We start from the raw sequence: 115343 nt of genomic DNA on the forward strand, positions 1-115343 counted from the left end.
TGCATGGACGGATGCCTCCCTTTCCAGGCTCATCCCCTCCTTCCGCCAACAACCCTGGGCCTCGGCCACGCTGGCAAAGCTGGAAGAAAAGCAGGCAGAAGCCGCCAGCAACAACATGACCGGACAAACCGCACCGGCGTTTTCCCTGCGCTCCATCAACGGCGACCTGGTGTCGTTGGAAAGCCTGCTGGCAACTAACCGATATGTGCTGCTCGACGTATGGGCATCGTGGTGTACACCCTGCCGCGCCGGCAACCGCAAACTGGCGCCGCATTACGATGCACTGAAGAAAAAAGGCATCGAAATCGTTTCTATTTCGGTGGATGAAAAAGACGAGCTCTGGCGGAAAGCCGTAGCGGCCGATAAAATCCCCTGGCCGCAGCTGGTAACGCCGGAAGGCATGAAAAGCCCTGTTGTGGCGGCATACAAGGTAAAATCGCTGCCCGCTACCTTCCTTATCGACAAGTCCGGAAAAATTATCCGGCAGCATGTGGAATTACCTGAACTCGAAAAAATAGACTGATGCGATACGCTGTATTGTTTGCTTTGATTTTTATATGCGGGACGGGCGCTTCGGCACAACAGCTCCTCCTGAAAAACGTAACCATCATTGACGGCGATGCCGCCGTGCAACCGAGACGCGCGTCCGTGCTCATCATCAACGGCGTTATCCGGGAAATCTACACCAAAGTTCCCCGGAAACTCCCCAACACCGAAACGATCGACTGCTCCGGCCGCTTCCTCGCACCCGGCCTCACAGACGCCCACGTTCACCTGGCCACGGTGGTAGACGAAGACCTTTCCAAAGCACGGCAAGAGACCGACAGCATCGTGGGCAATATGGCCCGCCACGGCATCACGACCGTCCGCGATATGGCCGGCGACGCGCGCTACCTCGCCGCCCTGAAGCGCGACGTGCGTTCCGGCAAAACCATTGGGCCCGATATCTACTACGCAGCACAGTTTGCCGGGCCGGGATATTTTGACCTGATCCGCCGGTCGGGAAGGGACGGCGATCTCGGTAACAGCGCCTGGTACAAGGCCGTCTTTCCCGGGGTAGACCTGGCAGCGGCCATGAAAGCGGCGCGCGATGCGGGCGTTACCGGCATCAAGATCTACGCCGACCTCAGCGCCCAGCAACTCCGCGACATCACTACCGCCGCCCACCAGGCCGGCTTACAGGCCTGGAGCCACGCCGCCGTGTTCCCCTGCAAACCGGAAGTGGACGTGGAAGCAGGCGTCAACAGTATGTCGCACGCCAATGACTTCGCATTCCAGCAACTGCCCGGCGATACGCTCGAGATCGGCAAGGCCTGGGGCGCACTGTACAAAAAGGATTTCCGGCTGGATACGGTTGTCATAGAAAAACTGGTGCAACGCATGGCCGCCAAATCCATCTTCCTCGACCCCACCGTTTTCCATGCCGAAAACAACAAGATGCACAGCGCCGCCGTCGTCACCCGGATCGCACATCGCAAAGGTGTAAAAATCGTTACCGGCACCGACTGGATCTATCCCACAACCGGCGAAGTACCGCTTCTCCAGGAAATGCTGCTGCTCCAGCAAAAATGCGGGATGAATGCGGCGGAAGTCATCCAGGCGGCAACGCTGAACAGCGCGAACGTCTGTGGCCAGTACGACCGTGGCCGGGTACGCCCCGGCATGCGCGCCGACCTGCTCCTCCTCGACGCCGATCCGCTGCAAGACATTCGCGTGCTGTTCCGGCCCGTTCAGGTGTTCCTGAAAGGCAAGCCCATCCTTCAATAGATAGTGGTCAAATAAGAAAAGCCCGCCGGGATGGCGGGCTTTTTCTATGCTACTATTCAAATATTTACTGCACCGGAATAAACAGCACTGCATCCGCGATCACAACCCCATCCGCACCGTCTGTCGTGATTTCCACATATCCTTTCCCTCCTTTGGTAAGCTTCACCGTGCCCAGGTCTACCCACTCGCCCGAAGTCTGTCCTTCCACCTTCACCGCATCCGCCGCAAAATCCAACGGTTTCACGGACTTTCCGTCGGTCGACATTTTGATGCTGGTATGCTTTGCCATGTCCGCCTGTTTGGGCACATAGGAATACACCTTGTACATGCCGCTGCGCACCACTTTCGGCGTGAAGCGCACCGTGCCGGCGGCGCCATTTTCCGACACATAGGCCGACGGGCCATACGCACCGCGGTTGATCTTCTTCCAATTGCCGGTTACGGTCACCTGCTGCTGATCGTCGTTATCCACGAGGATCTCCGCCGTGGCGTTGGTAGCCAGTGGCCGCGCGCGCAGGGTTTCCCGGAGCTTGGCCACGTCTACCTGCTGCACCGTCTGCTTCGCGTCGATAGCCATGGATGCGGCGGTGGCAGCCGATTGGCCCAGCACCATGAACACAGGCTCCATGCGGATGGAACCGTAAGCGATGTGGGAGGCCGACAGGCAAATGGTCACCAGCACGTTCCCGCAATCTTCCGCTTTCGGGATGATGGAACGGTACGAAATAGGATACGGCCCGAATCCACCGATCTGCACATCGCCTTCGTTTTTCACCATACCGTCTACGATAATGCGCTGGCAGTTGTGGGAATCCATGGTGTAGGCGGCCATGCCCACGCCATCGTCGACCGTATCGCGGCCTTCGCAATTGGCCTGCGTCATCACGTAAGCGCCCACCATGCGGCGCGCTTCGCGGACGTACATCTGCGGCGACCAGTTCCCGAATTCCACATATTCATCTTTCGGATACCCCCATTGCAACATTTCCTTGCGGAGATTTTCGGGCATGCGGGGATCGTGGCCGATGAAGTACAGCAGTCCTTTATTGTACAGCTCATGCTCTTTGGTGATTTTGGCGCGGGTGGCGTAATCAGCCTCGGGATAATTCCAGTTCATACCGATCATATCGGTGGAAAAGGAACCGTTGTTGTTGATGTCTGTCTTGTGGTTGGGCATGCGGTCGAATTTGAGGATGCCGTTGAGATTGCCCGGCTTGATGCGCTCTACCACGCGCAGCAGCAGTTCGTAGCGCGTGGAGTCATAACCTTCCGGCCGGGTGATGGGCACCCTGTTTTCGGGTTGGTTGGACAGGCAGATGCGGAAATTGTACGCCTGCACTTTTTTGTCGCCCGCGCCCTGAGCCGCCAGGGGCTCGGTGCTGATGCCCCAGAGCACGCCGCTGTTGGGATCGCCGGGGGTTTTGTAGGGATCGATACCTTCGGGGAACTGGTGCTTGTCGCGCAGTTGCACACCGTTGTAGGTTTCACCGTACTGCGCGTTGGCTTCGCGGCCCACCGTGAAGGAAATGCCCGCCAGCGCGAGGAGGTCGCCTTCGTAGGAGCAGTCGATATACATTTTCGCGCGAACGGTGGAGACTTTGGGCGTTCCTCCCACGGAGGATTCCAGTTGTATTTCCGTCACCTTCCCGCCTGATTTCGTCGCTTTGGTGATACGATGGTCGTACACGATATCGAGCGCCGCTTCCTGCACGTATTGCTTAAACACTTTTTCGGCGACGGACGGTTCGAAGATCCAGGTCTCGAACTTCCCGTAATGCTTCCCGATCCTGCGGTAATAATCGCGGGAAATACCGGAGATGGCGTATTTGTTACCGATGTCGGTATAGCCCAAACCGCCGGAAGTGAGGCCGCCCAAACGCTTGCCGGGCTCGATCACCACTACGGATTTATTCAATTTCTTGGCCGTGTATGCAGCGATCACGCCGGCGGAAGAGCCGCCGTACACACAAATGTCCACTTCCCTCACCTGCTGCGCCATTACGCTGCCGGGCAATGCCAGCAGGCAATACAGTACTGTCTTTCTGATTGTTTGCATTTTACTTCAATTGGATTAGTAACCGGGATTCTGATCCTTCACGGGATCTATGGCTTTGTTATAATTCGTTTCTATTACCGGGATCGGCCAGAGCAGATGCCTGTCGGCCATCGTCTTTCCTTTCCCGGCCAGGATGACCTGTTTGGCGATGCCGAGCCGCTTCAGATCGAGCCACCGCTTCGACTCCCCGCAATTTTCATACCCGCGCTCGCGCACCACCAGGTCGATGAACGCCTGTTTGCCGCTGTAGTCTGCCAGCTTGAAATCTATCGCAGGATCGGCCGTCAGGGGATTTTTTCCGTAAGCCCTGCGGCGCACCATATTCAGTTTCTCCATCGCGTCGGCATTGGGCGCACCCGCCTGCGCCACGCATTCCGCGTAAAACAACAGGATGTCGGCATAACGGTACATGGGATAATCGTTCCCCCCGGCCGAAACCGCCTGCTTGTCCTTGAACTTCTTCAGCAGGATGGTGGTAGACCCAAGACCGAACGTTTGCGGGTACCAGTTAAATGTATAGCGCAGATCGTTCTTATCCCAGCTTTTGATGAAAGGATTTTGCTCGGAATCGCTGTAAAAAGTATAATATCCTCCCGGCGGATAAAACCCGGAATTGGGGTAATGACAGTACATGGGATATGAAAACCCTTGTCCATTAGGCACCCGCGCATATTTCAGGTAAAAAATCTCTTCCGGCGAAGTGGAAATATCCGCCCCGAAAACTTTCTCGAAATCCTCCGCGACGTCCACTTTCACGAGACTGAATTTCCCGGAATTGATGATGTTGACCGCCATGTCGCGCGCTTTATCGTACTGGTGGAGGTTCATATACACATCCGTCAGCAGCGCCCTGGCCGACGATTTCGACGGCGCGCCGCTCAGCCGCGGGTTGTCCGGCAATTTCGGTTCTGCCCATTCCAGGTCTGCCAGGATGAATGCGTACACTTGCTCCTGCGAATTGCGCGCCAGCTCCCGGTCGTTCATGTTCTTTTCGTCGCGGATTGGCACGCCGCCCCAGTTGCGGACAAGGTAGAAATAGTTGAGCGCACGCAGGAATTTCGCTTCGGCCAGGTACACGTCTACCTGCGCCGGCGACAATTTCTTCCCCAGCGGCGCCCTTTCGATGACGATGTTCGCATTGCGGATGGATTCGTAAAACGCGGCCCACATATCGCCCACGCGGGTCACGTTGGTTTGGTCGAGCCCCGTGAAATCGTTCAGCGGCGCGTGGCTGCCGCGGCCATACATATATTCGGTATAAATCTCGTGCTGGCATTCGTACAGTGCGCCGAGCGTGCTGCCGCGGCGGATGGGCACGTAAATGGCGTTGAGGCCGGCTTCCACTTCGGCGGGCGTGTTATAGAACAGTTCCGCTGCGATGGACTGCGGCTTTTCCTCGAGCGCGTCGGAACAGCCCGCCATCACCAGCATCGTTAATATCAGTATTGCAATTTGTTTCATAATGGTGGATTGGAAGATGAAAAATGATCAGAACCCGCAGCGGATGCCTACCGTCACCGATTTGCTCATCGGATAAATGGAGTAGTCGATACCTTGCGAGATGGAGTTGGAGCCGCCATAGGCGTTCACTTCCGGATCGTACCAGGAATATTTCGTGAAGGTGATGAGGTTCTGGCCGCTCACATACACCTGTGCGGAACGGAACCATTTCGCCATATTGGAAACGGGCAGATTATACGCCAGCTGGATGTTGCGGAAACGCAGGTACGAACCGTCTTCCACGAACCTGGACGACATGTTCGCCGTCAGCGTCCGCGTGATGCGGGGATATTTGGCATTGGTGTTCTGCGGCGTCCAGTGGTTGTCGTACACCTCGCGGGGCAGGTTGAGGCCCATGCCGAGGTCCAGCGCGCCTACGCGGTTCAGGTTGAACAGGTCGTTGCCCTGCGAGCCCTGGATGAAAACCGTCAGCTCAAACCCTTTATAGGAAGTCACGGAATTGAGGCCGTAGATGAAATCCGGGTTGGGATCGCCGATGAAGGTTTTATCGGCCGCGTTGATCATCCCGTCTTTGTTGATGTCTTCGTATTTGAGGTTCCCCGTTTCCGTGTACCCGATTTCCTTATAGCCGTAAAACACGCCCAGGGGCTTGCCTTCGCGGAGAATATTGATGAAATCCTGTACGGAACCGGTGTAGAACGTTTCGCCGTTGATGTCCTGCCCGTTATACAGCTTCAGTACCTTGTTCCGGTTCAAGCCGAGGTTGGCGCTGAGGTTCCACGACACTTCGCGCGCCTGGAACAGGTTCGCTTCCACTCCGATCTCGAAACCCTTGTTCTCGATCTCGCCTACATTCTGCACGGTGGTGGCATAGCCCATCGAAACGGGCAGCTTCACGTTGTTGAGCAGGTCGCGGGTCTTTTTGTGATACACGTCGAAGGTGACGCGCAGGTTGTTTTTCAGGAATGCCGCATCAACGCCCATGTCTGCCTGGCGCGTCACTTCCCAGCGGAGATCCCCCGGGAGCGTGGCCCCTGGCGCAAATCCGATCCCCAGTTGATCGCCGAAAATGGTATTGAGCGACCCGAGCTGGCGCAGTGTGGAGTACGGCCCGATAGACGGGTTGCCCGACAATCCCCAGCTGGCCCGCACTTTCAGATCGGAGATAACTTTGGAGCGTTTCAGGAACGGTTCGTTGGAAGCCTTCCAGGCGATGGCGGCCGACGGGAAATTCTCCCACTGCTGCCCGTCGGAATAGCGGGAAGAACCATCTCTGCGGATGCTCGCCGTCAGCAGGTATTTATCCTGGAAGGAATAGTTCACGCGGCCGAGGTACGACAGCAGCGCCCATTTCGCGTAGCCGGAAGCAGGGATACCCGGCGTAAGGGCGCCCTGCAGGTTCCCCGTGTTCACCACATTGGAAAGGAACCCCGTCCCGGAACCGTTCATGCTCGTCGAAATCTTGTCCTGGTAAGTAAAACCCGCCATGGCCGTAATGGAATGATCGCCGAAGGTGTTGGTATATGTTGCCACGTTCTCGTTCAGCAGGCTCGTGTATTGCGATGTATACACCGCAGCATTGCCGACGTTGTTCGTCGTAGGCTCGATGTTCTGGAACTGGTCTGTCCGGTCGTTCAGATTGTCTATCCCGCCGGAAATGCGGATGGAAAGGCCTTTCATCGGTTTGATGGTCAGCGCCGCATTGGCCAGCACGCGATCGCCCTGGATTTTGTCTGTCCGTTCATTGATGAAAACGAGCGGATTGATAATTACGTTCGAGATAAAGGGATACGCCGTATTCAGGCGGCGGTAACTGCCGTCTGGCAGATAAGGCGAAAGCGAAGGCGGCGCCATGAGCATGCCCGAGATCAGGTCGCTCCCGCGGTTGCCGAGCCCGGAATTCTGGCGGGCGCTGTTGAGGCGTGTGAGTATCGTGTTGACAGACACGCTGAAAACCTTGCTGATATCGTGCTCGATGTTACCGCGGAGGTTATACCGTTTATAGTCGCTCGTTTTCACGATCCCGTCTTGCAGGAACGCGGAGCCAGACAGCGAGAAGCGGGTTTTATCCGTTCCGCCGTTGACCGTGGCGCTGAAATTGTAGATCGGCGCGGTGCGCAGCACGATGTCTTGCCAGTCGGTACCGGGATTTTTACTCAGGCTGTCGATATGCGCTGGTGTGAAATATTCCGCCACACCATCATTACGCGCCTGTTCGTTATACAGGAGCGCATATTCGCGGGCGTTCATGAGATCCATTTTTTTGGAAACGAACTGCCAGGTGTATCCCGCGTCGATGTCCACTTTCGTCCGTTCGCCTTTACGGCCGCCTTTGGTGGTGATCATCACCACGCCGTTGGCGCCGCGGGAACCATATATAGCGGTGGAGGATGCGTCTTTGAGGATTTCCATCGACTCGATATCCGCATTTTGCAGGAAAGTAGGATTGCCGTCGTACGGGAAACCATCGATTACATACAGCGGTTCGTTGCCACCGAGGATGGAGTTGGTGCCGCGGATGCGGACGGAAACCCCGCCGCCCGGGGAGCCACCGTTCTGGATCACGCGAACGCCTGCCGCACGGCCGTTGAGCGCCTGCATGATATTGGTGGACGGGAACGCGTTGATTTCTTTGGACTTCACCTGGCTGAGGGAACCGGTAAGGTCGCTCTTGCGGACGGTGCCGTAGCCCACTACCACGAACTCGTCTGCACTGGCGGCCTGCGCCGTGAGGGTGAATTGCATGGGCTGCTCGATCAGCGCGGTTTTCTCGGCGCTTTTAAACCCGATGTACGTGACTTCGATCACGGTGCCCCGCGCCACGCGCAGCTTGAAATAGCCTTCGGCGTCGGTTACCGTGCCCTGGGAACCACTGCCCTTCACGGCCACCGTGGCTCCGGGGAGCGGCGAGCCGTCGACGTCGAGCACGCGGCCGGTGATATTGAGCATCGTATCCTGTACGAACACTTTTACGGGAGACAAGGGCGAGAAAACGGTCCGCCGTTCCTTGATGACGATATTTTTCCCGATGATCGAATAGGAAAGCGGCTGGTCTTTGAGCACCAGTTCCACGGCTTCCTCCAGCGGAAGGTTGCTCGCCTTCACGTTGATGCGCGGTGCTTTGTCGATCAGCAGATGATCATAAAAAAATACATAGCCTGTTTGTTTTTCGATCGTCCGGAAGAGTTTTTCGAGAGAGGCGTTCTTTTCCGAAAGCGAGACCTGCTGCGCCAGGCTTTTTGCGCTCACCTGCAGGCACGCAGCGAATAGCAAAATTGCGGAAAACTTCATACACAACAGCGTTTTGTAAATCCATCGCCGCGTAAAATACCGCGTACAAATAGCACTAATTTGCATAATTTTGGTTTGTTAGGGTAATAAAAATCCCGCCTGGCTGAAAGGCCAGGAACGTGGAATGCCGTGGAAATCCATTTGTCATGGTTTGCCCTTACATCCTTGCCGGCCCCGACTGCCATCGGGTCCGGTTTTTTTATGGGCGAAACCGTTTACGGAGAGATTATGTCGGTTTTTTCTTCATAACGATTTTAACGGTGGAATGATGATTGATGATTATGGTATAACGATGATCTTTTTCCCTTCTATCCTGAACCGGATGCCACTGAGCTCCAGTATTTTCAATACATCCTTCACACTGCTGCTCCGCTCGATCTTACCGCCGAATTCCCGGTCGGGAACAGCGCCTTCATAGGAAATTTCCGCGTCGTACCACCGCCCCACCTGGCGCATGACGCCGGGCAGCGATTCGTGGTTGAAATGGAAATACCCGTTCTTCCAGGCCACCGCTTCCTCCACGTCTACCCCATCCTGGATGCTCATGTTCCCTGCGGGATGGGCGGTAACCTGCTGGCCGGGGCGCATGTCCAGCGAATGCCCGCCCTGGTTCACTTTCACGGCGCCTTCGAGCAGGGTGGTCCGCACGGTGGCTTCATCTTCATACGCCATCACGTTGAAATGCGTGCCCAACACCTGCACCGTCATGTCTTTCACCTGCACGCGGAACGGCTGCTGCACGTTCTTCGCGATCTCGAAATACGCCTCGCCGCGAAGCTCCACCACGCGCTCCTTTCCGTTGAAGGCCGTCGGGAACCGCAGCGACGATGCGGCATTCAGCCAAACGGACGAGCCATCGGGCAGGATGATGCGGAATTGTCCGCCGCGGGGCGTGGCCAGGGTGTTGTAGGTCACGTCTCCCTGCGCGCCGGCGCCCTGGTAGGCCAGTTGCCCGCTGTCCAGCTTGATGACCTGCACGTTGCCCTGGCTGGCGATGGCGCCATTGCCGGCCGTATCCAGCGTGATGGCCTGGCCGCCCGCGAGGTACAGCACGGCTTTGTTGCCGCCGGGGACCACCTGCAGCTGGGCTTCCCCGTCTGCCACGAGGGGTTTGGGCCCGGAAGTGCGCATCCAGAAAAACCCGACGGCCGCGATCGCCAGTACGGCCGCCGCAGCCCAAACGGGGCGCAGTTTCCGGACGATGGATCGCTGCGGAACGGGTTTGCCGGTACCGGAAAGGATGCGGTGGCGGATGGCGTCCATCCGCGCGGGGTCTGCCTGGCCGTGCGCAGACTTGTCGCGCAGCATGCCGCCCACAGCCTGCTCCCATTGCCGGCGCATGTCCGGATCGCCGAGCGAGTCCAGCAGCCGGGAAGCCTCTTCCTGGCTCAGTTCTTCGTTCAGGTAACGTTTGAGTAAGTTGGAAAATGTCTGTTTGTCCATAACGTGCGATCGGGTTGCCGGCAGGGCCGGGCCGTATGGTAAAGACGCACAGCTCCGCGAAAGGGAGGTGCCGGGAGCAAAAAAATTTCAGGAAAGGAAAATCAGCGCCCAAAGCGCGCCCATGGCTCCGGAGGGATGGTTGGAAAGGGTTTTGCGCAGCGTGGCGATGGCCTGCACGATATAACTTTTAATGGTGATCCGCGAAACGCCCATGGTGGTAGCGATCTCTTCGTGCCGCATCCCTTCGAACCGGCTGAGGGTGAACGCCCGCTGCTGTTGCGGCGGCAGTTGCCGGATGGCGGTCATCACACATTGTTCCAGTTCGCGGAATTCCGCCGCATGATCGGCCTGCTGCCCGCCGCCTTCGTGGAGGAACTGAAGCACATATCGCCGGTAAGCATCCCCCGAAGCGAGTTTGCGGAAACGGGTGTAGATGAGGTTACGGGCCGTGATGAAAAGATATCCTTCCAGCCGCGCCACTTCCGGCAGCTCTGCCCGTTTTTCCCATAAAATGGTGAACACGTCCTGCGCGATGTCTTCCGCCATGGAGGCCGATTTGGTGAGGGCCAGCGAGGTGGAGTAAACGGCATCCCAATACCGGTCGAACAGCGTGCGGAACGCGCCTTCGTCGCCACGGGCAAGCCCGCGCAGCATTTCGCTATCGCTATGTGGAATTTCGTGCATGACCGGAAAAAGAAATTGGCTGATAAACCGTCGAAATAAAATTAGTAAAAATTCCGAAGCCACAAATTATTAAAGCCCCGGCAAAAAACCGGGGCTATGTGCAATATGCGGGACCGTTCCCAAATTCGATCAGGAATAGCGGGAAGCGGCGTAAAAATGCTATCTGCGGTTGACGGTCACTTTCAAAAATGTGGCGGGGATCAGCGTGGTGCCGGCGGAGCCGCTTTCGTTCTTGTCGTTGAACAAGGTTTCCAGTTCCTGCTGCAGTTCGGCCGATTTCCCGTTTTTTTCCGCGGCTTCGTAGGCATTCATGGTGGGGCCGTAAAACTGGCGGAAGCGGTCGAGGAATTCGGCGGGCGAACAATCGATCCCGAAATGGAAGGTTTCCCTTTCGAAGGAAATATCGTCCTTAGACACGCCGGCGTTCACGAAACGCTGTGTCACATGATCTTCCACGCCCCAGAGCATCGGGCTCACGAAACCCTCGGGCGGCGGCGGTGTGTAGGCGGAACTGATCTTCAGTATCTGCGCCACGAGTGTCGGATCTCCCGGGATCCAGTTGCCCATCACGATGCGGCCGCCGGGCCGGGTCACGCGCACCAGCTCGCTGGCCACGTCTTGCGGCCTGGGTGCGAACATGGCGCCGAAAATGCTCACGGCCAGGTCGAACTGCTGATCGCCGATGCCCTCCAGGTTGGTGGCATCGCCTTCGCGGAACTCAATATTGGCGAGCTTCTCCGCCTCGGCACGCCGCTTTCCGGCCGCCACCAGGTTGCTGGCGATATCTACACCGAGCACATCCGCGCCCAGCTTCGCTTCGGGAATGGCCGTGGTACCGTCGCCACAGCCGAGGTCCAGCACTTTCATGCCCGGGGAAACACCCAGCCGGGATACAAGCGCCGCTCCGCTTTCGCGCATGCTCTCCGCAATTTTAGTGAAATCGCCTTTCTCCCATAACGCTTTGTTTGGATTCATTTTGATTGGATTTTAACATGAAAAAATTCGTGTCGCCACGATTGGGGTTTATTAAATGTGTATTATTTGGGGTGATGTTGACAAATGTGAAATTAACTACAAACAGGCGTCGGGACATGACTTCCGGGTCCAAAGATTTGACTTAAAAGCTCAGCTGCGGGGAATTCCGGAATTTCCCTAAATTTAAGGATAATTATGCTCAACTTCTTTGAACGCGTATTGCAGCATCCCCAATTTTACCGCCAGTTCACCTGCGGCCAATCGCTCATTACCGCCTTCAACTGCCCCATGGAAGCCCGGCTCATGCAATCCCGCTTCGCGGACTTATGGACGCAGTACAATTATCTGTTTTATGTAATCGACGGAGAGAAAACGTGGCACACCGCCAAGGGGGCGTATCATATCGGGAAAGACAGCTGCGTATTCGTCCGCAAAGGCGGGTTTATCCTCGAGCAGATCATGGACACCGGTTTTTGTGTGGTCCTGTTCTTCATCCCAGACGCGTTCATCTGCGAAACCCTCCAGGCCCGGTCCAAACCGCTGGCCGCGCACCAGCGCCACTATGAGCCGGTCATGCTTCTGGAATCCAGCGAAAAACTGAAAGGCTTCTTCCTGTCCATGTCTGCCTATTTCGCCGAAAAGCAGGATCCCGACCCTTCGCTCCTGGAACTCAAATTCCGCGAGCTGGTGCTCAACATCGCAGACAATCCCGTCAACCAGGAACTGCTTTCCTATTTCTGCTCCCTCATGCACGAACCGCGCGGCATTCAGCTGGAACGCGTCATGGAAGACAATTTCTGCTTCAACCTGAAACTGGATATTTACGCCGAACTGAGCAACCGTAGCCTCTCGGCGTTCAAAAGGGATTTCGAAAAAACCTTCGGCACCACGCCCGGCAAATGGCTGCTGGAAAAACGTTTGCAACATGCGCGCATCCTCCTGAACAACCGCGACAAATCCGTTTCCGACGCCGCTTTCGAAAGCGGGTTCGAAAGCCCTTCGCATTTCAGCCGCGCTTTCAAATCGCGCTTCGGCCAATCGCCCGCTACCTTGAAAGGGAATGCTTCGTAAACCCGTACCGGAAAACCATTTATCTGACAATATGCTTATGCGCAACCTGACTATTATTTTCCTGCTCATCATCAGCAGCACACTATCCGCCACCTCACAATCCATTCCGCCCGGCATGAACGGCGTGCCGGCCTGGTTCTCCGCGTGGGACTTCGTTTGCGGCCACAAATTCGGCTCATCTCCCGAAACGCCCGTCATCTTCCTGTACGACGATTCCTTGTATTATTCGACTGCCCCCGTAGCCGCTACGGACAAGCGTTTCCATTGCCCCGGCCCCGGCGGCAAAACGCTGGAATGGTATACCGGCGCGCATCATGGAACGTTGCGCATCCCCGATGGACAGCTGGTGCCGCTGGGGCTCATGTCTTTCGCCGCGGCAGATTCGGCCGGTCATCCGTTCTTCGTGATGGCCGTTCCCGGTTTCTGGGAAAAAGCCGGTGTGCAAAGTAAAGAGCTGGGGCTGGACAAGCTCGTCACGGCCGTGTTCCTCCACGAATTCGCGCATACCCGCCAGCAGCGGGGAATGGGCGCTACGGTAACCGCCATCGAACAGCAACATCCGTTCAAAGATCCGCCACTGTCAGACGATATCGTGCAGCATACGTTTTCCAAAGACAGCGTGTATACCGACGGCTGGCGAAAGGAAACCGACCTGTTTTACCAGGCCGCATTCCACACCGATAAACAGGCCAGGAAAAAACTGACCTGCGATGCGCTGCGGATGTTGCACGAGCGGCAGGCCCGTTATTTCACGGGCGACAAAAAGATTTTACGTGAGCTGGACGATATTTTCCTGACGATGGAAGGATTGGGGCAATTTTCGGGGCTATACTGGCTGCAACATCCGGCTGGCGGAGGTTTTACATACGACGTCGCCGTGGAAGGGATGCGGCGGAAGCGGAATCAATGGTCGCAGGAGGAAGGGCTCGCCATGTTCCTCGTCCTCGATCGGCTCGATGTTGAAAAATGGCCGCGGCAGGTGTTGGCCGACGAGCCGGAAACGATCGTGCAATTATTGCATTCGGCATGCGGATGCCCTTAGAAAACGAAAGCGGGAAGCCAGGCTTCCCGCTTTTTGTTTATGCGAATTTTTTAGTGTCGAGGTAGCGATGGCTTTGTTCGATGCTTTTGAAGATATCGCCCTTGCTTTCGTCCTGCTCTACGAACCATTCCTTCATGCCCGCTTTTTTGCGCGCGGCGAAAATGCGGTCGAAATCGATGGAACCGTTGCCTACTTCCGTAATGTCTTCCGAACCTTTTTCGAGGTCTTTCACGTGCCACAGCGGGAAGCGGCCAGGGTACCTTTCGAACCAGGACACGGGGTCCTGCTTCGCTTTTACCGCCCAGTAGAGGTCCATTTCCATGTTCATCATGGCCGGATCGGTGTTTTTGAGGAGGTATTCGTATAAGAGGGAGTCGTTATATTTTTCGAATTCGAAATCGTGGTTGTGATAGGCGAACTGGATGCCGGCGGATTTGGTTTTCTCACCGGATTTGTTCAGCAGATCGGGCAGTTTCGCGTAGAATTCGCCGGTCCTTTCTTCGGGGAAGAGGTAAGCGCAGGCCATATATTTTGCGCCGATGGCGTGCATATCCTCTACGGCTTTATCCCAGCCGTCGAGCAGCGTGCCTTTCATTTTCATAGCGTGGCCGGGCAGATGGTGCGAGCTCCGGACCTGCATGCCCGTTCCCGACAAAATGGATTTGAATTCCGACACGCTTTTTCCGAAGAAAGTGCCGTTGTAGCCGTAAATCTCCAGTTTGTTGTACCCGAGTTTGGCCAGGCGTTCCAGGGTGCCGGGGAGGTCTTTCGCTACCGCATCTCTCACCGTATACAGCTGGATGCCCAGTTTTTTGGAGGCCGATGGGCTGGCCCAGAGGGAGGAGGTCGACAGTCCGGCTGCGCCGATCGCCAGCGATTTGATAAAATTTCTTCTTTGCATGTAGAGTAGATATGATTTGGGTGATGATAGACGCCGGGCCCACTGTTCAGACCCGATCCACATGCAATGATAGAAAAAACCCCTTGTATTTGGCGAGGTAAATCCCTGCAGACCAGGATTAAATATTTTTTCAAGGGCATCCGGGCAGGAAAGCATCTTTTCAACACCTTTTGCGAAAAAACGAAATACAGCGCGCGCTTTCGCCGATTGACGGAATCCAGCGGAGGGAAAAACCCTCCCGTTTTCATGAATGATTCTCAATCAATTATTTAGGGCATTGGCCTGCCGCTTGCAAAATAACGGCAAACTTCAAAGTATGTCTATCATGAAACAAACCCTCGCCGCCGCGTTCCTTTCCGCGGCCGCATTTTTGGCCCCATCGCAAGACGCGCAGGCCCAGGCTGCCCCCAAAGGCGTAAAAAACATCGTGCTCGTACATGGCGCCTTCGCCGACGGTTCCAGCTGGGCTAAAGTGATCCCCGGGCTGCAGGCCGCCGGGATGAACGTGATCGCCGTGCAAAACCCGCTCACTTCCCTGGAAGACGACGTAGCCGCCACGAAAAGGGCCATCGCATTGATGGACGGGCCGGTACTCCTTGTAGGCCACTCCTACGGCGGCATGGTGATCACCGAAGCCGGCAACGACCCCAAAGTGGCCGGGCTCGTATATGTGTGCGCGCTCATTCCGAACGATGGACAATCCGCCACCGATGTAGGAGCTGCCTTCCCCACCGCACCCGGCAACGCCGAGATCAGGCCCGATGCGGAAGGGTTTCTCAGCCTCACCCGCAAAGGCATCCGCGAACATTTCGCGCAAGACCTTCCCATGCAGGAACGCGACGTGATCTTCGCCACACAAACGCCCTGGGCAACCAAAGCCACCGTCACCAAAATCTCCACCGCCGCCTGGAAATCCAAACCCTCCTGGGCTATCATCGGCACCGAAGACCATATGGTGACGCCTCCGCTGGCAAGGGCCGAAGCGAAAATGATCAAGGCCAAAACCACCGAACTGAAAGCAAGCCACATACCCATGGTGTCTTTGCCCAAAAAAGTAACCGACATTATCCTGGGCGCCGCCCGGGAACTGTAACCGGATTGCATCGTCCCCATAGCGTGTACATGGATAAACCCGGGCCGTCGTGCCCGGGTTTATCGTTTTTTGGGGGATAAACAACGAATTCCATCATACTGATTGTCAACAACTTCGCATTAACGCATAATTTTTCAGCCTGAATTTGTCCAATTATGAATTCCCGATTGTTTTTAGAACGAGACCCATGATTTAAAACATCAAAATCTGTCCATTAGCATGAAGACTTCAACTACCAACACCGCCGCTCCCGCCCGAAAAACCATGATGGTAGCCGGCTACACGAACGAACGCCCGCATTTCCCCGATTTGGGCAATATTACCGAAGCGCGCGAGAAACGCTTCCTCCTTGATTTTTGCAGCGAGATCGCGGCCGCCCGGTCGCGGGCCGATCTCTCCCGCGCTTTGCGCAACGGACTGAAAAGGATTCCGTCGGCCGGAGGGTTCGTCGTCCAGCAGGTCCAAAACGATCAGACAACCACCAATTTCATATATGACGAATCGCTCGAAACCGTCGACGCCGCGCTGGTCCGGGAACTGGCAACGGCGAAACTGCCCCTCCGCGACGGGTTGCAGGACCGTGTATTGCAGAGCGAAATCCCATTGTTGTTCAGCGTCAACACGGAAATCGCGCGGGGTAACGATGCGCCGTATCTGCGGATATGGAAGAAAGCGGGGATCAATATCGTGACGGGAACGGCGCTGCGGACGGGAGACCATCAGCACGGCATACTCTGGTTGGGCGTTGCGGACATCGATATCCCGCTGCTGCAGGGGATTAGTGCGCACGTTTCCATCGCCATGTCCAACATCATCGCCCACGAAGAGCTGGTGCGCCGGGAAAGGGAAGCCGCTTTCCTGCACGCGTTCAGCCGCGACATTGCCGCCATCCGCACCAAAGCCGATCTCCAATCCGCGATCTCCCATGTGTTACATAACGTCCTCAACATCCGGCTGGCCGTCATCCGGACCATCGACGAAGACGGCGCAACCCTGTCTCCTTACCTATTCGACGAAAGCATGGTGGGCGACCAGGTGGAATGGTTCCGTTCGCTGATAGCGCGGAAAATAGACATCCACCACCCGCTGTCCGCACTTGTGTTGCAAAACGACGGGCCGGTCGTATTTAACGTTTCGGAGGAAGCGGCCAAAGGAGATGAAGAGCCGATTGTCCGTTTCTGGGAGTCTTTGGGGATGGAGCAGGCGTTCGGCGTGCCCCTTCGCATGGGCGACACCAATATCGGCACGCTCTGGCTGTTGACCAACGATGTGAATATGCCCGTCCTCAACAGCATTTGCGCGCAGATTTCCATCGCCATTTCCAATATGCTGGCGAACGGGAAAATATTGGCTTACAAGCAGCAACTGGAGAACGGAAGCGATTACCTGCGCGAACAGATCAAAACGATCTACAATTTTTCCGGGATCGTAGGCAGCGGTGCGCAGATGCAAAAAGTCTACCGCCTCATCACACAGGTGGCGGCATCATCGTCGACCGTACTGTTGACCGGCGAAACGGGAACCGGCAAAGAGCTCATCGCCCGGGCGATCCACAACGCATCGCCCCGGAAAAACAGGCTCATGGTGAAAGTGAATTGTGCCGCGCTGCCGCCGCACCTCATCGAAAGTGAATTGTTCGGGCATGAAAAAGGTGCGTTCACGGGAGCGATAGACAGGCGCATCGGGAAGTTCGAACTGGCCGCCAACAGCACGCTCTTCCTCGACGAGATCGGGGAAATGCCGCTGGAATTGCAGGTAAAACTGCTCCGCGTGCTGCAGGAACGGGAACTGGAAAGAGTGGGCGGAAAGGCGACGATCAAGGTGGACGTGCGCATCATCGCCGCCACCAACCGTAACCTGGAAGCGGAAGTGCGGGCCGGAAGGTTCCGCGCCGATTTATTTTACCGCCTCAACGTATTCCCCATCCACCTGCCGCCGCTGCGGGAACGGGTGGAAGACATCGAGCCCCTGGCCAACGCGTTCATCACAAAATTCAGCAAGCACATTGGCAAAAGGATCAGCGGCATTTCCGCCAAAGTGTTGAAAGAACTCAAAAGCTACCATTGGCCCGGCAACGTCAGAGAACTGGAACACCAGGTCGAACGCGCCATTCTCCTCAGTGAAGATGCCACCATACGAGAAGTGCATCTGCCCGATCGCACGCGGCCGGAAAACGACGATGCGCTCCCGTCCGCAGCTTTTCCCCAAACACTGGAACAGATCGAAAAATCGTATATCATCGAAGTCCTGAAACGCTGCGGCGGCAAGATTTCCGGCGTGGGCGGCGCAGCGGAGGCCCTCGAGATCCCCGGCACCACGCTGCATTCCAAAATGAAAAAACTCGGCATCCTCAAAGCGGATTACTTCAATATTTAAAACCCGCACAAACGAAACACCGGCCGGAACTTTCGCAGTTCCGGCTTTTTCATGCGCAACATCCACTGCATTTCGTGAAACATCCCGCTTTCCGCTGAATAACGTCAATGAAAAACACTTCAAAACAATACATCAATTTAATTATCAACACTTTATACCAATGGCATCTCGATTGCCTGAAAGCATGCATCCCGGCATGGCACACGCAAAAACCGGTAGCGACACAAATACAAACATCAAAATATCAACATATGAAAATCGTAGTAATCGGCGGGACCGGACTAATCGGTTCCAAAACCGTGGAACGCCTGCGCAAGGAAGGCCACGAAGTGATCGCAGCATCGCCCGCATCGGGCGTGAACACCATCACCGGCGAAGGGCTTTCCGAATGCCTGAAAGGCGCAGACGTGGTGATCGACGTAGCGAATTCGCCTTCTTTCGATGACGGCCCCGTGATGGAATTTTTCCAGACCTCAGGCCGTAACCTGCTGACCGCCGAAGCGAAAGCGGGAGTGAAACATCATATCGCGTTGTCGGTAGTGGGAACCGAAAGACTGCAGGAAAGCGGCTATTTCCGCGCCAAAGCCGCGCAGGAAGACCTGATCAAAAAATCCGGCATTCCCTACTCCATCGTCCACTCCACCCAGTTCTTCGAATTCCTCGGCGGCATCGTAGCATCTGCGGCGAAGGGCGAGAACATCCATCTTTCCCCGGCTTCCATCCAGCCCATCGCGTCTGACGACGTAGCTGCGGCGATGGCAGACGTGGCCACCGGCGCGCCGATCAATGGAACCCTGGAAATCGCAGGCCCCGAAAAAGTAAGCCTTTCCTCGCTGGCCGCGCGTTACCTCCGCGAAGTCGACGATCCGCGTACGGTGGTTTCCGACGTGAACGCAAAATATTTCGGTGCCGTGCTGAACGACCAATCGCTCGTTCCCGGCCCCAACCCGCGCATCGGCCGTACCGACTTCGGTACCTGGTTCGCCACGCGCCCGGTGAAGAATTAGGGTGTAAAGGTTGTACCCGGTGCTGATTGTAACGAAGATGACGGGTGTCAGCTCGCTGTGGCTGTTGTAACTGGCATGCGCTTTCCACCCGTTCGCGCATGGAGCCCACCTAACGCCGGCGCGGCCCGTATCCGCGACATCCGGTCAACAACGCAGCGACACACCAGCACCCCGTACACCACTGCCCATCATCCATCCCAACATCATTCAGTCATTTATAAACATCAATAAACATGCAAGAGTTCCTCCTCGTGATCCACAGAGATCTGACCAGCGCCCATCCCAAACCCAGCCCCGACCAGATGAAAGAAGCCCTCAAACCTTACCAGGAATGGGTGGCGGGCATCGCCGCGCAAGACAGACTGGTAGCGCCTCCCAAACGTTGGGACGTAGACGGAAGGGTGATCCGGTTCGATAAACAGCAAGAACAGATTCAGACCGGCCCCTATGCGGAAGGCAAGGAATCCATCGGCGGACTTTTCCTCATCAAGGCGAAAGATTACGACGAAGCCGTTGCCCTCGCCAAAGGCTGCCCCATCATCCAGTACGGCGCCATCGTGGAAGTACGCATGGCCATCCCGCCGGTTGCTTAACCCGGCCGGCAAACCGAACGAGAAAAGCCTTTGCAAAACGCAAAGGCTTTTTCATTTCCATAAGCACCATTCAAATTAAGCTCCTGATATAAAACACGACCGGCATCGACGCGAAAGCGATGGGAATGATGACCGCAAACACCCAAACGCCGATCCACCTTATCATCGGAGTGTATTTTCCATGCGCGATCCCGGCAGACTGAAACGCGCTCTGGAAGCCATGATACAAATGATACGACACCGCCACCATCGCAAAAAGGTACAGCAGCACATACCATAGCAGGCTGAAACTTTCGGTCACGATCCCGTACAGGTCTTTCACCCGCACGATCTCCGTATCGCCTTCCGTCAGCACTGCATATTCGAAATGCGGCGAGGCGGGATAGTACGTGGTGGAAGTGATGCGCCCGTCTGTAAGGTTTTTCCGGTATTCGCGGTACGTCCCTTTCGTGAACATGTACCGGCCCCAGAAATTGCTCATGTGGATGACGAGGAACAGGAAAATGATGCTTCCCAGCAAGCCCATGTTCAGCGAAGCCCAGCTGGATTTTGCTTTCGAAGGAACGGCGTATTTCACCGGCCGCGCCCGCCGGTTCTTCAGGGTTTGCACGATCGCATACCACGCATGGATGAGGATGCAGGCATAAAGGACGTACGCGATGGCCGTCACAGGCGGGAAATGCGTCATGAAATGCGCGTAGATGTTGAAGGTGTAGCCCCCGTCTCCCGCAAACAGCGTAAGATTGCCGCCCAGGTGCACGATGAGGAAAAGGCAAAGGAACAGTCCTGTCATGGACATGATCAGCTTTCTCCCCAAAGACGAGCGGAACAGTAATTTAAAACTCATCATGGTAATTCTGGTTGTGGAACAGCCGCCTCAGCCCCGGTTTTCGCGGTTCCCCGGCCGGAAGATCAGGCGCAGGGCCTGGTCGCGGGTAGCGTAGGCAACGGCCCAGTTATACAGCGTTTTGATTTTGTTGTTGTAATTGACGAGCGACATGACGTGGATGAAAAGCCATCCCAGCAAACCGATCAGTCCACCCAGATGCAGCTTGTGCCGGAAAAGGTCTGCCACGGCGAATTGCCGCCCGATGATCGCCATATCTCCCCGGTCGAAATACCGGAAAGGCTGCATGGGCTTCCCTTTCGCCAGGCGCAACAGGTTCTTCGCCAGCGTTTTCCCCTGCTGGATGGCGGGTTGCGCCACCTGCGGGTGACCGTCGGGATACCGGTCGTCCGTAAACTGGATGCTGATATCGCCGATGGCGAAAATGTCGGTATATCCTTTCACTTTATTGAATGCATCGGTGATCATCCTTTTTCCCCTTCCGATACTTTCCGGGGCAATGCCGTTGAAGGAGTTGGCGACTACGCCCGCGGCCCAGATCAGGGTGCCGGCTTCGATGGCAGTACCGTCAGACAATTCCACGCTGCCGTTGCGGAAATCCTTTACCTGTGTGTTCAGCTTCACGTGCACGCCCAGTTTGTTCAGCGTCTTAAACGCCGCCACATGGGTTTTGGCGCTCATGGGCGCCAGCAGGTTCGGCGCGCCGTCTATCACATGGATGTTTACCGGTGCTTTGGCCAGGGTAGGATAATCGTTGCCGAGGATGTATTTCTTCGTTTCCGCGAGCATGCCGGCCACTTCCACGCCGGTGGGGCCGCCGCCGGCGATCACGACCGTCAGCATGCGCCGGCGCGCTTCAGGATCGGTTTCGAGCGAGGCTTTTTCGAGGTTTTTCAGCAGTTCGTTGCGCAGGAACAGCGCATCATCGATCCCCTTCAGCGAAAACGAATGCTGGCGGATGTTTTCGTTGCCGAAGAAATTCGTTTTCGATCCGGCGGCGAATACCAGGATGTCGTAAGTCAGTTCGGAACCATCGCCCAGATGAAGTCTTTTCCCGGCGGTGTCTACATCGTTTACCGTTGCCATCCGGAACGCGACGTTCTTTCGGCGGAACAGCCGGCGGAAAGGATAACTGATGCTCGAAGGCTCCAGGAAGCTGGTGGCCACCTGGTAGAGCAAGGGCGTAAAATAATTGTAGTTGTTCCTGTCTACGACCGTGATATCGTAAAACTTGTTCCTGTAGAGGCGTTTCACGAAATTCAGTCCGGCGAACCCGCCGCCGATGACGACTATATGCAATTTATCTTTCATGGTCTTATGTTTTTGCCGGAGCAAAGCATGGGCATCCCGGGCCATGGTGGCCGGTTGCGGTTTGTGCGAAAAACGTACATGGAAAGGGAGATCAGCGGCCCGGGAGCGCCTTCAGCTCCGCGATGTATTTTTCCATCGCGGCGATGCCCGCGGGCGTGTGCGCCAGTTGCAGCGCCGATCCATAATGCTGCAGCGCCTTTGCGTCGTTGATGCCGGTATACAGATTGCCGAGCAGCGCGTAATAAAAATGATTGTCTGTCAGCGCCAGTTTCTCTGCTTCCCGGATGGCTGCAGGTTTCCCTTTTACCTGCGCGATGGCGTACGTCCGGTTGAGCGCGGCCATGGGTGAGTATTGCAGGATAAGCAGCTGGTTATAGAGGTCGAGGATATTCTCCCATTTCTCCCGGTCGTCTGCCTTATGCGTATGCCACCAGGCGATGGCGGCTTCCAGGTGGTACGTACTGAGATTGGGGACGGTGGCGGCCTGGTAGAGATAATATTCTCCTTTTTCGATCAGTTCGCGGTTCCACAGGCTTTCATCCTGCTCCTGGTACAGCACCATTTCCCCGCGTTCGCTCACGCGCGCGTCGAACCGCGATGCGTGGAAGCACATGAGCGCCATGAGGGCGTTCACGGCCGGGAGGTCGGTCTGCGGCGATTCCAGCAACAGGTAGCAAAGCCGCATGGCTTCCACACAAAGGTCGCGGCGCAGCACCATATCGTGCGACGAAGAAAAATATCCTTCCGAAAACAGCAGGTAAATCGTTTTCAGCACCACATCTATCCGGTCGTTGATTTCTGAAACGGTGGGCTGGCGGATGGCGAGCCCGGCTTCTTTCAGTTTTTCCTTCCCTCTGCTCAGCCGTTTGTAAATAACGGCGGGTGTGGTGAGATAGGCGTCGGCGATCTCCTGCGCACCGAATCCGCAGAGCAGGCTCAATGCAAGCGCCACCTGCGATTCCGGCGGAATGGAAGGGTGGCAGACAGTGAACATCATGGCGAGCTGACTGTCTGACACGTTCCTTTCCGATAAATCGATCTCCAGCATTTCCCCTTCGGGCGTTCCGCGCTTGAGATCGGTGAGCAGCTGCCGCTGGAAGAAGTCGTTCCGTTTGAGCCAGTTCAGCGTTTTATGCTTCGCGACGGTGTACAGCCATCCGGCGGGGTTTTCGGGCACGCCTTTGGCGCTCCACGATTCGGTGGCCGCGAGAAAAGTTTCGCTCACGATGTCTTCCGCCTCGTCTACATGGCCTGCTCCAAAAAGGGAACACAGTACCGAGATCATCTTCCGGTATTCCGTTCTGAACAAATGCGGTATTAATTCCCTTTCTTCCATCCTCCGGACATTAACGCCTTTATTGGACCGCCATGCGGATTTCCACGGTGCCACCCAGCTCCAGGATGGGCGATCCTTCCGCGATCCTCACGGCAGCTTCGTAATTCTCCGCGCGGATGACGATGAACCCGCCGATCGATTCCTTGATCTCGGCAAACGGGCCATCGGTCACGCTTTTATCGTGTTTAACCACTTTGCCCGCGGGCTCCCAGGGCTGCAGGGGCCTGGCCAGCAGGTCGCGCGCCTTGAGATCGTCGAACCACGCCCGCCACCGGCCCAGGTGCGCTTGCAGCTGTTCCGGCGACGGTTGTGTTTCCTTTGTCTTGTAATCTCTTCTGAATACCAACAGGAATTCGTTCATAATGCAAATTTTAAGTTCGTTCCTTCGGAGCTCAACCGAACTGTCCGGGTTGGTAGGTACCTACTGCGGCTGGGTTCGGAAAAGCGATGTTGAAACGGTTCCAGGTGTTGATGGAAGATACCACCAGCGTGAGGTCGATCAACTCTTCGTCGGTGAAAAATACCTTCACGCGCTTGAATGTTTCGTCGGGCACGTTGCAGGCGGTCACCGCTTCGGCCCAGGCCAGTGCGGCCCTTTCACGATCGGAGAAGAACGGTGTTTCGCGCCAGGCGGCGAGTGCGTACAGACGCTGTTCCGTTTCGCCGTGGGCGCGGGCGTCTTTGGAATGCATATCCAGGCAAAAAGCACAACCGTTGATCTGCGATACCCGGAACTCAACCAGGTGCTGCAATTTAGCTTCGATCGGTGATTTCTTCAGATAAGCACCCATCCCGAAGAGCGTTTTGAGGGCGCCCTGCCCTTTTTCCATGAAATTAATCCTTTGTTCCATTTATATTCGTTTTACTATACTAATGACAATCGAATCCCCTCAAATTGGACATTTTTTCCAACTTTTTTTATCCAAATGATTATCAAATAATTATATCGTTCTGCGGCACAATTGGCGGCGGCAGTTCCTTTTCTCCCAGCATTTCCCGCAGGTCGATTTCGATGGCGCGGCAGATCTGGGAAATGGGCACGTCGTTGGAGTTCCCTTCGAAAGGGTTTTCCGTGCTTTCGCCGACCTGCACCAGCGAGGTATAAATCCAGGAGATCATGACGCTGAACGGGATCAGCAGCCAGACCATATGCCCGTGCAGAAGCCCCGGCGCGGCGCGGTTCAGGCTGTCGAATTCCCGGAGCAGGCCGAACGGCAGCAGCGCACAGAATATCCGCACGAATATATTATTGACGATGGAATACTGGCGGGGATAGGGCGTGTCTTTCAGCGATTCGCTCTGCGCCGTTTGCGCGAAAAACAGGTTGATCGTGCGTTGCAGCTCGATGAATTGCGCCAGCTGGACGGTGTTCTCCCCATAAGCGGCTTTCACCGCGGCGCTCTGCATGGCCAGCAACTGCGTGGTTTTGCTCCGCACGCCGGCGATCTGTTGCAACTCCTCCGGCGAAAGGTACTTCGCCAGTTCGGATTCCAGGCTGCTGGTGCGCTCGGGAATGGTATAATACTGCTGGTATTCTGCATTATGCTGCACGTCCGTAGATTCCCAGACGCGCTCGCCGCGCAACTGGTACCGCAAGGCCGTGAGCCAGGCGAAATGCCGGTACACGAGCGCCCGCGCAATGGACGAATCCCCGAAATAATCGCGGCACATAATGCCCCAGGTATTGCTCGTATTGCCGATGTTGGTCCAGATGTTCTGCGCGTCGCGCGTGCGGTTGTAGCTCTGTGAATTCTTGAAACCTACGATGAACGCCGTGGCCGTTCCAAAAAGCGACACCACCGTCCATGGAAGTACCAGCCACCGCAGCCCGAAGGTTTCGTACAGGATAACGGGAACGGCGCCAACCACGGTGAGGATGTACAGATCGCGGCGGGTCCAGTACAGGAAATCGGTGAGGCGGTATGATTTGCCGATGTGCATGCGTCAGGGTTCCTGGGGTTGAGGATTCTCTTCCGGGCTTTCATCTGTCCTGATCTGATCGTCGAGAAACTCGGAGCCTTGCCAGGTGTCGTGTTCGCGGACGGGCGCGGGGATCGATACGTCTGACGGATCGTCGGGGCGGATCCCCTTTCCGAATTGCGGATGTTGTGACATGTTGCAGCGTTTTTTGGTGATGAATGATGTCGGGGATGGAGAGGCAAGCCCTGTGCCACCAGTACAACTATTTCACAATCAAACACTTAATACAATATTCATCTTTCCCGGCTCACGATATTTCGCCAACCCGCAACGATTCCGCGATATTTAGCGAGGCTTTCCTACGATCCGCTCAAATCCTCGAACGGATATTTCCGCTCGCTCCAGAACGCGTCCAGCGCCAGGATCCTCGGCTTGAAAAACGAGATCAGCGCCGGCCAGTCCTCCTGCCGGAACACGCTCACACCGGGCAATTCCTTATAGATCCTGCTGATGGTTTTCCCATAATCATCGCGCGTGTGCAGCTCCCAGGTCCAGGTTTCGCCGAGATGGCTTTCGAGGGCGGATTTGAATTCCCGGAACTGCTCGAAGAAAAGTTCCTGTACGCCCGCGTCAGGGTGGGCGACCTCAATGGCGATGGCGGCGTTGCGGTGGCCTGCCTGCATCCGGAAATAGATATGTTTCACACCGGTTTTGTAATTGGTCCAGTTGACGCGGTTGCCTTCGGCAGACATGTGCGGGGCGATGTACTGGCCGAAAGCGGTCCAGAAAGCTTCTCTGATGCGGGAGGTTTCTTCTTTTGAATACAAATCCGGTAATATTTTGGCGGATGCAAGTTAGGATTTTGAGCGCTATCATTTAAAAACCCGGCCGATGACGTTCCCGATCTCCATGAAATCCCGGTGATTGCTGACCGACCGCTTCTCCACCAGTCCTTCATCGTCGGCAAAGGGGAAGATGAGCAGATAGGTACGGTCTTTGAGCCGCCCGTTCAGAAAATCGGGCAGCCGCCGCATTTCCCGGGTGTACGACGGCGAGCCCTGGCGCGCCATGAGCGCCACGAAAGCCTCGTCTTCCTTCACCCCCGACGCGATCCCTTCCGCCTCGCGCCAATGTTGCAGCTCACGGATTTCCGCTTCCAGGCTGGCTTTCGACAAGATGCGCTCCAATATTTTCCGGGTTTCGGCGCTCACGTAAAATACCATCTTCGCCCCCGAATTCCGGCCGATGTTCCAGACGCGCAGCAAAGCGTGAAAGAAACCCGGCTCCATTTCCGCGCGCGCCGGAATGAGCACGGCGTAGCGTTTGATGGTGGACACGGGCTGAGCGGCGTGATAGATCAGCACGTTCACATGGTCGTTATGCAGATAGCCGTTGTGCAGGTTATAGACGAACGAAGGCGAAAATCCCTTTTCGTCCTGCAGCACGAACACCACGTCCGTAATTTTCTGTTCCTTGATGACGTTGCCGATGCCAGATACCACATCCGCATCGTACCGCGTCAGGGGAACGAGCTCCACATCGGCCGCGGCAGCGGTTTCCACCGCTTCGTGCAGGATTTTTTCCGAGTTTTTGATGGCGGATTCGTTCTTATCGTCGTCGATGACGCTGATCGCGAAAAGCCTGTTGCCGGCCGATTTGCCGCGGACCAGCAATCCCAGGTTCACGAGTTTCTCGACCGTTTCGCCGTGGTTCACGGCCAGCAGGATGTGGTCTTGCTCCCGGCTGTTCCCCGACACCGTGTCTTCATTATCGGCTTCCGCGATGCGCCGTGCGCTCGACAGGGAAACGAACGACGAAATGGTGCAAGACACCAGGATCAGCAAAATACTGCCGTTAAGCACGTGCTCGTTCAGCAGGCGGACAGGCTCGCCGGTGGCTGTTTCCGACAGGATGATGTTGTACCCTACCATTACGGAAGCCAGTGTGGCCGCGGCGGAAGCGGTGCTCATGCCGAAGATGAGGATGCCTTCGTCGCGGGTGAGCCGCAGCGTTCTGCGGGTGGCCATGGCGGCGAGGTATTTTCCGCCGATAGACGCGATCATCATTACTGCCGCCACGCCCAACGTCTCCCATCCCCTGAAAAACACTTTAAAATCGATCAGCATGCCCACGCTGATGAGGAAAAAGGGAATGAAGATCGCATTCCCCACGAACTCCACGCGGTTCATGAGTGTAGAGGTGCGCGGAATGAGCTGGTTGAGCGCCAGCCCCGCGAAAAACGCGCCGATGATCGCTTCCACGCCCGCCACTTCGGCCAGCAGCGCGGCCAGGTAGATCATCACCAGTACAAAAATATATTGCGATATCTTGTCTTCCACCCGCTTGAAAAACCATCGCGCAATGATGGGAAAAACGAGCAGCACCACGAGCACGAAAGCGACCATGGAGATCGACAATTGCGCCCAGAACCCCGCGCCCACGTCACCCTGCGTCATGCCCACCACCACCGCTAACACGAGCAAAGACAGCACATCCGTGACCATCGTTCCGCCCAACGTGATGTTCACGGCAATGTTCTTCGTGATGCCCATTTTGCTGATGTAGGGATATACGATGAGGGTTTGCGAGGAAAAAAGACTGGAGAAAAGCACGGTGGTCAGCATGTTGAACCCGAGGATGTAATATCCCCCGATGATGCCCAGGCCGAAAGGAATGATGAACGTAAACGCGGAAAACAGGAGGCTTTTCCACTTGTTCTTCTTGAAATCGCCCATGTCGATTTCGAGGCCGGCGAGGAACATGATGTACAACAGCCCGGTGGTGCCCGTCACCACCACGCTGCTGTCGCGCGAGAGGAGATGGAAACCGTTGGGGCCCACGAGCGCCCCGGCGATGATGAGCCCCAGCAGGTGCGGCACTTTGATCTTGTTCAGCAACAGCGGCGCGCCGAGGATGATGATCAGCTCCAGCAGGAATTTCAGTAGTGGATCGTCGATTGGCAGCGTCAGGTGCCCGATACTCAGCAGGATCATACATTATTTATTTGAAGCCCGGACCAATTCTACGGTGAACCTCGCGGTACAGCCGTTCTCCATTTTCAGCAGCTGGCTGCCCTTGATGGTACCCGTTCCGCTGCGGCTCAGTTCCACATCCATTTCCACCCGCCGCTGCGCACTGGAATCCGACCGGAAATGCAGGCGCACGGCCGAACTGTCGAACGCACCGGCATACACGCGCACCAGGGCATTGCGGTCGAAAACTTTGGTGAAAAGGCCGGCGGAATCGGCCGAAAACTCCCAGGCGCCGGCGCGCTGATCGCCCACCACGTATTCGCTGCACGACGATTCCTTGCAGACGGTCTTGCTATTCCACCGCCCCAGCACATCTTCCGGCCATGCCTGTTCAGTGATGGCGCCCAGCGTGTCTTTCACGGCGAGTAAACTATCCCGCCAACGGAGGAGCGCGCGGTAATCGGCTTCCTTCAAGGCAAACTGTTTCTCCTTTTCCGCCAGCGCCGCTTCGCGCGATGCGAGCTGCCGTTCCCGTTCGGCATCCTTGCAGGCGGCCATGGCCATCAGGCAGAAAATCATGGTTACAAATTGCTTCATCGATAAAAATATTGGGGGGGATGAATGGGAATGGAATGCAATGCATGGCCAGTCACCGCTAAAATCCCTTAATTTCCTTTCCGATTCAATCAACAAAAAATATCCGAAATTGTTCCGGCGGATACGGCGGCGGCGATTCCCCGAACTATTCCGTACCTTCGCGCATTCCAGGTCAGGAAATGTAATATTCGGGATGGTCCAGCTTCTCCAACAATACCACGATAACCGCGACGCACAGGAAGCCATCAGGCTGATCGCCTATACCCGCCAGTCGGTTTTCCTAACCGGCAAGGCCGGAACGGGTAAGTCTACCCTGCTGCGCAACCTCATCGCCCACATCCCGAAAAAATACATCGTGCTCGCTTCCACCGGCGTGGCGGCGCTCAACGTCGGCGGCCAAACCATTCATTCCTTCTTTCTCGTAGAACCGCGCCCCTATTTGCCGCAAGACAAAGGCGCGGCCGATCTGAACGAAGAAAAAACGGAGCTCCTCAAGCAGGTAGACCTGATCATCATCGACGAAATTTCCATGGTGCGGTGCGACCTCATGCAGGCCATAGACCTCACTTTGCGCAAAAACCTCCGCTCCGCGCTGCCCTTCGGCGGCAAGCAGCTTCTCGTTATCGGCGACCTGCTGCAACTGCCGCCCGTGATCGACAATAAACGTGCCGGTGAAGTGGAGATCATTTCCGGGAACTATACCACCCCATATTTTTTCAGTGCGAAAGCTTTCGAAGAAGGTTTCCGGATGCAGATCATCGAACTGAAGCGCGTGTACCGCCAACCCGATCCCGCTTTCGTGCAGGTGCTCAACGCCGTGCGCGACAATACCGTGCAGCCATCCCACCTCGCCACGCTCAATACCCGGCACGATCCCGATTATGAGCCATCCGGCACGGAGCTGGAGCTGATCCTCTGCACCACCAACGCCATCGCCGACGCGGTGAACGAACAGCGGCTCAAGGCGCTGGAAGGTGAAATCAATTCCTACAAAGCTTTGCTGACGGGTGATTTCGAGCAGGAAGCACGCAGCGGCGGCAACCGGCTGCCCGCGGAATTGCAGCTGCAACTGAAAACGGGCGCGCAGGTCATGTTCATCAAGAACGATAAGGAAAGGCGCTGGGTGAACGGTACGCTTGGGAAAATCACCGCGCTCGAAGAAGAATATGTGGAAGTGCAGCTGGACGAGGGCGAAGTGGTACACCGTGTCGATAAATCGGAATGGGAACACATCGAATACAAATGGAACCGCCAGAAGGAAGAGATTGAAAAGATCGTGACGGGCACCTTCCGGCAGCTGCCGCTGAAACTCGCATGGGCCGTAACCATCCATAAAAGCCAGGGACAAACGTTCCAGAAAGTGATCATCGACCTGGGGAACGGCGCTTTCGCGACAGGGCAAACGTATGTGGCGCTCAGCCGCTGCACGAGCCTGGAAGGCATCCGGCTGAAAAAGAAAGTGACCCTGCGCGACGTCCGCTACGATCCCCGCATCGAATTTTACCTGCAACACATGATGGGTGGGAATATGGAAGCGGAAAAACAACGCGCCATCGCAGAAGGCATCCAGGCCCGCATTGCGGAGATCGGCGCGGGAAACCCCAAAAACGAAACCGAGCGCGCCGCCCTGGAAGCGGAACGCGCCCTGCTCGAAACTGCCTGATCCTTTACTGGTATACTTTCACCCAATCCACGATCATATTCACCGGAAGCGTTTCCGGCTTCACTTTTCCTACCCAGTTTCCGCCCAGCTGCTGATCGATGAGGATGTAGAACGCCTGGTCGAACGGCCACTGCGAAGCATCTACGCCCTGCACGCGCGGATAGGTGAACGTTTCCTTTCCGTTGAGGATGTACACGATTTTATCCGGATACCATTTCAGGCCGAACACGTTGAATTCATCCTTATTGAAAACCGCCGTGCCGCCGTGTTTGGGGTTATCCGCCTGTTTCAATTCGAGTGTGTACCAGGAATGTATCGTCTGGTAAATGATGGAGTCGTAGTTAAGGTGCTCCATGATATCTATTTCCCCGTTTTTCGGGTATTTGCCGTATTTGTCTTTTTCGGCGAGCATCCACATGGCGGGCCAGGCGCCCTGGGCGCTTTCGAGCTTTGCGCGGATCTCGATCTTGCCGTACTGGAACGCGAATTTCCCTTTCGTCCAGATACCGCCGGTGAGGAACGGGCGCTCGTCGGCCGAGGGGTCTGGGTTCACGATGCCTTTGAGATACAGGAGCCCGTCTTTCAGCTCGTAGCACTTATCGTCTTGCGTCATGTGCCTGTTCCAGTCTGATTTCCCGGGCGGGATGCGCGTCCACTTCGCCGTGTCGATCGTTTTGCCCTTGAAATCATCTTTCCAGACAAGTTTCCAGTTCTCGTTCTCCCGGCCGGGGCGCTGCTCGTACATATAACCATCTACCAGCTGATACGCCGGCGTTTTACAGGCGGCGAAGGCGCCGAGGAATGCGAGGAAGGCTGCCGGTTTGGCGAAAGATCGGATCATACTTTTCATATCAAACAATCAATAAAAAGGTAAAAATATCATCATCCCTCAAGCGGAATGCCGCTAAATTAACCAAAACAGGATGCAAATTGACAAAATACCCCAACTTCGTGCGTAGCCACTATCTTTAGGGTATTCTTTATTTGTCTTGTATGAAAAAAACGATATTCCTATTATCCGCCTGCTGGATGATGCAGGCACACGCCCAGCAATCGCCCATCCCCTTCCGCAACACCATTGCGGTAGATGCGGGCGACAGTCCGGCCGAAATCATCCGCAAAGCCGCGCACGTAGTGCCTACGGCCAACCAGTACGCTGCGCTCCGGAATGAGTTCATTGCTTTCATTCACGTGGGGCCGAACACTTTTACGCGGATGGAATGGGGCAACGGGAAAGAAGACCCCGCCATCTTCGACCTGAAAACTTTAAATACCGACCAGTGGTGCGCGGCGATGAAAGCGGCGGGCATGAAAATGGTCATCATCACGGTGAAACATCACGATGGGTTCGTGCTCTGGCAGAGCCGGTACACGAAGCACGGGATCATGTCTACCGGTTTCCGCAACGGCAAGGGCGATGTGCTCCGCGACCTGTCTGCCTCCCTGAAAAAATACGGGCTGAAGCTCGGGATCTACCTTTCCCCCGCCGATCTTTACCAGATCGAAAACGCCGAAGGCCTGTACGGCAACCTCAGCATATACACGAAGCGTACCATTCCGAGAGCCGTTCCGGGAAGGCCGTTCGCCAATAAAACGAAGTTCGCGTTCGAAGTGGACGATTACAACGAATATTTCCTCAACCAGCTGTTCGAGCTGCTGACGGAATATGGCCCGGTGCATGAAGTATGGTTCGACGGTGCGCATCCCAAAACCAAAGGGGGCCAGCAATACAACTACGCCGCGTGGAAACAGCTGATCCACACGCTGGCGCCGAAAGCGGTGATTTTCGGGAAGGAAGACATCCGCTGGTGCGGTAACGAATCGGGCAAGACGCGCGCGGAAGAATGGAACGTGATCCCTTACCCGGAAAACCCCAATACCGCCAGCCATTTCCCCGATATGGAAGCCGACTCCCTGGGCCAGCGATCCAAATTGCTGTCTGCCAAATACCTCCATTACCAACAGGCCGAAACCAATACCTCCATCCGCGAAGGCTGGTTTTACCGCGACGATACCCGGCAGAAAGTGCGCAGCACCGACGATGTTTTCGACATCTACGAACGCTCCGTGGGCGGCAACTCCACTTTCCTGCTGAACATTCCGCCCAACCGGGAAGGGAGATTCTCGCCCGCAGATTCCATCGTGCTCTACGAAACCGGCCGCCGCATCCGTGAAACGTACGGCAGCAGCCTGTTCAAAGTCGCGAATGGCCCACAGGCCGTGCTGGACAATAATCCTGCCACCGCATTGCAACTGAAAGGCGAATCCGGCGCCATCGAGATCACGACACCCAAACCCGTCACCATCAACCGCATCGTGCTGCAGGAAGCCATCCAAACCAGCAGCGAAAGAGTAGAGAAACACGCGGTGGACGCGTGGATCGGCGGTGAATGGAAAGAGATCGCGCATTCGGCCAACATCGGGTACAAGCGCATCCTGCGTTTCCCCGACGTAACGGCGAGCCGCTTCCGCGTGCGGATCATCGAATCGCGGCTGGCACCCGCCATCAGCACGGTTTCGGCTCATTACTACCGGAGCCGGCCTCCGCAACTGGCCATCAGCCAGTCGGTGGAAGGCATGGTCACCATCGCGCCCGTGCAACCGGAATTCAACTGGAAGCCCCACGGCGAAAATGCCACGCAAAACCTCAGCGCCAATTTCGAAATCCGGTATACGACAGACGGCTCCACACCCAACGCCCAATCCTGGAAATATGAAGGCCCGTTCCGTATGACAGCCGGCGAAGTGAAAGCAATTTCTGTACAGCATAAGGAAACCAGCGGCGTGGCGCGCCAAACCATCTGCCTCGCCAAAAACGCCTGGAAGCTCGTAAATGCCAGCAGCGAACGCAACAGGCGCCCCGCCACAGCGGCTTTCGACGCCAATCCGAAAACGTTCTGGCAGTCGGCCGACGGCGGTGCGCACAGCATCACCATCGACCTGGGAGCCTCGCACGAGCTGAAGGGATTTGCCTATACGCCGCAAACCACCAATGCGGATGGCATGATGGCGAAGGGTCAAATTCTCGTCAGCGCCGACGGACAAACCTGGCAGCCCGCCGAAACGTTCGAGTTCGGGAACCTTATCAACGATCCCACTACCCGCTACCACTATTTCAAGAATAGCGTAAAGGCGCGGTTCGTGAAGATCGAAGCCACGGAAACAGCCGCCGGCAGCGCATCGGTAGCGATCGCGGAAATCGGTTTCTTTGAATAACAGTATCGGGATAAAAGAAAAAGGCGGGATGGATTCCCGCCTTTTTTATTGGTCATTTTCGCTGGTAGTTCGTGTATTCGTTCACCGTTATCATCTCCAATGGTTTTCCGAGCACCGCGATGAACAGGTTATTTGGTATACAGCGGTGAGCGTTTCAGCAGATATTCCAGCGTGTTGGAATAAGCGTCCTGCGTGTTCCAGAAGGCCGTCCTGTCCTGGCTGTACACGGCCGTGCCTTTATCGTTATAAATAGCGAGGCTCAGTTTGGTCTGGAAGTTTTGGGTGGCCGTGCCGTAGGAATAGCTGTTGTATTTGCGGTCTTTACGATCGTCGTCGTCGTTCCCCCTGGTTTTAACGGCTCCGGAGTTGGACTGGGTAGTGGTTTGCGTGGTTTTGTTCATGGTCACGAGCCCGTCTACCACATATTCCACGCCGAGCACGTTGCAGATATCTTCCATGGTAAAGCCTTTGATGGTTTCGCTGTTGATGCCGGCCTTGATGAGCTGGGCGTTGGTGGTGCGGGGCGGGAGGATGGTATAAACACCGGAATGCTTGTTCATGAACGAATAGCATTCGTTCTGGATCTGTTCACCGTCTGCCGGCTGTCCGTCGCGGATGAACCCGAAGGGCAGGATGGCTACTTTGTTATGATGGTCTTCGAGGCCGGATTTATCGGTGGATGCGGGCGCCTGGGCGGGGGCGGCTTGCTGGGGTTTGTTGAATACCTGGATGCGGCCGCTGGCGAAGGTGATCTTCATGATCTCCGCCTTCTTGATGTTATAGGTGAGGGTTTCACCGGCATAGGCGAATTCCACATCATTATCGTTGATTTTTAAAACCCTACCAGCCAGCTCATCACCATCGAGCTTGAGGATGACGTCGTTTTTAGACTGGGCGAAGGAAATAATGGAAACGAGCAGAAATGCGATGCCTGTCAGGAGTTTTTTCATGTGCTTTGAATGAAGGGGTATGATTAGATTATATGGTCAGAGCAAATGTAAAAAAATCCGACATGAAAATTCAGGGGCCCTAACTATCCTGCATGAGTGCCGACCGGCCGCCGTCTACCAGGTAAGTGGTGCCGGAGGCGAACGCAGCGAAGGGGCTGGCGAGAAAGGCGCACCAGGCGCCGATTTCTTCCGGATGGCCCAGTTGCTTCACGGGGTGGAGTTGAACGGTGCGGTTTCTTTCTGCGGCGGGGTCGGGGAACGAATCGAACCATTGCTGGTTACCTGGCGTATCGATGAACCCCGGGGCAATGCCTACCGTGCGGATGGCCGGCCCCCATTCGATGGCCAGGCTGCGTACGAGCCCCGTCAGCGCCGTTTTGGCCACGTTGTAGGGGAAGCAGCCGGGAATGGTGGAAAATGCGTGGTTGGATGCGATGACAATGATGACGCCATGGCCTTTCTTCTGCAGGTGCGGGCGGCACAGCTTCGCGATGCGCCAATGCGCGGTGAGGTTCAGTTGCTGATTGCGTTCCCAATCGTTGTCGGTACATTCGGCCGCGCCTTTGAAAACATTGGCGCCGGCGCAAGACACGAGGATGTCTATCCCTCCGCGCCGGTGCGCCACCGCTTCCACGAAGCGCTCCAGGGCCGGGGCGTCCGTCACGTCCACTTCCGCCACACCATCTCCCCCGTTCAGATCGCAACCTTCCACCACGGCGCCCGCACGGGCCAGCACCGCCGCGATCCCCGCCCCGATCCCCGAGGCGGCGCCCGTCACAATGGCCACTTTGCCGGCCAGGTCAATTTGCAAAGCCATACCGTTCTATTTCGATTTTGGTGAAAATAATGCCATCAATCCCCCGAACCCCACAAACAGCAAACCACACCAGAGATTGATCCCCGCTTCGCCGCGGAAAACACTGTAACCCGCCAACAGCAAGCCCGTCAGCAGAAAAAACAGTCCAATGATAAACCGAAGTTCCGTCAATCTTTCCATATCCTGAATTAAAAGAAAATGATATTCAACACCAATGTGAAAGCCAGCACCACGGCCCCCAGCCACATGGGGTTCTGGTACCAGCGTTTGGCGGTATCCGGCGTTTTTTCGGTAAGGCTGTACACCAGTCCTTTCAAATCGTCATCCGGCCGCGCTTTCGTGAACATGCTCACCGCCACCGTCACCGCTCCGCAAACCAGGAACGCCATCCACGCGATGTTGAAAGCCTGTCCCGTCCCGGAAAGATACGTGTGCAACGGGGCGATCCATCCGCCTTTCCCTTCCGCTACCGACAAACCATGGATCAGCGCGGCAGACAGCGTGCCCGCCACCAGCCCCCAGAAAGCGCCGTGACCGGTCGTTCTTTTCCAGAACATGCCGAGGAAAAACGTCGCGAAAAGCGGGGCGTTCACGAAGCTGAACACCAGTTGCAGCAGGTCCATGATGCTGTTGTACCCCCGCGCCACGTACGCCGTGGCCACGGATGCCAGGATCCCCGCTACCGTCGTGAGCCTGCCCACAAGGAGGTAATGGCCTTCCGGCGCGTTGCGGCGGATGTGGGCCTGGTAAATGTCGAACGTCCAGACGGTGTTGAAAGCCGTTACGTTGCCGGCCATGCCGCTCATGAAAGACGCGATGAGCGCCGTAACGCCGACGCCCAGCATACCGCTGGGATAAAGCTGCTTCAGCAATACGGGCAATGTCATATTGTAATCCACATCACCGGAGGGCGTTAGCGGTAATTCGAAACCGGAGAACTGCGACTGCAGGGCAAGGATGACCAGGCCGGGCAGGATGACGATGGCAGGCATCAGCACTTTCGGGATGGCGGCGATCACCGGCGTGCGGCGCGCATCGTTGAGGTTGCGGCTGATCATGGCGCGCTGCACCACAAGGAAATCCGTGCACCAATATCCGAACGCCAGCACGAAACCCAGGCCAAACACCATGCTGACCGCATCCACGCCCATGGGGTTGGTTGCGGGAGAAGCAAGCCCTTTCCAGACGTGCAATTTGGCATCGTCCACATTTTTAACGATCCCTTCCCACCCGCCCGCGCGCTGCATGCCCACGAACACCAGCGGCGCAATACCGAGCACGATGAGGAAAAACTGCAGCACCTCGTTGTAAACGGCGCTCGTCAATCCTCCCATAAAAATATATACCAGCACGATGCCCGCCGCCAGCCAGATAGACACGTCGAAATCCCATCCGAGCATCACCTGCATGAGCATGGCCAGCGCGTACAGCGATACGCCCGAAGAAAAAACCGTCATCCCTGCAAACGTTACCGCATTCAGCGTGCGCGTTTTTTCGTCGAAGCGGAGCTTCAGGTATTCGGGCACGCTCCTGGCGCGGCTCCCGTAATAAAACGGCATCATGTACACACCGAGGAAAATCATGGCCAGCACCGCGCCCAGCCAGTAAAAATGGACCGTGTACAATCCGTACTTGGCGCCGTTGGCAGCCATGCCCAGCACTTCCTGCGCGCCGAGATTGGCGGAAATAAAAGCCAGGCTTGTGATCCACAGCGGAATGCTGCGGTTGCTCATGAGGAAATCGTTCCCGGTTTTCACCCGTTTCTTCAACATCAACCCGATGCCGACCACAAAAACGAAATAGAGGAAAATGATCCCGTAATCGATCAGTTCTAATTGCATAACGATGGAATAACGATTGCATGCGGAACGGCGGCGTTCCGCGAATTATACATAGAAACCCGGTCTGGGCTGGAGAATGCCGGGATGCTTCTCCATTTCCGATTCTACAAGATCTACCCCCAGCCCCGGCCGCTCGCTGAGGCGCAGATGCCCGTTGCTGACCATGCCAGCGATAGGATGGGTAATGATTTCGTCGCGCCAGGACACGTCGGTGAACATGAATTCCTGCCGGAAGAAATTGGGGACCGATGCGCAAACGTGTGCAGAAGCGAGGGTCGACAGCGGACCGTTGGGATTATGCGGCGCCAGCAAAACGTTGTAGGCTTCCATCATGGTGGCCATGCGCTTCATTTCCGAAGGGCCACCGCAGCGGGTGATGTCGGGCATGAGGATGTCGCAAACGTGTTTTTCCAGCAGTGGACGAATGCCGTGCCGGGTATAGTGGCGCTCTCCCACGCATATGGAAACGTTTGATGGGATGCGTTCGCGCATGGCCCGGAGCGTATCGGCGCTTTCCGGGCCGGCGGGCTCTTCGTACCAGGTGATATTCAGTGCAGACAAGCGTTGCGCCATTTTCACGGCCACGCTGTAATTGAGCATGGCATGCGTTTCGATCATGATGTCGAACTCAGGCCCCACGGCTTCGCGGACGGCTTTGCTGACATCAAAGGCCAGGTCTTGCTGCGCGGGCGTCAGCGTGAGGTTAGATGAAAGATCTTCGCCGTACAGGTAGTTGGTATGGGCGAACGGGTCGAACTTCAGGCCGGTGAAGCCTGCGTCTTTCACCTTGCGCGCCTGCGCGGCATAGTCTTCCGCGTTATGCCCACCGCCGGTAAACCAGTAGTTGGCGTAGAGGAGAATATCTTTACGATAGGCGCCGCCAAGAAGCTCGTAGCAGGGCACGCCGAGGGCTTTGCCTTTCAGGTCGAGCAGGGCCATGTCGATGCCGCTGATGGCGCAAAGACTGGCGCCGTAGGGGCCCATCCAGTTGAGATCGCGGTAGAGTTTGGTCCAGATGAAATCCGTCTTCATAGGGTCGAGGCCGATGATGCGCTCTCCCACATGTTTTGCGGCATGGTAAACGATGGGGCTCCCGGGCCAGTTGGTGGCCTCTCCCACGCCGGTGTGGCCCGTATCGGTATAAATCTTCAGCAGCGTCCAGTTATACTTCACACCTTCCACCAGCCATACTTTCACATCGGTTATTTTCATGTTTTCTTTTTTATTCGATAATGAATCTGATGATGCCCTTCATCTGTTTCGAAGGATTGGGCAGGCCCTGGAAGTTCCCCCAGGCGAGGCTCCAGTAGTCCCATTTGTCGGATATGACGAGCCATTGCTTCCCGTCGGCTTCCACGTCCATCCGCGCGGCCTGCGAACCGTCAGACAGTACGCGGATGCGGCCGGGGCCGTTCTGGCGCGATGCTTCGTATTCAAAGATATGTTCCTTTTTGCCACGGAACCCTTCGGAACCATGCATCCCTGCTTTCCGCTCGTCCGTTGTGGCGTTGAGGTAATAGTCGGTCATGTCTTCGGCGATGGAGCCTTCGGGCTGCTGACGGTAATGATACGCCTTGCCGGAATTTTTAAGCGCGGCACCGCTGTCGGCAGATAAATGGCCCGCCGGATAGGAGCTCCAATAGCCCTGGCGGCGCCAGGCGATGCGGGAAAGCTCCGGGGCGAGGGGGATTTTCACGCCGATTTCCCAGGTGTGCCGCGGCAGGCTGTTTGCCGTATACCGCACTTCCACGAGCCCGTTGGGGAAATAGGAAGTTTCCAGCGCCACGGGGTACGCTCCCATCACGCCGCGCGTGCGCACCACGATCCTGTCCGTTTCTTCGACGATCTGCTCTTCGGCCACCGTCATATTCCCCGAAAAAATCCCGGGCGTATTTTTGAAAGCGTTCCAGTTTTCCGGGCGGTTCACCACTACCTGCGGCTTTCCCGTCACCACCACCGAACCTTTCACGGCCAATCTTCCATAATTCCGCAATTCCACGTCGCCACTGCGCTGTACATTTTTATCCGTTGAGAATTGCCATGAACCGGCAGCAACCGGCAACTGACCGGAGCCCCGGGGCCCCCAACTAATGCGTTCTTCATCGATGAGTGCGCCTGCCGGGTCGTAAAACCGGATCATCACGCCGTTCACCGAAATTCCCTTTACCGGCAAAGCGATCACACCATTTTGATGCGGCGCCACCGGCGGCAGTTTTACGTCCACTGCCTTCCCGCCAGATTCGATTTTGCAGACGATTTGGGAAAGGGAAAGATGATCGAACCGGTTTTTGACGGGCACTTCCAATATCCCGTTCGCCGGCAACGCATCGAAGTGCGTTTTCCCGACGCGCACGGGCGAGTAAGCTTTCTTCGTATTCCAGAATTCCGCTTTCTTCCGCCGCCAGACGTCCACGAATCCCCAGGGACCGTAACCCGTCACTTTGCCCGGCAGATGGAAAGTTTCATCGATCATGCCCCAGATGGCGCCGCCGATATTGCCCGGCACATCGAACCTGACGAGCCAGGTGGTATCCATGCTCCGGCCCCAGAAATCCTTCACGTTGGGATCGTTCCGCAAATGGCCCACATTGTAGCAGGCCACATGCGCCCATTCATCGCTCAGGAGCGGGAAATCCGGGTGGGCCATATTCCTGTCGACCCCGCCCATATCGCTGCCTTTGCCATCGTACGCCGGGTAATGCCCAACGGCAATGTCGAAGCAACGTTTATTTTCCTTCAGCGCCGTCATCGGCCACGACCACGATACCGGCCGCGACGGATCGATCTGTTTCACGAAATCATATTCCTGCTGAAAATTGCTGCCATAGGAACTTTCATTCCCGATAGACCACATGATCACCGACGCATGGTTACGGTCGCGGTCGATCATTTCACTGAGCTGCCCGAGGTAGCGGGATGTAAAAGCCGTATCGTTCTGCGTGCTGGTAAATTTGTTGTATTCGCCGCCACGGTCTTGCCCCACAAAACAGATCGCCGTTTCCTCCTGCACATATATCCCGTACCTGTCGCAGAATTCGAGGAAGTCTGCCGAGGGCGGATAATGCGAAGTCCGGATGAAGTTGAGGTTCGCTTCCCGGGCCAGCACAACGTCGAGGCTATCCTGACCGCGATGGGTGGAGCGCCCCAGCAAGGGGTGCATATCATGGCGGCAGGCGCCTCTCAATTTAACGGGCTTGCCATTCACGAGCAGTTGATTCCCCGGGCCGATCACTACCGTCCGGAAACCGATCGGTTGCGTGTATTGTGTAACTTTTTTACCTTTTTCGGAAACGGTCACATCGAGGCGGTACAATTGCGGCGTCTCGGCCGTCCAGGGCAGCACACCGGGAATGTCGGCCTGGTGCTTTCCCGCGCCGTTCGTGGTTTTCAGGATGCCGCCCGCTACTTTTCTTTTTCCGTCGGGCGCAGTGAGCGACCAGGAAACGACGGTGGCGGGGACTGCGTTTTTCAACACAAAATCGAGGGAAAGGCGGCCGGTGGTAAGATCGTCCGCCAATTGCGCGCTCGCATACAACTGACCGGCGTGCACATTCGGCCGGACGATGAGCTGTACATCGCGCAGGATGCCGCCGATGGGGTGATGCGCGTACCCCGCGGCGAAGGAAATATCGTCTGTCCGGTCGGTCACTTCCACTTCCAGATCGGCCGTGGATCCCGCTTTCACAAAAGCGGTGAGATCGCATTCCCATGCCGTGAAGCCGCCGAAATGTTCGCGGACGAATTTCCCGTTGATGAAAACGCGGGCGTAACTATACACACCGTTGAAGCGGATGGCGATCTGACGGCCGTTGGCTTCGGCGGGTATGTGAATGGATTTTTTGTAGCGGAAGGGTTGGTCGTGCGCCACGGCGAAACCCTGCATGGCCGGTTCGCCGGGAACCTGCACAGGCTTCCAATCTTTCTGTCCGTTCAATTGAATTTCCCAGGTGCCGGCGAGGCTGGTCGCAACCTGCTTCACGCCTGAAACGGCTGCGGGAATTGGCGCCAATTGCTGCCGGCCGCCGGCCATGAATTGTTGCGCGTTTGCTGTGAAAGGCAGCAGCAGCAACAATATCCGGCCTATGCCTAATGGTTGGTTCATGGTAGTAGGATGATTGTCTTTCCTTTGATCAGTTGCTTCTTGATATTGATCTTTCCGTCGGAATGCGGTGTGTTGTAGAAAGGTTCGGAGCCGTTGTTGCTGTAATCGGCGATGAGCCAGTGGACGGCCGCGTCTTGCAGCCAGGTGCGGGAATGCTGGGTGCCGTTGGATTTGAGCGTCAGTTCGAAGCCCTTTCCATCCGCCACGGTCACGCGGGTAACGTTGCGTTTGGTAGACCTGAAATCGTTGGACCCCAGTTCATTGGCATCGTCTTTCCAGCTACCGGCGGGCACTTCGCCGTGGGATTCCACTTCGCCGATGATCCGGGCGTTCAGCCTGGCTTCCCCTTTGTTCCGGGCGATATCGTCGGCCGGGTACACGGAGAATTCGCCGTTCCTTTCCCAGCTCATCCTGTCGAATTTGCGGGGCAATTGCAGGAGGAGGCCGTATTGATAGGGATTGTCCCCTCCGTTGTATTTCACTTCATATTCGGTAATCAATTCGCCTTTCGTGGTGAAAAAGTAAGACTGGCGGCCTTCCGCGTTTTTAAATTGCAGTTGCACATCGAAACGGATGCCTTCGTTCGTTGTTGCCACATCGATCTTCCGGGCGAAGATCGTGTAGAGCGGGTAATATTTGAGCGGGTAGATATTGTTTTGATAGGTTTCCCCGGCCACGTTGGGCTTGCCGCCGTCGTCGCCGTTCAATGGAATCACCGACACCACCGGCCCCTGCGTCATCAGCGTATCGTTGTCTCTGCGCAGGCATTCGATGAGGCCTTTCGTTTTGCTGATCGTCCAGCTGTAAGGGCCTTGCCGGATGGTATAACCGCCCGGCACTTCTTCCCATTTCAAATTCATCGTACGGCTGGGAGCGGAAGCCGCTACCGGCCGCGCGAAGCGCTCCTCCACGCATACGAACCCGCGTGGATCGGTGACTTTAACATATACCGCGCCATCGCGTTTCTTCACTTTAAGTACCGCCGTTTTACCGGGAGCGGCGTCCAGGTTAACGGGCACACCATTCGCTTCGATCCGCACTTCTTTCAATGATGTGAAATCATAACGGTTGGCGAATTGCAGCGTAAGTTGCTGGCCGTCGTCGCGCAATTGGGTGATGCGTACCGGCTCATAGGCTTTCTTCATGCCGATGTATTCCGGTTTCGGCCTGCGCCACCCGTCGATCGGCCCCCATGGCCCGTACCCTACGATTTTGCCATCGGGCAAATGGAAAATATCGTCGATCCCGCTCCAGATCGCTCCGCCCAAACTGCCTTTATAGTGATAGATCGAATCGTAAAATGTAACCAGGGGCGCGCTCCAGGCCGCCCTTACGCCGGGGTCCGTCACCAGTTCGCGGCGGTTGTAGCAAGACAGGTGCGCATATTCCCCGAAAAGCACCGGCCGGTCGGATTTCGCCGCCGCGTCGGGCCCGTTTACGCCAGGGTAATGGTAATTGGCGATATCCGCCTTGCTGCCCAGGTTGTTGAAGCCGCCCCAGCATTGGTCATGGAAAGTGGCGGGGCGCGAAGGGTCGTTTTTCTTCACAAAGTCCAATACCTGCGCCCAAAGCGGGCTCCAGTTGGATTCGTTCCCCAAAGACCACATGATCACGGAAGGATGATTTTTCCCCGCAGCGATGTTGTCCGCATTTGCGCGGACCATATACGGCAAAAATTTCCCGTCGGTATAGTTCCACAATTTCCAGATGGGCGCGGCGTGATGGTTGATCCACGTCAGAGCGGATTCGCTTTCCACGAAAAGCCCCAGTTCATCGGTCGCATCGAGGAATTCTTCAGACGGCGGGTAGTGCGACGTGCGGATATAATTGCAATTGGCCGCGCGGAAGAGTTCCGCATCCTGCCGGTCGAGCGCGGGGCTCAGGCTGCGGCCCTGGAGCGGGTGTACATCGTGGCGGTTGACGCCGCGCAGTTTCACGGGGCTGCCGTTCACCAGCACTTCGTTCCCGCGGATTTCCACCTGCCGGAAACCGATTTTCCGGAAAGTGCTTTCCACCGGATTTCCGTCTACAAGCAATTCCGTTTGCAGTTCGTACAGGTTGGGATGCTCGGGGTCCCAGTGCTTCGGGGCTTTCACGGCCAGCTCATGTTCCTGTGTGGATGCCGAATTGGCCGGAATATCGTTGCGTTTGGCCGAATGCCGGAGCACCATTTTCCCGGAAGCGTCTTTCAAAGTGAAACGGACTTCCGTGCCGGCAGCCTTGCCTGATTCGTTCGCGATGCCCGTAGTAATGCGGAGCATGGCGTTTTTATAATGCTGATCGAATTGCGTAACCACGGTCAGGTCGGAAAGATTGGTTTCGGGAACGGCGAACAGTGTCACTTTCCGTAATATCCCGGCCACCGTGTGCGCCGCGTATTGCGAGGTGCAGGCCAGATAATCGGAGATCGTCAGCGCCTGCACTTCCACCGTCAACACATCGTTCCCGAACCGGAGGGCGTTGGTGATATCCAGTTCGAACGGGACGAACCCGCCTTCGTGCTCGCCCACTTTCACGCCATTCACCAAAACGCTGGCATGGCTGCTCACGGCGTCGAACCGGAGCTTCACCCGCTGGCCTTTCCAGGCTTGCGGGATGTCTAACGTTCTGGAATAAACGGCCGTTTCGCCTTCGTGGATGTTGAAAGCCTGCATCAGCAGTTCTCCCGGCACTTTCACGGGATATTTCCCGTTCAGGGCCCATTCCCCGTTGAGGGAAACCACATCGACCGGGCGCGGCGACAGGCGCGGGAGTTGCGCCATGGCACCGCTGCATAAAAAGGTAAAGAGAATGACGAATAAACTTTTGCTCATGTTACATTATTCCGTATTTCGCGAAAGCCTGTCCGGCGCTCATGCCTTCCAGGATTTTTTGTTGTACCATTTTTTCGCCCCGTGCTTTTTCGATAGCGCGGGAAAACACTTCGCGTTCCGCTTCCCGGGGAACGATGCAGACGCCGTCGATATCCCCCAGCACAATGTCTCCCGGAAGCACGCGCACGCCCCTGATCTCGAGGGGTACGCGGAAATCGATCACCTTGCCGCGGGGCGCCTGGTCCTGCGCATAGCGGCCATAGGAAAAGGTAGGGAAATTCAGCTGGAGGATGCCTTTGGTGTCTCGGGAATACCCGTCTACCACCGCGCCCGCCGCGCCCAGTTGCATGGCGCGGGTGCTCATCAGCTCGCCCCATAAGGCGTACGACGGTGAAGCACCTGCGCAAATATAAACCTCGTTTTTCTTCAAATCGTCGAGCGCCTCCAGCATCAGCCCGAAAGGTTTTTTGAGCAGGGGGTTCTGGCCGGCGGATGGATCTTCGGAGAACACGTCCGCTTCCAACACCGTCATCGCCCGGCCTACCAGGAACATATCCGACTGCAGCGGCTGGATCTGGGGCGGCAGAAACTGTCGCTGCAGCCCCATTTTATCCATAATATCCCCCACCACGGCGGTGTATAATTCATTTCTTACGATCGAAAAAAGTTCATCGTCGTGCTTCCACAACGGGCTGGCCACGCTGCGGCCGTTTGTCTGTTCGTTCATATAGTTTGATTCTTCGATGCCTGCCGCCCGGGCTCACCGCCCCGGCAAAACCGCCTTATGAAAAGAGTAACATCATGTGTGGCGGCGGTGCGCCGGGCCGGTGAAGCTTTCCTTAACCATATTTTCCCGGGGCAGCAATCTTATGCAATTTAACAGCCGGAGGCGCGGAAGAGGTTAACGATTTTAGCCAAAACATTAACGATTTTAGCATCTTTCAGCCATTTTATTTAGTAAATTTGTCAATAAAATTAATACTCAGGACCATGAAAGCGAGGTTGATCGAAACCGGGCTGGATGCCAACCGGCAGTTCAGGGTGAAGCAGGTAGACGAATACTTCCTCAATTCTCCCTTCCACTTTCACGACACCTGTGAGATCGTGCTGATCGAGGAAGGATACGGGAAGCGGATCGTGGGCGATCATATCGACGATTTCGACCAGGGGGATATGGTGATGATGGGGCCTAACCTGCCGCATATCTGGCAAACGGACAATGCATTTTACCACAGGCGGAAAAACCTCCGCGTGAAAGCCACCGTACTTTATTTCGCACCGGCCATGGTACTGGGCCTCGTGGCCGGTACCGATGCCGCGGCAGCCGTGGAAGCCCTGCTTGCCAAAGCCAGCAGGGGCCTGTCTATCAAACAGGACGCCCACGCCCGGCTGCTGGAACTGTTCGCGGAAATTCAGATCTCCGAAGGACTGAAGCGGATTTCCCTCTTCCTGGAAGCCCTTCATTTATTGGCGCATACCGAAGATTATGACTGCCTCGCCAGCGACCATTACAAAAACGCCATGACCGTCAAAGATGCCGGCCGGTTCAACGATGTGTACCAGTTCCTCATCACCAATTTCCACCGGGAAATTCCGCTGGATGAAGTGGCTTCGGTAGCGAAAATGTCGCCCACGGCGTTTTGCCGGTATTTCAAAACGCGGACGCAGAAATCGTTCGTGAGCTTCCTGCAGGAAATCAGGATTTCACATGCCTGCAAGCTCCTTCGCCGCGACGATCTTTCCGTCATGGAAGTAGCCCTGGAAAGCGGGTACAACAACCTCGTCAACTTCAACAAATGTTTCCGCAATATTACCAGCCATAGCCCTTCCGAATACCGTAAACGCATGCGGGCCGAAGCTGCGGGCGAGCTCATAGGATGATCGCGGACCGCCCATCCCCCCTTTCAAAAAAATCCCACAATAACTTTGAAATGAAAAGCAAAATCACTTAACTTTGAACTACAAAGTACTTTCCAAATATTAATTAACGATAAAAATGGTGGGTTATGACCTCAAATCACCGTTCCACGATTTCCTCCTTCTTTACCGTTGCCCTGCTGAAGCGGATGCTCGTCGGCGCAGCGATCGGGCTGACGCTCATGATCATTTTCCTTTCCGGCGTCCCTGATCCTGAACCGGAATGGGGCCGTTACTGGACCGTTCGCCCTCTCATAGTGATCGCATTCGCCGGCGCGGCAGGCGGCGCATTTTTCCACCTCGTGGATCCCCTCCGTTTCTCCGGCACATGGAAGAAAATCGCGGCGTTTTTGCTTTGTTTGCTCGTTTTCGTTTTCTGCCTCTGGATCGGCTCCGTACTGGGGCTCGACGGCACCCTCTGGGATTAACGCACTTTCCTTCCGCTTTTCAATTTTTTGACCGTATTTTCATTCCGTCGATCCAAAAATCCATGGAATGAAAATCCTCCCCATCCTCCTCGCCGCCATTATCAGTTTGCCGGTATCCGCCCAGCTCCGCCAACAGCGCGCTGCGGCCGACAGCCTCTTCCAACATTACAACACCTCCGAAACCACCGGCATCAGCGTGCTGGTGGTCCGCAACGGCAAAAAACTGTACGACCGCTCCTTCGGTTACGCCGACATTGCGCGGCACCGGAAAGCCGCCGCCACCACCAATTACCGCATCGCTTCCGTCACTAAATCCTTCACCGCCATGGCGATCATGCTGCTGCGCGATGAAGGGAAGCTTTCGCTGGACGACCCATTGACCCGATTCTTTCCGCAATTGGCCGCATTCGGCCGCAACATCACAATACGCCAGATGCTCCTGCACACCTCGGGGCTCGTGAGCTATGGCGACATTCTCCCCGCCCCGCCTACCGTTCCGCTGAAAGACGCCGATGTGCTCCGCCTCCTCGAAACCCAGGACACCACCCGCTTTCCGCCCGGTTCGCGTTTCGATTACAGCAATACCGGGTACGTACTGCTGGGCCTCATCGTGGAAAAAACATCCGGGATGCCGTTCCCCGAATTCCTCCGCCAGCGCATCTTCCAGCCACTAGGCATGAAAAACGCCACTGTCAACAGCCTCACCGACTCCATCCCGAACCGGGCATACGGCTACAATCTCGAAAAGGGAACGCTCGTCCCGAAAGACCAGAGCATGTTCAGCTACCTCCTGGGCGACGGCGGCGTTTACAGCTCCACATCGGATTTCTACCGTTGGGACCAGGCGCTTTACACCCATCAACTCGTATCCGCGGCCACGCTCCGGGAAATCTTCACGCCCGGCTCCTCGCCTTCCCCAACCCTGGGTTATGGCTACGGCTGGGAAATTGACCGGAAATACGGACTGGAAAGAGTGATGCACACCGGCGGAACGTCCGGGTTCTCTTCGTATTACGTCCGCTACCCGGAGAAAAAATTCTCCATCATCCTGTTCGCTAACCAGAATACAGGGCTCGCCCTCGACCCCATCGCCCAATCCCTCGAAAAGATATTTCTATCCGAAGCCGCCGGCCAACCCTGATGACAGCCATATTATTTTTTTCCTAACAGGAAATATTTTTTCCTATAATTATATAATACGGGATATTTTCGTAGCGGAAAAACGTAAAACATATGTCCGCCACCTCCGGGAAAAATGGCAGGCTTGTCCTGTTCGACGGGCCGGGAACGCCCTTCCGCACCGAAACACACGCCGTACGCGCGCTCCATCCGGGCGAAATCCTCGTCCGTAATATCTACACCACCCTATGCGGCAGCGATCTGCACACTTTCTGCGGATTAAGATCGGAGCCTTGTCCCACCGTGCTCGGCCACGAGATCGTGGGTGAGATCGTGCAACTACATCCTTCCCACCCGGGAACGGATTTGCAGGGAAACGCCCTGCGCCCGGGAGACCGCATCACCTGGACGATCTTCGCCAGCGACCCTCAATCCGCCAATGCCTTGCGGGGCATGCCGCAAAAGGGCGAAGGACTTTTCAAATACGGGCATGCCCGCGCCGCCGGCGACGAAGTTTTTCACGGCGGACTGGCGGAATTCTGCATCCTCCAGCCGCATACCGGCATCATCAAACTGCCGGAAGAAATTCCCCTTCCCGTTGCCGCAACACTGAACTGTTCCGTATCCACCGTTGCCGGTGCGCTCCGCACGGCCGGCGATCTGTTGGGAAAGAAAGTGCTGATTACCGGCATGGGCCACCTCGGGATCATGTGCGCCGCTATGTGCCGCGAAGCCGGCGCCAGCTGGACCGGGGCGGCGGATATCAATGAAACCCGCCTCCGGGAATCCCTGCAATTCGGTGTGGATGCCGTTTTCAATATGCAACAGGACGCAACCGGACTCACCGCAATTTTACGCGAACAAACCGGCGGAGTCGACGTCGTATTCGATATGAGCGGATCGCCCGCCGCCATGGAATTCGGGATTTCCTGCCTGGCCATCGGCGGATGCGCCGTGTGGATCGGTGCGGTGTTCCAGACACGGCCTGTTTCCGTCAACCCGGAAAAGATCATCCGCAACCTGCTCACCATCCGCGGATTGCACAATTACAACTTCGAGGATTTCCGGAATGCGTTTGCTTTCATCCACGCCAATTGGAAAAAATATCCATTCGCTTCGATGATCGAAAAGGAGTTTACGCTCGGGGAAACGCAGGCAGCGTTTGAATATGCGGTGGCCCGGAAACCCCTGCGCGTGGGCGTCCGGCTGACATGAACGGACTTCAAATGACATAAAAAAAGCCGTGCTTGCTGAAGCACGGCTTTTTTTGCATTACTAGAAATCACTTGAATATTTCGGTAACGGCCCTCCCGATCCAAACCTGCGGCGGACTGAGCCGGAAAAGTTTTGCGATGGTAGCGGCGGTGTCGAACGTCATGACGCTCGTTTGTACTTCGTGGCCAGCTTTGATACCAGGGCCTTTCACGATCCAGGGGATTTGCATTTCCGCCATGGAAATGGAACCGTGCCCTTTGTTGATACCGCCATGATCGGCCGTAAAGATCACCACCGTTTCCTTTTCGATACCCGCGTCGCGGATGGCCTGCAGGATTTCGCCTACGTGCGCGTCCGTCCGCTCGATGGCGGCATAATACTCCGGTGTATCGTGGCCAACCTTGTGGCCCACGCTGTCTACATCATGCAGATGCACGAACAGGAAAGTCGGTTTGGCGGATTTGATATAATTGCAGGCCGCAGCAGCAACCGCGATATCGCCATCGCCGTTTTCGTCTTTATTCACGGCTGCTTTCGGAAAGAGATAACCGATGCCGTCCCACTCGTAGATCACCCCGATCTCGCTTTGCGGACGGGCTTTCCGGAGCAATCCATACACCGTGGGGAACATGCCGTATTCATCCAGCATGCGCGCGGGAAGATCGGGCTTTTTACTGCCCCAGGTGGTGTAGCCGTGCAGCTCCGGGCCTGCGCCCATCACCATAGACGCCCAGTTGGGCGCGCTGGAAGAAGGAAGCACCGTTCTGGCCTGTAATGTCCAGGCGCCTTCCTGCATCATGGCGCGAAGCACCGGCACCTGGGCTTTCTGAAAGGCATATGCGCCGAATCCATCGGACCCGACGAGGATCACGTGTTTCGGTTTCGGCTGCGCGAAAGCGGCCTGGCCGATCAACGAACCTGCAAGGAAGAGATATCCTGTCCATCTGGGTAATCGCATACTTCAGTGTTTTCGACAAGATATAAACTTTCCTTTAAAGAAATAATATTTCCTTAAGTGAAATTTATTGAATAATTTTCCCAAAGAAGTACATTACGAGTAACCTGACCTTTTTCTTTTTCGGGTTGATCGGCACGTGGCTGATGCTACCGTCGAAGAAGATGGAATCGCCTTCCGACAGTTCGAAAATTTTGTCTTCCAGCTGGAATTTGAGGTTACCTTCGAGCACGTAGACATATTCGAAAGCCGCGGTAGACACCAGTTCCCGGCGGGCGCCGGGCTTTAGCGTCAGCAGCGAAACCTGGAATGCGCCGCCCTCGAAATTTTGTTCGAGGATGGATTGATATTCGAAACCAACGGCGTCTTCCTCCTTTTCATAAGGCGTGTAGGCGTCTGCCGGCAGCAGCAGGTATCCCGGGAAACTTTTTTCCGCGCTCAGTTCGGAAAAGAACGTTTCCGTTTTGACGCCCAGCTTTTGAATGATGGTAAAAAGCGTGGGAATAGTGGGCAACATCCTGCCGTTCTCGATCTTGGACAGCAGGGCGGATTTGATGCCCGTGAGCGCCGACAGATCGAGCAGCTTCAGGCCTTTTTCCTTGCGGTAACGGCGGATCAGTCCACCGATCCTGTGATAAACGAGTGTATTATTGTTGATGTCTTCCTGCGATGGATCGTGTTGCATGTGCTTAACAATTACTTAAAAGCGATTCCGCTAATTTAAACAATAAGAAATATATTTTCGCCTCAGGAAATTTTCCTGCGCACCTGCGGGTGTGAGTTTGTATGATAAGCAAAACGGGCCAGCCTCCGAAGGCTTGCCGCTATTAATCCTTCCGACATGACGGACACCACGAACGTTTCTACACGGGCCGAATCCGGGCGCTGGCGCATGCTGTTGCTCACCATGTTCTGCTACCTTTTCTTTTACACGGGGCGGCACAATTTCGGTTGGGCCACACATCAGCTGGCAGACACGCTGGGCATATCTTTCGAAAAGGTGGGCTGGATCAGCTTCGCCATGCTGGCGGGTTACGCGTTCGGGCAACTCGTGAATGGCCTGCTGGCCGACCGGTTGAGCCCCCGGCACATGATCCTCACCGGCGGGATATTGTCTGTTCTCGCCAATATCTGTATCAGCTTTTCCAGTTCTTTCACCGTGATCCTCGTGCTGTGGGGATTGAACGGCTATTTCCAGTCGATGGCCTGGGCCCCGGGCAGCAGGATCATCGCCAACTGGTGGCACAACGGCAACCGTGGACTGGCGTATGGCCTGTACACCATGTCGGCCGGGCTTTCGTCGGTTGTGACGTATGTATTTTCCATCCTGCTCGTGCAAGATAACTGGCGGAACGTGTTCCGTGTGCCGGTGCTGTTCCTCGCCGTGGCGGTAGTCATCTTTTTCATTTTCGTGAAGAACGCGCCTCCCGGCGCCGCGGCCCTCATCCTCCAACCGGCGATCAACCGCACCCGAAAAACACGTTCGCGGTGATCACGGGCAATGCGCGCTTCCTGGCGGTGTGCCTTTCCCTGGGGTTCCAGAGCATGGCGCGATATGCGCTGATCTTCTGGCTGCCGCTGTTCTTTATCAAATCCGGATCTGTCTGGACCAGCCTCCTGTTACCGCTTGGCATGGCTGCGGGCGCCATTTCGTTCGGGTTCATATCCGACAGCGTTTTCCGCGCCAACAGGATGGCGTCGATCTGCATGGGGATGCTTTTTTGCAGCCTGTTGTCTGGCCTGATATACGTGCTGGAAATCAGGAGCGGCGTGGCCGCGGGGGCTTTGATCTTTTCTGCGGGCTTTTTCGCGTACGGCCCGCAGGCGAATTTCTGGCCCCTGGCGCAGGAGCTGCTCGGCCAGCGGTACGTGGGCACCGGCACGGGCGTGATGAACATGACGGCGTACCTGTTCGCAGCGATCGGCGAGCCATTGATGGGCAAGCTGATCGACATGACCGGCAACAAGGCGGTGATATTCCCCACCGTGGCAATCATTGCATTATTGAGCGCCGTCACGATACTTTTTGCCATGCCCAGGCGGCCGTCTCCGGGCAGCCTGTCGCGGATACCGGCTTTTTGAGGGAAGCAAAGTACCATTTTATGGGAGGTTCGTCCCGCGGAAGGGGCAACTCGTCACATCCCGGCGATGCGCCGGGGCGGGGTGTTTATTTTCATGGCATGAAACCTTATCTCTTCGTATTGTTGCTCCTGAGTGCGGGGTTATCCGCCTCCGCCCAATTTACGTTAAGCGGCCGCGTCCGCCATTTCAGCGGACAGCAAAAAGTTGACGTTAACCTACCGTCCATTTTTGGCTACCATAATGAAAACACGGTTTCCGTTCCCTTGTCGAACACCGGCGAATTTCGCATTACATTGCCGGCAGACAGCATCCGGTTCGCTACCCTGATTTACCGCCGGACGCATTACACATTGCTCCTCGAACCAGGCGGGAATCTCGAAGTGGAATTTGATGAAAACGCAAATGGTATCCGGTTTACGGGTGGAAGCGCGGCGGATGTTTGCCGGTTGATGCAGGATATTGGCATGGATAAAATCCCGTTTTTCTGGGAGAACGATTCGCTGGGGGCGCTTCCGGCCGCGGAGGTCCGGACAGCCGTGATGGCGCCCTGGTTCGGGGAATTCGCACATCAAGCCCAAACCATCCGATCGTCGTCCATATCCAAAAGTTTACAAAATATCCTCATTGCCGAAAACTTTTACCGTCATTTCAACTACCTCAACGATTTCATCACCACCAATATTCCTGACAGAAAAACCGTGAATGAATTGATCGCTACCTTGTACGATACCATTCCCATCACGCCGAAATCCCCGCATCCCGGTCCGCAATACTGGACATTTACCGACAAATACATCCGCAACCTCGAAATCCGGGCGTTCATCCGGGTAAAAGCGGAGAACATCCCCGCTTCGGCTCCCATCCCCTGGTTCGGCATTTCGCTCGACAGCGCCAACGTGATCGTCAACCGGTACGGAAAGCCGTACTGGCGCTGGATCGGCACTATGCACAACTTCCCGGCGGATGTGGCCGAATCCTATAACTGGCAACAAATCCAGAACCAGTTTTCCGACCGCGATGTTTCACAGGCCTTGCCACTTGCGGAAGCTTTCCGCCAACGTTTCCCGAAAAGCCGGTTCCTTCCGGCCCTCAAAAAAATGGAAACCGCGCTGCGCGATTCGCTTGCCGTCAACCGCAAAAACAAAAACATCTCGATCGTTGAAGATTATGAACAGGTGCAGTCGATTTACGATGTCGTGAAAAAGTTGAATGGGAAAGTGGTGTACCTGGACATGTGGGGCACCTGGTGCGGCCCCTGCAAAGAGGAAATCCGCCACCTGCCTGCGCTTCGCGCATCGCTCGCGGGAAAGGACGTCGTATTTCTTTTCCTGGACGTGGATGACGATAACAAGGATGCGTCCTGGAAGGATTTCATCCGTGCCAACGGGATGGAAGGCCTCCACCTGCGGATGTCGCGCAAAACGGTTGCGCCCATCTGGAAAGAAATCCTGGCTAACCATCCCGACAAGTCGGAAAGCTACCCGCAATATTTCCTGTTCGACAAATCCGGCAAACTCGCCATAGCCAAAGCCCTCCGCCCGAGCGACGGCCCCGCGCTTACGCAGCAGATCGAATCGCTGCTCATGCCGTAAAAAAATCACCCGGTTCCTTGCGGGCCGGGTGATGAGTTATCTCCAGAATAAGTTACTTATAAATCAGTATTTAATGATGGAAGTGATATGGATGCCTTCGAAACAATCATCCATGCATCCGTTCGGCACGAAACCGGCGGTAGAAAGCATGCCGTTGTTCTTCGATTCGAAATACACTTTGGCATTATCCCGTTTCTTCAGCCAATCGTTTTTGGCTTTTGAGTAGACTTCGTCCATCGTAATGGCCGCTGCGCCTGCCGTGTGGGAGCCGATGGCATTTGCGTCCTCCGTCCATTCGCTGGTGATAACGGTCTGACCGGCGCCTTCTATTTTATAGCTGGAATATTTCCGTTCGGTGATTTTTCCGCCGACAACGGTGATCGTAGTATTGGCCCCGAAATTGAAAACGCTGCCCTGGCTAACTGTGTATTGGTATTTGTTAGCGGATTTCGATTTAAAATCGGCCCAGGCATCGTAGCTGCGCTCATACTCACTTTTGAATTCCATATTGCTTTTGCGGCAGGACGTCGCCAGTGTAACCAGGCACAGTAACAACAATGTGTAGATGTTATATTTCATAAAGGGAATTTTGTGTGAAACGGCCTCGTCGGCCATTTGTTACACTTCATCGGCATTTTTCCCGATATGGCGCCCTTCCAGCCACGCGAGCCCTCCAACAATAATTACCTGCAAAACCAGGAACGCTTTCCCGAAAAGCGTTGCACCACTGCTATAATACAGCAGCATACCGATGCTCACCACCGTCCATGCCCAATTGGCGACTACGAGCCACCTTACAGCGCGTGCGCGGACCGGTTTCATGAGCACCAGGCTCGCGGCCAGCAGGGCATATAGGCCCGTAACCGCCGCTATCAGCAACACCAACCGTTCCGGAAGCCCTAAGAACCGGCTCCACCAACCATAAAGCGCCAGGCCGGCGATGCCGGTTGTGCCACCGATAAAGGCGTCTGCCAGTAATATTTTTCGCAACCGCGGAATGTCCAGTAATTTCATATTATTGAGATGTCAGGCTAATTCATTCCGGCATTCCGGCCGGGGACTTCCATCGCAACGCTAGCGGCGCCAGCACCAATGCCACCAGGAACGCTGCAATCACCGTTACGATGAGGTTGCCGTATGCGGCAGACTGCCCGCCCGCCAGTAGCCTCGCCGTCACAACGATTCCCGTCCAGCCCAGTACCAATACCCAGTACCGCGGATTCACCGGTTGTGCAGGGAGACCATCTGCCGGGAGTTTCATCACCACCCACCCGATCGCCACGGCCCCGGCCAGGCTACTTCCATGTTGCAGCATTTTATATATCGGGATGTTGTGCCCCGCTATATCCCATTCACCGGAAAACACCGGCCACGCCTGCACGAAAAACCCGTGCGCATGCGTACATCCGTCCCACAACACATGCGAAGCTGCGCCAATCAACACGGAAACACAAACCACCGGCCAGTTTTCCGCGAAGTACTTCCGCCATGGATATTGCGCCATAGGCCGGAACCGCGCCTGCAAAAACCCCGGTAAATTGTTCACCAGCGCCGGCTTCACCAATTCATGAAACAAAAAAGCGATCACCAGCCCCAACGGCATACAAAAAAGCAACAATCCCCACAACGTATGGCTATACTCACTCTGCACCTTCATCCGCAGGAAATACTCGAAATCCGGCGCCATACTGCCCACAATGAGCCCCGTGGCGGAGGCAAGTCTTCGCGGCAATACGATTGCCGGGTGTGAAAAGGTAAAGGGCATAAAAAGGATTTATCGAACCACATCTTTAGCAATCACGTTCCAGTCGTTCCCGCCCAAACCTTTCGCGATCCACTCGTCCATCAGCGCAGCGATGGCCGGCATGATCGCCAGGTGGCCGCCTTGCTGCTGCACGGTATCGATGAAGATCTGTGTGTCCTTACGCGCCATGGCCAGCTCCCAGGAAGGTTTGGAATAATCGCCGCCGCTCATCCGCCGGATGCGGGCGGGCAGCATTTGCGCAGGGTTCCAGATTTCGAAGAGATTGCCCACATCGCGTGTGTTCTGGCCGAGCGCGCCCGCCAGTGCGAACGTGTCCCGCAAACCGGCCGTGAATGCCACCAGGAAGCAGTTCCCGATCAGTTTCATGGCAGCGGCCTTCCCCTCTTCGGGACCGAGGTCCACCAGTTGCCCGGTCATTTTTTCCAGCAGCGGGCTCACTTTTTCCACCGCCGCGCGATTCCCGGAAACGAGCATATAGCCGCTGCCTTCGCGGGCGTTGGCCGGGCCCATGAACACGGGCGCGTGGATGTAGGTGAAACCCTTCTCTTTCCAGGCTGCCGTTCTGGCGATGGCGCCTTCTTTTGTAGTAGTGGTATGATCGATGATGACGGTTCCGGGTTGCAGACCGGTTTCCGCGGCAGCCAGCACTTCGTCCACACTCTGATCGTCTTTGAGCGTAATATGTACGAATGCCGCTCCCTGCACGGCGCGCGCCGGTGTGGCAAAGACTTCCGCGCCCAGGGGCTCCAGTGCCGCAGCCTTTTCGGGGCTGCGGTTCCAAACCCTCACTTTGTCTCCTTTTTCGAGCATCGCCGTAACGAAATTCGATCCCAGCAAGCCCATTCCTAAAAATGCTTTCACCATGTCTTTCCGATTTTTAATTAAAGTTAAGGAATGCCGCGCGTAAAAAAGGCCGCCCGGTGAAGGCGGCCTATATCGTTATTGTTTCAGCAAAATATCGCGGAACTCCACTTTCATGGGCGGCCCCACATGCACTTGCAGGCCCAGCCAGCCTTTCAGCTTCCGGTTCGCGGTATCCTCGTCCGTCACTTCGCTCAGGAGTGTGCCGTTTACGAAATGCTGCAATTTGTTGCCTTTTGCCACCACACGGTATTCATTCCATTCATTCGGCTTGTAGACGGATTTGAGGGATGCGTCGTCGCCAAGGGTTCCGGTTACCTGCACGGGCGCCCAGGCGTTGTTCCTGATCCCGGCTTTCAGCGCAATGTCAGCAGCGGGAACGGTTACACGCTGGCCGCGATACGCAAGTGTGGTACGGGCGTATTCGTCGTAATTCTGTCCCAGGTACGCCCGCGCAGCATCGATGTCTGCCTGGTATCCGCGCAGGGTATGCGGCTCGTCTGGCACCACATCGCTGCGATAGTTGATGCCGCTGTTCCCGTCCGCTGTAATGCGGAACTGCGTCTTCAGTTCAAAATCCGCCGGCTGCCCGCCTTTCCAGATAATAAACGTATTGCGTGAAAGCGGCTTTTCCGGCGTGATCTCTCCCGTCAAAATGCCGTTTTCCACCCGCCAGTGTGCTGTATCGCCATCCCAGCCTTCGAGGTTTTTGCCATTGAAGATGGATGCGAACCCGCTGCCTTCCGCCGCTTCCGATGCAGGCGCGTTGCCGCCGCAATGCATGAACAGTAGCGCGATTGCGGCGATGGATATGCTTTTCGGATTGACTTTCATTTGCCTCATTACACGGATTATCGTACGGCTGCGCGTTTGCTGTTGGTAAAGATCGTGTCTTTCGGATTGCCGCCAGATTTCAGGTAAGCCATCAGGTCTACCAGCTCCTGCGGGCTCAACCGGTTGATCATGCCGGGCAACATGGGCGATACTTCAGACACACGTGTTTTCGACACGCTTTTCTTCGGCACTTTCCGGATGTCTTGCGGCGAGAATGGGTTTTGTGAAACGAAATATTGATCGTCGTCCTCGTTCGTCAACCTGCCGATGACACTGCCTCCGTCTTTCAGATAAAAAACGGTGGCGCCGTATTGATCGGAAATGGTTTTATTCGGATCGATGATCGATTCGAGGATGTCTTTATTGCTGAATCGGGTACCCAGCTGCGTGAGGTCCGGGCCGGCAACACCGCCCTGTCCTGCCAGGGTATGGCATTTCGAGCAAAGCGTAGCGGAGAACATCGCTTTCCCCTGTTCGAAATTGCTGGCCGAGAAACCAATGCTGTCTACCATTTTCACGGCGTCGTCCACTTTCCAGTTGCGGCCCGGGCCCTTTGGCTGCACGCCCGAAGCCACGGAAAAGTTTCCGCCGGCTTTCACGATCGAATCGCCCGAGATGTCATTCAACTGCGCGAATTGTTCTTTCGGCGCCAGCGCCAGCGCGTTTTTCCGGGCGTTGTTGATGTAGCCCACGAAACTGTTACCACCCTGGTACCCGAAAGCGCCCGCGTACCATTTAAAGTAAACCTGGCGCAGCGGGTCGGTCCAGCCGTTTTTCGCGCCGGAAAGCACCGTGGCGTAGAAGGTTTGCTGCGCGGGGGGCATTTTCGCCAGCATGCCCGCAATGGCCATGCCGTATTGCGGATTGCGCATGATGAGGTCTGAAGAAGACAGCAGGGATTGGCCGGCCGAGGTATCGTCTTTCGCGGAAGCCATCAGCTCCACCGTGATGCGCACCGCATCCGGCGCACCGATGTGCACGAGCAGTTTGCTGAGCAAACGGTTCATTTCGTTCGTCTTCGCCGGATAGAATGGCTGGAGCCACGCTGCCAGCATTACCTTCGACGCATCGTCGGGCATCCCCATCCGCGTGATCGTCACTTCCGCCGCACGCACCGCATCTATCTGGCTTTCGGGCGATAACTTCCCGAAATCGATCGTGGCCAGTTTGTGCAGGAGGCTGTCGCGCAGCGAAGAATCGCCCATCCGCGCCAGCGACAACGCCCCATGGATCAACGCCACGGGATCCGTCTCAGCGAACACTTTCCCCTGCCAATGTACCACTGGCTGATGTTCCAGCGCGATCCGGGCCGCATATCTCACGAACCGGTCGGGGTGTTTCAGTTGCGGCCAGGCGAAATCGACCGCCGCGGGATCAGGGCCATGGTGATATTTTTCGAGTTGCCGGCGCAGGGAATTTTCTTCCGTCAGCTTCGCCGGTTGCAGTTTATTGGAATAGTCGCCGGCGTTTTCGTGATACACGCGATACAAATCCGATTCCAGTTTGCGGCCGCCCGTGAGGAAATACAACGCTCCATCAGGCCCGATCACCCCGTCTGTCAAAGGCAGCGGTGATCCGGACAGGAACTCCTCGCCGGTAGCTTTATACGAACCGCCGTTGGGTTCCAGCTGAAGGGCATACACGATGCCGAAGCTCCAGTCGAACGCGAACATGGATTTCCGGTATTTCTCCGGGAACCGAGCATTGCCGCCGTACACCAGGTTGGTGGGCGAGCCCTGCCCGATGTTGATCACTGGCGGCAGGTTGTCTGGGTAGGTGGGCGACCATTTCATGGTACCCGTCCGCCAACCGAAATCGCTTCCACCGGTGGCATGGCAGATCCTTGTGGGACGGTACCAGGGCAGCCCGAAATCCCACTCCATATCTGAATCGTAAGTGAACAGATCGCCGGCGTCGTTGAACGCAATGTCGAACGGATTGCGGTAGCCGGCGCTGACCAGTTCCCAGTGTTTGCCTTCCGGATCGATTTTGGCGATCCATCCGCCGGGGGCTTTATGTTCACCGCATGCCCGTTGGGGTCTACCATCCGGGGGATCAGGTTATCTTCCTGCCAATTGCTGGGCAGCATGTACGCATCCATCTCCGGACATTTGGTGTGGTTGCCGGCGATGAGGTAAATGGATTGCCCGTCGGGCGAAAGGATGATGCTGTGCGGCCCGTGCTCGCCGGAACCTTCCATGGCTTTGAGCAGGGTAACTTTATCGAACTGGTCGTCGTTGTCCGTGTCCTGCAGCCGGTACAGACCGCTCCCCTTATCGAATTGGTCGTTGGCCGAATGGTTCACCATCACGTACAGGCTATTGAAAGCGTACAACAGCCCCTGCGCGAAGCCCATGGTCACTTTCGTGCGCACGGAATCGGTGCCGGGGATGGTGTCTTTACCGAAGCCCAGCGGCTCGATGCTCACTTGCTGCGTGCTGTCGGCCCCGATGGGCGGGAGTTTCAGCCGGTACAGGGCGCCGAATTGGTCAGACACGATGAGGCGGCCCTTGTCATCGAAGGTCATAGCCACCCAGGAGCCGCGCCCGCTGTCCGACGGACTGAAAAGATGTTCGGCGATGAAACCGTCCGGCAATTTGAGTTTGTCCGTTTTCGGATCGGCCGGCCGCGCGGGCCGTTCGTTACAGGAAGATGCGCCGGCGAGGCAGGCAGCCAACACTACCGGCAAGCATTTCCACAGGGAAATTCCAGGTATACGCATGGTAATAAAAACTGTATGGTGGAACGCGAAACGTCTCCACAACGTGGTTGAATTTGGTTTCTACAATATAAGTAGCGCGAAATAAAATTTCAGCAGAATGTGACGGATAGCGCCGATTTCACACAAACAGTTATAAATCAATCCGATGCATCATCTCCATCTTCCTTGTCCTTTTCCACTTCCGGCTCCCGCCTGATGTGCAGGTCGCGCTGAGGGAACGGGATAACGATCCCCTGTTCGCGGAAAGCCTTATGTATGGCGAAGATCAGCTCGCTTTTGGCGACCATCCCGGCACGCAGGTTCCCCGTCCAGAAATACAACTGTATCTCGATGGCGCTGTCCCCGAATTCAGACGCCCAGACTACGGGCTCGGGGAAAGCCAGGATGTTGTCGTTAGATTTCATGGCCTTCTTCAGGATGGATTCTACCAGCTCCAGGTCCGAATCGTAGGCCACGCCTACCATGAGGGTGTTGCGGCGCATGAGTTTCTGGATGTTCCAGTTCACCAGCTGATCGTTGAGCAGCTCGCCGTTGGGGATCACGAGGTGGGAACCCTCAAGCGTCTGGAGAAGACTGCTGCGGAAGCCGATGGATTTCACCGTGCCGGCTTTCCCTTTTACTTCCACGAGGTCGCCCACGTTGAGGGGTTTCTCGAACGCCAGGATCACGCCGCTCACGAGGTTGTTCACGAGCGACTGCAACCCGAAACCGATCCCCACGCCCAGCGCGCCCAGTACGAACGTGGCCCTGTCTATGGGAATGCCCGCCACGGCGAATGCCAGCAACAGACCCAGCACGAAAATGAAGATGCGGACCACCAGCAGCCAGCTTCCCAAACCGGCCGGACTTCCCGCATCCGCCGGATGCCCGGCCTTGTCTGACGCGAAAAACGACACGATTTTGGAAATGATGGACGCGAGTATAAGGATGGCAAAAAAGGCCAGTACACTGAAAAACGAGAACGTATATGCGCCAACGGTACGTTGGTCGAACAGGAAATCTTCCAGCGGTTGTGTAACGAGGTTGAAAACGTAAAAAGTTCTGGCGAAAAGATAGAACCAGCCGATGACGAGAAATACGTAGAAGAACCGCGGGGCCTTCCGCCCTACTGCGGCGAAGTTCACGAAGAACAGCTGGCGTTCCGGGGTCTGGTAAATATCAGACGCCAGCGTGAGCGCCTCGTTGATGAGGCGTACCGTCCACAAAAACATGATGGCGATCACGACGCTGATGAACCCACTCACCATCAAACCCTTCGCGAGATTGAAACGCCCGGTCAGGTTGGCGATGATGGATAATGCCTCCACGATCACCACGAACCAAATGAAATAAACGATCCATTGTTCGCGGAGCTCCGCGCGGCGCCCGCGGGCCAGGTACCAGCTTCCCACCAAAATCCCGCCGGCAGCCAATATGATCATGCACCAACGTTCCGGCCGTGATGCCTGCAACACGAAATTATCGGCGCAGGCCAGCAGGAACAGCAGCCAGATCATCCACCAAAACCGCATCCAGTAAGCCGTGATGAAACGCCGGAAAATAATCGTCAGACAGGTGGAAGCGATCACCCACAGCAGGCAGATGAACACCCACGGCGGATCGGGAAAAATGAACTGGAAGATGCAAACCACGATCATAACGGCCGACAATACAGGATAGCGCAACACGAGCTGCCCGTCGAAATCCTTCCGCAACAGCCCGTTGGTGGCCACTTTCCGGCGGAGGGTACGCAAAAATATGGTGCAGAATAACGTAAGAACGGCCAGGATGGCGAGCTTGCCAGGATTATTGCGGAAGTAAAACCAGAGGATCAGCCGGTTCTTTTCGAACGCCTGGTGCAGGATTTCGTTCATGGGCCTGGCGTGCAGCGGCGGCACATTCAGGCCGCTTACTTCCTGCCGGAACGTTTGCTCCGACAAGTCCCTTTCATACCGCTCAATCTGTTCCAGCCCGGATTGCAGCTCATACACGGTCAAATCCAGCTGATCCTTGATGTGCTGCACATTGTGCAGCGAACCGGCCAGGATACTGTCTATCGGCGAAACTTCCCTCGCCGCCACATACAACTTGCGGACCACAGGCAGGAACTCCGCCGTATCCACCGGTATGGTGTACAGCTGCGGATTGCTGGCGATGGAATCGAAATTATGGCGGAAGCCCACGAGCTTTTTCCTGTAGGCGTCTACCTGCGCTTTCCGCGCGTTGGCGCGCTCCAGCAGCTCACGGATCAGTTTGTAGGAAGTGGTCAGGTTCCTTTCCGTCTGCAACGCGCCGGTATTTTTGAAAACGCCGTCGCTGGCGATCTCGAAACGCTGGCGGATGGCGGACAGTTCCTTTTTGATGGCGTTGGTATCGAGACTGGCTTTCAGAAAATCGCGGGTATGACGGATGGTGCGCAGCAGCTCGTCGAGCAGGGCGTCCTGCATATTGGCGGAATCATGCTGCCGGTATTTGGCCGCATATTCGGCGGGCGCCGCTTCCAGCATCCTGCGCAAAGTTTGCGCTACGGAGTCGCTGACATGCCGCATCACCGAATCAGGATGCTGCCCGCGAACGGAGGAAGATGCCACGCAACAGAGCGCGCAAATGAGGAAACAACGGAAGTAACTGCTGAATAGCATTTTCATATTCAACAATTTACAAATTTTTTCTGGCAGAACGCGTGGGTTACTTGTCCGGATTTTTCTTTTCACGCAACGCTGCTTCCAGGTCGGCTACCCGTTGCAAAACGGTGTGGAAGCGGGTTTGACCGGCATTCAGGGGATGCGTTCTCACCTCCAGCAGCAAGCGTTCCGCCACATCCAGTTCACCGAGTTGGATGGCGTAATCGGCGCGGAGCGACATTACTTTGAAAAGATTATCGCATGGCAGATGGCGGTCGCGGTCGATGGCTTTGTCCAGCAGCGCCGGAACTTTTTCGAATTCGCCTTCATCGTCTTCGAACCGGTAGGCGTAATCCAGCACGAGGGCGAGGCGTTTGCCGGCCGCGGCGGTTTCGGCGGAGATAGTGGGATCCTCCGGCGCATCGAGCTTCCGGCCCACGCGGATGCAATTGCCCGCAGGGTCGGAAAACATGAATTCCCTGACACCGTAGGCTTTGTCGCGGATCTCGCTGATGCGCGGGAGGCCGCGGGTGGGGAGTTTTCCTTTTTTGTTGCGAAGGCCGGTGGTAAACTGTTCGTACAGCCTGTCGGCTTCATCGGCCAAAACGTAGCAGGTGTGATAGGACGTTTTAGGATCGTGATGGCTTATGGCATAGAAATCCAGCCGTATCCCTTCTTTTTCCACGATGGCGTATGGGTTGGGCGCCTTCTGGCGATAGGTGACTTCAAACCCGATCTGGCGGTAGAAATCGAGCAGGGTATCGAGGTCTTTACAGGGAAGGATGGGAATCGTCCGGTTCATATGCGCAATATTTTAGGGCAAAATTCCGCGGACGGGAGCGCATGGAATTGTACAGTTGCGACATTATTCCTCCGGGAAAGGAAGCCCGGCGATCGCCTTGCGGTATTGACCCGGCGGCATGCCCGCCAGTTCCCGGAAATCGCGGATAAAATGGGCCTGGTCGTAATAGCCGCTGTCGAGCGCAACGTCCGTCAACCGGCGGTTCCCGGGAATTTCCCCCACCGCCCGCTCGAAACGGAGGATCCGGCTGTATGTACCGGGCGATAAGCCGGTGCCATTCCGGAACGTGCGCTCGAACTGCCTGCGCGAAGTATTGAAACGTTGCGCCAGCGCATCGATCCCTTCAACCATTCCCCCGAAAGCCAATTCCCGCGCGGCGGCCGGAACGACCTCAGCATGCCGGCCGGGTGCAAGTGCAGACAGGAATTCCCCCGCCAGTTGCGCCCTTTCCCCATTTCCGGCGGCCGACAGCATACGCCGCTGCCATTGATCTGCGGTCTTCCCCAAAACGCTGCCCAATTCGGCAAAGGCACCGGTCAGTTCGGTGGCCGGCATCCCGAACAGCGCCGGGACCGCGCCGGGCAACAGTTCCACCCCGAAAATCCCCGACCGTTCAGCAGACACGAATTGCCGGTGTGCGGCCGACTGCCCCTGGAAGCCCGCCAGGAACGAGGGCTCCCATCCACCGCCTGCCGTTTCCGAACCAAAACGTCCCTCATAATGAAAAACGATCCTCGCGGCGCCCGTGGCAATGGAAAGATGGCGCAGCTCCTTTCCCGGGACCGGCGCCATCTCTCCCACCCAGAAACACTTCACGAACCCGGAAAGCTGTGCTGGCGGAGGTATTTTATAATATTGCATGTTGGTGTGCTGAAGGGGCAATTTAAGGATTCTTCCGTCATTTCGCAGCAACGGCATCGAGGAACTCGATGACCAGGGCGGCCGTGCGGGCTGGCGCGTTACTGGCGGGATCGAGTGCGGCGGCTTCGCCCAGGTACGTGCCGTGCGCGCCTGGGAAAATGGCGAGCTGGCCGTTCGGGAACAACTGGTACATCTCCACGGTATGCGCCATGGTGGCCACGTCATGATTGCCTGCCAGCACGAGCACCGGCTGTTTGATGGCCCGCAGCATATCGGGCTGCCAGTCTTTGAATGTGAGCAAGCGCCCCATCAGTTTGGCGACGAAGGTATCAGGGTCCGGTTGCGGCGATGCGGTCGTATAAGCGTTTCGCAGCACAGGTGGCATCCCCGCGGCGTCGGCTTTCCGGAACATCGCTTCCAGCCCGGGCACCCAGCCTTCCTTACGGTAAAAAACGGAAGCCACCACCAGTCTGCGCACTTTTCCGGGATGGCGCATGGCCAGCATCATGGCGGAATTGCCGCCGTTGCTGAAACCCATGACATCGGCCTGTTGTACGTTGAGCTGGCTCAGCAAAGCCGCGGCATCGTCTGCGTCCTGCTCGAAACTGAAAGGCGTTTTCCGGTCGGCCGTATGGCCATGGCCCTGCAGCTCGATCGCGATCACACGCCGACCGGCCGACAACGCCGGCAAAACCCTGCCGAAAGTGGTCCCGATCGTAGAACCGCCGCCATGCAGCAATAATAAAGGCACGCCATTGCCGGCCCCGTGGATTTCATAATACATGCGCAGCCCGTTCACATCGGCATAGCCGGTTTTCACGGCCGATGAATCTTTAGTAGCGGCGAACGACGGGATATTCAGTAGTAAAGTCAAATAAAAGAGGTATTTCATGATGGTTGTTTTTGTGCATGGGATATCCGTTTACCACAACCGGCCAGGTTGCAGCATTACGTTACCGCATGTACGAATTTGTAGGAATAATGTTATTGCATCAAGCGCCCAGTGCGGCTTCCATGCGATCGAGCATTTGCAGCCAGCTGGGGTAAGCGCCGGTCCTGCGGGCGATGTTTTCCGGCGCGGCCTGGTGGATGGTGATCTCCGTTTTGTTGGCGGCAAGCGCGTGGAAGGATACGGTCACCAGGGTTTCGTCTGGCCACTCGGGGTCCATGCCGGCCTGGGCGGAAGTGCGGCGGATGCCGTTCTCATCTGCCAGGGCGATGTTGTACACGATCTTTTCCGGCGAATTGATGTCCAGGTACTCACCGACACACCAGCAATCCTTTCCGTCCGGCGTGTGGATGCAGGAGTGGAAATGGCCACCGGGGCGGATGTCGAGCTTTTCGAAATGGATGCTGCAATCGTTGGGCGCGAACCATTTCGGGAGGTGTTCAGGGTCTGTCCAGATGCGGAAAACCAGTTCTCTCGGGAAGTTGACCGTCCGCGAGATGAATACGTCATTTGTTGCGGGGCTTGCCGCGTTGGATGTGCTTTGCATTTTTCGGTTTTTTTAGTTCTGTTCCGATGGTGAGCAGGTAGGATTCCATGGAGTCGAGGGTTTTGCTCCAGGCTTTTGCGTATTGCGCCACCCAGTCCTGCACTTCCGACAGTGCTTCGAGGCGCGCTTCGCAATGGCGCTCCCTTCCCTCCTTGCGGATTACCACGAGCCCGCATTCTACCAGCAGCTTCACGTGCTCGGAAACGGTGGGCCGGCTGGTGTCGAAATAATCGGCGATGGCGTTCATCGTCAGCGGCTGACTGGCCAGCAGCTCGATGATGCCCCGGCGCGTGGGGTCGGCTATCGCCTGAAATACGTCTCGTCTTCTTTCCATTATGTAGGCATTTCCCTACAAATGTAAGCATATGTCGGGATTTGCCTACATATTTTTTTATCGCTTGAAAAGAAAACGGGAACGGCACACTGCCGTTCCCGTTTATTACTTCCCTTGGTCTTTCTTGTCCTGCAGCGCCTTTGTACAGGATCAATAAGCAGGTTTCTGCCCCTTGCTTTTCCAGTAATCGATCATGGGTTTGTAGGGGCCGTATTTATGGGCGCTCACGGAAAATGTATCCGCAAACGGGCCTTTGTCGTAATCCAGCGCCTTTTCGGCGATATGCGGATAGTCGAACATTTTGGGATTGGGCCGTGGATGACGGCTGTCGTCGTTCACGAAAGCCGCGATATCCAGTGCTTCCCCGTCTGTAAGAAAAGGTTTATCCCAGGTGGCTTTATCGAACGGCATATTGGCTTTCAGCCACTGCGCCTGCTTGATGATGCGGTGCATGCTGGAGCCGGGCTGGTAGCCGGAAGGCCCCCACAGCGGAGGATACACATAGCCGTTTTTATCTGCCGTCATGATGCCCTCCCCGTCTTTTCCATGGCAGCGTTCACAATGCTGTACATACAACTGTGCGCCCCGCTCCGGGCTTGCCGCCACATCGGGCAATTCCACCTCGAGATTCTTCCCGCCCTTATACGGTTTATCTTTCGGCACAAAACTGTTGATCCACCTGAAGTACGCCAGGAACGCCACCATTTCCTTACTGTCCAGCGGCAGCGATTTGCCGTTGTGGGGACGGTTGATGCAGTTATTCACCCGCTCGGCCATGGTGAGCACCTTCCCTTCCCTGGCGCGGTATTGCGGGTATTGCTCGTGCGACAGCATGAGGTTGAACGAAAAGGGTTTCGTTCCCCCGTTTTGGTGGCAATTGGTGCAATTCATCCTGTTGCCGAGATAACGCCCGTTGATGCCTTCGGGGCCGATGTAGTAGGCCGTTCTGTACATCAGCTCCTGGCCATACTTTACGGCTTCCCCAAACTTGTCGCCCGGGATGGCCGCGCTGTCTACCGCCAGTAGAACGGTAGCCGGCGGTTTCGCATCCACCGGGTTACTTTCACTTTTCGCATTCGTTTGGCAGGAATAAATGATGATCGCGGCAATGCCTGTCAGAAAGGAAGTCCAGACTATCCGGTTAACAGAAATCTTCATGTGCAGAATTATTTATCCGATTACAAAATCAATCCATTTAAAAATCACCCAAAACCGCTGCGGGAATGAATTCCGCGCGATAGGGAATGAAGGCGCAACGCAAATTCCAAATCGGCGTGCCTTGTTTGTCTGTCAACATCACCGTGTTCTTTTTAGAGCTGCATTGCAGGATATGGTCGGGCCCGGCCATGTATGCGCTTCCCATCCGGTCGTTGAACAGGTAAGCCGGTAAAGGCGTGCGGATGACGGGCGTTGCCGTACGGGCAGCCTCATCGAGCCGGAAAGCCAGTGTTTGCGATTGCGAACGGGATACGCCGTTGTCGAACAGCATGAGGTCTCCCGCTTCGTTCCTGTGTACCGCGTGGCCCATGTCGAAAGCGGCGGAATCCGGTATCGCGAAATCGCCTCCCCGCCCGAATTTCCACATCACCACACCGGTTTTGGCGTCCAGTTTCCAGATTTGCCCGTTGTTGTAAAACGACACGAGATAATTGCCGTCTTTGTCGAAACTCAGGCTGTTGGCGTGCATCCAATCGGTACGCGTGCTGGCGATCGCCGTATCGGTCAAAGGGTCCAGCGCATCGAATACCGTCCATTCCCATACCTTGCGCCCCTTCCGGTCGAGCACCAGGATACCGTCGCTTATTACGGTATCGGCCGCTCCGCCGCCACTGGCGCGCAGATCGAACGTTCTTTCCACCGTATTGAGCATCACGATATTGTTCCCCGGGGCCAGCAATACTTCGTGGTGCGCGTTGGCGGTAAAATCGCCCTGGCCTTTCTTCAAATGCAGCAGCGTATCGCCTTCCAGCGAAACCTCCAGCACCTGGTCCCCATAACTGGTCTTGAATTCCTTACTACCCAGGATGCAGAGGAAGGTTTTGTTTTCCGTGAAATGGGCCGTCTTGAAACCCGTCCCCTTCACCGCATGAAACCATACCACGCGGCCTTTCGCATCGAGCAGGTAGAGCGCACCGGGCTCGTCGCGCTGGCTCAGCAGGATGTACCCCTTCCTGAAGATCTCCGGCGCTCCGTTCGTTTGCGCGCTATCCAGCAAAAAACCGTCCTGTGCCCAGGAAGGTATTTCCGCTTTTTTCCGTTGTTGACAAGCCAGGCAAAGGAGCAGCCCGATCAGGCAGGGATACCATTTCATACAAACATCATTTTGCTTCCCGAAGCCGGCCGGCAGACTGCCGGTAAAGGCAGCCTGCCATCTGCCGGCCAGGGCAGGGTTCAGGTATTATCGCCAAAGACCGTTTTGCTCAGCCTTCGGATTGGATTTCAGTTCGCTTGCCGGGATGGGGAACACAAAGTGTTTCGCCCCGAACACGTTAGCGCCTTGCTTTTCGCGGGCTTTCAAAACCGGCACGAGCTCTGCGGCGGTTTTATGCCATCTTCTCAGGTCGTACACCCGGTTCTGTTCGAAAAACATTTCCAGCAGTTTCTGGTGATCGATTTCAGCCATCATGCCTGCTTTCCCGGGAAGGTCGGCCAGGGTTTTATCGGTAAGGCCGGCCCTTCTGCGGATGCGGTTCACATCATCGAGCGCCTTGCCGAATTTCCCGTTCTGCGCTGCTGCTTCGGCGCGCAGCAAGAGCACCTCGGCGAAGCGGAACACGCGGAAGTTGGCGGTGGAAGGCGTGGCGCCCCAGTAATTGTCCGCATCCTTCACGTTCCTCCAGGCGTTCGTCCCCTTTTTGATCAGGAAGCGGCCATAGGTAACGGTATCGAGCGTGGTACCCGGGTGCAGGCGCACGATCGTGGAAATGGCCGACGTCCACATCCGGTCGAACGACTGGTTGTCGTAAAACGTGGCATCCGCTTCCCCGAGCACCGAACGTTTCCACATGAGCGTGGCGTACATCCGTTTGTCGTACTTGGTGTCTGACCCCGCGGGGCGCGGCTCTTTCACAAATTCGCGGACGGCGTAGTTAGACGGTACGTATTTGAACCAGCCGCCGGCAGACGGAGGCCCGATGAACTGCGGAAGATAGTTGTACATGGGCGAATTCGCGCCTTCCACGCCCCAGGCGCCGTACTGGTCGCCGATGGGCGCGAACGTCCATTCAAACACCGATTCCACGTTGTACTCGTTCTTGTCGGTGAAGTTGTCTTCGAAATCGGGCACCAGGTCGTATGCATACGGTGCGGCCGTCAACTGATCGAAAGCAGCTTCCGCCTTCGTATAATCCTCCAGGAACATGTACGATTTGCCGAGCCAGGCGATGGCGGCGCCACTGGTGGCACGGCCCCTTTCCTTGGCGTCGCGCACGGGCGGCAGGCCGGCAGCGGCTTCCTTCAGATCGCCCACCACCAGGTTCCAGACGTCGGCTTCCGGGCTGCAGGGCGCTGCGTAACCGTCTGTCGTTTCTACGGGCATCGTTCTCAGCGGCACGGTTTTCCAGTTGGTAACGAGCAGGAAATACGCCAGGCCGCGGAGGAATTTGGTTTCCGCGACGTACGCTTTCTTCTTCGCTTCATCCATGGGAATGTCGCCGATCTTGGACAGCAGCAGGTTGGCGCGGTGAACGCATTTGTAGAGATTGGTGAAAACGTCGTTCAGGTCGCTGTTGTTCTCGTCGTTGGTGAAGCTGGCCACGCCCCAGGTAGCGGCTTCGCCGCCGGGGATGGTAAAGATATCGTCGCCCAGGGAGTTGATGTCCTGGATACCGGTAAACGAGCCCCAGTAGCCGTAAAGCGACGGGCGCAGGGGGCTGTAGGTGGCCGCCAGCGCAGACAGTACGCTGCCTTCGTCTTTCCAGAACGTGGCGTCGGTCACCTTGTTGGGATCGTTTTGTTTGAGGAATTCCTTCTCGTTACAACCGGCGGAAGCCAGCAGCAACGTCAATGTGGCTATATAGTGAAATTTTCTTTTCATGATGATTTTCGATTGACCGGTTAGAAAGTGAGGTTAAAGCCGAACAGCAGGGTGCGTGCGAGCGGATATGCATCCCAGGAATCATCTACTCCGCGCACCAAAGCGCCGCCACCGATATCCGGGTTGTAGCCTTTGTATTTCGTGATCGTGAAGATGTTTTCTCCCGATGCAAAAAACCGTACTTTTTCGATACCGTATTTGGTGAGGATGCGCGCGGGCAGGCTGTATCCAAGCTCCACCCTTTTCAGGCGCAGGTAAGATCCGTCTTCCAGCCACCGGTCGATGTTGTTGCGGTTGTTATTGTTGGGATCGGCGAGGATGAAACGCGGGAAGTTGCTGTGGTTTTCAGGCGTCCAGGCGTTGAGCACATCGGTCGACAGGTTGGTCACTTCGTTCATCTTTTCCATCCATTTCTTCCGGGCGTTGTAGATTTTGTTGCCGGTTACGCCTTCCAGGAAGAGGTTGGCGTCGAACCCTTTCCACGACAGGTTGGCAGACAGGCCCATGGTCATATTGGGGAACGGGCTGCCCATGTATTGTTCGTCTTTATTGTCGATGATCCCGTCGTTATTGAAATCCACGAACCGGATGTCGCCGGGCTGGGCGTTGGGCTGGATGGGCGCGCCGCCTTTTGCGTGGGCGCTCACTTCTTCGGCAGACTGAAAGATACCGTCTGTTTCGATCAGCCAGAATCCGCCGATGGGGTAACCTACCACCGCCCTGGAAACGGAACCGAATTCCTGCCTGCCGGAGCCGATGGTGATGGCCTTCATTTTATTGGAAACGCGGGAGAAGTTCAATCCCATGCGATAGTTGAGGCTGCCGCTCCTGTCTGCGTATTCGATGGTGGCTTCGTATCCCTTGTTGTCGATCACGCCGGCGTTGAGGGTCGGCGAACCGGTTTTCCCGACGGAAGAAGGGAAAGGCACGTTCAGCAGCACGCCTTCTGTTTTCTTGCTGAATACGTCTACGATAATCTGCAGTTTGTTGTTCAGGAAGCCAAGATCGGCGCCCACGTTGGTGATTTTGGTTTCTTCCCAGGAAAGGTCTGTGGGCGAAGCGTAGCCGCTGGCCGTGGCACCGGGCCATAATGTGTTGCCCTGCACATAGTTCAGGTTGCTGTTGATGGAGTTTTGGGTGAGATAGTTCCCGATTTCCTGGTTACCCAGCACGCCCCAGCTGCCGCGGAGTTTGAGGGAGCTGATAACGCCTTTCGCCCCTTCGAAGAAAGATTCGTTGTGCACGTTCCAGCCCAGCGAGAAAGACGGGAACGCCCCGTACTGGTAATCGCTCGCGAAGCGGGAAGAACCGTCTCTGCGGATGGACGCGGAAAACAGGTAGCGGGAATCGTACGAATACATCAGGCGCGCAAACCGGGAAACGATGGTGCTCACGCTGGCGCTGCCACCGTTTTTCTGCGAAGCGGTGGTACCTGCGCCAAGCACCGAGGTACCGGGCGGGAGATCGTCGCGCTGTGCGTTGAAGCCTTCGTACATGTTTTTCTGCGCGGTGTAACCCAGCAATGCGTCAAAATTGTGGCGGCCCAGTTTTTTGGTGTATGCCAGGGTATTCTCCAGCAGCCAGGAGTTGCTGGTGCCGGTGCTTTCGCTGAGGTCGGGCATGGTATTGCCGTTGTTACCGTCGTGATAAACTCCGGTGAACACGCGGCCCGCGCTATGGCTTTCCGTGAGGCCAACGTTGAATTTATACCGCAATCCCTCGATGAGCTTCACTTCCACGAACGCATTGGCGAGAATGGACAGGTCTTTGGTGCCGTTGTCGATCGTTTCCAGCCGTGCGATGGGGTTGGAAAGGTTCTTCATATATGTGGGCCTTCTGCCGTATCCGCCCAGGTCCATTTTGGGATCGAATACGGGAACGGTGGCCGGCATCATGAGCGCGCTGCCCACGATACTGTGCGTCTGGTCGCCGCCGCCGGGGTTGTTGCGGGTGAGCCCCCGCTTGATGATCACGGTTTCGCCTACACGTATCCGTCCTTTTTCAAAGTCGGTCTTGATCCGGAAGTTGGCGGCCGAGTAATTGGTATTGACGATGGTGCCTTCTTCTTTCAGATACCCGCCGGAGAGGTTGTAGGTGAAGTTTTTGGAGCCGCCGCTGAAGTTCAGGTTGGTGCGGGTGATCATGGCCGGGCGGAAGATCTCTTCCTGCCAGTCGGTATTGATGCCGTTGTAGGCGGGGATGCCGGGAACGTATTTGGTGTAGAGGTCCGTCCATTGCTGGCCGTTGAGCATGCTCATTCTTTTGGGGATAGACTGCACACCGATCCAGCTGTCGATTTCCAGCCGGGGCGGTGTTTCCTTCCGGCCGGTTTTGGTGGTAACGATCACCACGCCGTTGGCTGCGCGGGAACCGTATATGCTCGCCGTGGCAGCGTCTTTGAGGATTTCGATAGACTCCACATCGTTGGGGCTCACCCCGTCGATGCCGCCCACGAACACGCCGTCTACGATAAACAGCGGGGCATTATTGCCGAGGGTGCTCATCCCCCGGATGTTGATGATGAGCCCTGCGCCGGGGGCGCCGCTGGCCGATTCTACGGAAACACCGGGCACGCGGCCCTGGATGGCGGAGCTGACGTTTTTGGAGACGTTGGCGCTAAGTTCGCTCACTCTGACCGACGACACAGCACCGGTGATGTCTTTCCGCTTTTGGGTGCCATATCCAACTATCACCATTTCGTCCGTCAACACGGCTTTCGGTTTCAGTGCCACGTTCATTTCACCGGCCTGCGAAACGCTCCTTTCGGTGTTCTCGTACCCGATGAAAGACACGACGATGACGCCGCCGTTTTCAGGTACCTGCAGGGTATAGTTCCCTTTCGCATCGGTACCCGTACCCTGGGAGGTGCCTTTCAGTTTCACGGTAGCGCCGGCCAGGGGCTCGTTGGTGACCGCATCCGTGACCCGCCCGTATATGGAAATATTGACCGGGGCGGAAGGGGCCTCTACCGCCGGCTGTTTTTCCTTTACGGAGATAATGATCGTTTTGTCGATAATACTGTAGTTGAGGCTTTTGTCTTCCAGGCATTTACTCAAAACCGCATCCAGGTCTTCATGGAAAACCGAGAGTGAAATTTTGCTTTTTTCTTCCAGCATTTCCGTGTTGTAAAAGAAGGTGTACCCGGTTTGTTTCCGGATTTCCTTGAATACCTTGGACAGCGGGGCGTTGCGCATGCTAAAGGTCAGCTTCTGGGAATAGGCCGTGGTAGCCCTCACCTGAACGACCAGTACCAATAGCATAAAGGCGGTCAGTTTCATAACGGTCAGCGTTTTTGCAAACACCGGATAATTCAGGTGTTTGCCAACATCTCTAAATTGCATAAATTTGAAAAGTTTAGGGTGAGCATTGAGCTGTTTACGTCAAATACACGCATATATGCCAGCCAGACAAATTCTGCCGGGAACGTTGCCTCGTTCCCGGTTTTTTTTGCCGGCATCACATAACGTGAAGATCCTGGTTGTTATATATTCATTTTAGTTTACTGCTGCACGTCTACGACGATCTGCCGCCCTTCGATCTTAAACCCGATCCCTGCGGTTTTCAGGATGCGCAGGGCCTGCGATAACGTGGATTGCCGGCGGATGGAGCCGGTATAGTGTTTGTCGGGCACGGGACCGGAGAATTTCACCTCCACGTCGTACCAGCGCGCCAGCTGGCGCATCACGGTCGAAATATCGTCGTCGTCGAACTCGAACATTCCTTCTTTCCAGGCGGTTACTTTGCTGATGTCTGCAGCTGCCACGTTCAGCTGCCCGTTCCCGCGGGAAAGGCTTGCCGTTTGCGCGGGGGCCAGCGTCACGTTTTTCCCGTCGGCCGAAATGACTTTCACTTTTCCGCTCACCAGCGTGGTGTTGACCGCCGATTCGTCTTCATAGGCCATGATGTTGAAACCCGTGCCCAGCACAGCTACTTTCATCCCGTTTTTCGTTTCCACGAAGAAAGGCTGCGCGGCTTTCGGCGCGATGTCGAAATAGGCTTCCCCGTTGAGGTAGACGGTCCTTTCCGTGCCGCTGAACCGGGTGGGGAACCGGAGCGACGAGCCCGCGTTCATCCAAACCTGTGAACCGTCGGGCAGGATTACCTTGTATTCTCCGCCGCGGGGCGTTGTGAGCGTATTGTAGATCGTTTCTACCGCGGTATTGGCTGCGGCATCGTACGTCAGTTGCCCTTTGGAGCGGCCAATGCGGGTACCATCTTTTTCCTGGAGCCCCTGCTGGACGTGTTCGTCGAGCTGCACGGCGGTGCCGTCTCCCAAAACGAGCTGGGCGGTTGTCTTCCCAGGCAGCACGTCGTTGCCTTTCGCCGCTGTTACCGGTTTTCCGGGGGAAGGCTGGCTTTTATTGTTCCACATCTTCCAACCCGCAACGGCCACGGCGATGAAAGCGCAGGCGGCGGCGGTGCGCCAGATGTACATCCGGCGGACTTTGGCGGTTTTGGCGGTTTGCATCGCAACATGATCGCCCAGAATCCCGCGGAAGCGGTCTACTTCCGCATCCAGGCGCCCCTGGCGGCCGTTTACCACATCAAAAATCCGGCAGGCCTCCGCAAAGGCGGGCTGCTTTTCCGGATTTGCGGCCAGCCAGGCTTCCCAGTGGCGCGCGGCCGCTTCGTCTGTCCCCATGCAAAAGCGCAGGAAAGAATCATCCAGCAGAAAATCTTCGGCAACGTTGAATTGATGCTCCATTTGTAAGATTAGTATACTATGGTGTGAGAAACGGTGAAATATTCCCAAAGAAACCAGAACTATTTTTCATTTTTTTTGCGGGAACGTTTGGGTGGATGGAAAGTATCCGGCGGAATTACCACCTGATCCAGCAAAGAAAAGCCAGCAACAAGCCGGCAGACAAGGCTTTCAGCGCGGCGGCGAGGGTATTGTAGGCGGTTTTGGTGGACATGCCTGCCCGGGCGCCTACTTCTTCCATGCTCAGCCCGTCGAAAAACCGCAGCTGCACCAGTTCTTTTTGCCGGGGAGTAAGCAAAGCCATGGCGCGGGCGATTTTCGCCTTCACCTCTTCCGTTGCCTGAACGGCCATGATCGCGTCTTCATAAGACGATTCGAAAGTGCCGGATTGCTCGGAAAGGCGGCCGGCGGCGGCATGCAGCTTTTGATCCTGCCGGATGTTGGTGAGTACCTTCCGGCGGAGCCAGGTCAGCAGGTACGACCTGACGTTGGCGACGTCGGGGATCTGGAGCCGGCGGTCCCACAGTTCCAGGAACACATCGTTAATGGCATCGCGGGTACGCTCCAGGTCACCGCAGGTGCGGATGCCGTAGTTCAACAACGAAAAATAGAGCCGCTCGTACAGCGCCACCATGGCCTCCTGCTCGCCCAGGCGCACACGTTCCCAGAGTTGCACTTCTGCAGCCCTGTCGTTTTGGTCGGTACCGGGATTCGGTTCTTCGTGAGAAGAAGTTGGTTGCTCATTCTTCATCAGCAATCAGCGATTTCATACATCAAGCTTGAAAAGGAAAGCGTCAGTCTGCCGGAACTTTTTGTCTTTCCGGCCGAATTGCTTCATACAAATGTTTTTCTTACTGTTTATCATACAACAGGAAAGCACCGGGATCCGTATTCCGCTTCCTGTGATCTTACGCATCCTTGACTTGTAAACGTGGTCGTATTTGTGATTTAATTGATCGCCAAGATACTTTTTTTCCATTCCTCAATCGTCGATCGCATCTCTGTCCGCTTTCACGATCCAGGATTCGAGCGTGGGGATGTCGGCGAAGATGGGACAAAGCAGCTGGAGGAACCTTTCCCGGTCGCCTGGCGTTGAAAAAGCGGCGGCGAAGAGGCCGGCTTCCGGATCGAAGGTGATGCGATGGAGCAACCCGGTATCCAGGTGCAGGAGGATGGCGGCGATATGGCCGGCCCAGCATTCTCCGTTACCGGAATACCCGTGTTTTTCAAAAACATCGGCGTAAAAGGGATATAATTCGTCTCCTTCGATGGCGGCGGTTACGTAAAATCCGCCTTCGATATCGTGAGCGTTGAAAGGGAAAGTTTCACCAACATTATTGTGTTGCATGGGATGGATGGATTGAAAAAGCGTCAAAAAAGCGATTTGTCCGTAGTTCGGGCAAGAAAAATCAGGGTATGGGAATATTTTTACCGAAAAATAATACATATTACAATCATATCCACCTTTAGACTTTGAAACATAGCAACGAACAGTCTTCCGGCCGCAAACTGGCGCGGGGGCTTCAAAACCGCCACATTCAGCTGATCGCGCTCGGGGGCGCCATCGGCACGGGACTTTTCCTGGGCATCGGCCCGGCCGCGGTATCAGCGGGTCCTTCGGTTATCCTGGGGTACGCGCTGGCAGGGGTCATCGCATTCTTCATCATGCGCCAGTTGGGCGAGATGGTTGTGGAAGAACCTGTTTCCGGGAGCTTCAGCCACTTCGCCTATAAGTATTGGGGCAACTTCCCCGGGTTCGCTTCCGGGTGGAACTATTGGGTACTGTACATCCTGGTGAGCATGTCGGAACTCACGGCCATCGGCCACTACGTGCAGTTCTGGTGGCCCGAAATCCCCCTGTGGGCTTCCAGCCTGTTTTTCTTCGTGACCATCAACGCGCTGAACCTCAGTTCGGTAAAAGTATACGGCGAAGCCGAGTTCTGGTTCTCCATCGTGAAAGTGGTGGCCATCATCGCCATGATCGTGTTCGGCGTATACCTGCTCTTCAGCGGCAACGGCGGCCCGCAGGCCAGCGTGCAGAACCTCTGGAACGACGGCGGCTTTTTCCCGAAAGGGCTCCTTCAATCCGATGGACAAGGCGGCTACCAGGGCCTCCTGGCGGCAATGGCGATCATCATGTTCTCTTTCGGCGGTCTCGAACTGATCGGGATCACCGCCGCGGAAGCCGATCAGCCGGAAAAAACCATCCCCCGCGCCACCAACCAGGTGATCTACCGGATCCTCATTTTCTATGTAGGCGCCCTCGTGATCCTGTTCTCCCTGTCGCCCTGGCGCAACATCACCACTACCAGCAGCCCGTTCGTAATGGTGTTCGAAAGCCTGAAAGGGTTCGAGTTCCACCTGTTCGGCAAAACGATTTATTTCACCAGCCTCATCGCCAACGCGCTCAACCTGATCGTGCTCACGGCGGCGCTGTCTGTCTACAACAGCTGCGTATACAGTAATTCCCGCATGCTGTACGGCCTGGCGGAACAGGGCAATGCGCCTTCTTTCCTGTCCAGACTGAACAAAAACCATGTGCCCGTGCTGGCCACGGTAGTATCTGCCGCGTTCGTGGCCGTTTGCATCATTATCAACTACGTTATGCCGGGCAATGCCCTCAAAGCGTTGATGACACTGGTGGTTTCCGCCCTCATCATCAACTGGCTGATGATCAGCGTGGTGCATCTCAAGTTCCGGCAGCGGTACAAAAACGGGCAGGCTATCACCAAATTCCCGTCGTTCCTGTACCCGGCATCCAACTACATCTGCCTCATCTTTCTGACGGGCATTCTCGGGCTCATGCTGATCACCGGCATGGCGCTCCCGGTGCTGCTGATCCCCGCATGGCTCGTGCTGTTGTATGTGTTTTACATGCTGGCTGGCAAAAACAAGAAACGCGAAGCGCTGTAAGGCGTTCTTCTTATAAAAAAAGCGGTCCCGGCATAGTCGGGACCGCTTTTTTTATGGCTTGACCATCTTACTGGATCACCCACCAGTTGTAGCTTTCCGGCGCCAGCGTCACGGTCATATCGATCGTGTAATCGCGGTTGAGGGTGTAGCTTTTCGGCGCGGTGCCGTTGGCGGATACTTTAGCCGTGGCCGTTAGCCCTGTATAATAGAGCGGCACGCGGATAGTGCGGGTAATGGCCGTTTTGAGGGGGTTGTAGAGGATGAGGAACCCTTTCTCCTTCCCTTGCGGATCGGCGTGCAGGATGCCGTCCCAATCGCGGGCATCGGCGCGGCGAAGGTGGATGACGTCCGCATTGAGGATGTTGCGGTACTTTTTGTACCAGGTCACCATGTCTTTCACGACGGCCTTCGTGGCGTCGGTGTCGTACAACCTGGGGCCGCGGTAGCAGGCCTGCACACCGGAACCGTAGTATTGGAACATCAACTGTTTGTAATCGTCCAGATGCTCGTTCAGCGGCTCCAGCACGGCTTCCGGGCCACCGCCCTGGTATTTGGTGAGCGGCACGAAGCCCCAGCCCATGGAAGGCGTTTTCGCCCACGTCCCGTCATAGATATTCTGCCGGTTGAGGATTTTCTGCTGGTCGCGGGAAAGGGAGAAATTCACTTCGCGGTAACCCAATGCAATTTTGTTGGTGCCATCGAGGAAGTACCAGTCGGGCGCGTTCACGTACACGCCCTGCTCGTTGAGGGAACGGTACAATTCTTTCTGGATCTCCATCTGGCGCCATTGCGAATCGTGCTGGTCCTTATGCCCGGGGTGCGTCGTGGAGGCGCATACATCGCCGGGATAGGGCCCGTCGTTCTCCCAGATATCGAAACCGGTCTGTTTGATGAAATACTTGATCTTGTCGCGGTACGCCAGCCCCCATTCGCTGCCGAAGCAGGGCGCGTTGCCGAAGAAAGCGCCGCCGGGCTTGCCCGTGGCAGGATTGATCACATCGTCCTTATCGCTGATGCGGCGGGAGCTGAACAGGGAATATCCGCCGATGAGGATGCCTTTCGCATGTGCATAATCACTCAACGATTTCCACCTTGCGATGTTGGCCGCAGCGGTGTCTTCCATGTTGACATGACTGCCGAAACTGAGGATGAGCGCTTCGTAGCCGGTTGCCGCGCATTGGTCGACGGCCGACTTCACCTCCTGGTCATTTTTGCTCACCAGGTGCATGAAAATGGGGTTGCCGGTGGTCCAGGGCGCGATGGTGCGGTACATTTTGCGAACGGCGAGGCCGCGTCTTTCCCGGTCGTCGCCATCCATGAGCAGTTCCCAGGTGGCGGGCGAGGTCATGCTTTCTCCGTTTGCCAGGTTAACGGCCGTCACCTTGTCGGGATACGCTTCGAAAAGGCAGGGCGTGCCGTAATCGTAGTTTACCTGCGAGGTGTACGACGAATCCAGTTTCCAGTGGGAGGTTTGGTCACTCACGGGATAATTCATCGCGTTGTTGAACGCATAATTCGTTTCGAAATAAATGCCCTGGGGCTTTTTGAGTTTTTCGGGCGTGCCTACCACGGCGCTTTCCTCTTCCACCATGCCCAAAATCTCGTGCACGATGCCATTCACGGTTACATCGGCACCACTTTTATTCTGTACCGTCACCCATTTGGCGATGAGCGGGAGCCCGTCGTAAATGGCGTAGCTGACGATCACGGCAACGCCTTTGGCCTCGGGCGCGGTGCTTTCATAGTAAAACTCGATCTGGCGGCCGGTGGGCTGGTTGCGGTTGGCGGCCCAATAGGCGCCTTTCCAGTTTACACGGGGTTTCAGCGCGGATTCGGTGTGGCGGATGTATCGGAAATCGCTTTCGCCCGCCGTAAAGCCGTCGAGCCATTCGGGCTGGAGATAGGCGTTTTCTTTTTGTCCGCGGAGGCCGCCCACGTTCAGGGTTCTGCCGTTGACGGTGACCCTGGCTTCAGGTTTCACGGCGCGGAGGAGCTGCTGGCCGGTAACGAGGTTGAGGTAATCGTAACAGGCCAGGTTGGGCTGTGTGCGGAACTTCCGTTGAACGAGGCCGTTGCCGAGCACAATGTCTTTTCCGGTTTCGGTGATCGTCGCTTTCTGCTTGACGGGCGAAACGAGCCAGTCGGGCTTTGGGGAACGGGGGACCTGCGCGTTCACTGTTACGGCGGCCAGCATCATTCCCAACATCCAGGTGCTTTTCATATTCATAACATCTAATAGGTTGAGTAGCGGCGCGCGACTGATGGGCACGCGCCATTTACAATGTACGAACAGCGGTGTTGCCGTTGGAACCGCCCATCATTGCAATCGATTGGTAAATAATTCCTCATTACTTAAAAGCAAAAAGATACCATGGGTTTTATTCCTATCTTGGTGGCCCGCGCCAAAGCGGAGACCGGCATATGAACAACAGCCATGCCCCGATGCATACGCGGGGGCTTATTTCGATATTGGTGGTGCTCCTGATCTGGGGGAGCTCGTTTTCGGTGACGAAGTATGTGGTGACGGAGATCCCGCCGTTGACGGCGGCTACGCTCCGTAACGTGATCGCCTGCATCGCGCTGCTGCCATTTTATTTGGTAAGCAGGCGGCGGACGAAAGCCCCGCTGCCGTTGGGAAAGCTCACGTTGATGGGGCTTTCCGGCACCACGTTGTATTATCTCTGCTTCAACACCGGCATGCACTATATCCCCGCCAGTACCGGCGCCCTGATCGAAGGCCTCGTGCCGGTGGCCATCGCCGTGCCGGCCGCGCTGATATTGAAGGAGCACCTGGGCAAAAGGCTCGTGGCGGGGATCGTTCTGTCCGTCGCCGGTGTGATCCTCGTTGGCTTCGTGGGCAACCGCGGCCACGGGGCCGGCAGCACCCTCGGCAGCGCGCTCATCGTAGCCGCCGTGTGCCTCTGGAGCGTGTACACGCTGCTGTCCCGCACCATGAAAGATCATGATACCCTGCAGGTAACCGCCGTGAGCATGATGATCGGCACCGCGCTGTCTATCCCCATCGGGTGGATAGAAGTTCAGCAGACAGGGTTTCCGGAGATTTCGTGGAAAGCCTGGCTGGGATTGGGTTACTGCGGCATCCTGTCGTCTGCCGTGGCGTATTTCCTTTACAACAAAGCCCTCGAAAACCTGCCCGCCGCACAGGTCGGGAATTTCCTGAACCTCAACCCCGTTATCGGCGCCATCGTCGCCTTCATCTTCCTGCGCGAAACCTTTACCAGCCTGCAATGGGCCGGCGGCGTGCTGGTGATCGCCGGGATATGGCTGAGTTCGAGGAAAAGCGGCCCGGTGCCGGAAAAATAGTTGTTCATTTTCCGGTTGCCTGCCCTCCACCGGCATCCTAACTTTGACGTAAATCAACGCCCATGCTTACCCGAGAGAGAATGTACCAGGCCATTGTTGAAAAAGACACCTCGTTCGAAGGCACTTTCTTCACCGCCGTCAAAACCACCGGCATTTTTTGCAGGCCCAGCTGCACTGCGCGCAAACCGAAACTGGAAAACGTGGAATTCGTGACCTCCGCCAAAGAAGCCATCCAGAAAGGTTACCGCCCCTGCAAAGTGTGCCGTCCGCTGGAGAAAAGCGGCGAAACCCCGGCGCCCATCCGCGAACTGCTCGAAGCATTGTACGCCGACCCGTCGAAGAAATTCCGCGACGGAGAACTGACCGCCCTCGGCCTGGAGCCCACCACCCTCCGCCGCTGGTTCCTGAAAAACCACGGTATCACGTTCCACGCCTATCAGCGGATGTTCCGCCTCAACTCCGCTTTCCGCCACCTGCGGGAAGGCGCGTCGGTCACCGGCACCGCCTTCGAAGCCGGGTACGATTCGCTGAGTGGCTTCGCCGATTCGTTCAAATCCGTTTTCGGCGTGGCACCCTCCAACAGCCGGAGCCGCAACGTAGTGAACGTTTCCCGCCTGGAAACCCCGCTGGGCACCATGTTCGCCTGTGCCGCCGCGTCGGGCATCTGCCTCCTCGAATTCTCCGACCGCAAAATGCTCGAAACGGAACTGAAAGACATCGCACGGCTGCACAACGCCGAGATCATCCCCGGCCACAATCCCCATTTCGATACGCTGCGCTCGCAGCTCGACGAATATTTCGAAGGGAAGCGAAAATCCTTCAGCGTACCGCTTTTCATGCCCGGAACGCCCTTCCAGCAACAGGTCTGGCAATTGCTGCTGGACGTGCCCTTCGGAACAACGAGCACTTATAAACGGCAGGCACAAACGCTGGGATCCCCTTCGGCCATCCGCGCCGTAGCCCGCGCCAACGGCATGAACCGCATTTCCATCCTCGTGCCCTGCCACCGCATCATCAGCGAAGACGGACAGCTCACCGGGTACGGCGGCGGCGTGCACCGCAAACAATGGCTCCTCGATCATGAAAAGAAAAATGCATAGCCGGACATCGGCTGTGCCAAAAGCGGACATATTAATAAATTAATAATTTGTATTATTCTCATTTAAATAGGGTCTGCCTTTTGGCATCGCCTTGGTACAGCGAATCCCCATGATCCGGAATTATCTGAAAATCGCCTGGAGGAATCTCCTCAAAAACAAGACGTTCTCGCTGATCAACATCGCGGGACTGTCGATCGGGATGGCCGTTGCCCTCCTGATCGGGCTTTGGCTCCACGACGAGCTGACGTTCGACAAGAGTTTTCCCAACCACGACCGCATCGTGCAGGTGATGCAGCACCAGACCTATAACGGTGTTGTAAGCACGCAAACCGCCAACCCTTACCTGATGGCCGGGGCGATCCGGGAAAAGTACGGTGCGGATTTCAAGTATGTGGTGCAGGCCAGCTGGATCAACGGGCATGTGCTTTCGTATAAAGACAAAGCGTTATCACGCAATGGCAGTTACTATGAACCAGCGTTCCCGGAAATGTTGTCACTCGAAATGGTGGCCGGTACGCGTAACGGGCTGCAAGACATCAATTCGGCGATGATCTCGGAATCCACCGCGAAAGCGTTTTTCGGCGATGGGGAAGCGGTGGGCCAAATCCTCAAAATCGACAACCAGCTTCCGGTAAAAGTAACCGGTGTGTATAAAGACCTCCCGCAAAATTCGGAATTCGCGGGCCTTCAGTTCATGTGCCCCTGGGCTTTGTATCTGTCAGACAATACCTGGATCCGGGAAATGGAAAACCCCTGGCGCTCCAATTTCACGCAAACCTATGCCATGCTGGCCGACAACGTAGACCTGGCAACGGTTTCCGAGAAGATCAGGAATGTAAAGCTGGACAATGTCAGGGAAGAAGAGAAAGTTTTCAACCCACAGGTTTTCCTTTGGCCGATGGCGAAATGGCATCTGTACAATGACTGGAAAAACGGAATAAATATGGGCGGCCGGATCAATTCGGTATGGCTGTTCGGCATCATCGGCGTATTTGTGCTGCTGCTGGCCTGCATCAATTTCATGAACCTCAGTACCGCCCGCAGCGAAAAGCGTGCGCGGGAAGTGGGCATCCGCAAGGCCGTGGGCTCTCATCGCCGGCAACTGATTTTCCAGTTTTTCAGTGAATCCACTTTGCTGGCACTGATAGGCTTCGTACTGTCGATCGCGTTAATAGCAGCTGCCCTCCCCTTGTTCAATGAAATTGCGGGCAAGACGATGGTTTTGCCGCTGCGGGAGCCGCTTTTCTGGGCGGCCGGCCTCGCTTTTGTGGTGTTGACAGGCCTGCTTGCCGGTAGTTACCCAGCGTTCTACCTGTCGTCCTTTCAACCGGTAAAAGTGCTGAAAGGCACGTTCAAGGCGGGACGGCATGCTGCCATTCCCCGAAAAGCCTTGGTGGTATTGCAATTCACCGTTTCGGTAATGCTCATTATCGGCACGCTCATCGTTTTCAAACAGATCCGCCATGCGCAAGACAGGCAGGTAGGCTACGAGCGGGAAGGCCTGATATATGTGTTTATGTCTACCAAAGAGCTGCAGGATCATTACGATGTGATCCGCAACCAGGCGATCGCATCCGGCGCGGTGACGGAAGTTTCCCATTCTTCTTCGCCGCCGAATTCGGTGTATGCCATCAACAACGGGTTTACCTGGGAAGGGATGGAAGAAGGCGCGCAGGGGAACTTCGTGCAGGTAGATGTTTCCCACGACTACGGAAAGGCCGTGCAATGGGAGATTGTGCAGGGGCGCGACTTTTCAAAACAACTTGCATCAGATTCCAACGCGATGGTACTCAATGAATCGGCGGTAAAATTCATGCAGTTGAAAAACCCCATCGGCTCCATTATCAAAAAAGACGGACATGCCCATACCGTGGTGGGCGTTGTAAAAGATATGATCATGCAATCCCCCTATTCGCCGGTGTTCCGCACCATTTGGACCATCGATCCGGAAGGAGGCAATATCTACCTCATGCGGCTCAATCCAGACAAGCCTACCGCCGCTTCACTCAAACAGCTGGAAGCGGTTTTCGCAAAGTACAACCCCGGTATTCCTTTCATGTACGAATTCGTGGACGTGCAGTATAAACAGAAATTCCTGTCGGAACAGCGGATCGGGAAGTTATCGGCCTATTTCGCCATGCTGGCGGTTTTCATCAGTTGCCTGGGGCTCTTCGGCATGGCGAGCTTCATGGCGGAGCAGCGCACCAAAGAAATCGGGGTCAGGAAAGTGATGGGCGCATCCGTATTCAGCCTGTGGCGGCTCATGTCTACCGATTTCGCCATACTCGTATTGATCGCCCTGGCGATAGCGGTGCCCCTGGGCTGGTGGGGCATGCAATACTGGCTGAACAATTTCGAATACCGGACCATCGTTTCATGGGACATTATCGCCCTCACCTGCCTCGGCGCCATGTCCATCGCCATCCTCACCATCAGCACGCAAAGTATCCGCGCGGCTTTGACAGACCCCGTCAAGAGCCTCCGGTCCGAATAATCTTTTCTTCTATCGCTTGCAACGCGGCTCCGGGAACGGGGCCGTTTTGCTTTTGTATCACTTCCGCATAAAAATCCCCGACAGCAGCCGCACCACCAGCAACGACGCTGCACTGAATCCCAACGTCAGCCACCAGTCTATCGCCGGCATCATCTGCAGGCGCAGCGCTTCCGCCACCGGCGGAATGAACAGGCATCCGAACGTGATACCCGCGCTGAGGAAAATCGAACCGATCAGGTATTTATTCCGCATCACGGGGCCGCCGAGGAATTTCTCGCGCGGTTCCTTCATGCTGAGCGCGTGGAAGAGTTGGGAAAGGATGAGGGTATAAAAAAGTACGTTATTGGCCGCATGCCGGTCAGTTTCCCCCTCCCGGAAATACTCCGCCGTGAAAGCCGCGCCCAATGCGCTTCCGCCGATGACGGCTGCGTATACCCAGATCCACGTCCAGCCGTTGCGGCTGAGGATGGGCTTGCGCGGATCGCGGGGATTTTTCTGCATGACGGTTTCGTCTCCCTCCGTGAAACCCAGCGCCATGGCGGGAAATACGTCGGTAATGAGGTTAATGAACAGGATTTGAATGGCCACCAGCTGAAAGGGAATGTTGAAAGTGGCCACCAGCCCTATCACCAGCAGTTCGCTCAAATTGCAGGATAACAGGAAAATAATGAACCGGCGGATGTTCGTGAAAATGACCCTCCCCTGCCGCACGGCCATCACGATGGATTCGAAGGCATCGTCTTTCAGCACCATATCCGCCACTTCCTGCGACACCTGCGTGCCGCGGATCCCCATCGCGATGCCGATATCCGCCTTTTTGAGCGCCGGCGCGTCGTTGACGCCGTCGCCCGTCATGGCAACGATCTGGTGTTGATCCTGCAGCCCTTTTACGAGATCCAGCTTCTGTTTGGGGCTCACCCTGGCGAACACGGCGGCGCCTTCCCAGGCCCCGGCGTCCTTTTCCAGCTCCCGGCCCGTTACCACCGGTTTCTGCCCTTCTTCCACGATATCGAGCTGTTTGGCGATGGTTGCGGCCGTGGCGGGATGGTCGCCCGTGAGCATGAGCACCCGGATGCCCGCGCCGTGGCATTCGCGGATAACGTTTTTAACGCCGGCGCGCGGCGGGTCCATGAACCCCGTAATGCCGAGGAACACCAGCTCCTGCAACATTTCACCGGGCCGGGCGCTTTCTTCCCGGCTGGCGTAACCGAGGGTTTTGAGGCCCGATGCGGCCAGTTTTTCCGTGGCGTCCATCCATTCTTTTTTGTCGGCGCCGGTGAGGGGCTGCGGTTGGCCGTTTTTGAGGATGGCGGTGCAATACTCCAGCAGGTCTTCCGTGGCGCCTTTGGCGGACACGCGGAACCGGCCGTTGTTTTGATGCAGCGTAGCCATGACGCGGGTATCGGAGTTGAAGGGGGCTTCGTCCATCTTTTGGAAACCCGCGCGGATCGGTCCCTCTTCCGCACCGGTTTCCCCGGCAAATTGAAGGAGGCTCACTTCTATGGGGTCGCCGATGTGCTGATCGCCGTTCAGGGTGGCGTTGTTGCAGAGCACCGCCGTTTCCCGCAGCAGGCGGAAGACCTCCCCGGCCGGGGGCTCCGCTCCTTGTTTCCAATCGGCGCCGGGCAGCCAGGCTTCCGTCACCTGCATCCTGTTTTCCGTCAGCGTCCCGGTTTTATCTGTACAGATCACCGTCGTGGCCCCGAGGGTTTCCACGGCGGAGAGTTTTTTCACGATCACGTTCTGCCGCGCCATACTGATCATCCCCCGCGCCAGGCTCAGCGTCGCCACCACGGGCAATCCTTCCGGAATGGCCGCCACGGCCAGCGCGATGGATGTTTTCAGCATTTCCAGGATGGGCACCTGGTTCAGCACACCCGCCCCGAAGATCAGGACCACGATCACCACCGTGATGCCGATGAGCCGTTTGCTGAAGCTTTCCAGCTTCTTTTCCAGCGGCGTGGCCGATTTCTGCGCTCCCGCCACCATATGCGCGATCTGCCCCAGCTCGGTTTTCATGCCGGTGGCGGTACACAGCACATGGGCGTTTCCGTTGCGGATAAAGGTGCCTTTGTAGACCATGTTGGTGCGCTCGGCCAGGGGCGTGTCTTCCGGTAGCTCCGCCGGCGATTTTTCGACTGGGAGCGATTCACCGGTGAGGGCGGACTCATCGGCCTGGAGGCTTGTGGATGTGATTATCCGTCCATCAGCCTGTACCATATCGCCGGCGTCGAGCAGCAGCATGTCGCCCGGGACGATTTCGGTGGAAGGGATTTCGGTGATCTGTCCGCCCCGGAGCACGCGGGCCGACTGTGTCGTCATCTGCCGGAGGGCGTCCATGGCCTTTTCCGCCTGGAATTCCATAATGAAGCCGATGAGTGCGTTGAGGAGGATCACCACGGCGATGGCGATCGCGTCCAGCCATTCCCGGAAGAACAAAGACATCCCCATGGCGATGAGCAACAGGTAGATCACGGGGCTCATGAACTGGTGCAAAAGGATCAGCCAGGGCGATTCCCGCCGGGTGGCGGCCAGTTCATTGGGCCCATGTTCGGCCAGCAATTCGGCCGATCGGTCGGGGGAAAGCCCGGCGGAAGGGTCGGCCCCGAACTGCTGTATTAAATCTTCGATACGGCTATGAAATTCCATGCGGCAAGTGTTGGTGTGTCAAGACTTTACAAATGAGCAACAAATTTGTTACCGATTCGGTGACGCAAACACGTTTTTATATGGAAAATTCGTTGTAAATTAAATCTACATTCAGACTACCTATAACTGTTACATACATGCCAGCGCGTATTATTGCTTTCGTGTGCCTTTTGATGCAGGCTAACTGCCTGCTTGCGCAAAATCTTCAGTTCGACGGGCTTTATTCCGCCCCTACGGGCCGTCTGCCCGAGGTTTCCACTGCCGTTCACACGTATCTGCGTTTTTACCCGGACGGGGTATTTTTTCTGCAATCCGTACCGTCAGACAATGCCCAGAGCGTGGCGGAATGGTTCGGCCGCAACAAGAAATACGCCCAGAAAGGCACCTACACCATGCATGGCGGCGAACTGGTGATGCACCTGGGCAACGGCGGGAGTATGGGCTCCACGTCGGAAGACGGGCAGCCGGCTTTCCTCCGCGGACAGGTGAAAGACGGGCGGTTGGAGCTGACCAACATCAGCGATTGTTCCGAATACAGCTATGCGTTCAAGTCCGTGCAAGACACCACGGTCGTGAAATACAACCGTTATCAGCCTGAGCTTCGCCTCCCCGGCGCCTGGAAGCTCCAGGAATGCCTGAAAGACAAAAAACAGCAAATCATCCTCACCAATGCCGACTCCACCGTGATCGCCATTTGCGTGATGCCCGGCGAAGCGCTGGACGTGTTCGTACGCGAGCGCACCGATTTCGAAAACGCTCTCGCCTATTATAACTGGGACGCCCGCACCCTTCGCGAGGAATCCCGGATGACCGTTCGCAAGCTCACCGAAAACCGCGAAAAGGCCTATATCTGCTGGCAGGCCAAAAACGGTCAGAACAACATGTATTTCCTGTTCGGCACCCGCGGCAACCTCCTCTACAATTGCATGATCAAAGCGCCGGACATGCCGGAGCAGGAAAAAATCGACCTGCTGGAAAGAGTGTATGAAATGAATCACTTGTAAACCGTGTACAGCGGCTTCCAGTCGCTCTTCGGCTCAAAGTGCCGCCAGATCAGCGCGGATACGTTCCTGATCAATACCACCGCTTCATTATCGTCTACCCAACGCTGGTCTTTATTGTTCTTCGTAGCGATATGGAACACGTAATCGCCATGCGGCGCATTCACCAGCACCACTTCCGACCGCGACGCATCTACCGATCCCGTTTTATGGGCGGCCTGCACGAACGGCGGGATTTGCGACAGGGAAGATTCGTCGTAATAACCGCGGCACATGAGCCGGTACATGCGGTCGCACGCGGCGGGGCTCAATATTTCTCCTTTCCGGATCAACGTCACCAGGCGCGCCATTTCGCGGGGCGTTGTCTGTCCCCAACCATAAATTTTCCAGATATCGGCACGGCCGGGCGTGCGCGAATTCACGCGGGTATCCCTGAAACCGTATTGCTCGAGGATTTCGTTGACACGTTGCCCGCCGCCGGCCAGCGCCTGGTTCCAGAGCGAAGTGGTGTTGTCGCTGTAAGACATCATGAGCGCGGCCAGCACGCTGATTTCCGTTTCGGCGCTGTCTTTGAAGAACTGCATGATCCCCGAGCCGCCGTACTTCGCGGAATCGCGGTAGACCATGGGCTGGTGGTATTTCAGTTCCCCCTTCTCGATCTTGTCGAACAGCCCCACCAGCAGCGGTACTTTCACGATGCTGGCGGTCGGGAATACCGTATCGGCGTTGATGGCAGCGAAACGGCCCGTTTTCAGGTGCTGCACGTAAATACCCACATCGCCGTTGAAACTGCGCGTCAGTTCGAGCAATTGGGCGGTGAGCTTACGGTCTTCCTTCTGGGAAAAGGCCGCGAGCGGAAGGGCCACGAAAAGGCAGAGCGCCCGGAGGCAAAAGCGATGGTTCGGCATGTTGGGGGATCCCGGGTTTGGCAAGGATCACCCAAAATAAAAAAATCGCCGGCTTTACCTATGGTTACACGCCGATGTGCAGGAAGAGGTTCACGCCCTCGGGCTCGCGTTCCACATATACCCGCTCCGCATCCGCGCCTGCGCGCAAAGCCAGATCGCGCAGATGGCCGGCGGAACGGTGATGGAGGTACCATTCGCTGATGATCTCCATATAACCGCGCGTGGGGTTATGGTCGCCGAAATTACCAACGATCACTTCGCCGCCGGGCTTCGTCCAGCCCATCATCTTCTGCAACAGCTTCACGAAAACACCATCTTCGAAATAGTCGAACAGTCCTGCGCTCCAGGCCACATCGAACCGCTGGTGCGTATCGAAGCGGAACACGTTCCGGTGGATGAATTCGATATGATTTTTGAAGGCAGCATTGAGGTTGGACGCGTACGCGATGGCTTTATCGTCTGCTTCCACGCAAACCGTCTGCATCCTGGCGGGATCGATACGGGCGTACGCTTCCGCGAGATCGCGGCCCGGGCCGCTGGCGATGTTGAGCAGGCGGAAGGAATCGCGGGCGCGGAGGGTTTTGCGGACCATGCGGATGAAATAGTCTTTCCGGTTGCGGACCGCGCGGGTGGCGGGTTGGCGATGCCAGAAGATGTCCCACTTGCACAGGCGCCCGTCTTCCGTCACTTCCTGCCGGTAAATTTTATCGATGATGAGAAAATCGCCGGCGTACCCGAATGGTTTGGCGCGGGCATGGCCGAGGATGGTGTGGCCGATGGCTTCGTTGCTGCCGAACCCTTCGTACAGGGATTCCCGGTCGGCTTTCGAGAGCTCCCCGGCACGGAGGGCCGCGGCGATGTATTCGAAAATCTCGTTCAGCTCGGCGTATTCGTGGGGCTCGGGGCCGCCGTTGCCGATGATGCGGTGTAAAAACCGGAATGATGCGGATGTTGCTAACATATGGGGTAACATTTTTTTGTAAAAGTGCGGGAACGGGCGGGGTGATGGAAGTCGCAATTAATGGAGAGTGCTTTTGGGTTAACCGGGAGGCGTCAATCATTAATCGGCGCTTCCGGACCGGGAAGCGCATCCCTAATTTCACGGAACAAAACCCCATTGTCATGCAACACATCGGTATCATCGGCGCGGGCCTCAGTGGCCTCGTTACCGCAAAAGCTTTCCTGGGCGCGGGCTACCGCGTCACCCTGTTCGAAAAAGCCGCCGCCATCGGCGGTGTATGGGAAAAGAGCCGCTCCTATCACGGCGTTGCCACCCAAACCACCCGCGACGAATACGCATTTTCCGACTTCCCCATGCCGAAAGATTATCCGCTCTGGCCTTCTGGCGAACAGGTGAAACGCTACCTGCAATCGTACGCCGAACACTTCGGCATATTGCCCAACATCCGGTTCAACACCGCCGTTTCCTGGCTGCGCCACGAAGACGGCGCCTGGCTGGCAGACTACACCCATTTGCCTTCCGGACAAACAGACACGCAGGTGTTCGATTTCATGGCCGTTTGCACCGGCACGTTCAGCACGCCCAGCATTCCCGATTTCCCCGGCGCGGCATCCTTCACCGGCCAACTCCTCCATTCCAGCCAGATCACCGACGCAACCGCATTGAAAGGGAAGCGCGTGGCCGTGGTGGGCTTCGCCAAATCGGCGACAGACGTGGCCACCCTGTCGGCCGGCATCGCTACAGAAACGCATTTGCTGTTCCGCAAGGCGCAATGGAAAGTGCCGCGTTACTTCGGGAACCTCATCAACATGCGTTACCTCCTTTTCTCCCGCTTCTCCGAAGCCTTCTTCAACGCACCTTATAAAACCCCGTTCCAGAAATTCCTCCATTCCGCCGGCAAGCCCATGGTATGGATGCAATGGCGCGGGCTTGAACTGTTATTGAAAACCCAGTTCAAACTGAAAGCCTGCAACATGCTCCCCTCCCACCGTATCGAAGACCAGATCAGCTGCAGCCTGGGCGTAGCGCCGGAAGGGTTTTATCAGAAGGTGAAAGACGGCTCCATCCGCGCGCAGCAAACGGAAATCGACAGGATCGAAGGCGATGTGATACATCTCAAAAACGGTAGTTCGTTACAGGTAGACATACTCGTTTGCGGCACGGGGTTCCGTCAAACCCTGAACTTCCTCGATGCGCGCCACCGGCAACATATCATCGGCGAGCAGGGACATTTCCGGCTGTTCCGCAACATCCTTCATCCCGATGTGCCGAATCTGGGTTTCGTGGGATACAACTCCAGTTTGTTCACGACCCTCACTTCCGAAATCGCCGCCAACTGGCTGGTACGTTATGCACAAGGAAGTTTGCGTCTTCCGCCACCCGAACAAATCCGTGCGGATATCACGTTCATGGGCAACTGGCGCCAATCCGGCAGGCCGATCGCCGGGGAATTCAGCGGCACCTGCGTTGCACCGTTCAATTTCATGCACCTGGACCAGCTGATGCGCGACATGGGCCTGCGCACCACCGCCACCCGCTGGTTGCCGTACGAATTTTTTAAGCCCATCAACCCGAAAGATTATCGTATTTTACTGGGAGATTCCCCAAAGGATGTACCCCAGTCTCGGGCGGCCGTCCGCACCGCAGACGCTATCGCGTAAAACAATGAAAGCAACCGATCAGATCGCAGCGTTGAAAAACCGGATCAGGGAACTGGAAGCAGCCGCTTCCGACCCGCATCCACAGCCAGCTTCAGATGCACCGTCCGTCAAAGTACCGGCGGCGTTCGATCCATATTTCCGTGCAGCGGAACAAACGGTAAAAACCTATTTTTCCGACATCCGGATGCGCCCCTCGGAAGGCACCATCGAAATTTCGGGCGAGCGATACGTGCTGGTAAGGGCTTCCGCTTTTTCGAAAGATTTTCTCGACAGCATCCGCCATCTTTATGCAGACCGCGGCCAGAGCGAGGCTTTCGGGATCGGCCGCGATTTTTTGTTCGATATTTCGCACGCCATCGGCATCAACGACGCCAAGGCTTTCCATGCAAAAATGAATGTCACCGACCCGCTGTCGCGCCTGTCGGCCGGGCCGGTGCATTTCGCTTATACGGGCTGGGCTTTCGTGGACATCCTGCCGGATAGTACGCCCACGCCCGACGATCGCTATTTCCTCCACTATCACCACCCGTTTTCTTTCGAAGCGGATGCCTGGGTGCGCGCCGGCGTTCAATCCGACGCGCCGGTCTGCATCATGAGCGCCGGGTATTCCACCGGCTGGTGCCAGGAAAGCTTCGGGCTGCCGCTCACCGCGGTGGAAGTGAGCTGTCGTGCAAAGGGCGACGCGCAATGCACGTTCGTCATGTCGCCACCGCACAAAATCAACGAACATCTGCAGCGGCTGGCGCAGGAAAAAGGGATGCCGGCTACCTCTGTGATCACGCCCGACATTCCGACTTTCTTCCTCCGCAAAACCATCGAAGAACAACTGGAAAAGGCACGGGTGATGGCGGAAGAATCGTCGCGCACGAAATCGGAGTTCGTCGCCAACATGAGCCATGAATTGCGGACGCCGCTCACTGCGATCCTCGGTTTCACGGAGCTGCTGAAAAAAACGCGCCTGTCTGCCCGGCAAAACGAATACCTCGAAGCCATTTCCACTTCCGGCAGCAACCTGCTCGCTACCATCAACGATATCATGGACCTCAGCAAGCTGGACGCGGGGAAGATTTCCGTGGCCGCCGCGCCGCTGAACATCCCCCAGATGCTGCATGCCATCGGGCTCATGCTCGATCCGAAGGTCCGCAGTAAAGACCTGCAATACACCCTCACCATCGATGAAGCCCTGGCGCAGCCGCTCCTGGGCGACAGCATGCGCGTGTCGCAGATTTTATTGAACATCATTTCCAATGCCGTCAAATTCACTGAAAAAGGCGGCGTTACGATCAGTTGCACGGCCGAAGCGGATACTTCGCATTCCCTGCGCGCCGTTTTCCGCATCCGCGATACCGGCATCGGGATTTCCGCGGCCAAACAGGCGTCGGTGTTCGAGCGGTTTACGCAGGCGGATACGGCCATTTCCCGGAAATACGGAGGCTCTGGCCTGGGGCTCGCCATCGCGCGGGAGCTGGTGCAGATCATGGGCGGTTCCATAACGCTGGAAAGCAAACCGGGCAAGGGTTCCGAGTTCATCGTAAAACTACCTTTCGTGAAAGCCGCCGCGCATGAGGACCCCAGCCAGCCCGAAGCCACCGCCGCCGCAGGGGGCGCGGGTTGCAGGGTACTGGTCGTCGAAGACAACGTCCTGAACCAGAAAATGACGCGCCTCATGCTCGAAAACAACGGCTACACGGCGTTCGGCGTCAACAGCGGCACCAAGGCGCTGGCCTGGTTGCGGAAAAACACGGCAGACCTCATCCTGATGGACATTCAAATCCCCGGAATGGACGGATACGCCGCCACCCGGAAAATCCGCGGGGAGCTGGGTTTGCAGACGCCGATCATCGCCATCACCGCCCATGCGTTCAGCGGCGAAAAGGAAAAATGCATCGCCGCCGGCATGAACGGCTATCTTTCCAAACCATTCCGCGAAAGCGAGCTGCTGACCGTCATCGCCGGCAACCGCCCCGCCGCCGTGGCCGATCTCCGTTTCCTACGCGAGCAAACCCGCCACAACGCCGCGTTCATGCAGGAAATGGTAAGCACGTTCGTGCAGCAGGCCCCCAAAGACCTGAAAGCCCTCGAAAAAGCCGCCGCATCCGGCAACGGGGAACAGCTATACAAGATCGCGCACACCATGAGCACGTCTGCCGGGTTCTTCGGCCTGGCGGAGCACATCGGTGCGGAGTTGCGGACGCTGCAACAAACGCGCAAAGCCGAGCCCGCGCAACTGCAAAAGATCAGGCGCGTGATCGAACAGGCGATCGCCGAACTGGCGGAACTTACACCATCCGCCTTGTCATCAGCATCATAAAATCTTCTTTCTTTTTAGGGGAAATGGCTACCATGGCGCCGTCGCTCATGATGGCATAGCCGCCGTCGGTCTTCACCCAGCGTTTCACATCCTTGAGGTTGATGATGTTGGAGTTGTGGATGCGGAAGAAACCGTATTCCTGAAGTGTGTTTTCGTATTCCTTCAGGTTCCGGCTGACCATGATCTGCCTTCCGTCTTTCAGGAAAAAAATCGTATACGGGCCTTTGGCTTCGAGGCGGATGATGGTGGAAAGCGGCACGAAATCGACGCCTTCGGAAGTAGACAGGCTGATGCAGAAATCATCGCCGGAGGAGCGGGTGATATTTTTCAGCAGGAGATCGAGCCGGTTATCGTCGGACGTGGATCCCATTTGCCTGATCGCTTTGTCCACGGCCTGTTGCAGCTCGTCGAACGCGATGGGTTTGAGCAGATAATCTACGGCGGAAAACTTGATGGCTTTGATGGCGTAATGATCGAAGGCGGTGGTGAAAATGACATGGAATTGGCGGTCGGCCGTGCGTTGGAGCACATCGAACCCGGTGCCTGTCTGCATTTCGATATCGAGGAAAACCAGTTGCGGGGAAAGTGTTTCTATTTGCGCAATGGCTTCGTCTACGTTAGACGCCGTGCCGGCGAGCTCCAGCTGCGGGCAGTGCTCACGGACCATGTTGGATAGAAATTCGCGGCTCAGGATTTCATCTTCCACAATGAGCGCTTTGATTTTCATAAACGGGTTTTGAGGTGGTAACAAGATACGGTGTTTTTTTCATCGGATGGTGACGATGGCCGTGTTTTCGCGTCCTCCTTCCACGCTTGCTTTCCTCGTTTCCAGGCGTACGTTCCGGGTGTGAAGGGCGTTGTACCGGCGGATGCGCTCGTCCAGCATGGCGGAATGATCTTCCGTTTCGCGGCCGAAAGCGCCCGGTTTGCCGTTGTCCGAAATTTCCAAGCGGATGCTGTCGCCCTCAGGTTTCACGTCGATCCGGATCCAACCTTTTTCCGTCCTGTCGAGATGTAAAACCCCGCGGTAGAGCGCTTCTTCCACGAGGTGGTGCGTCAGGAACGGGGGAATGTCTTCCAGGCCGGCATCCCCGACCAGGTTGATCTCGAATTCGAACCGGTCGGGGAACCGGTATTGCTCTAACAGTAGATAGTCACGCACCAGTTCTGCTTCGTCGTTCAGTTGAATGGCCGTTTCGTCGCCGTATTGGATCATTTTCCGGAGAAATGCCGAAAACCGCCCGATGTACTGCAGCGACGTTTTCTTATCGTCCAGGCTGATGAAATATTGAATGGAATTCAAGGAGTTGAAGAGAAAATGGGGGTTGAGCCTCGCCTGCAACAATTTCAATCCCAACAAACCCTCCATTCTCTCCAATTCAGCCCCTTGCTTACGGAGCAAATCCGATTGAGCCCTCACACGTCCACGCAGTCTAACCGTACATCCATACGATCTTACCCCCCACATGATCAGTAACCCTGCTGCGACTGCGCCGAATATCCAACCTGTAACCATAGATTACTCCTCTGCTTTGACAACAAAGTTGACGAATTAAACGGCTGTGGGGAAGCGGGAATTAACGGATGAGGGGTTTGGGTTAACGGATGAAGGGAAAATTCGTATTTTGTTACCCATTGCTATTCTTAATGTATTGATATGCAGACTCGCCGTACCTTTTTGCAGCGCGCCGGGATGGGCGCATTCGCTGCTGTTTTGCCTTCGTTTTCCTATGCCATTCCGCCGGCGGCTTCCGGGCATGGCAAGCCTTTGAAGATCGGGTTCATAACCGATCTGCATCATCTCCAGTTCGGAAAAAATGAGGAGCGGCGGATGAAAGCCTTTATGGATGCGGTGATGGAAGAAAAGCCCGATTTCATCCTCCAGTGCGGCGATTTTTGCCGGCCCAAGGGGTCGGATGTCATCATGTCTGAATGGGACCGGTTCAAAGGGCCCAAGTATCACGTTATCGGCAACCACGATATGGACGTGTGCGACAAATCGACCATCATGGCGCTCTGGGGAATGGAGAAAAGGTACTATTCCTTTGATACGGGCGGATTTCATTTCGTTGTCATGGACCGGAACTTTCTCCGGAAAGAAGACGGCACCCTCGCCCATTACGACACTTCCAACTGGGGGCCCATGCCTTCCGAACAACGCTCCTTTACCGACGCAGAACAGTTGGAATGGCTGAAACAGGACCTCGCAGCGGCAAAGGCTCCGGTCGTAATCTTCATGCATCAGCCCGTTTTCCTCAGCGAATGGACCACCGAGCTGGGGAACGCCGCCGAAATCCTCACGATTTTTGACCAGCACAATTTCGCCGCCACACATTCTGGTTCGAATGCGAAGGTTTGCGCCGTTTTCATGGGGCACGACCACGACGACCGTTACGGCGAGCGCAACGGCGTCCATTATTTTATGATGAACAGCGCATCCTACATTTATACCGATACCGGCGCGCATTATTATAACGATTCCCTGTTCGCCTTTATCACTTTAGACCCGGCCGGGAAGCTGCAGATCCATGGCCGCAACAGCAGCTATCCTGCCGGAACGCCGGAAAAGGTAATGGCGGCTTACCCGCCGAGGATCAGCGACCGCAACCTGAAAATCATTGCTCCCGGTGTCAAAAAAGGATAAAGACCACTTCGTGGGATAGGCTATTTGCGGGATAATCGTATATTTCAGGAGCATTTTATCCTATCCTATGAAAAAGATCCTGCTCCTGGGGATCGGTGCGCTGTGCCATATCCACGCCTCCGCCCAGGAAAACCTCGCCATCATCGCCGATTCCATCCGCCGGGAAGGCTTGCAGCTGTATCAGCACATCCAGGCCCGGAAAACCGGTGTAGCATTATTCGAAGCCGACACTACCGGCCGCCTTTCTTTACAGGCCGCTGGATATTTCAGTTACCGTTCCGGGTCGGACTATGTATTGATCATGCCGCATCGCGGATCGGTCAAAAACCCGGTCGTCACCAGTTATCGATTCGACGCCCATCTGACCCCGCAAACCGCAAAAATGGAAGTGGGCAGGAACATGACGGCAGCGGAAACGGACATTTGGGAATTGTGGAACCTGGCCACCGACCTCGTCAAAAAAGACGCAAGGTTCAAAAAAGTGAGGGACACCCAGTTCATGATCGTTCCCGTTGTGGAGGGAGACGTCCGGAAAGTGTACGTTTTATCCACCCCTTCGCGCAGCAATACCTTCGTGCTCGGCAACGATTATCTCCTTCAATTCAACGGCGCCCGCGAAGAAGTATCCATGACGGAATTCCACACCAATCTGCTCATGACGCCCACTGGCCGCAAATCTTCGGGCCATATCCACGGCAGGGCCAATTCCCCCTACATTACCGCTACCGACGTCTGCGCGTTCATGCTGCATCCCAAAGCGTTCGACCAGGCATCCATGCGGGTGGTGTCTCCCACGCATATTTCGGAGTGGAACATGGCAGACAATACGCTGTACATCGAACCGCGGATGCAATAGCGGCCCCTGTCCCAAACCGCCTCCAAATTGACCTGAATCCCCCTCTCCTGCCGTTCTACAATTACTTAGGTTTGTATCCTCCTAAATAAAACAAGTTATGAGCAAGGTATTTATCAGCATGGGCGTTTCGGCAGACGGGTTCATCGCCGGGCCCGACGGCGGCCCCGCCAATCCCATGGGTGGCGCGGCGCCTTTTATTCACGACTGGGTATTCGACATGCATGCGTTCCGAAGCCGGTTGGGGATGGAAGGCGGGCAGACCGAAGGGGAAGACAATGCCATCGTGGAAAATATCTTCACCCGCTGCGGCGCTTACGTGCTGGGCAAGCGGATGTTCGACGAAGGAGAAGCGAGCTGGCCGGCCGATGCGCCTTTCCGTGCACCCGTGTACGTGCTCACGCATGCAAAACGTGGCCCATGGGAGCGGCCCGGCGGAACGGTATTCCACTTTACCGATGAAAGTCTCCGGGATGTACTGGCCAAAGCCAGGAAAGACGCGGGCGGGAAAGATGTACGGATTTCCGGCGGGGCCAATGTCGTGCGCCAGTATCTGAATGCAGGGCTGGTAGACGAACTGATCATCCATCAATCGCCTTCCGTGATCGGCTCCGGCGTGCGGCTGCTCGAAGGGCTGGACCGCGACGCGTTTTCCCTGGAAATAGAACGGGTGGTATCTTCTCCCCGCGTGACGCATATGTTCTATAAAGTCCATAACAAGTAAGCACATCACCTATCCATAAAAAGAAATCCCGGCGCAGCAGCAGCACGCCGGGATTTCTTTTTTTATCCGTGGATGGTTTTATTTGTTGGGAATGGACGCCAGGTGGGCGTTCAACGTAGTGCGCTCCAGGCCTTGTCCGTCGGTGATCAGCCACACCAGCATCTGGATAGTGGAAACCGCATCGAAGTATCCGTCGAAATTCGGGTATTCCTTGAGGGCGGTTTTCTTGTTTTTCAGGAGGTCGAGCAGTTCGCGGAGGAGCGGGCTGTTGGTCACTGGCCCGATTTTATAGGTGATTTCTCCGGAACTGGGGTGCCTTCCCGAGTTCACACAGTAGAGTTTTATGCCTACGCGCGTGGTGGATTTCGCTTTCAGGGCGATGGTCGTGTTCTGGATGAGGATACCGCTCTGGTAGTCGCCGTTCTGTGAGATGACGATGAGCCCTGCCGGGATCGTGTACGAAACGGCAGTGGCATTGCTGTTGACGAAAGCCACGCAAACCTCTACGAGGCCGCCGCTTCCTGCTTCATAAGCGGTGTCGCACACTTCGCCCTTGATCGGGGCCCCGGAAATGGACACGCCTGCCGGGAAAGTGAGGGCGGTGCCCTGCGGTTCGCCGCCGGCCTCTCCCATTCCGGGGATTTTGCCGGGCTGTTCCTGGGGCGCGTCGTCTTTCTTGTCGGACTTGCTGCAGGAAATAATCGTGAATGCCGCGAAGATGGCGGCGGTTAACAACACAAAGGTTTTCCCTTGTCGCATAATGAGATGGTTTTTTTGATGATACAATTAATCAGACATGGTCTGTCATGGTTCCGGTTGCTGCTAAACGGGCCTGGGCGGGAAAAACGGGGAAGATACGCTCCCCGGGAAGGGTGCGGGAGATATGCTGCCAGTAATTCCGGGGCCACGGCGGACCCGAGTTGCAAAAATAATACCTGATTTACAAGGATTTATACTTTTCCCGGAAAATGCGTGGAAATACGTGGCGGAATCATTGGCAGGATGAACAAATCCCGCCCCGGGTTGTAATTTAATAAACCAAATATCCCCCCATGTCTGAATCCACACCGCGCGAATCCCCCGAAAAATTCGTTCCCCGCGGGGCCATCGCGTTTTTCGCCCTATTGATCTTCATTGGACTCGTTATTTGGTTCGGCATCTATTTCGTGATGCTGGCCCGGTCTTAAACCCGGAAAATATGCTGGATAAATTTGAAAGAAACGTCATCATCACCGCGCTTACCGTTTCGGCGCTGTTCATCTTCTCCATCTTTTACGCACTGGGCGCCAAGCGCCAGGACGTATCGGAGTGCCTGCCATACAACAAAACCTACGAAACGGCGCGGGTGGAGCAAATAGACGCCAAAACGTACCAGATTTACTATGTGGCGCGTATGTGGAACTTCGAACCGGCCATCAGTTACATACCGGTCGGCAGCGAGGTAGACCTGTTCGTGACTTCGCTGGATGTAGTGCATGGGTTCAATGTGTTCGACAAGAACGTGAACCTCATGGCCGTTCCCGGCGGCGTGGCGAAGACTACGGTCAAGTTCACGGAGCCCGGCGTCTACAAGATCGTGTGCCATGAATTTTGCGGCACGGGCCATCAGAACATGGAAGCGGAAATCATCGTCAACTATCCCAGAAAATAACACCTACTATGCAGGTAAGCCGTCCTATTCGCAACATCCTTCTCATCGAACTGTTCGTGCCGATTTTACTGCTCACCCTCGGTATTTACCATGGGCTGATGCAGGTGATCTACCGCTCGGGGGTCATCCAGCGGACGTCCGTAGCCGGGCTGGATTACTACCAGGGGCTCACGTTGCACGGGGTCATCAACGCCATTGTGCTCACCACGTTCTTCGCCGTAGCGTTCGGGCATGCCACCATGATCTTTTACACGAAGCGCGAGCCGAACAAAACCGCGACCCTCGTTTCCATGCTGCTCATGGTGATCGGGACGGGCCTCGCCGCAGCGGCCATCCTCGCGGGGAAAGCGTCTGTTCTCTACACGTTCTATCCGCCGCTGAAAGCGCATCCCGCGTTTTACATCGGCACGGCCATGCTGATCGTGGGGTCGTGGATACCGTATTTCGACTGGGTCAGGATGTACCTTTCCTGGAAGCGCGAACATCCCCAGGAATCCACACCGGTGGCCGTTATCGGAACGCTCGTCAACTTTACGATCTGGTTCGTGTGTACGCTCGCGGTAGCGTATGAAGTGCTGGTGATGCTTGTTCCCTGGAGCCTCGGCTGGACGCAGGAGATCAACATCATGCTGGCCCGCACGCTGTTCTGGTTCTTCGGGCATGCGCTCGTTTACTTCTGGCTGCTGCCTTCCTATATCATGTTTTACACCATGCTTCCCAAGCTCGCCGGCGGCAAACTGTACTCCGGCAACGCGGGGCGCATCGCGTTCTTCATCTTCCTCATCCTGTCTATCCCCATCGGCGTTCACCACCAGTTCGGCGACCCATCTATCGGCCGCGGCGTGAAGCTCACCCAGTCGATCCTCACTTTCGGCGTCGCCATTCCCAGTTTCATCACCGCATTCACCATTGCCGCATCACTGGAATACGCCGCGCGGAAACGGGGTGCCACCGGGTTGTGGAGCTGGATCTGGAAACTGCCGTTCTTCCGAAAAGACGTCTACCTGTTCGGTTACCTCATCAACGGCCTTATCCTGTTCATTTTCGGCGGCCTTACCGGGCTGGTCAACGCTTCCTATTCGCTGAACAACGTTGTCCACAATACGTCCTTCATCCCCGGCCACTTCCACCTCACCGTAGGCGGGCCCGTTTTCCTGGCCATTCTCGGCATGAGCATTTACATGTTGTCGCAATTGACGGGCAAGCGCATTTACGCGCCGGTGCTCAATACCATCGTGCCGTACCTCTGGACGGTGGGCGTGCTGATCTTTTCCGCCGGACTGATGTATGGCGGACTGATCGGTGAACCGCGGCGGACGAACATGGGATTGACTTACCTGAACCCTTCCAGCGAACAGTTCAACCCGTATTGGGTGGTATCGTCGATGCTGGGGCTTGCTGGTGGCGGGATCATGTTTACGGCGGGATTGCTGTATTTCATTTCCTTCTTCGGGACCTGTTTCCGCAGGCGGTCTGCCGAGCCGGTGATAGACCTGCCTGTGAGCGAAACCCTGCACGAAGAGCGCCGCGTGCCGCTGCTGGACAGTTTCAAGCCCTGGCTCGCCATCATGGGCCTGATCATTTTCCTGACCTACGCGCCGGCTATCTCAGACGCGATCAACAACACGAACCGAAAAGCGCCACCTTATAAACCGACGGACCCCGTGCCCGTAGTACGCCAATAAACCCTTATGCCGCAACGCCTGAACATATTGAAATCCTGGAAAGCGTTCGTGCTCCTCATCGCCGGCGTTCCGCTGGCGGCATACGGCATCGTGCGGTTCGCGGAAGACCGGTATGGCCGGCTCCCCTACTTTGCGCCGAATAACGAACGTACCGGCAGTGCAGAAGATGCGCCCGGGCTGGGGGAATTTTCGTTCAGGGACGCGGATGGTAAACTGACGGAAAGCAAGGAGTGGAAAGGACGCATCACCATTGCGCATTTCTTTTTACGTCTTGCCCAACGATTTGTCCGCTGATGATGTCGAACATGAAAACGATACAATCCGGTGCGGGCGATGCGCGGCTGATTTCCGTGACGGTAGACCCCGCCCACGATTCGCCTGAAAACCTGCGTGGGTACATCCGCCGGACGGGTTTCGGGGAAGGCAACTGGCGATTGCTTACCGGCGACAAGCGGGAGCTTTACCGGTTCGCGCGGAAGGGATTGTTCGTTACGGCGACGGAAGGGGACGGCGGGCCGGAGGATTTCATCCACAGCGACCGGCTCGTGCTGCTCGACAAAAACCTGCGCATCCGCGGATATTATAGCGGCATATCCGATAAAGAGGTGCAATTGCTGCTCGATGATCTCAAAAAACTGCAACATGAACGTTAAAGGCATTTTCGTCCTGATCGTACTGGTTTCGCTGCACGTCCGCCTGTTGGCGGCGGATGCGGAAGAAGGCAAAAAGCTGTTCCAGGCCCGGTGCGCCTCGTGCCACAACGTCCACAAGAAACTGACCGGTCCGGCGCTGGCGGGCGTGGACGGGCGGCGTCCGGAGGATTGGATCATCCGGTTCGTCAAATCTTCGCAAAGCATGATCAAAACCGGCGATGCCGCCGCGCTGGCGATCTTCAACGAATACAACCAGGTGGTGATGCCCGACCATCCCGACCTGAACGACGAGCAGGTGCGTTCCATCATCGCTTTCATCAAAGCCGAAGCGGCAGCAGCGCCCAAAGACGACGCGCCTTTCGCCCGGCCGGGAAAGCTGACGCCCAACCTCATGCCACTTAGTATTTACAACTTCCCCTTCATGCTCGCATACCTGTTGCTCATCATCGTGATCGTGCTGCTGCTGGTGTTCCTCGTCAACATCAAAAGCATCGAGAAAAAGATGCATGAAGGGAACGGCCCGGAATCATGAAACGCAATACCCGCCTTGCTATATCGCTCCTGCTGATCGCAGGAGGTTCCCTCATCTGGTACCTGTACGGTTACCGGCAGCGGCTGCTGTACGACGTGGCGGCGCTGTTGATGATAGCCGGAGGATGGCTCCTGCTGGGGTTCCTGTGCTTTGGGTCGCTGTGGCAGCGCGGGGACTCGCGGTTTCAGCCCGACCGGCGGAACTGGCTCCGGGGGCGGAAACTGCTGCTGGTGGGCGGTATTGCGGTGTTGATTGGCGGAAACGCCATTTGGGCCGATAAGGCGTCTGACCGGCTGGCAGCTTCCTGGCTGCGGGGGCCGTTGCAGCGGGCGACGGCTACGGTGCTGGAGGTGCGGCTGTTACAGGGGTCGGAGCAATATTTTTATGAAACGCGGGTCCGTTACCGGGCCGGCGCCCGCGAGATGCGGGAAATATTTACCAGCTCCCGGCATTACAATCCGGGGGATAGCCTGTCGGTTTTTTATGCGGCCGCCCACCCGGAGGTGTTCCGGGTGGAGGGGCAGAGATGACGGCTGAAGGGCCCGAGGCTACGGTTTATGGGAAAATTTGCGGTGGCCGGGCGGAAAGGGCGCAAGTTTGTGCCAAATGAGAAAGACATGCTGATATTGATGATAGTCCTGGGCGTGAGGGGTTGGTGGAAGAAAAATTCCCATCGCTTCAAACATCGTTGACCCCTTCTTCACAAAATATTTTTTCCTCGAAAAAATTTTCCGGTTCGTTATTCTGCTACATTCAATTAATATCTGTTTTTTAAAAACATAAGCACTGTGCTTATGCATACAAAAAGCAGGAATTGTATCATGACGTTAAACAGGTACGAATTTTCCACCCCTACCCCGTTTGGCGACATCGATAAAATAAGAATGCTAATTGCAAAAACAGCGATGATCAAAAAGAAAAATAATACCGAAGCATATGCCAAAGTATCCAATAAATCTCCTTTTGATTTCATTACAACCACGGAAATCATCAACAATCCGACGAAAAAGAATATTCCGGAAGTAGACATTATTAACTTAAAATAACTTTGTATGACAAACATCATTGATTGGGTAGTCATTTGCATATTTATCTGCCTCGGGCTTGCCTTTGCCATGTTCGTAGATTTTGCGAAACCTCCATTTAACTTCAGAAAGAGAGAAGAATAGATTTCGGAGTACAATGGTGCACCTTCCAGCAGCTCTTTTCTCAGGGCTGCTGCTTCATTTTTACTTGCACTGTCCATCTTTGGCTCATTTATTACCCTGGTCAGCTCTTTAAATATTTCCATTTTATTTTTGAGCCTGAAGTGATGGGTAAATTGCATCACATCATTGACCCAGAACGTTAAGGACAGTAATGTGACCAGTACAAAAATTCTTTGTGACAACGATTTTTTGCTATCCATAAAATAGGTTACTAAATATTCTGCTTGAATCATCTCTCAGATTTTCGGGTTAAAAAACAATGTGATGCGCAATAGTAAATTGTAATCGAATCGAAAAATTTTTCGACATCATATTTTTTCGAGCCGAATCAAAACAACCGTAGCCAGCATCCCATCCCCCGACATCCCGAAATTTCCGTAACTTCATGTCCACCCCAAAAAACCCTCATCCAATGGCTACCCCAACCCACGCAACGGGGCCCACATCCCCGAAGGCGGCAAAACCCTTCTTCGGGAACGCCCCGCAACCCACCCCGCCCTTCTTCACGCCGGCACCCACCTCCGTGCAGAAGGAAGACGCACCCGAAACACCCACAAAAGACAAAGAACCCGACGTACCCATCCAATTCGGATCTTTCGAAGTATTCTGCCAACTGTTCGACGATCTCATCATCAAATGGCCCAAACGCTGGCAGCAATCCTATCAATCCGCCAAAAAACACGGCGGCAACACCCTCTTCGACCCCAAATTCGGCGAAGACCTCATCAGCAAGGAAATCATGTCGCTCTACAATATTTTCTGGGCCATCCAGCTGCAATCCAACTCACCATATGGTTCCAAAGTCGATTTCTCGAAAGGCCTCGAAATGGCGGAACAACTCACCGGCGTATCCGGCACCTGGCTCAACATGGCCTCCATCGCCCTGCATATGGACATGGAAAAATACCTCGGCGAAAAAATCCCCATCTACGCCAAACAAAACCTCGGCATCTTCCTCATCTCCGGCGCCCTCCTGCAAAGCGGCCTCGTAGGCCTCAACGCCCTCACCAAAAGCGAGCTCGATTTCACCTCCATCCTCGGCCCCGCCACCAAAAAATGGACGGAACCACCCGGCGGATTCTCCCGCCCCTTCGTGCTCGACAATATCCCCGACGACCGCTGGCGCCCGCCCTTCTATCAACCGCCCAAAGCCTTCGAACTGAAATACTCCGGCACCGATGAAAAAGCCGAAGAGAAAAAACTCAGCCTGGGCCTCGGTTTCAACCTCGCCTCCGCACTCGGCAAATACCCTGACGACGAAAAAGAAAAAGCGAAATACAAAGGCCTGGAACTTTTTCCCTACTTCCAGTATTTCAACTCCGAAGCCATCCCCGGGAAACCCGATCCCAAAGAACAGCACAAATTCATGCTCGGGCTTTACGGCGGCGATAAAGGCGTGTACGGCCTCGGCGAAGGCGGCGGCCGTTTCAACGGCGACCAACTGCTGGAAGGGTACGGCAGAGGCGGGGTTTCTTTCCGGAATTTCGGCCGGCTCTCCCTGCTCGACCTCACCGGTGAAGTGGATTACCGCCCCGATGCGGAAGCGAAATGGCGCGGCAGGCTCAACGCGGCGGCACAATTCAATATCCTCGACTCGAAACGCTTCGAATTCAACTTCGGCGCAGCCGCCGGGGCGCTCCTGCCTTCCGGTGGACAACCCGGCGCCATGGATTACCGCACGCAGCTGTCGTTCATGCACAAATACAACGACAAACGATTCTCCCAACCGCTCAAATCCGGCGTCGAGTTTACGTATAACTATGGGCTGGAAGACCCCTTCAGCGCCGACTCTTCGCGGATTTCGGGGTTCGGGGCGCGGGCGGTTTTCATGAGCATGCTGAAAGGAGGTTTCGAAAGGTTCGAACATTACGAAAAAAGCGACACCCTGCCCGAACAAGACCTTCACTTCTTCCTGGCGTTCGATTTCGCGCCGGTTTTTGCCCGAAAAAAGGAGGAAAAGAAAGACAAATAGCCCGGCGAAACATTCTGCCCCCCGGCAGCGTTATTTCTTCACTATGCTATCTTCGATCCTCGACAACGACTTCTACAAGTTTACCATGCAGCAGGGCGTTATCCGGCTATTCCCGTACGCCCGCGCGCGTTACCGCTTCATCAACCGCGGCCGGCATTCCTTTCCGCCCGGCTTCGCCGATGCGCTCCGGAAAGCGGTAGACGATATGGCCAGCCTGCAGCTTACCCGAAAGGAAAAACACTTCCTCCAGCTCACCTGCCCTTACCTCGACCCCGTGTACCTCGATTTCCTCGAAGGCTATCGATACAACCCGGAAGAGGTACATATTTCGCAGGATGGCGATCAGCTGGAAGTGGGCGTGGAAGGACTTTGGTACCGCGCCATTTTGTGGGAAGTGCCCGTGATGTCGCTCATCTGCGAACTGTTTTACACGCTTGGCCACGCGGAAAGGATTTCCAACGAAGCCATTATCGAAAATACCCGGCAAAAAATCGAACGGTACCGGCATCTCGGCGTTACGGTAGCAGATTTCGGGACGCGGCGAAGATATTCATACAAAGTGCACAAGCTGGTGGTGGAAGCATTGAAGGAATTCGGGACGGGGTCTTTCATCGGCACCAGCAACGTTCACCTCGCTATGATGTTCCAGACAAAACCCATCGGCACGCATGCGCATGAATGGTTCATGTTCCACGCCGCCCGGTTCGGCTTCAAAATGTCGAACGCGACGGGTTTGCAGAATTGGGTGGACGTTTACCGCGGCGACCTGGGCATCGCACTGTCTGACACCTATACCACCGACGTTTTCCTCAGCCAGTTCGATAAAATGTACTCCAAACTGTTTGACGGCGTGCGGCACGATAGTGGCGACCCGCTCGCATTTGCGGACAAAGTGATCCGGCATTACAGGAAAATGGGCATCGATCCACTCAGCAAAACCATCATTTTTTCAGATGGCCTCAACGTGGAAAAAGTGGCGCGGATCGCGGAGCATTGCAGGGGCAGGATCGGAATGTCTTTCGGGATCGGGACCAGCCTCACCAACGACGCCGGCCCCGAAGCCATGAACATTGTCATCAAAATGACGGCTACCAGTCCGCATAACGGCGAATGGACCGAAGTCGTGAAACTTTCCGACGAGCCGGGCAAATATACCGGCAGCGGGGAAATGATCCGCCAGGCGAAACTGGTGCTGGGCATCGATGACGCACAAAATGCGTAAATTGGGGGATGATGATGGACACACGTGCTTTTCTGGACACCCATTTTCCGCAGTTCGAACCGGAATTGAAAGCAGAACTGGCGGAAATCGCAGAGATCAGGAACATCCCCGCAGGAGAAACCCTCATGCGCACGGGCCAAAATATCCGCTCCACCGTATTGGTAGCCGAAGGCCGGCTGAAACTCTACCGCGAAGGGCGCGACGAAGGCGAGATTTTCATGTATTACCTCGAGCCCGGAAACGCCTGCGCCCTTTCCATGGTATGCGGCCAGCAGCAGGAAACCAGCGGCGTCATGCTCAAAGCCATCGAAGACAGTACCGTGATCCTCGTTCCCGTGAAATTCATGGAAAATTTCATGCAGCGATACAAGGGCTGGTATAATTTCGTAGTGGAAACTTACCGCGAACGCTTCGAAGAGCTCCTCACCCTCATCGATCACATCGCCTTCCGCGCCATGGACGAGCGCCTGGTATATTACCTCGACAACCAGCGCGAGAAACTCGGTACCTCCAAACTCCACATCACCCATAGCGAGATCGCTACAGACCTTCACTCTTCCCGCGAAGTGATCAGCCGGCTGCTGAAAAAACTAGAGCAACAGGGGAAAGTCAAACTACACCGCCAATACATCGAGATGTTGTAACGGTGACCTGGGTCACCTTCGTTGCCGCCTCCATTCCGGACATTTGCAGGATCAAAAAAAGTACCTGCATGGAATGGACGGGCTACATAGCGGCAATACTCATCGGCATCTCCCTGGGGCTCACGGGCAGCGGGGGTTCTATCCTCACTATGCCCGTACTCGTGTATCTTTTCAGGCTGGAACCGGCCCTGGCTACCACCTATTCCCTTTTTATCGTGGGCAGTACCAGTCTTGCCGGTGCGGCGGGCAGTTACCGGCGGCGGGAGATTTCCGTGGCCACGGGTTTGCTCTTCGGCATATCCAGCGTAGCGGCCGTGTTGCTGACCCGGCATTTTTTGCTCCCCGCCATTCCCGCAACGCTTTTCACATCCGGCAGTTTTACCCTTTCCCGCGACATGGCTATGATGTTGCTGCTTTCCGCGCTCATGCTGGCCGCTGCCAGGTCCATGATCCGTGGCAAGGCGCAGGGAACGGACGCGCCGCTTCCCGGGAAATGGCTGCTCCTGCTGTACGGCGCCGGCACCGGCCTGGTGACGGGGCTCCTGGGCGCGGGAGGCGGCTTCCTGCTCATCCCGGCGCTGGTGAACCTGCTGAAGATGCCCATGCGCACCGCTGCCGGCACCAGTCTTTTCATCATTGCGCTGAATTCGCTGGCGGGGTTCGCGGGGGACGTAGGGCATTTCGAGCTGCAATGGCCGCTGCTGCTCACGCTTTCCGCCCTGGCGCTCGTTGGCATGGCCGTGGGCACAAGGGTATCGCAACGCGTATCAACGACGGGCCTTCGCAAAGGGTTCGGCTGGTTCGTGCTGGCGATGGCCGTATTCATCATTTTTAAAGAACTCAACACATGATAGCATTTCTCCAACAACCATGGCCATGGTACGTGGCCGGGCCGCTGATCGGCCTCCTCGTGCCGGCGTTACTGCTGACGGGCAACAAAACCTTCGGCATCAGTTCCAACTTCCGGCACATCTGCGCCGCCTGCGCGCCGGCCAACATCTCCTTCTTCCGGTACAACTGGAAGAAAGAATCCTGGAACCTCATTTTCGCACTGGGCATCCTCGCCGGCGGCTTCGTTGCGGCACAGTGGCTCGGCAACGGTCAGCCTGCCAGCATCCATCCGGCGCTGGCGGCGGAATTGAGCCAATACGGGGTACATCCCGAAGCGGCGATCGTTCCGGCTTCGCTGTTCGGCATCGACCAGATTTTTACTTTGAGAGGATTGATTTTGATGGTAGGAGGCGGACTGCTCGTGGGTTTCGGTACCCGTTACGCCGGCGGCTGCACGAGCGGGCATTCGATCATGGGCCTGTCCAGCCTGCAATGGCCGTCGCTGGTGGCTACCATCGCGTTCATGGCCGGGGGCTTTCTCATGGCGAATCTCATCCTTCCCTATTTACTCGCATTATAAACATCTGATAGCATGAAATATTTGAAATACCTTTTATTCGGCATCCTCTTCGGCATCGTGCTCGTAAAAGCGGAAATGATCAGCTGGTTCCGCATCCAGGAAATGTTCCGGATGCAATCGTTCCACATGTACGGCATCATCGGGAGCGCCGTGGCCACGGGCATGTTGTCTGTATGGCTCATCCGCCGGTTCAACATCAAAACCATCCACGGCGAAACGGTCGTGATCCCGGATAAGAAATTCAACAAAGGGCAGATTTACGGCGGTCTCCTGTTCGGCCTCGGCTGGGCCATGACGGGCGCCTGCCCCGGCCCCCTTTTCGCACAGGCCGGTACCGGCGCGGCAGCCGTGGGCGTCACCATCCTGGCAGCCATCGCGGGGACCTGGCTCTACGGCCGCTTCCGGGAGAAACTGCCACATTGACTGCGGTATGAAATCAGGCGGGGCGATGACGGCCGTCAATGCACAGGCTCCGGATTTGCAAGACCTTTGCATGGTGACCGCAGTCACCGTACCAGCTAGGAACAATTCCGAAATTTGTAAAAACGAAAAGCAATGAAAATCAGACAATTCGAAGATAAAGCACTCGCACATTTCTCCTACGCCATCACGGGCCCTGAAGGCACCGTACTGGTAGATCCGGGGCGCGACCCGCTTCCTTACCTGGAATACGCTGCGGCCGAAGGTTCCAACATCACCGGCATCATCGAAACGCATCCCCATGCCGATTTCGTGAGCTGCCACCTGGAACTGCACAAGGCCATCGGCGCCACGGTCTATTGCTCCCGCATCCTCGAAGCCACTTATCCGCATACCACATTCGATAACGGCGATACCATCTCCCTCGGCGGAGGCGCCGTACTGAAGGCCCTGAACACTCCGGGCCACTCGCCAGACAGCATCAGCATCGTGCTCGAAGAAAACGGCCAACCCACCGCCGTGTTCACCGGAGACACCCTGTTCATCGGCGATTGCGGCCGGCCAGACCTCCGCGAGAAAACCGGTAAGGTTTCCGCCAAACGCGAAGCCCTTGCCAAAGACATGTACCACAGTCTCCGCGAGCAACTGATGACCCTGCCCGACGAGGTGGTAATTTACCCCGCGCACGGCTCGGGATCCCTGTGCGGAAAAAACCTGTCGTCAGCCACCAGCGCCACTATCGGCGAACAAAAACAAACGAACTGGTCGCTGCAGGATATGACGGAAGCTGAATTCGTGGAAGCCCTGCTTTCCGAGCAGCCTTTCATCCCGAAATACTTCCCGTACGACGTTTCCATCAACCGCAAAGGCGCGGAAGACCTGGAAACCGCCCTCAAAAAAGTACCCGGCTGCGCGCAGTCCAACGCCGTTGTGATCGACGCGCGCCCGGAAAACATATTCAAACAAGGCCACATTCCCGGGGCTATCAACCTGCAGGACGGCGGCAAGTTCGAAACCTGGCTGGGCAGCATCGTGACACCCGATGAGCCGTATGTGCTCCTCGCCGGCGACGCCACCAGCCTGGAAACCCTCATCCGCAGGACCGCCAAAATCGGCTACGAATCCTTCATCGCCGGTACCGGCATCGCACAGGGAGGCACAGCCATAACGCCCGCGCTGGATGTGGACGCATTCCGCGCGCATCCTGAAAACTACACGATCGTGGATGTCCGCAATGCGTCGGAAACCGCCGCAGGCCTTCTTTTCCCCGGCGCCATCGCCATTCCGTTGCATCAGCTCCGTGAAAGAACGGCAGAGATACCCGCAGGTAAACCCATCGTGGTACATTGCGCCGGCGGATACCGCAGCGCGGCCGGCAGCAGCATCGTAGCCGCGGCCCTTCCCGAAGCCATAGTATTCGATCTCGGGGAATCCGTAAAGACATTTCTGGGCTAAATGCCCGTACGCATCAGGTTAAGTCGGGCTGGCTCATTTGGGCCGGCCCTTTTTTATCGCTCCATGAAATCTTTCACGAACCGGTAACCGTTTTCGAAGAAGAGATTTTCCGCGAATTGCGCCACATCCAGATCGTCGTACCATGCAGATGCGTCTTCCAATTGCGACAGGTATACTTTGAACTCGTTGCGGATGGTACGTTTGAGGCGTTCCATATCGCGCACACCGGGCATGGTGATGAATGGATTGATGAGACCGTCGAAATCGCTGCCAATGGTGATGTGACGGATGGACGTATCCAGCGGAATGCCCGCCCGCAGGCAGGTCTGGAGGAAATGCTTCAGGTGGAGGAAAATATGGTCGTAGTACCAGCGTTCCAGCATCCCCTGTTCTTCCCAATTCTTCTTCAAACGCGCCACGGCCAGGCAATGATCGGCATCCACCTTGTTGCGGTATTTGCCGAGATCGATCTGCAACTCGTCCCACTCCGCCAGGGAAATAAAATCCGTATCCACCACAAAATCGCCGTCCAACCTGCCGTCTACGTCCGCATCGAACGGATCGACGTAGCCGAGGATGCGCCGGTCCATCGACAGCCCGATCATGCCGCCGTGGCTGACGATCCAGGCGATCTCTTCATCGAACAGGTTGATGGTAGACATGTTGAAAGTGGGCGTACAAATGGGCGATGGCATACTTTCCGCCGACAGCGTTTTCGCCATTTCCACGCGCACTATCGGCCCTTCCGCCCTTATCAGCGCGGCGTATTCCGGCCAGGCTTCGAACGGGATACCCGTAAAGCCCGCATGCGAGCAAAGCAGCGGCACGGGGGAATGGAGCGGCGTATCGCCCTGCCCGTCTACCGCACGCATGAGATCGCGGCGCGATTTGTAGCTCATATGTTTGAGATCGGGATGGATGCCACGGTCGAACAGCGCCTGTGCCACCGCGTACCCGTCTGGTTCCATGCCGTTGCCCGTCGGGAAAAACGGTTTGGGATCGGTGAGCTGGATGCCGAACGCATGGTTGCAGAGGCTGGATTGCTGCATGTGCGTGAGGTTGATGGCCAGGACGGGCACATCCCGCGCCAGGAGCCGGTCGAGGTTATCGACGATCTCGCTGACCGGGAAAAATTTCCCGTTGCCCGTCCGGTTCACGCTGTCTACGAAAGAATGGCATCCTTCCACCACGAAAAAAATATTGATCCGGTCGGTACGGAGGCCGTTGGCAAAGGTGTCGCGCGTCACCACATGGAAAATATCGCTGTTATCGAGATAGGCGTTGAGGGTGCGGTTGATGAGGAAATCGGTGTAGGCTTTGTATTCGTTGCGGACGATCTTTTTGAGCAGCGGCTCCGACAATTTATGCTGCGATCCTGCGCGGAGGTGCTGCCGGAGGGGAATGACCTCCGCGGCCAGGTAACTTTCCATACTGTACAGCACGATCCCCAGGAGCACGCCTTCGGCGTAATTGTCCAGTTGCGAGGGGTGGATTTGCGACTGGATGATGTTGGGAATGTCCGTACACTGCGATTGCAGGACTTTCACCTCGTTCCGCCCGAGCATGTCGGTGACGGTCCCGGATTCGCTGAACAGCTGTTTGAGGATGGGATGGGTGTGAAAATCAAAGTATTGCATGATAGTGGGGTTTGACGGGGGTTATAGGAACAACGATACGCGGCTGACGGTGCGTGAATTGGGGCTATGCTTCAGTATACGTAAGTTAAGGAATTTTTACATGCAGGCGGGCTCCCGGCCGAAGGCGGCAGGCAAAAAACAGCCGGCGCCAAATGGGCGCCGGCGTGTTAATTATGGGTTAGTAAAGCTATACGAATGCGCTGAAACCGGTGATGGCGCGGCCTACGATGAGGGAATTGATTTCCTTGGTGCCTTCGTAGGAATAGATCGCTTCCGCGTCGGCCACGAAGCGCGCCACGTTATGTTCGAGCAGTATGCCGTTTCCGCCCATGACTTCCCGGGCGCGGCTCACGATGTCGCGCGTGCGGAGGGAACAAAATACTTTCGCGAGGGAGGCGTGCTCGTCTTTGAGCAAGCCCTGGTCCTGCAACTCCGACAATCTGAATACGAGCGACTGCATGGCGGTGAGGTTGCTGAGCATTTCCACGAGGTGGTTCTGGATGAGCTGGAACGAAGCGATGGGCCGGCCAAACTGTTTCCTTTTCAGGGTGTAGGCGAGCGCGTTCTCGTAGGCGCCGCGGGCACAGCCCACGGCCATCCAGGCTACGCCGGCGCGGGTCATCTGGAGCACGCGGGCGGTATCTTTGAAGGAATTGGCGTTTTGGAGGCGGTCTTTTTCTTCCACCACGCAGTTATCGAGGGTGATGAGCCCGTTTTGCACGATGCGGAGGGCCATTTTGCCTTTGATCTTATCGACGTTGAAGCCGGGCGTGCCCTTGCGCACGAGGAACCCTTTCACTTCGCCGTCGCCCAGGTCTTTGGCCCAGATGACGGTAACGTCGGCGAAGGGGGCGTTGCCGATCCATTTCTTCTGGCCGTTGAGCACCCATCCGTCGGCCGTGCGCTGCGCGGTAACGGTGAGGCCTCCCGCCGCGCCGGAGCCCACTTCAGGTTCCGTGAGGCCGAACGCGCCGATGGTCTTGAACTGCTGCATGCCGGGGAGCCATTCCTGCTTCTGTTCTTCCGAACCGCACAGGTAAATGGAGCCCATGGCCAGGCCGCTCTGCACACCGAAGAAAGTGGCGATGCTCGCATCCACCCTTCCCATTTCCATGGCAATGATGCCTTCCATGAGGAACGATTTGCCGGGGCAGCCGTATCCCTGGTAGGTGAGGCCGCAAACGTTCAGCTCCGCGAACTTCGGGATCACCTCATGCGGGAACTCGTCGTGCAGCCAGTAATTATTAACGATCGGCGCAATTTCGCGCTCCATGAATTCGCGGACTTTCAGCTGAAGGGCACGGTCTTCATCGCTCAGGCGCAGATGCAATTCGTAAAAATCAGCATTGATTTCCGGCAGCACTTTTTCCTTCTTCCCGCCTTCCATCATCTTCATCAAACCTTTCAACTGCTTGTCGTCCAGTTTGGAAAACCCTTCCATTACCTTCTGCAGATCTACTTTCTTCGAGAGCTTGTTCAATTGGTCGAAGTCGATGGATTTGAACAGGCGGTAGGCCTGCCGGATCTTTTCCAGTGTTCCTGCCATGATATTTTTATTACAATTTACGAATTATATCTGCCTTGCGCGTAGCGTTGCGCATCGGTCACTGTGCCGAATGCGGCATTATGATGTATTATTCTCCGCTGCGCAGGATCATCTCCTCCGAAAACGCTTCTCCCCCGTTGATTTCTGTCCGGATCAGGAGGGAACCTTCCAGCATTTTCGAAATGGGGCAGGCCTTCGCGATCTGGAGGAGCCTTTCTTTTTGTTCCGCATCAGCGTCGGGATGGAAATACACGTCGCGGTCGATGACGGAGATGAGCTGGCCGTCGCTCACGCGTTGCGCCATGTTACAGTTGACGGTGATGGTAGGGATGTCCCACCCCTTGCGGTCGATATACATCCGCAAAGTAGCCAGGGTACAGGAGGCAAGTGAAGAAAGGAAAAGCGTGAAAGGGTCGGGGCCGGTATCTTGCCCGCCCGTTTTTTCGGGTTCATCCGCGATGAAGGTCCCGTTCCGCCATTCGATCACGCAGCGGTATTTCACTTCCCCGATGGTGCCGCGCACCGGTTTTTCCATTTTGTACTGCATGCTGCAATGTACGGCTTATACGGCAGTATCTCGATTACCCATACCGAGGCTTATCAATAATGCTTCTTTTATGCCTTCCATGCCTGGAGAAGCATAGATCAAGATTGCATCGGCATCAAATTTACGCAGTTGTATATTAGGAGGAAGCGATGCTGTCTCCGGGCTTGGGCCCCCAGTTGGCAAAAATTGCGGTGTTTCAGCAAAAAACCATAGATAATTGCTGTCATACCCATCCCATAAATCAACCAGCAGGTTATCGAAATCTCCATCAGGAAACCGTGCACATGCAAACTCCAACGAATGCGAAGTAATTTTCAAATCCAGCAAATCATTCCAGAATCCAAATACTGGTTTCAGCCGTTCCGAACCCGCAATGCCATGCCATCCCCGAAAGAAGAAACCATTTTTCAGCGCTTCGCCGCACCTGCGAAAAAGCTGTTTCAACAATTCACAATCTTCCTGATTGGTTAGCTCCAGTTTATAAATAACCGTTCCACCATCTACTTCGTATACGTCAGCCATTATTCCGGGAATTGAGTTTTATCGATTTTGGGCAGGATGCGGAGGGCGTTTTTGTAGTATACCTTTTTGAGGATATTGTCCGGCAGGTTGAGGCCGTACATGCGCCAGAACGCGTGGTATTTCTTGTGATAGGGGAAATATTCGTCCGCGGTTTCCAGCACGCGGAAATAGGTGGCATATTCTTCCGGCACCCAGGAATCTTTCCCGAAGAGGATCCTGTCCTGGT

101 protein-coding genes (2 of these 101 cut by a window edge) are annotated in these 115343 nt (G+C 56.0%); 41 read left to right on the plus strand and 60 right to left on the minus strand.

Translation table 11 applies throughout. The annotated features are described in order from the left end of the window. Both WJU22_RS23810 and WJU22_RS23815 read left to right on the plus strand, forming a co-directional pair. Positions 1 to 523: the 3' portion of a TlpA disulfide reductase family protein gene (locus WJU22_RS23810; protein WP_341840669.1), read on the plus strand. Its footprint begins 539 nt before the window's first position; only the last 523 of its 1062 coding nucleotides appear in the window; the start codon falls outside the window, past its left edge; it ends in the stop codon at positions 521 to 523. Next, entirely contained in the window at positions 523 to 1767 is a 1245-nt protein-coding gene (locus WJU22_RS23815; protein ID WP_341840670.1) for an amidohydrolase family protein, read from the plus strand. Before WJU22_RS23810 ends, WJU22_RS23815 begins: the two co-directional genes overlap by 1 nt. Positions 1768 to 1831: 64 nt before the next feature. Here the strand turns inward: WJU22_RS23815 and WJU22_RS23820 are convergent, their stop codons facing one another. From WJU22_RS23820 to WJU22_RS23845, 6 genes are all read right to left on the minus strand, one after another. Next, a complete protein-coding gene (locus WJU22_RS23820; protein ID WP_341840671.1) occupies positions 1832 to 3823 on the minus strand; it encodes an FAD-dependent oxidoreductase in 1992 nt (663 codons plus the stop codon). Positions 3824 to 3838: 15 nt separating this feature from the next. Beyond that, positions 3839 to 5284 (minus strand): RagB/SusD family nutrient uptake outer membrane protein, encoded by a 1446-nt coding sequence (locus tag WJU22_RS23825; RefSeq protein WP_341840672.1) that lies wholly within the window; start codon positions 5282 to 5284, stop codon positions 3839 to 3841. A gap of 27 nt (positions 5285 to 5311) precedes the next feature. Beyond that, on the minus strand, positions 5312 to 8575 hold the full coding sequence (locus WJU22_RS23830; protein ID WP_341840673.1) for a TonB-dependent receptor: 3264 nt from the start codon (positions 8573 to 8575) through the stop codon (positions 5312 to 5314). A gap of 279 nt (positions 8576 to 8854) precedes the next feature. Then, on the minus strand, positions 8855 to 10018 hold the full coding sequence (locus tag WJU22_RS23835; RefSeq protein WP_341840674.1) for a FecR family protein: 1164 nt from the start codon (positions 10016 to 10018) through the stop codon (positions 8855 to 8857). 87 nt (positions 10019 to 10105) lie between these two features. Continuing rightward, the gene (locus tag WJU22_RS23840; protein ID WP_341840675.1) at positions 10106 to 10702 is read right to left on the minus strand and encodes an RNA polymerase sigma factor; all 597 of its coding nucleotides are present in this window, start codon (positions 10700 to 10702) and stop codon (positions 10106 to 10108) included. 159 nt (positions 10703 to 10861) lie between these two features. Continuing rightward, a complete protein-coding gene (locus WJU22_RS23845; protein WP_341840676.1) occupies positions 10862 to 11677 on the minus strand; it encodes a class I SAM-dependent methyltransferase in 816 nt (271 codons plus the stop codon). Positions 11678 to 11872: 195 nt separating this feature from the next. Here WJU22_RS23845 and WJU22_RS23850 point away from each other — a divergent pair, with 195 nt between their 5' ends. Further along, positions 11873 to 12748 (plus strand): AraC family transcriptional regulator, encoded by an 876-nt coding sequence (locus tag WJU22_RS23850; RefSeq protein WP_341840677.1) that lies wholly within the window; start codon positions 11873 to 11875, stop codon positions 12746 to 12748. A gap of 31 nt (positions 12749 to 12779) precedes the next feature. After that, complete coding sequence (locus tag WJU22_RS23855; RefSeq protein WP_341840678.1) at positions 12780 to 13790, plus strand: hypothetical protein; 1011 nt, start codon at positions 12780 to 12782, stop codon at positions 13788 to 13790. Positions 13791 to 13827: 37 nt separating this feature from the next. Here WJU22_RS23855 and WJU22_RS23860 read toward each other — a convergent pair whose 3' ends face one another. After that, positions 13828 to 14691 carry a sugar phosphate isomerase/epimerase gene (locus tag WJU22_RS23860; protein WP_341840679.1) on the minus strand — a complete coding sequence of 288 codons (864 nt, stop codon included), beginning with the start codon at positions 14689 to 14691 and terminating at the stop codon, positions 13828 to 13830. A gap of 316 nt (positions 14692 to 15007) precedes the next feature. Here WJU22_RS23860 and WJU22_RS23865 point away from each other — a divergent pair, with 316 nt between their 5' ends. The 4 genes from WJU22_RS23865 (at position 15008) to WJU22_RS23880 (ending at position 19760) form a co-directional block, all read left to right on the plus strand. After that, positions 15008 to 15784 carry an alpha/beta hydrolase gene (locus WJU22_RS23865; protein WP_341840680.1) on the plus strand — a complete coding sequence of 259 codons (777 nt, stop codon included), beginning with the start codon at positions 15008 to 15010 and terminating at the stop codon, positions 15782 to 15784. 219 nt (positions 15785 to 16003) lie between these two features. Further along, entirely contained in the window at positions 16004 to 18160 is a 2157-nt protein-coding gene (locus WJU22_RS23870; protein ID WP_341840681.1) for a sigma 54-interacting transcriptional regulator, read from the plus strand. A 251-nt stretch (positions 18161 to 18411) separates the two neighbouring features. Continuing rightward, the gene (locus WJU22_RS23875; protein ID WP_341840682.1) at positions 18412 to 19167 is read left to right on the plus strand and encodes an SDR family oxidoreductase; all 756 of its coding nucleotides are present in this window, start codon (positions 18412 to 18414) and stop codon (positions 19165 to 19167) included. 233 nt (positions 19168 to 19400) lie between these two features. Beyond that, positions 19401 to 19760: a YciI family protein gene (locus tag WJU22_RS23880; RefSeq protein WP_341840683.1), complete on the plus strand. Its 360-nt coding sequence runs from the start codon at positions 19401 to 19403 to the stop codon at positions 19758 to 19760. Between the two features lie 70 nt (positions 19761 to 19830). Here WJU22_RS23880 and WJU22_RS23885 read toward each other — a convergent pair whose 3' ends face one another. The 10 genes from WJU22_RS23885 to WJU22_RS23930 form a co-directional block, all read right to left on the minus strand. Beyond that, entirely contained in the window at positions 19831 to 20610 is a 780-nt protein-coding gene (locus WJU22_RS23885; protein ID WP_341840684.1) for a succinate dehydrogenase cytochrome b subunit, read from the minus strand. A 27-nt stretch (positions 20611 to 20637) separates the two neighbouring features. Then, positions 20638 to 21918, minus strand: a complete 1281-nt coding sequence (locus WJU22_RS23890; protein WP_341840685.1) for an NAD(P)/FAD-dependent oxidoreductase — start codon at positions 21916 to 21918, stop codon at positions 20638 to 20640. A 91-nt stretch (positions 21919 to 22009) separates the two neighbouring features. Further along, on the minus strand, positions 22010 to 23203 hold the full coding sequence (locus tag WJU22_RS23895) for an RNA polymerase sigma factor (protein WP_341840686.1): 1194 nt from the start codon (positions 23201 to 23203) through the stop codon (positions 22010 to 22012). Positions 23204 to 23273: 70 nt separating this feature from the next. Beyond that, a complete protein-coding gene (locus WJU22_RS23900) occupies positions 23274 to 23615 on the minus strand; it encodes a YciI family protein (protein WP_341840687.1) in 342 nt (113 codons plus the stop codon). 31 nt (positions 23616 to 23646) lie between these two features. Beyond that, positions 23647 to 24105 (minus strand): carboxymuconolactone decarboxylase family protein, encoded by a 459-nt coding sequence (locus tag WJU22_RS23905; RefSeq protein WP_341840688.1) that lies wholly within the window; start codon positions 24103 to 24105, stop codon positions 23647 to 23649. An 82-nt stretch (positions 24106 to 24187) separates the two neighbouring features. Further along, complete coding sequence (locus tag WJU22_RS23910; protein ID WP_341840689.1) at positions 24188 to 25195, minus strand: bestrophin family protein; 1008 nt, start codon at positions 25193 to 25195, stop codon at positions 24188 to 24190. 3 nt (positions 25196 to 25198) lie between these two features. Beyond that, positions 25199 to 25369, minus strand: a complete 171-nt coding sequence (locus WJU22_RS23915; RefSeq protein WP_341840690.1) for a hypothetical protein — start codon at positions 25367 to 25369, stop codon at positions 25199 to 25201. 164 nt (positions 25370 to 25533) lie between these two features. Continuing rightward, entirely contained in the window at positions 25534 to 26001 is a 468-nt protein-coding gene (locus tag WJU22_RS23920; RefSeq protein WP_341840691.1) for a DUF4268 domain-containing protein, read from the minus strand. A gap of 45 nt (positions 26002 to 26046) precedes the next feature. Beyond that, the gene (locus WJU22_RS23925; protein ID WP_341840692.1) at positions 26047 to 28167 is read right to left on the minus strand and encodes a cation:proton antiporter; all 2121 of its coding nucleotides are present in this window, start codon (positions 28165 to 28167) and stop codon (positions 26047 to 26049) included. A 3-nt stretch (positions 28168 to 28170) separates the two neighbouring features. After that, on the minus strand, positions 28171 to 28743 hold the full coding sequence (locus WJU22_RS23930) for a hypothetical protein (RefSeq protein ID WP_341840693.1): 573 nt from the start codon (positions 28741 to 28743) through the stop codon (positions 28171 to 28173). Positions 28744 to 28936: 193 nt separating this feature from the next. On the opposite strand from WJU22_RS23930, the gene WJU22_RS23935 reads away from it, so the two are divergent. Then, a complete protein-coding gene (locus WJU22_RS23935) occupies positions 28937 to 30406 on the plus strand; it encodes a DEAD/DEAH box helicase (RefSeq protein ID WP_341840694.1) in 1470 nt (489 codons plus the stop codon). Between the two features lie 4 nt (positions 30407 to 30410). Here WJU22_RS23935 and WJU22_RS23940 read toward each other — a convergent pair whose 3' ends face one another. Beyond that, the gene (locus tag WJU22_RS23940; RefSeq protein WP_341840695.1) at positions 30411 to 31247 is read right to left on the minus strand and encodes a glycoside hydrolase family 16 protein; all 837 of its coding nucleotides are present in this window, start codon (positions 31245 to 31247) and stop codon (positions 30411 to 30413) included. 152 nt (positions 31248 to 31399) lie between these two features. On the opposite strand from WJU22_RS23940, the gene WJU22_RS23945 reads away from it, so the two are divergent. Further along, entirely contained in the window at positions 31400 to 33622 is a 2223-nt protein-coding gene (locus WJU22_RS23945; protein WP_341840696.1) for an alpha-L-fucosidase, read from the plus strand. Between the two features lie 128 nt (positions 33623 to 33750). Here the strand turns inward: WJU22_RS23945 and WJU22_RS23950 are convergent, their stop codons facing one another. From WJU22_RS23950 to WJU22_RS23980, 7 genes are all read right to left on the minus strand, one after another. After that, positions 33751 to 34572, minus strand: coding sequence for a hypothetical protein (locus WJU22_RS23950; protein ID WP_341840697.1), 822 nt, complete (start codon positions 34570 to 34572; stop codon positions 33751 to 33753). A 79-nt stretch (positions 34573 to 34651) separates the two neighbouring features. After that, positions 34652 to 35389, minus strand: a complete 738-nt coding sequence (locus WJU22_RS23955) for an SDR family oxidoreductase (RefSeq protein WP_341840698.1) — start codon at positions 35387 to 35389, stop codon at positions 34652 to 34654. Positions 35390 to 35577: 188 nt separating this feature from the next. Then, a complete protein-coding gene (locus WJU22_RS23960) occupies positions 35578 to 37230 on the minus strand; it encodes a sodium:solute symporter family protein (RefSeq protein ID WP_341840699.1) in 1653 nt (550 codons plus the stop codon). A 45-nt stretch (positions 37231 to 37275) separates the two neighbouring features. Beyond that, positions 37276 to 38442, minus strand: coding sequence for a mandelate racemase/muconate lactonizing enzyme family protein (locus WJU22_RS23965; protein ID WP_341840700.1), 1167 nt, complete (start codon positions 38440 to 38442; stop codon positions 37276 to 37278). A 10-nt stretch (positions 38443 to 38452) separates the two neighbouring features. Beyond that, on the minus strand, positions 38453 to 41332 hold the full coding sequence (locus WJU22_RS23970) for a glycoside hydrolase family 2 protein (RefSeq protein WP_341840701.1): 2880 nt from the start codon (positions 41330 to 41332) through the stop codon (positions 38453 to 38455). Continuing rightward, on the minus strand, positions 41329 to 44145 hold the full coding sequence (locus tag WJU22_RS23975; protein ID WP_341840702.1) for a glycoside hydrolase family 2 TIM barrel-domain containing protein: 2817 nt from the start codon (positions 44143 to 44145) through the stop codon (positions 41329 to 41331). The genes WJU22_RS23970 and WJU22_RS23975 overlap by 4 nt, the downstream gene beginning before the upstream one ends. A gap of 1 nt (position 44146) precedes the next feature. After that, positions 44147 to 44872 (minus strand): RraA family protein, encoded by a 726-nt coding sequence (locus WJU22_RS23980; protein WP_341840703.1) that lies wholly within the window; start codon positions 44870 to 44872, stop codon positions 44147 to 44149. A 263-nt stretch (positions 44873 to 45135) separates the two neighbouring features. Between WJU22_RS23980 and WJU22_RS23985 the strand changes: the two genes are divergently transcribed. The 4 genes from WJU22_RS23985 to WJU22_RS24000 all read left to right on the plus strand — a co-directional run bounded on the left by WJU22_RS23985 (position 45136) and on the right by WJU22_RS24000 (position 48824). After that, the gene (locus WJU22_RS23985; RefSeq protein ID WP_341840704.1) at positions 45136 to 46026 is read left to right on the plus strand and encodes an AraC family transcriptional regulator; all 891 of its coding nucleotides are present in this window, start codon (positions 45136 to 45138) and stop codon (positions 46024 to 46026) included. A 125-nt stretch (positions 46027 to 46151) separates the two neighbouring features. Beyond that, the gene (locus tag WJU22_RS23990) at positions 46152 to 46490 is read left to right on the plus strand and encodes a hypothetical protein (RefSeq protein ID WP_341840705.1); all 339 of its coding nucleotides are present in this window, start codon (positions 46152 to 46154) and stop codon (positions 46488 to 46490) included. 67 nt (positions 46491 to 46557) lie between these two features. Continuing rightward, a complete protein-coding gene (locus WJU22_RS23995) occupies positions 46558 to 47631 on the plus strand; it encodes a serine hydrolase domain-containing protein (RefSeq protein ID WP_341840706.1) in 1074 nt (357 codons plus the stop codon). 92 nt (positions 47632 to 47723) lie between these two features. Next, positions 47724 to 48824 (plus strand): zinc-binding dehydrogenase, encoded by a 1101-nt coding sequence (locus tag WJU22_RS24000; RefSeq protein ID WP_341840707.1) that lies wholly within the window; start codon positions 47724 to 47726, stop codon positions 48822 to 48824. Positions 48825 to 48891: 67 nt separating this feature from the next. On the opposite strand, the gene WJU22_RS24005 is transcribed toward WJU22_RS24000, so the two are convergent. Together WJU22_RS24005 and WJU22_RS24010 are read right to left on the minus strand one after the other, a co-directional pair. Next, positions 48892 to 49782, minus strand: coding sequence for an alkaline phosphatase (locus tag WJU22_RS24005; RefSeq protein ID WP_341840708.1), 891 nt, complete (start codon positions 49780 to 49782; stop codon positions 48892 to 48894). Between the two features lie 64 nt (positions 49783 to 49846). Then, positions 49847 to 50464, minus strand: a complete 618-nt coding sequence (locus tag WJU22_RS24010; RefSeq protein WP_341840709.1) for an XRE family transcriptional regulator — start codon at positions 50462 to 50464, stop codon at positions 49847 to 49849. A gap of 156 nt (positions 50465 to 50620) precedes the next feature. Between WJU22_RS24010 and WJU22_RS24015 the strand changes: the two genes are divergently transcribed. The 3 genes from WJU22_RS24015 (at position 50621) to WJU22_RS24025 (ending at position 53453) form a co-directional block, all read left to right on the plus strand. After that, complete coding sequence (locus WJU22_RS24015; RefSeq protein ID WP_341840710.1) at positions 50621 to 51271, plus strand: MFS transporter; 651 nt, start codon at positions 50621 to 50623, stop codon at positions 51269 to 51271. Next, the gene (locus WJU22_RS24020) at positions 51268 to 51861 is read left to right on the plus strand and encodes an MFS transporter (RefSeq protein WP_341840711.1); all 594 of its coding nucleotides are present in this window, start codon (positions 51268 to 51270) and stop codon (positions 51859 to 51861) included. Before WJU22_RS24015 ends, WJU22_RS24020 begins: the two co-directional genes overlap by 4 nt. A 98-nt stretch (positions 51862 to 51959) precedes the next feature. Then, the gene (locus WJU22_RS24025) at positions 51960 to 53453 is read left to right on the plus strand and encodes a TlpA disulfide reductase family protein (protein WP_341840712.1); all 1494 of its coding nucleotides are present in this window, start codon (positions 51960 to 51962) and stop codon (positions 53451 to 53453) included. A 63-nt stretch (positions 53454 to 53516) separates the two neighbouring features. On the opposite strand, the gene WJU22_RS24030 is transcribed toward WJU22_RS24025, so the two are convergent. The 20 genes from WJU22_RS24030 to WJU22_RS24125 form a co-directional block, all read right to left on the minus strand. Continuing rightward, the gene (locus WJU22_RS24030) at positions 53517 to 54032 is read right to left on the minus strand and encodes a hypothetical protein (protein ID WP_341840713.1); all 516 of its coding nucleotides are present in this window, start codon (positions 54030 to 54032) and stop codon (positions 53517 to 53519) included. A 39-nt stretch (positions 54033 to 54071) separates the two neighbouring features. Then, a complete protein-coding gene (locus WJU22_RS24035; protein ID WP_341840714.1) occupies positions 54072 to 54467 on the minus strand; it encodes a hypothetical protein in 396 nt (131 codons plus the stop codon). Positions 54468 to 54489: 22 nt separating this feature from the next. Beyond that, positions 54490 to 55185: a DUF4184 family protein gene (locus WJU22_RS24040; RefSeq protein WP_341840715.1), complete on the minus strand. Its 696-nt coding sequence runs from the start codon at positions 55183 to 55185 to the stop codon at positions 54490 to 54492. 42 nt (positions 55186 to 55227) lie between these two features. Beyond that, the gene (locus WJU22_RS24045) at positions 55228 to 56082 is read right to left on the minus strand and encodes an NAD(P)-dependent oxidoreductase (protein ID WP_341840716.1); all 855 of its coding nucleotides are present in this window, start codon (positions 56080 to 56082) and stop codon (positions 55228 to 55230) included. Positions 56083 to 56157: 75 nt separating this feature from the next. Beyond that, positions 56158 to 56922, minus strand: a complete 765-nt coding sequence (locus WJU22_RS24050) for a DUF1080 domain-containing protein (protein WP_341840717.1) — start codon at positions 56920 to 56922, stop codon at positions 56158 to 56160. Positions 56923 to 56930: 8 nt separating this feature from the next. Then, entirely contained in the window at positions 56931 to 58796 is a 1866-nt protein-coding gene (locus WJU22_RS24055; RefSeq protein WP_341840718.1) for a c-type cytochrome, read from the minus strand. Continuing rightward, positions 58703 to 59635 carry a hypothetical protein gene (locus tag WJU22_RS24060; RefSeq protein WP_341840719.1) on the minus strand — a complete coding sequence of 311 codons (933 nt, stop codon included), beginning with the start codon at positions 59633 to 59635 and terminating at the stop codon, positions 58703 to 58705. Before WJU22_RS24060 ends, WJU22_RS24055 begins: the two co-directional genes overlap by 94 nt. A 137-nt stretch (positions 59636 to 59772) precedes the next feature. Beyond that, entirely contained in the window at positions 59773 to 62262 is a 2490-nt protein-coding gene (locus WJU22_RS24065; protein WP_341840720.1) for a mechanosensitive ion channel family protein, read from the minus strand. A gap of 40 nt (positions 62263 to 62302) precedes the next feature. Next, positions 62303 to 63040: a VOC family protein gene (locus tag WJU22_RS24070; RefSeq protein WP_341840721.1), complete on the minus strand. Its 738-nt coding sequence runs from the start codon at positions 63038 to 63040 to the stop codon at positions 62303 to 62305. 63 nt (positions 63041 to 63103) lie between these two features. After that, on the minus strand, positions 63104 to 63901 hold the full coding sequence (locus WJU22_RS24075; protein ID WP_341840722.1) for a helix-turn-helix domain-containing protein: 798 nt from the start codon (positions 63899 to 63901) through the stop codon (positions 63104 to 63106). A 37-nt stretch (positions 63902 to 63938) separates the two neighbouring features. Next, positions 63939 to 64793: an alpha/beta hydrolase gene (locus WJU22_RS24080; RefSeq protein WP_341840723.1), complete on the minus strand. Its 855-nt coding sequence runs from the start codon at positions 64791 to 64793 to the stop codon at positions 63939 to 63941. Between the two features lie 100 nt (positions 64794 to 64893). Then, on the minus strand, positions 64894 to 65397 hold the full coding sequence (locus tag WJU22_RS24085) for an SRPBCC domain-containing protein (RefSeq protein WP_341840724.1): 504 nt from the start codon (positions 65395 to 65397) through the stop codon (positions 64894 to 64896). Further along, positions 65357 to 65731 (minus strand): metalloregulator ArsR/SmtB family transcription factor, encoded by a 375-nt coding sequence (locus tag WJU22_RS24090; protein ID WP_341840725.1) that lies wholly within the window; start codon positions 65729 to 65731, stop codon positions 65357 to 65359. The genes WJU22_RS24085 and WJU22_RS24090 overlap by 41 nt, the downstream gene beginning before the upstream one ends. Positions 65732 to 65881: 150 nt before the next feature. Next, on the minus strand, positions 65882 to 66889 hold the full coding sequence (locus WJU22_RS24095) for a c-type cytochrome (RefSeq protein ID WP_341840726.1): 1008 nt from the start codon (positions 66887 to 66889) through the stop codon (positions 65882 to 65884). A gap of 37 nt (positions 66890 to 66926) precedes the next feature. After that, positions 66927 to 68042: an aryl-sulfate sulfotransferase gene (locus tag WJU22_RS24100; protein WP_341840727.1), complete on the minus strand. Its 1116-nt coding sequence runs from the start codon at positions 68040 to 68042 to the stop codon at positions 66927 to 66929. An 87-nt stretch (positions 68043 to 68129) separates the two neighbouring features. Next, the gene (locus WJU22_RS24105) at positions 68130 to 69767 is read right to left on the minus strand and encodes a RagB/SusD family nutrient uptake outer membrane protein (RefSeq protein ID WP_341840728.1); all 1638 of its coding nucleotides are present in this window, start codon (positions 69765 to 69767) and stop codon (positions 68130 to 68132) included. A 20-nt stretch (positions 69768 to 69787) separates the two neighbouring features. After that, the gene (locus WJU22_RS24110; protein WP_341840729.1) at positions 69788 to 73108 is read right to left on the minus strand and encodes a TonB-dependent receptor; all 3321 of its coding nucleotides are present in this window, start codon (positions 73106 to 73108) and stop codon (positions 69788 to 69790) included. 158 nt (positions 73109 to 73266) lie between these two features. Continuing rightward, on the minus strand, positions 73267 to 74472 hold the full coding sequence (locus WJU22_RS24115) for a FecR family protein (RefSeq protein ID WP_341840730.1): 1206 nt from the start codon (positions 74470 to 74472) through the stop codon (positions 73267 to 73269). Positions 74473 to 74587: 115 nt separating this feature from the next. Continuing rightward, a complete protein-coding gene (locus tag WJU22_RS24120; RefSeq protein WP_341840731.1) occupies positions 74588 to 75220 on the minus strand; it encodes a sigma-70 family RNA polymerase sigma factor in 633 nt (210 codons plus the stop codon). 231 nt (positions 75221 to 75451) lie between these two features. Next, positions 75452 to 75817, minus strand: a complete 366-nt coding sequence (locus WJU22_RS24125) for an Imm51 family immunity protein (RefSeq protein ID WP_341840732.1) — start codon at positions 75815 to 75817, stop codon at positions 75452 to 75454. A 125-nt stretch (positions 75818 to 75942) separates the two neighbouring features. Between WJU22_RS24125 and WJU22_RS24130 the strand changes: the two genes are divergently transcribed. Next, on the plus strand, positions 75943 to 77382 hold the full coding sequence (locus WJU22_RS24130; protein WP_341840733.1) for an amino acid permease: 1440 nt from the start codon (positions 75943 to 75945) through the stop codon (positions 77380 to 77382). Between the two features lie 67 nt (positions 77383 to 77449). Here WJU22_RS24130 and WJU22_RS24135 read toward each other — a convergent pair whose 3' ends face one another. After that, positions 77450 to 79609 (minus strand): alpha-galactosidase, encoded by a 2160-nt coding sequence (locus WJU22_RS24135; protein ID WP_341840734.1) that lies wholly within the window; start codon positions 79607 to 79609, stop codon positions 77450 to 77452. A 194-nt stretch (positions 79610 to 79803) separates the two neighbouring features. Here WJU22_RS24135 and WJU22_RS24140 point away from each other — a divergent pair, with 194 nt between their 5' ends. The 3 genes from WJU22_RS24140 (at position 79804) to WJU22_RS24150 (ending at position 84300) form a co-directional block, all read left to right on the plus strand. Then, a complete protein-coding gene (locus WJU22_RS24140) occupies positions 79804 to 80706 on the plus strand; it encodes a DMT family transporter (protein ID WP_341840735.1) in 903 nt (300 codons plus the stop codon). A 62-nt stretch (positions 80707 to 80768) separates the two neighbouring features. Continuing rightward, complete coding sequence (locus WJU22_RS24145; protein ID WP_341840736.1) at positions 80769 to 81806, plus strand: methylated-DNA--[protein]-cysteine S-methyltransferase; 1038 nt, start codon at positions 80769 to 80771, stop codon at positions 81804 to 81806. Between the two features lie 109 nt (positions 81807 to 81915). Beyond that, positions 81916 to 84300, plus strand: a complete 2385-nt coding sequence (locus WJU22_RS24150) for an ABC transporter permease (protein ID WP_341840737.1) — start codon at positions 81916 to 81918, stop codon at positions 84298 to 84300. 57 nt (positions 84301 to 84357) lie between these two features. On the opposite strand, the gene WJU22_RS24155 is transcribed toward WJU22_RS24150, so the two are convergent. Then, a complete protein-coding gene (locus WJU22_RS24155; RefSeq protein ID WP_341840738.1) occupies positions 84358 to 86949 on the minus strand; it encodes a cation-translocating P-type ATPase in 2592 nt (863 codons plus the stop codon). A 137-nt stretch (positions 86950 to 87086) separates the two neighbouring features. On the opposite strand from WJU22_RS24155, the gene WJU22_RS24160 reads away from it, so the two are divergent. Further along, positions 87087 to 87953, plus strand: coding sequence for a hypothetical protein (locus WJU22_RS24160; RefSeq protein WP_341840739.1), 867 nt, complete (start codon positions 87087 to 87089; stop codon positions 87951 to 87953). On the opposite strand, the gene WJU22_RS24165 is transcribed toward WJU22_RS24160, so the two are convergent. Both WJU22_RS24165 and WJU22_RS24170 read right to left on the minus strand, forming a co-directional pair. Beyond that, entirely contained in the window at positions 87944 to 88858 is a 915-nt protein-coding gene (locus WJU22_RS24165) for a serine hydrolase (protein ID WP_341840740.1), read from the minus strand. The genes WJU22_RS24160 and WJU22_RS24165 overlap by 10 nt on opposite strands. A gap of 64 nt (positions 88859 to 88922) precedes the next feature. Then, the gene (locus WJU22_RS24170) at positions 88923 to 89819 is read right to left on the minus strand and encodes a class I SAM-dependent methyltransferase (RefSeq protein WP_341840741.1); all 897 of its coding nucleotides are present in this window, start codon (positions 89817 to 89819) and stop codon (positions 88923 to 88925) included. Between the two features lie 161 nt (positions 89820 to 89980). Between WJU22_RS24170 and WJU22_RS24175 the strand changes: the two genes are divergently transcribed. Both WJU22_RS24175 and WJU22_RS24180 read left to right on the plus strand, forming a co-directional pair. Continuing rightward, positions 89981 to 91480, plus strand: coding sequence for a flavin-containing monooxygenase (locus WJU22_RS24175; RefSeq protein WP_341840742.1), 1500 nt, complete (start codon positions 89981 to 89983; stop codon positions 91478 to 91480). Between the two features lie 4 nt (positions 91481 to 91484). After that, positions 91485 to 93791 carry an ATP-binding protein gene (locus WJU22_RS24180; RefSeq protein ID WP_341840743.1) on the plus strand — a complete coding sequence of 769 codons (2307 nt, stop codon included), beginning with the start codon at positions 91485 to 91487 and terminating at the stop codon, positions 93789 to 93791. On the opposite strand, the gene WJU22_RS24185 is transcribed toward WJU22_RS24180, so the two are convergent. Together WJU22_RS24185 and WJU22_RS24190 are read right to left on the minus strand one after the other, a co-directional pair. Further along, a complete protein-coding gene (locus WJU22_RS24185; protein ID WP_341840744.1) occupies positions 93760 to 94518 on the minus strand; it encodes a LytTR family DNA-binding domain-containing protein in 759 nt (252 codons plus the stop codon). The genes WJU22_RS24180 and WJU22_RS24185 overlap by 32 nt on opposite strands. A gap of 39 nt (positions 94519 to 94557) precedes the next feature. Further along, positions 94558 to 95160, minus strand: coding sequence for a sensor histidine kinase (locus WJU22_RS24190; RefSeq protein WP_341840745.1), 603 nt, complete (start codon positions 95158 to 95160; stop codon positions 94558 to 94560). 288 nt (positions 95161 to 95448) lie between these two features. Here WJU22_RS24190 and WJU22_RS24195 point away from each other — a divergent pair, with 288 nt between their 5' ends. The 3 genes from WJU22_RS24195 (at position 95449) to WJU22_RS24205 (ending at position 98012) form a co-directional block, all read left to right on the plus strand. Then, complete coding sequence (locus tag WJU22_RS24195) at positions 95449 to 96435, plus strand: metallophosphoesterase family protein (RefSeq protein ID WP_341840746.1); 987 nt, start codon at positions 95449 to 95451, stop codon at positions 96433 to 96435. A gap of 67 nt (positions 96436 to 96502) precedes the next feature. After that, positions 96503 to 97291 (plus strand): hypothetical protein, encoded by a 789-nt coding sequence (locus WJU22_RS24200; RefSeq protein WP_341840747.1) that lies wholly within the window; start codon positions 96503 to 96505, stop codon positions 97289 to 97291. A 97-nt stretch (positions 97292 to 97388) separates the two neighbouring features. Further along, positions 97389 to 98012: a dihydrofolate reductase family protein gene (locus WJU22_RS24205; RefSeq protein ID WP_341840748.1), complete on the plus strand. Its 624-nt coding sequence runs from the start codon at positions 97389 to 97391 to the stop codon at positions 98010 to 98012. 78 nt (positions 98013 to 98090) lie between these two features. Here the strand turns inward: WJU22_RS24205 and WJU22_RS24210 are convergent, their stop codons facing one another. After that, positions 98091 to 98771, minus strand: a complete 681-nt coding sequence (locus WJU22_RS24210) for a hypothetical protein (RefSeq protein WP_341840749.1) — start codon at positions 98769 to 98771, stop codon at positions 98091 to 98093. Between the two features lie 293 nt (positions 98772 to 99064). Here WJU22_RS24210 and WJU22_RS24215 point away from each other — a divergent pair, with 293 nt between their 5' ends. The 7 genes from WJU22_RS24215 to WJU22_RS24245 are packed head-to-tail and all read left to right on the plus strand — an operon-like array spanning position 99065 to position 103063. Beyond that, positions 99065 to 99199: a cytochrome c oxidase subunit 2A gene (locus WJU22_RS24215; RefSeq protein ID WP_341840750.1), complete on the plus strand. Its 135-nt coding sequence runs from the start codon at positions 99065 to 99067 to the stop codon at positions 99197 to 99199. An 11-nt stretch (positions 99200 to 99210) separates the two neighbouring features. Beyond that, entirely contained in the window at positions 99211 to 99663 is a 453-nt protein-coding gene (locus WJU22_RS24220; RefSeq protein WP_341840751.1) for a hypothetical protein, read from the plus strand. Positions 99664 to 99671: 8 nt separating this feature from the next. Beyond that, positions 99672 to 101348, plus strand: coding sequence for a cbb3-type cytochrome c oxidase subunit I (locus tag WJU22_RS24225; RefSeq protein WP_341840752.1), 1677 nt, complete (start codon positions 99672 to 99674; stop codon positions 101346 to 101348). A gap of 6 nt (positions 101349 to 101354) precedes the next feature. Further along, positions 101355 to 101642 carry a hypothetical protein gene (locus tag WJU22_RS24230; RefSeq protein WP_341840753.1) on the plus strand — a complete coding sequence of 96 codons (288 nt, stop codon included), beginning with the start codon at positions 101355 to 101357 and terminating at the stop codon, positions 101640 to 101642. Positions 101643 to 101653: 11 nt separating this feature from the next. Continuing rightward, complete coding sequence (locus tag WJU22_RS24235) at positions 101654 to 102001, plus strand: SCO family protein (RefSeq protein WP_341840754.1); 348 nt, start codon at positions 101654 to 101656, stop codon at positions 101999 to 102001. After that, positions 101991 to 102533 (plus strand): cytochrome c, encoded by a 543-nt coding sequence (locus tag WJU22_RS24240; protein WP_341840755.1) that lies wholly within the window; start codon positions 101991 to 101993, stop codon positions 102531 to 102533. Before WJU22_RS24235 ends, WJU22_RS24240 begins: the two co-directional genes overlap by 11 nt. Beyond that, entirely contained in the window at positions 102530 to 103063 is a 534-nt protein-coding gene (locus tag WJU22_RS24245; RefSeq protein ID WP_341840756.1) for a hypothetical protein, read from the plus strand. The genes WJU22_RS24240 and WJU22_RS24245 overlap by 4 nt, the downstream gene beginning before the upstream one ends. A 227-nt stretch (positions 103064 to 103290) precedes the next feature. On the opposite strand, the gene WJU22_RS24250 is transcribed toward WJU22_RS24245, so the two are convergent. Continuing rightward, the gene (locus WJU22_RS24250; protein WP_341840757.1) at positions 103291 to 103974 is read right to left on the minus strand and encodes a hypothetical protein; all 684 of its coding nucleotides are present in this window, start codon (positions 103972 to 103974) and stop codon (positions 103291 to 103293) included. 179 nt (positions 103975 to 104153) lie between these two features. Between WJU22_RS24250 and WJU22_RS24255 the strand changes: the two genes are divergently transcribed. From WJU22_RS24255 to WJU22_RS24285, 7 genes are all read left to right on the plus strand, one after another. Beyond that, the gene (locus tag WJU22_RS24255; protein WP_341840758.1) at positions 104154 to 105713 is read left to right on the plus strand and encodes a hypothetical protein; all 1560 of its coding nucleotides are present in this window, start codon (positions 104154 to 104156) and stop codon (positions 105711 to 105713) included. Positions 105714 to 105756: 43 nt separating this feature from the next. Further along, positions 105757 to 106935, plus strand: a complete 1179-nt coding sequence (gene pncB / locus WJU22_RS24260) for a nicotinate phosphoribosyltransferase (RefSeq protein ID WP_341840759.1) — start codon at positions 105757 to 105759, stop codon at positions 106933 to 106935. A gap of 11 nt (positions 106936 to 106946) precedes the next feature. Further along, a complete protein-coding gene (locus WJU22_RS24265) occupies positions 106947 to 107579 on the plus strand; it encodes a Crp/Fnr family transcriptional regulator (protein ID WP_341840760.1) in 633 nt (210 codons plus the stop codon). A gap of 68 nt (positions 107580 to 107647) precedes the next feature. Further along, positions 107648 to 108430 (plus strand): sulfite exporter TauE/SafE family protein, encoded by a 783-nt coding sequence (locus tag WJU22_RS24270; protein WP_341840761.1) that lies wholly within the window; start codon positions 107648 to 107650, stop codon positions 108428 to 108430. Beyond that, positions 108427 to 108990 carry a YeeE/YedE family protein gene (locus WJU22_RS24275; RefSeq protein WP_341840762.1) on the plus strand — a complete coding sequence of 188 codons (564 nt, stop codon included), beginning with the start codon at positions 108427 to 108429 and terminating at the stop codon, positions 108988 to 108990. Before WJU22_RS24270 ends, WJU22_RS24275 begins: the two co-directional genes overlap by 4 nt. 12 nt (positions 108991 to 109002) lie before the next feature. Beyond that, positions 109003 to 109413, plus strand: coding sequence for a DUF6691 family protein (locus WJU22_RS24280; RefSeq protein WP_341840763.1), 411 nt, complete (start codon positions 109003 to 109005; stop codon positions 109411 to 109413). 132 nt (positions 109414 to 109545) lie between these two features. Next, positions 109546 to 110865, plus strand: coding sequence for an MBL fold metallo-hydrolase (locus WJU22_RS24285; RefSeq protein ID WP_341840764.1), 1320 nt, complete (start codon positions 109546 to 109548; stop codon positions 110863 to 110865). Between the two features lie 53 nt (positions 110866 to 110918). Here the strand turns inward: WJU22_RS24285 and WJU22_RS24290 are convergent, their stop codons facing one another. The 5 genes from WJU22_RS24290 to WJU22_RS24310 form a co-directional block, all read right to left on the minus strand. Further along, a complete protein-coding gene (locus WJU22_RS24290) occupies positions 110919 to 112502 on the minus strand; it encodes a hypothetical protein (protein ID WP_341840765.1) in 1584 nt (527 codons plus the stop codon). 187 nt (positions 112503 to 112689) lie between these two features. Further along, positions 112690 to 114048, minus strand: a complete 1359-nt coding sequence (locus WJU22_RS24295; protein ID WP_341840766.1) for an acyl-CoA dehydrogenase family protein — start codon at positions 114046 to 114048, stop codon at positions 112690 to 112692. Between the two features lie 88 nt (positions 114049 to 114136). After that, entirely contained in the window at positions 114137 to 114595 is a 459-nt protein-coding gene (locus WJU22_RS24300; RefSeq protein ID WP_341840767.1) for an OsmC family protein, read from the minus strand. A gap of 15 nt (positions 114596 to 114610) precedes the next feature. Next, entirely contained in the window at positions 114611 to 115117 is a 507-nt protein-coding gene (locus tag WJU22_RS24305) for a hypothetical protein (protein WP_341840768.1), read from the minus strand. Continuing rightward, positions 115117 to 115343, minus strand: the 3' portion of a protein-coding gene (locus tag WJU22_RS24310) for an amidohydrolase family protein (RefSeq protein ID WP_341840769.1). Its footprint extends 859 nt past the window's final position; the window shows 227 of its 1086 coding nt (coding positions 860-1086); the start codon falls outside the window, past its right edge — the gene reads right to left on this strand; its stop codon occupies positions 115117 to 115119. The genes WJU22_RS24305 and WJU22_RS24310 overlap by 1 nt, the downstream gene beginning before the upstream one ends.

Source organism: Chitinophaga caseinilytica (genome assembly GCF_038396765.1).
Classification (GTDB): Bacteria; Bacteroidota; Bacteroidia; order Chitinophagales; family Chitinophagaceae; genus Chitinophaga; species Chitinophaga caseinilytica.

What these genes read in the sequence shown, in the direction of transcription:
- WJU22_RS24270 (WP_341840761.1), top strand. Translation starts at nt 107,648, where the DNA reads ATGGAATGGACGGGCTACATAGCGGCAATACTCATCGGCATCTCCCTG.
- WJU22_RS24065 (WP_341840720.1), bottom strand. Translation starts at nt 62,262, where the DNA reads ATGAAAATGCTATTCAGCAGTTACTTCCGTTGTTTCCTCATTTGCGCG.
- WJU22_RS23990 (WP_341840705.1), top strand. Translation starts at nt 46,152, where the DNA reads ATGACCTCAAATCACCGTTCCACGATTTCCTCCTTCTTTACCGTTGCC.
- WJU22_RS24265 (WP_341840760.1), top strand. Translation starts at nt 106,947, where the DNA reads ATGATGGACACACGTGCTTTTCTGGACACCCATTTTCCGCAGTTCGAA.
- WJU22_RS23910 (WP_341840689.1), bottom strand. Translation starts at nt 25,195, where the DNA reads ATGCACATCGGCAAATCATACCGCCTCACCGATTTCCTGTACTGGACC.
- WJU22_RS24090 (WP_341840725.1), bottom strand. Translation starts at nt 65,731, where the DNA reads ATGGAAAGAAGACGAGACGTATTTCAGGCGATAGCCGACCCCACGCGC.
- WJU22_RS23895 (WP_341840686.1), bottom strand. Translation starts at nt 23,203, where the DNA reads ATGATCTCGGTACTGTGTTCCCTTTTTGGAGCAGGCCATGTAGACGAG.
- WJU22_RS23815 (WP_341840670.1), top strand. Translation starts at nt 523, where the DNA reads ATGCGATACGCTGTATTGTTTGCTTTGATTTTTATATGCGGGACGGGC.
- WJU22_RS23890 (WP_341840685.1), bottom strand. Translation starts at nt 21,918, where the DNA reads ATGAAAGATAAATTGCATATAGTCGTCATCGGCGGCGGGTTCGCCGGA.
- WJU22_RS23940 (WP_341840695.1), bottom strand. Translation starts at nt 31,247, where the DNA reads ATGATCCGATCTTTCGCCAAACCGGCAGCCTTCCTCGCATTCCTCGGC.
- WJU22_RS23975 (WP_341840702.1), bottom strand. Translation starts at nt 44,145, where the DNA reads ATGAGCAAAAGTTTATTCGTCATTCTCTTTACCTTTTTATGCAGCGGT.
- WJU22_RS23825 (WP_341840672.1), bottom strand. Translation starts at nt 5,284, where the DNA reads ATGAAACAAATTGCAATACTGATATTAACGATGCTGGTGATGGCGGGC.
- WJU22_RS23955 (WP_341840698.1), bottom strand. Translation starts at nt 35,389, where the DNA reads ATGGCTTTGCAAATTGACCTGGCCGGCAAAGTGGCCATTGTGACGGGC.
- WJU22_RS23845 (WP_341840676.1), bottom strand. Translation starts at nt 11,677, where the DNA reads ATGAATCCAAACAAAGCGTTATGGGAGAAAGGCGATTTCACTAAAATT.
- WJU22_RS23885 (WP_341840684.1), bottom strand. Translation starts at nt 20,610, where the DNA reads ATGATGAGTTTTAAATTACTGTTCCGCTCGTCTTTGGGGAGAAAGCTG.
- WJU22_RS24085 (WP_341840724.1), bottom strand. Translation starts at nt 65,397, where the DNA reads ATGCAAAGCACATCCAACGCGGCAAGCCCCGCAACAAATGACGTATTC.
- WJU22_RS24075 (WP_341840722.1), bottom strand. Translation starts at nt 63,901, where the DNA reads ATGCAATATTATAAAATACCTCCGCCAGCACAGCTTTCCGGGTTCGTG.
- WJU22_RS24005 (WP_341840708.1), bottom strand. Translation starts at nt 49,782, where the DNA reads ATGCGATTACCCAGATGGACAGGATATCTCTTCCTTGCAGGTTCGTTG.
- WJU22_RS24060 (WP_341840719.1), bottom strand. Translation starts at nt 59,635, where the DNA reads ATGCGTATACCTGGAATTTCCCTGTGGAAATGCTTGCCGGTAGTGTTG.
- WJU22_RS23935 (WP_341840694.1), top strand. Translation starts at nt 28,937, where the DNA reads ATGGTCCAGCTTCTCCAACAATACCACGATAACCGCGACGCACAGGAA.
- WJU22_RS24300 (WP_341840767.1), bottom strand. Translation starts at nt 114,595, where the DNA reads ATGCAGTACAAAATGGAAAAACCGGTGCGCGGCACCATCGGGGAAGTG.
- WJU22_RS24125 (WP_341840732.1), bottom strand. Translation starts at nt 75,817, where the DNA reads ATGCAACACAATAATGTTGGTGAAACTTTCCCTTTCAACGCTCACGAT.
- WJU22_RS24235 (WP_341840754.1), top strand. Translation starts at nt 101,654, where the DNA reads ATGAAAACGATACAATCCGGTGCGGGCGATGCGCGGCTGATTTCCGTG.
- WJU22_RS24255 (WP_341840758.1), top strand. Translation starts at nt 104,154, where the DNA reads ATGGCTACCCCAACCCACGCAACGGGGCCCACATCCCCGAAGGCGGCA.
- WJU22_RS23915 (WP_341840690.1), bottom strand. Translation starts at nt 25,369, where the DNA reads ATGTCACAACATCCGCAATTCGGAAAGGGGATCCGCCCCGACGATCCG.
- WJU22_RS24035 (WP_341840714.1), bottom strand. Translation starts at nt 54,467, where the DNA reads ATGAAATTACTGGACATTCCGCGGTTGCGAAAAATATTACTGGCAGAC.
- WJU22_RS24290 (WP_341840765.1), bottom strand. Translation starts at nt 112,502, where the DNA reads ATGCAATACTTTGATTTTCACACCCATCCCATCCTCAAACAGCTGTTC.
- WJU22_RS23980 (WP_341840703.1), bottom strand. Translation starts at nt 44,872, where the DNA reads ATGAACGAACAGACAAACGGCCGCAGCGTGGCCAGCCCGTTGTGGAAG.
- WJU22_RS23850 (WP_341840677.1), top strand. Translation starts at nt 11,873, where the DNA reads ATGCTCAACTTCTTTGAACGCGTATTGCAGCATCCCCAATTTTACCGC.
- WJU22_RS24180 (WP_341840743.1), top strand. Translation starts at nt 91,485, where the DNA reads ATGAAAGCAACCGATCAGATCGCAGCGTTGAAAAACCGGATCAGGGAA.
- WJU22_RS24045 (WP_341840716.1), bottom strand. Translation starts at nt 56,082, where the DNA reads ATGGTGAAAGCATTTTTAGGAATGGGCTTGCTGGGATCGAATTTCGTT.
- WJU22_RS24150 (WP_341840737.1), top strand. Translation starts at nt 81,916, where the DNA reads ATGATCCGGAATTATCTGAAAATCGCCTGGAGGAATCTCCTCAAAAAC.
- WJU22_RS24215 (WP_341840750.1), top strand. Translation starts at nt 99,065, where the DNA reads ATGTCTGAATCCACACCGCGCGAATCCCCCGAAAAATTCGTTCCCCGC.
- WJU22_RS24120 (WP_341840731.1), bottom strand. Translation starts at nt 75,220, where the DNA reads ATGAAGAATGAGCAACCAACTTCTTCTCACGAAGAACCGAATCCCGGT.
- WJU22_RS24115 (WP_341840730.1), bottom strand. Translation starts at nt 74,472, where the DNA reads ATGGAGCATCAATTCAACGTTGCCGAAGATTTTCTGCTGGATGATTCT.
- pncB (WP_341840759.1), top strand. Translation starts at nt 105,757, where the DNA reads ATGCTATCTTCGATCCTCGACAACGACTTCTACAAGTTTACCATGCAG.
- WJU22_RS23830 (WP_341840673.1), bottom strand. Translation starts at nt 8,575, where the DNA reads ATGAAGTTTTCCGCAATTTTGCTATTCGCTGCGTGCCTGCAGGTGAGC.
- WJU22_RS24100 (WP_341840727.1), bottom strand. Translation starts at nt 68,042, where the DNA reads ATGAAATGGTATCCCTGCCTGATCGGGCTGCTCCTTTGCCTGGCTTGT.
- WJU22_RS24245 (WP_341840756.1), top strand. Translation starts at nt 102,530, where the DNA reads ATGAAACGCAATACCCGCCTTGCTATATCGCTCCTGCTGATCGCAGGA.
- WJU22_RS23925 (WP_341840692.1), bottom strand. Translation starts at nt 28,167, where the DNA reads ATGATCCTGCTGAGTATCGGGCACCTGACGCTGCCAATCGACGATCCA.
- WJU22_RS24210 (WP_341840749.1), bottom strand. Translation starts at nt 98,771, where the DNA reads ATGCGACAAGGGAAAACCTTTGTGTTGTTAACCGCCGCCATCTTCGCG.
- WJU22_RS24200 (WP_341840747.1), top strand. Translation starts at nt 96,503, where the DNA reads ATGAAAAAGATCCTGCTCCTGGGGATCGGTGCGCTGTGCCATATCCAC.
- WJU22_RS24010 (WP_341840709.1), bottom strand. Translation starts at nt 50,464, where the DNA reads ATGCAACACGATCCATCGCAGGAAGACATCAACAATAATACACTCGTT.
- WJU22_RS23900 (WP_341840687.1), bottom strand. Translation starts at nt 23,615, where the DNA reads ATGAACGAATTCCTGTTGGTATTCAGAAGAGATTACAAGACAAAGGAA.
- WJU22_RS23840 (WP_341840675.1), bottom strand. Translation starts at nt 10,702, where the DNA reads ATGCACGAAATTCCACATAGCGATAGCGAAATGCTGCGCGGGCTTGCC.
- WJU22_RS24275 (WP_341840762.1), top strand. Translation starts at nt 108,427, where the DNA reads ATGATAGCATTTCTCCAACAACCATGGCCATGGTACGTGGCCGGGCCG.
- WJU22_RS24205 (WP_341840748.1), top strand. Translation starts at nt 97,389, where the DNA reads ATGAGCAAGGTATTTATCAGCATGGGCGTTTCGGCAGACGGGTTCATC.
- WJU22_RS24240 (WP_341840755.1), top strand. Translation starts at nt 101,991, where the DNA reads ATGAACGTTAAAGGCATTTTCGTCCTGATCGTACTGGTTTCGCTGCAC.
- WJU22_RS23820 (WP_341840671.1), bottom strand. Translation starts at nt 3,823, where the DNA reads ATGCAAACAATCAGAAAGACAGTACTGTATTGCCTGCTGGCATTGCCC.
- WJU22_RS23855 (WP_341840678.1), top strand. Translation starts at nt 12,780, where the DNA reads ATGCTTATGCGCAACCTGACTATTATTTTCCTGCTCATCATCAGCAGC.
- WJU22_RS24160 (WP_341840739.1), top strand. Translation starts at nt 87,087, where the DNA reads ATGCCAGCGCGTATTATTGCTTTCGTGTGCCTTTTGATGCAGGCTAAC.
- WJU22_RS24095 (WP_341840726.1), bottom strand. Translation starts at nt 66,889, where the DNA reads ATGAAGATTTCTGTTAACCGGATAGTCTGGACTTCCTTTCTGACAGGC.
- WJU22_RS24145 (WP_341840736.1), top strand. Translation starts at nt 80,769, where the DNA reads ATGCTTACCCGAGAGAGAATGTACCAGGCCATTGTTGAAAAAGACACC.
- WJU22_RS24135 (WP_341840734.1), bottom strand. Translation starts at nt 79,609, where the DNA reads ATGAATATGAAAAGCACCTGGATGTTGGGAATGATGCTGGCCGCCGTA.
- WJU22_RS24195 (WP_341840746.1), top strand. Translation starts at nt 95,449, where the DNA reads ATGCAGACTCGCCGTACCTTTTTGCAGCGCGCCGGGATGGGCGCATTC.
- WJU22_RS23880 (WP_341840683.1), top strand. Translation starts at nt 19,401, where the DNA reads ATGCAAGAGTTCCTCCTCGTGATCCACAGAGATCTGACCAGCGCCCAT.
- WJU22_RS23950 (WP_341840697.1), bottom strand. Translation starts at nt 34,572, where the DNA reads ATGAAAAAACTCCTGACAGGCATCGCATTTCTGCTCGTTTCCATTATT.
- WJU22_RS23960 (WP_341840699.1), bottom strand. Translation starts at nt 37,230, where the DNA reads ATGCAATTAGAACTGATCGATTACGGGATCATTTTCCTCTATTTCGTT.
- WJU22_RS24105 (WP_341840728.1), bottom strand. Translation starts at nt 69,767, where the DNA reads ATGAAAAGAAAATTTCACTATATAGCCACATTGACGTTGCTGCTGGCT.
- WJU22_RS24250 (WP_341840757.1), bottom strand. Translation starts at nt 103,974, where the DNA reads ATGATTCAAGCAGAATATTTAGTAACCTATTTTATGGATAGCAAAAAA.
- WJU22_RS23865 (WP_341840680.1), top strand. Translation starts at nt 15,008, where the DNA reads ATGTCTATCATGAAACAAACCCTCGCCGCCGCGTTCCTTTCCGCGGCC.
- WJU22_RS24305 (WP_341840768.1), bottom strand. Translation starts at nt 115,117, where the DNA reads ATGGCTGACGTATACGAAGTAGATGGTGGAACGGTTATTTATAAACTG.
- WJU22_RS24225 (WP_341840752.1), top strand. Translation starts at nt 99,672, where the DNA reads ATGCAGGTAAGCCGTCCTATTCGCAACATCCTTCTCATCGAACTGTTC.
- WJU22_RS23870 (WP_341840681.1), top strand. Translation starts at nt 16,004, where the DNA reads ATGAAGACTTCAACTACCAACACCGCCGCTCCCGCCCGAAAAACCATG.
- WJU22_RS24280 (WP_341840763.1), top strand. Translation starts at nt 109,003, where the DNA reads ATGAAATATTTGAAATACCTTTTATTCGGCATCCTCTTCGGCATCGTG.
- WJU22_RS24230 (WP_341840753.1), top strand. Translation starts at nt 101,355, where the DNA reads ATGCCGCAACGCCTGAACATATTGAAATCCTGGAAAGCGTTCGTGCTC.
- WJU22_RS24155 (WP_341840738.1), bottom strand. Translation starts at nt 86,949, where the DNA reads ATGGAATTTCATAGCCGTATCGAAGATTTAATACAGCAGTTCGGGGCC.
- WJU22_RS24025 (WP_341840712.1), top strand. Translation starts at nt 51,960, where the DNA reads ATGAAACCTTATCTCTTCGTATTGTTGCTCCTGAGTGCGGGGTTATCC.
- WJU22_RS24000 (WP_341840707.1), top strand. Translation starts at nt 47,724, where the DNA reads ATGTCCGCCACCTCCGGGAAAAATGGCAGGCTTGTCCTGTTCGACGGG.
- WJU22_RS24220 (WP_341840751.1), top strand. Translation starts at nt 99,211, where the DNA reads ATGCTGGATAAATTTGAAAGAAACGTCATCATCACCGCGCTTACCGTT.
- WJU22_RS23985 (WP_341840704.1), top strand. Translation starts at nt 45,136, where the DNA reads ATGAAAGCGAGGTTGATCGAAACCGGGCTGGATGCCAACCGGCAGTTC.
- WJU22_RS24185 (WP_341840744.1), bottom strand. Translation starts at nt 94,518, where the DNA reads ATGAAAATCAAAGCGCTCATTGTGGAAGATGAAATCCTGAGCCGCGAA.
- WJU22_RS24110 (WP_341840729.1), bottom strand. Translation starts at nt 73,108, where the DNA reads ATGCAATTTAGAGATGTTGGCAAACACCTGAATTATCCGGTGTTTGCA.
- WJU22_RS24170 (WP_341840741.1), bottom strand. Translation starts at nt 89,819, where the DNA reads ATGTTAGCAACATCCGCATCATTCCGGTTTTTACACCGCATCATCGGC.
- WJU22_RS24295 (WP_341840766.1), bottom strand. Translation starts at nt 114,048, where the DNA reads ATGGCAGGAACACTGGAAAAGATCCGGCAGGCCTACCGCCTGTTCAAA.
- WJU22_RS23905 (WP_341840688.1), bottom strand. Translation starts at nt 24,105, where the DNA reads ATGGAACAAAGGATTAATTTCATGGAAAAAGGGCAGGGCGCCCTCAAA.
- WJU22_RS23835 (WP_341840674.1), bottom strand. Translation starts at nt 10,018, where the DNA reads ATGGACAAACAGACATTTTCCAACTTACTCAAACGTTACCTGAACGAA.
- WJU22_RS24070 (WP_341840721.1), bottom strand. Translation starts at nt 63,040, where the DNA reads ATGAACCGGACGATTCCCATCCTTCCCTGTAAAGACCTCGATACCCTG.
- WJU22_RS24055 (WP_341840718.1), bottom strand. Translation starts at nt 58,796, where the DNA reads ATGGAGTGGGATTTCGGGCTGCCCTGGTACCGTCCCACAAGGATCTGC.
- WJU22_RS24190 (WP_341840745.1), bottom strand. Translation starts at nt 95,160, where the DNA reads ATGGAGGGTTTGTTGGGATTGAAATTGTTGCAGGCGAGGCTCAACCCC.
- WJU22_RS23970 (WP_341840701.1), bottom strand. Translation starts at nt 41,332, where the DNA reads ATGAACCAACCATTAGGCATAGGCCGGATATTGTTGCTGCTGCTGCCT.
- WJU22_RS24285 (WP_341840764.1), top strand. Translation starts at nt 109,546, where the DNA reads ATGAAAATCAGACAATTCGAAGATAAAGCACTCGCACATTTCTCCTAC.
- WJU22_RS24140 (WP_341840735.1), top strand. Translation starts at nt 79,804, where the DNA reads ATGAACAACAGCCATGCCCCGATGCATACGCGGGGGCTTATTTCGATA.
- WJU22_RS23965 (WP_341840700.1), bottom strand. Translation starts at nt 38,442, where the DNA reads ATGAAAATAACCGATGTGAAAGTATGGCTGGTGGAAGGTGTGAAGTAT.
- WJU22_RS23945 (WP_341840696.1), top strand. Translation starts at nt 31,400, where the DNA reads ATGAAAAAAACGATATTCCTATTATCCGCCTGCTGGATGATGCAGGCA.
- WJU22_RS23860 (WP_341840679.1), bottom strand. Translation starts at nt 14,691, where the DNA reads ATGCAAAGAAGAAATTTTATCAAATCGCTGGCGATCGGCGCAGCCGGA.
- WJU22_RS23875 (WP_341840682.1), top strand. Translation starts at nt 18,412, where the DNA reads ATGAAAATCGTAGTAATCGGCGGGACCGGACTAATCGGTTCCAAAACC.
- WJU22_RS24050 (WP_341840717.1), bottom strand. Translation starts at nt 56,922, where the DNA reads ATGAGGCAAATGAAAGTCAATCCGAAAAGCATATCCATCGCCGCAATC.
- WJU22_RS24030 (WP_341840713.1), bottom strand. Translation starts at nt 54,032, where the DNA reads ATGAAATATAACATCTACACATTGTTGTTACTGTGCCTGGTTACACTG.
- WJU22_RS23930 (WP_341840693.1), bottom strand. Translation starts at nt 28,743, where the DNA reads ATGAAGCAATTTGTAACCATGATTTTCTGCCTGATGGCCATGGCCGCC.
- WJU22_RS24080 (WP_341840723.1), bottom strand. Translation starts at nt 64,793, where the DNA reads ATGAAATACCTCTTTTATTTGACTTTACTACTGAATATCCCGTCGTTC.
- WJU22_RS24015 (WP_341840710.1), top strand. Translation starts at nt 50,621, where the DNA reads ATGACGGACACCACGAACGTTTCTACACGGGCCGAATCCGGGCGCTGG.
- WJU22_RS24165 (WP_341840740.1), bottom strand. Translation starts at nt 88,858, where the DNA reads ATGCCGAACCATCGCTTTTGCCTCCGGGCGCTCTGCCTTTTCGTGGCC.
- WJU22_RS24175 (WP_341840742.1), top strand. Translation starts at nt 89,981, where the DNA reads ATGCAACACATCGGTATCATCGGCGCGGGCCTCAGTGGCCTCGTTACC.
- WJU22_RS23995 (WP_341840706.1), top strand. Translation starts at nt 46,558, where the DNA reads ATGAAAATCCTCCCCATCCTCCTCGCCGCCATTATCAGTTTGCCGGTA.